A 115,343-nucleotide genomic window follows, 5' to 3' on the forward strand; every position below is an offset into this window, starting at 1 on the left:
GACTACACCCGAGCACAGCAGGCCCTGCAGCAGGCTCTGCTCCTGGAGCCGAATTCGACGGGACCCTACATCCTGCTAGGAAAGGTGCTGTTGAAACGTCAGGATGGCGTAAACGCTGCGATGTACCTCGAACGCGCAGCGAAGATGGATCCCGGTAATTCCATGACACATAGCCTGCTTGGACAGGCCTATCGTCTCTTGGGGAGGACTGAAGATGCGACCCGTCAGACTGATTTGGCGCAAAAACTACAGTCTGCCAATCAGCCAAAGTTGAAAGAGATTCGGTAGCTTCGACGGTGCGGCTAAAGCGCGAAATGACTGCGACCTGAACCTGCTGAAGGCTAACTCTAACTGCTTTACGGCTTTGCTCACTACCGACTGCGTGGCAAACAACTCTATTGCCCCACGAAAGTGTCCGACGACGAGCTCCACCAGTGCCCGCAGATTTCGCAACTCCATACCGATTCCTCTAGGGAATACATCGGCCAGCTGAGTGTTATTGAAAATGGGAGCTGCAATGCGAGAGAGAGTACATCATCTGCGATCTCGTAGGCTCACAAATCAGTTTCATACAGGAGAACGCTTGAAATTCATGATTGCTGTTGTACTGTTTGCTTCGTCTCTCCGTTGCTTCGCTGCAGCAGAGAACGCATCCTCCCCAATTCAGGTCGAAACTCTTATTCAGAGCACCTCCTCATGGGATGGCACGCCGTATAAGGCCTACCCTGCCGGGCAGCCCCAGATTACGGTTCTCAAAATCACGATCCCGCCACATACCACGATGAAGTGGCACTCGCATCCGATGCCAAACGCCGGCTACATTCTGTCGGGCGAGCTCACAATTGAGAAAAAGGACGGCACCGAAAAGCATTTCGTTGCAGGGCAAGCCGTCTCCGAGACGGTCGACAGCATCCATCGGGGCATCTCAGGCGCGGAACCTCTGGTGATTATAGTTTTCTATTCGGGAACTACGGGAATGCCGCTCTCAACAGCGACCACTAACTAAATAATCAGTGCCTACCAGTGCGCGTTGGTTTCCCACTGGAGAAGATTTATTCTTGAGGATGAGTAGTCACTTTGAACTAGTCAGGTCTTGAGAAGAGTTGGAAATTAGCGGCTGTAACCCCCTTCACGCTTGGCGGTGGCCGCTGAAGGCACTGTTACTTCCGCCGCAGCGAGAGCGAGTGAATCCAACTTCGCAGCTAGGGCGGGCTTGGTCTCGCGAGTAAAAAGAAAAGCAACGGACGCGAGTAAATTTACGTGCGGAAAAATCTCTGCCGAGATGTTGATCGGGAGATGCCAGTAAAAAATTCGGTAAATTGCTCCCATTGTTGCCTCAACCGGCGCGACGAATATCGCCTCATACGTACCGAATCAGCAGGAGTGCCAAACTGAAACCACAGAGCAGGCGGAATGTTCGTCCCATGACTCAACAGTCTACTGTCAGTATCTCCCGACCTCCTAACTAAGGAGCGGTAGAGTTCTCAGAGACAACAAATATTGGACAACAAACCTCTCGACAGCGGATCATCAGAAATCGGGACCTGTGATCACTCGGCCCTGAAACCCTCCTAAGGATCTGCTGATGTCTATCGAGCGCTACTCCCGCCGCCGCTTCAACTCCATCATCGCCTCGGCTCATCTGTGGCCGCTCGCCGCGAAAGCCTTCGCCGCGCCCACTCGAGAGCTCCTCATTACCAAGTCCGGCGCGGTCGCCGACGACTCCACCGTGAACACCAAGGCCATCCAGGCTGCCATCGATCAGCTGGCCGCCAAGGGTGGAGGCACCGTTGTCGTCCCCAAGGGCGTCTTCGTCTCCGGCGCTCTCTTCTTCAGACCAAAGGTCAACCTGCGCCTCACCGAAGGCGCCGTCCTCAAGTGTTCCACCGACCTCTCGAACTTCCCCCCGCAGCGCACCCGCATCGAAGGCCACTTTATGGACAACTTCACCCCCGCCTTCATCAACGCGAAGAACTGCGATGGATTCCAGCTAACCGGCGATGGCATCCTCGACGGTGCCGGCATGCCCATTTGGGAGCTCTTCTGGAAGAACCGAGCCGAAAACAAAGGCTTTGCGAATACCGGCATGCCGCGTGCCCGGCTCGCGCTCATTGAAAGCTCGAAGGACGTCAAGATCGAAGGCATTACCTTCAAGGATTCACAGTTCTGGAACTGCCATCTCTACGACAACGACGGCGTTCTTGTGCATAACGTCCACTTTCAGGTGCCTGACGACTACAGGCAGGCGCCCAGCACCGACGGCATCGACATCGACAGCTCCCGCAACGTCACCGTCGATAGCTGCGTCTTCTCCGTCACCGACGACTGCATTGCCTGCAAAGGCTCCAAGGGGCCGCGCGCTATGCAGGATAAGGACAGTCCGGCCGTTGAGCACATCCGCGTCCGCAACTGCACCTTCAAGCGCGGCGGCGGCGTCCTCACCTGCGGCAGCGAGGCCACCATTGTTCGCGACGTCGTCGCTGAAGACTGTAAGATCACTGGCGGTGTCCGTATAGCAACTCTCAAGTTGCGCCCCGACACTCCCCAGCATTACGAGGACATCACCTTCCGCAACATCACCTCGGAAGGCCCCTCCAGCGGCATCATCAACATGGCGCCGTGGTCGCAGTATTTTGATCTTCAAGGCATGGAGCCGCCCAAGTCCGTCGTCAAGAACCTGAACATCGTCGGCATCAAGGGCACGTTCACCTCCTTCGGCACCATAAAGCCCAACGTCGGCCAAACCGACATTAGCAACGTTCTTTTGAAAGATTTCGACGTCACCATCAAGAACGACATGCTAAGTACCTCCGGCGTTACCGACCTCAGGCTCGAAAACGTCATCGTCAACGGAAGGCCCTATTCCGTCTAAGCCCATCCAAGACCGGCGTGACGCATAGGAGGCAGACAATAGCGAGCCGGGCTGCATAACGCAGCCCGGCTCTCGTCAAGCTTCGACATATTGCGAGAATCTTCGGCGGTTTTGAGGCGGTGCTCGCAATCTGTGAGGGGCTTCTTCGCCGCAAGGAGCTTGTAAACCCGGTCTCCGGTACAAAACGTAAAGCATCTGTCAGTACTCCCACCCTCAGGGAGAGTCTAGTTTTCTTGGTTTTGCGCGGACTGCATGGATTGCGTTTGGGTTCGTTTTCTACTTAGTCGTGGTTTTGCGAGTGGGGAAGAGGCAGTGACGAACTCGCTGTTGCCGTCTGAGCTGTTCGCTGAAGAGTGAAACGACCTGAGTCTCTTGAACGAAGACTGAGGCGATGAGGCGCAGTCGCTTAGAACAGAATTCTCGTTACAAATTGAATCTGGCGTGCCGGATCGCTGTTTTGAATGCCCGCCTGCGGCACCATAAAGGCGCTCCCCGGGTTTGCGGTGTTTCCATAGGTCGTTGTCAGTTTCAGGAAATTATTGTGGTTGAGGACGTTCGCAAATTCAGCCCGGGTTTCGATTTTCACACTCTCGAACATGGAGAAAGTGCGCGTTATGGCGAGATCGGTCTGTGCCTGCAGGGGGCCACGAAAGGAATTGCGTGAGAGACCAACTGGACGATCGCTTGCGATGCCGTCTCCGTCATTGTCCAGGCCGGTGAGTGGGTTTACCGGCAGCCCGCTCGCCGCGGTTGTGGTTCCGCTCAATCTGAAGGCGTAAGGCAGATCCACCACACCGTAAGCGACCAGGCGATGGCGTTGGAAGTAATCGGAAGGGCCGCTCTCCCCGGCAGTAACACCCGAGACGCTTGGAGTTCCGGTGTTGTTGCCGCCGGTGAAGAAGACATTGGTGATGTTCGAGCTGTAGAGGTACGAGGCCTGGAACTCGAAACGGTTGGCGAAGTTTCTTCGAATCCTTACCTCTCCTGAAGGATTACGCGAGGTTCCCGCGTTGCTTACCCGCTGTACGTTGGCAACCGGAATTGTAGTTCCGTCGGCTCTGCGGTAGTTCAACGTAGGGCGGGTGGCATTCGCCGCGGCGGCAGTTCGGCTTTGTCCGGGCGCGGTTCGTATAAACGGTACAGGCGCATTTTGGTTTACAAGGATGAGTTGGCGCCGTGATGCGAGGAATGCTGCATCGAGCTCGAGGACAAAGCCACGGGGAAGCCGCTGCTCGATTCCTGCAGAGACCTGCATCGTGTAGGGATTGTTTAGCGTCGAACCAAGGATGTAGATGTCACGGCGATCCTGAGTGCCACTGACTGGAGGCGGCGTTGGATAAGACGGGTTTGCGATGGTGTAACTTGCGGTCGTGGAATCTGGTCCAAGATTGAGAGCGTTTCTCTGGAGTTGTCCATAGAGCTGGTCGTAGAACAATCCCGCTCCGGCACGCACGATGGTATTTCCATCTCCGAAGGGATTCCAAGACAGTCCGAGTCGCGGCTGGAGATTAGTTCTTCCGGAAGCGTTCGACTGATAGTCGTAGCGTACGCCGAGGTTGGCGGTGAATCGCGGAGAGACCTTCCAGTCATCCTGGAAATGGGCCGACATCAACTCCTGTCCATAGCTCAGGATCGAGTTTCCGACGGTCGCGTTGTAACGCAACGGTTGTTGACCCGGTGTGGGAGGTCCGGCTGCGAAGGTGTAGGTTCCCAGGGGAGTTGAGATCAGATTATAGCCCGCGTTCTCGTGAAGGTAATCGCCTCCGAAGGTGAACTGATGCTGCCGCCAAGTCTTGCTGACGGTATCCATCACCTGGAATGCTCCTGTTCGGAGATGCTCAATCGACGATCCGCCAGTCGTCGCATAGCTGGGCCGAACAATTGAGATGCTTGAACTGATCGGCGTGTACCAAAGTGGAAGTGCGCTGGCATAGGAGACCCTGAAGTCGTTAAGCCACGTAGCAAAAAGCGATCGTTGTGTGAGTTGTCCTGCGACGCTTTGCTGAACGTCTGTACGAGCAGCGCTCGATTGAACGAAGCCACCGACAAAATCGTTCAGGTTATTCGTGGTTAGGTAGTCGCCATTGAATCGCAGTGTTGTGAATTGGTGCTCGCTCCACTTGCGATCGATGCGTGCCAACCCGATATAGGAGTCCAGCTTTCCGATGTAGAAACCTGAAGCTGGAGACTGGATAAATGCGCCGCGTTCCTGATGGAGCTGTTCATAGGAGGTAAGAAAGTTCGTTCGTCCGCGTTGAATCGGGCCGCCGATGGTTGCGCCCCACTGCAGCTTCGAGTTGGGGACATGGAAGGTGGAGACCGGAGGAGCAGCCTGAATGCCTGAAGGCCTCACAAATGCGAATGCCTCACCATGGAACTGATCCGTTCCCGATTTGGTGGAGATCAGCACAACACCGCCACTGGCACGGCCGTATTGAGCAGGAAAGGTATTTGTTTGTACGGTGAACTCGCCGACAGACGAAAGAGATACGTTTTGCTGAGGACCATTGGACAGGACGAAGTCGAAGTTCGTACTGCCGTCCAAGAGATATTGCGTGAAGCGGAAGGACTGATTGTTGAGTGAGAGCCTCGTTCCTGTCCTTCCGTCCGATCCCGACCCCGCAGTATTCTTCGCTCTTACGTCGAGAAGCGCAAACTGGGCGAGGCTGCGGCTTACGGAAGGAAGCTGAGCCACTTCTCTAGGCGTTAGCGTTGAGGATATGTCAGAAGTAGTTTTTAAGAGGTCGTCCTGCGCGAAGACAGTAATCTCCTGCTGCAATGGATCCACGTGGAGAGACAGGTCAAGATTCGTCTCCGCGGGCAGGATTCCGTCGCGACGCATCGTTTCAAAGCCGAGTGCTTCCACCACAACGGTGTAGGGAGTGTCAGCGTATAGTCCAGTGACCGAAAAACTTCCATCTGCCGAAGATGATCCCGTGAAGCTGCGGCCCTTGTTGTCCGTGGCTTTGACGAGGGCTCCGGATACAGCGGTTCCGTCCTGAGCGTTGAGCTTGCCATGAATCGAAGATCGCCGGTCCATTCCTTCTGGCACTTCCGTCTGCGCCACCAGCGACACAGCATTCAGAGACAGGAAAAGAGACAAAGCGAGAGTGAGCCCAAAATGATTAGGCAAAGTGGAGTCCTTTCAGTTGCGCCGCGAGTGCAGCCTGTTGAGCCGCGTCAAAGTGATATCTAGGCGATTTCTAAAACTGGAGATCGTTCTCGTGCGCGGGTTTTTCGGTTTCTCCACGCTATGAATCGGCGAATGCTCAGAGCGAACCCGGTCCACACCAGCAGGAGAGCGGCCATTGCAGCGAGAAAGGCCACCGCTTGTCCCGGCCAGCCGAAGATTTCACCCGTGTGGAGAAAGCGGCCGTAGAGTCTCCACTGTCTACCGCGTGGAAGCTTGTCGAAGGTATCGAACTTCGTCAGCCTGCCACTCTTCGAGAGCACCAGCTGGGTTTTCTCTTGCGGTCGAGATCCAGATCCTTCATCGAGAGCAAAGGGGATTCCATTGGATGGGATTGGAAATCGTACCGTCAGATTATTCCAGCGTTGATCCACCTGCTTCACGAGTGGAAGGAGCTTGTCCAGAAGCTCAACGTTTCCGAGGTTGACAACCTTTGGTCTCTCTTCTTTGCCTTGCGGATTCGACGATCTCGCCAATTTGTAGAGCAGAGTATTAACCCAGTCATAGGCCATGACCGATCCTGAGAGCGAAATGGTCAACAACGGCAGAGCGAGCCAAAATCCACCCACGGTGTGGAGATTCCAGTTGCGTGCCCGCGCTTTCAGTTGGCGGCGGACGGTCAATGCGTTCCGAAGATGCGCCCTCTTCCACTGCCTGGGGATCCAGAGGATCAATCCGCTAAGAATCAGGATCGGGAATCCAAGATTGCCAGCGATTGTAAGCGCGTGTAGCGCCTGGTAGCGAGTTCCGCCAAAGGCGGCATAACGGTGGAGATCCCGTACGTGGGCAAAGAATGCCCGTACTCGGCTAGGCCCATTTTCAAGGAGTCCTCCGGTACAAGGATCGACCAGGAAGATCCGGTCTGGAGCGGTCATGATCAGGGCTGGTGTGCGCGAATCGGCATAGACCTCGAACGATGTGGGAGTAGCGCCAATCAGAGCCTCTAATTTGCCAAGAGACTGGCTCGGGGCTAAGCATGGAAGAGGCTGTTCACGTTTCGGAACGGAGATATTTCGCTCCGCAAAACGTATGATTTGGCCTTGAAATGCCATGATACTGCCGGTCGACGCGAAGAAGCAGATCGTCAGACCTACAACAAGTCCAACAATCAGATGAAACCAAAAGAGGAGGCGCCGGAGGTTCATTTGGAGTGGTACCAACCTGAGCTTTGGGATTGAAGAAGCATAATGATGAAATTCGGACCAATTTGGTATGAGATAAATATACGACAAGTTTAGTCCTAAATATCGCGGGGAGACTAATTTCAATTAACGAAGAAGAATTTCGCCGGGCGGGAGCTCCGAGAGACACACTCAGAGGATTTCCTACATCAAGAAATGAAGGATCTCCGCCGCAGGGGTGCCCCGCCTTAGGGACGGTCTCACTCTGTCGATGCCGAAGCTCTAGCCCAGAAACAGATACCTAGCTATCTTCGCCCTGTTGACCTGGTGCTCATGAAGCCGGGTCTTCGGTTGGCGATTGTGTCGGTTGAAATGTGCTTCTGACTAATTATCTGGTCGAGTCGGGGACTTTCCAAAAAGCTGCCGATGAAAGAACGCTGGGTTGAAAGCGTGCGGAGTAGACATCGCCGGTGAAGAAGTCCCGCTTGTCAATTCGCGTGCCAACTGAGGTGGTGCCGGGCGGCAGCGGCGCCAAGGAGACGACGATTTCACCTTGCAGCTCGCCGTCGACGTATCCGCGGAGGGTTTTGCCATCGTAGGTAGCAGCAATGGCGTACCAGCGATCGAGTGGATGGAGATGCGCAGCGTCGCAGACCAGAGTGACACCGTGCTGCTCGGCACCGTGACCTACATCGATGCCGACGGTGTCGAGGCACCACCGGTTCTTAACAATTCGAATCTCGAACATGCGACGTGATTGTGAGTTGCTGTCCTGCATATGGAAGAAGCGTTGTGCAGGCGCACCTTTCGAGGACGGGCGGAATATGACTTCTAAGGTATAGGTAGCGTCGCCGGACAGTGGAGCGGCGTTGATAAAGAGCGCATCGCCGATGGGGTTGCCGCTTTCGGGGTTGCTGCTGTTGCTATTTCCGTTTCCTTCAAAATGGATGGCCGTGCCGATGGGCGTGTTGACGACCTGCGGCTTGCCAACTGTGGTGACCTGCGCGCCGCCGATTTTAGTCAGGTTATCAAAGCGCCAGGTGATAGCTTGCTGGGCTAGGCCAGGGACGGCAAGCGTGATGATTGCGATGGCGAGGAGTTTCATTCGTCTACCAGCATACGTGAACGCTTACGTTGCCAGACGAAACTCGGAATGGAACTCGGTTCTCGTTCGCCAGACCGATTTGTATCAACAAATGCTTTTCTCGCGGACAACGAAACGTTCGGACGAGGCTAGAGCTGATCTGTAGTAATGAACATAGCCAGACAGCGATCAATGGTATTTTATTTTCAACCGATAGCTGTTTAAGCGATAGGTTCGTCCTTAGCTCGGATGCTACATCCGAGACGGTGTCTTGGCTCTCGGGTCTTGCTGGGCGAGACGGCTTAAGAGATAGTCGACCTCATCCCTTCCTTTTGCTGTGAGGGATGAGCTCGGAGCTCGTTGCGAATCGTAGGCTATGGCATTGCGTTTCTGCAGGACGTACTTGCGGACGGCTAGGCCGATTCCTTGTTGCTGTTCATAGCGGATGAGCGGGAGATGCGCGTCGAAGAGGTCATGGGCAGTATCGCGCTGGCCAGACTGCGAGAGGTTGACGACGTCGACGAGCATATCGGGGAAGGCATAGCCTGTCATCGCCCCGTCAGCTCCGCGCTCTAGCTCAAAGTCCAGGAAGAGGCCGCCATTCCCAGTGAGAATCGAGATGGGCCGCAGCGCTCCCTCGCTCTGGAAACTACGCAGGGCACTGATTTTCTCAAGGCCGGGCCAGTCTTCGTGCTTGAGCATCACGCAGGATGGGTTGTCGCTAACGATGCGCTGGATGACTTTGGGCGTCATGATGACGCTAAGCAGCAGCGGGTAATCCTGAATGACGAAGGGGATGTCGGGGCCGATGGCATTGACGGCCTGTGCGTAGTAGTTGACGATCTGATCGTCGGTACGAAGGCTTGTCGGCGGGGCGATCATGACGCCAGCTGCGCCCCCTTCCATGACGCTGCGGGCGAGGGAGCGCATGGCTGCGAAGCCAGGAGCGGAGACGCCTACGATGACCGGTACTCCAGCGCGACGGACAACCCGATTAGAGATGGCGAGGGCTTCGGCGGGATCGAGCTTCGGAGCTTCGCCCATGATGCCAAGGATTGTGAGACCGGCGACGCCGCAATTGAGGTAGAAGTCGGTCATCTTGTCGACGGAGTCATAGTCGACGGCGCCATCTGGATTAAAGGGAGTAACTGCGATGGCGTAGACACCCTTTGCGGTGTGATCGAGGAGCATCGGTCTATTCATCCTTTTTCGCTGTTGTGCGGTGTCCTTCGCGCAGAAGGAAGTCAAAGTCGCAACCCTGGTCGGCCTGCAGGACGCAGTCTTCGAATAGTCTTGCGTAGCCGCGCTTCGCGGTTTTGCGTTGTCTAGGTGATTGCTTCAAGGCAGCTAGGCGTCGCTGCAGTTCGGAGTCGTCGATGAGGAGTTCAAGACGCCGGGCCTCGACGTCAAGCAGAACCTGATCGCCATTTTGAACAATGGCGAGAGGGCCACCAACTGCAGCTTCGGGTGCTATATGGAGGACGATGGTACCAAAGGCGGTTCCACTCATCCGGGCATCGGAGATGCGCACCATGTCTTTGACACCCTGGCGTGCGAGCTTCATCGGAATGGGAAGGTAACCGGCTTCGGGCATTCCGGGTGCGCCCTTGGGACCGGCGTTGCGCAGGACGAGGATGTCGTCAGCGGTGACGTCGAGATCGGCATCGTCAATGCGATTCGTGAGGTCTTCGACACTGTCAAAGACGACCGCGCGGCCTGTGTGGCGCATAAGATGCGGAGAGGCGGCGGAGTGCTTGATCACGGCGCTGAGGGGCGCGAGATTGCCGTGGAGGATCGCCATCGCGCCTTCGGGTTTAAGCGGTGATGCAAAGCTGCGGATGACGTCTTGATCCGGAACCAACTCTGCGGCGGCAATGGCGTCCCCCAGCGTGCCACCTGAGATGTTGGGAGCATCGAGATCGAGGAAGGCGGCAAGTTCGCGCATGAGGGCAGGCAGACCGCCGGCGTGGTGAAAATGCTCCATGTAATGTGCGCCAGAGGGCTTGAGGTTTAGCAGAACGGGAATCTCGCGACCAAGCTGGTCGAAGGCAGCAAGGTCGAAGGGTATACCTGCGCGGCCGGCTATTGCGATGAGGTGGATCAGGCCGTTCGTGGAACCGCCGATTGCCTGCAGGACAATCATGGCGTTGCGGATGGATGCCGACGTGATGAGGTCGCTGGGTTTGGGTGTCCCGGCAATAGCAATTTCGGTGGCGCGCTTACCGCTGGCTTCGGCAATACGGCGGCGGTCGGCGAGAGTGGCTGGCGCGGCGGCGCTCATGGGGAGAGCGAGGCCGAGTGCTTCTACAATGCAGGCCATCGTGCTTGCGGTGCCCATGACGGAGCAGGTGCCGACCGATGGGCAGAGACGGCCGCTGATGGTTTCTATCTCAACAAGATCGATGTTGCCGGCGCGGTGCTGCGCCCACATACGGCGACAGTCCGTACAGGCTCCGAGGACCTCGCCTCTGTGATTGCCGACGACCATTGGGCCGGTTTGCAGAACTACTGCCGGGATGTCGGCGCTGGCCGCGGCCATGAGCTGGGCAGGGAGGGTCTTGTCGCAGCCGCCGATGAGGACGACGGAATCCATGGGTTGCGCTACCATCATCTCCTCGGTGTCCATCGCCATTAGATTGCGCAGGAACATGGAGGTTGGATGGGCGAAGCTCTCGCCGATGGAGATGGTTGGGAAGACCATGGGTAGGCCGCCAGCTAGCATGACGCCGCGCTTCACGCTTTCGATCAGGTCGGGGACATTGCCATGGCAGGGATTGTAGTCGCTGAAGGTATTGGTGATGCCGATGATGGGCCGTTCGAGCGCATCGTCGGAGTAACCCATGGCTTTGATGAAAGCCTTACGGAGGAAAAGTGAGAAGCCGGCGTCGCCGTAGCTGGTCAATCCTTTGCGTAAGCCTGTGGTCATATCTGTGCCTCTGCCGGATGGAGGGTTGGCGATTTTGCAGGTCTGAGGGTGAGGATGAGAATTGACGAGCCGATCATGCAGGCTGCGATGAGGAAGAGACCGGAGTTGAGCGTGCCGGTGTACGTCTTTAGGAAACCAATGATCGCAGGGCTGAAGAAGCCGCCAAGGTTGCCAGTGCAGTTGATAAGCGCGATGCCAGCCGCCGCGGCGTTGCCGCCCAGGAGTGACGTGGGAAGTGCCCAGAACATGGCTAATCCCGTGATGACTCCTGCAACAGCAAGCACGAGACCGGACATCGCGATGGGTGTGTTGCTGCCGGCTTGTGTGCAAAGGATAAAACCGATTGCAGCCACAATGTTCGGCACGATGACGTGCCAGCGTCGTTCGCGAGTTCTATCGGAGTGGCGTCCAACGAACATCATGCAGATAAGCGCACAGGTGTATGGGACAGTTGTGAGCATGCCGATGTGGAATGCATCTTTGACGCCACTCTGACGGATGATGCTGGGCTGCCAGAAACCGATGGCATAGGAGCCCATCTCCATACCAAAGAAGATCGCGCCGAAGAGCCAGATATGTGGACTCGTAAACGCGGAGCGAATGGAAACATGGGTTTTCGATACCGATTCTGCATGGATTTCGGCGGCTACGGCGGCTCGTTCGCGTTCGGAGAGCCACTTGGCTTCGACTACGCGGTTGTCGAGGAAGAGGAAGACGACGACGCCGAGGAGGATTGCTGGAACGGCCTCCACGATGAAGAGCCATTGCCACCCAGCGAGGCCCTTGCTGCCGGCAAAGTGGTGCAGAATGAAGCCGGACAGCGGACCGCCGATGATTCCGGAAACGGGGTTTCCTGCCATCAGCAGGGCAACCATCGCGGCTCGGCGATGAGCTGGAAACCAGTAGGTGAGGTAGAGGATCATACCAGGAAAGAAGCCAGCCTCCGCAACTCCCAGCAGCAGGCGTGCTGTGTAGAACTGCATGGGCGTGCGCACTAGTGCCGTCAGTGCCGAGACGATACCCCACGTAACGACCACGCGGCAGATCCAGACGCGCGCTCCGACCTTGTGCAGCATGATGTTGCTGGGGACTTCGAAGGCGAAGTAGCCGAGGAAGAAGATGCCGGCGCCTAGTCCATAGACGCTGTCGCTGAACTTTAGATCAACCAGCATCTGTAGCTTGGCGAAGCTTACATTGACGCGGTCGACGTAGGCAATGATGTAGCCGATCACCAGGATCGGCATGATGTGCCATGCGATCTTGCGGTAAAGCAAATCGCCGACAGGATCGGAGGGGGTGTTTGGCGCGATATAGGTTGCGGATGACAAACTTCGACTCCGATCGACCGGACAAGTCTACCTATTTATCCTGTGCGGCGCGAAAGCTTGCGTACCTAGCTTTGGTTTCGGCGTTGGGCGGGTAAAGTCCGGGTAGCGGGAGGCCGGAACGGACCTCGTCGATAATCCAGGCTTCGAGCTTCTCCTGCTCAACTGCGGCTTCGACGACTTCGTCGAGGAGTGCGGCTGGAATGACGACGGCTCCATCGTCATCGACGACGATGATGTCATCAGGGAAGACTGCGACGCCACCGCAGGCGATGGGCATCTGCCAACCTACGAAGGTGAGACCAGCGACGGAGGCGGGGGCAGCGGTGCCCTGGCACCAGACCGGCAGATTGGTACGGAGAACGCCGGCGAGGTCACGGACGACGCCGTCAGTAATAAGTCCGGCTACCTCCCGGACGCGGATGCGCTCACAAAGGATATCGCCGAAGATTCCGGCATCGGTGACGCCCATGGCGTCGACCACTGCAACGCATCCAGCTGGCATGCATTCGATCGCGGCACGGGTTGAAGTGGGAGACGCCCAGGACTCAGGGGTGGCGAGGTCCTCGCGCGCGGGTACGAAGCGCAGCGTGAAAGCCGGACCCACGACGCGTGGTTGATCGGGGCGCAGGGGTTTGGTGCCGCGCATCCAGATGTTGCGCAGGCCTTTTTTTAGCAGAACCGTTGTGAGAGTCGCAGTGGTGACACCGGTGAGGATGTCGACTGTCTTCTTGTCCAATGGCATAGATTTTTGAGTACTCCTAAATACTGGGGATCAGCCCACCATCCACGCGGATGACGGAACCGGTGATGTAGGCGGCACGCTCGCTGGCGAGGAAGGCTACAACGTCGGCGTACTCCTCAGGGCTGCCGTAGCGGCCTAGTGGGATCGTGCCCTGACTCTCGGCGGCAACCTCCTCGGCACTGCGCCCTTCGCGCTTTGCCTTGGCGTTATCGAGGGCTGCAACACGAGATGTGGCGATGCGCCCAGGTACGACAATGTTGGCAGTAATGCCGTCTTTGCCTACTTCGCGAGCAAGCGTCTTCGACCAGCCGACGAGCGACAGGCGGAGCGCGTTTGAGATCGCTAGGTTCGGGATGGGCGCTATGATACCCGACGATGTGCTGGTGAGGATGCGGCCCCACCCCCGGGATTTCATACCGGGGAGAACGCAGTCGGTAATGGCGATGACGGAGAGAACCATCGCTTGAAATTGTTTGGCCCAGAGCATGGGGTCTTGACCAGCCGCAGAGGCAGGCGGCGGCCCTCCAGTATTGTTCACGAGAATGTCTATGGGACCCAGTTCGCTCTCGACCTTCGAGATGTTTGCGTTGATCACCGAGAGATCCGCGAGGTCCCAGATCAGACCGAGGTACCTACCGCCGATCGCTTTGAGTTCCGCAACTGTGCCGTCAATGGAAGTCGATCCGATGCCTGCCACAACAACGTTTGCGCCTTCAGAGGCAAGCGACTTAGCAATGGCGCGTCCTAGTCCGCCCCCCCCTCCCAGCACCAGGGCGGTCTTTCCCTTTAGTCTTAAATCCAAGTGAAGTTCCTCGTCACAGCATCATACTTGGTGCGGCAATACTTGCGAAGTGTCACCGGATACAATGGCCCGGCATGGAGATATCCGAGATGGTGAAGACGGTTTTTCTTAGCTTGATGCTTTGTGCCGCTTCTGCGGGATTCGCGCAGGAGAATCCTTTGGCGGGCGCAATTGATATTCACGCCCATTCAGCTCCAGATAGCACGCCACGATCGATTGATGCGGTCGACCTTGCCCGGCTTGCAAAGAGCCGTGGGATGCGTGGGTTGGTTCTGAAGAATCACTATGAGCCGACGGCTTCGCTCGCTTACATCGTTCGGAAAGAAGTGCCTGGAATCGAGGTCTTCGGCGGAATCGACTTGAACTTATCCGTAGGCGGGATGAACCCCAACGCGGTCGAGCACATGGCGGCTATTACGGGAGGATACGGGCGCTTTGTGTGGATGGCGACGTTTGATTCGGAAAATCAGGTGCGCTATTCGAAGCAGGATCGACCGTCCGTGCGTATTGCTCAGGATGGGCATCTAGTGCCGGAGGCCAGGGCCGTCATTGCCGTGATCGCAAAGCGCAACCTTGTGATGGCGACAGGACATTCCAGCGCGGAGGAAGACCTGTTGCTGGTGCGCGAAGCTAAAGCAGAGGGCGTTCAGCATATGATTGTGACCCACGCGATGATGCAACCGACGCATATGTCAGAAGCGCAGATGTTGGCCGCTGCGAAGATGGGGGCTTACATCGAGTTTGTTTACAACGGATTGATTGGTGCGGGGAAAGAGTACAACTTTGCAGATTATGCGAAGGCTATTCGCTATGTTGGGGTTGACCACTGCATTCTTTCGAGCGATATGGGCCAGCCGGGAAATCCACTGCATACGGATGGACTGACTGCGTTTTATGCAGGATTACGGGACCAGGGATTTACGCAGGCGGAGATTGATCGTATGGCAAAGGAGAATCCGGCGAGACTGATTGGTTTGCAGTGACCCGAGAGTTCTCTGAACTCAAACCGCTGACCGCGAGGTCTGCTGATTGCACGGGCTGCACGTGGGTCATCTACCTGTGAGACAAGTCCCCCCTGCTGCTTAGAAAACGTGGGCGCCCGTCACGGGACCGCGCCAGGTCATAGATTCCGCTTTCTTACGCCTTGCCAGCGCGCGCGGTCTCAATCGCGGCAATGTCGATCTTCCGCATCGTCATCATCGCATTCATTGCGCGTTTGGCGGCGGCGCGATCCGGGTCTTGTGTTGCCGCCAGGAGTGCCCGCGGGGTGATCTGCCACGAAAAGCCCCAACGATCCTTGCACCAACCACACATGCTTTCCTGGCCACCATTGCTGACGATGGCGTTCCACAGTCGGTCGGTCTCGCCCTGATCGTCGGTGAGGATTACAAAGCTGACCGCTTCGTTGGGGATGAACTTCGGCCCCCCGTTGAGGCCCAGGAAATTGCGTCCACAGACGGTGAACTCGACGAGCAGCTCCTGGCCCTCCGGGCCGGATGGCGTATCCGTGGGTGATGCGCTAGCCTTGCCGACTTGGCTGTCTGGGAAGGTGGCAGCATAGAATTCAGCTGCTTCGCGGGCTTTTCCGTGGTCAAACCACAGGCAGGTGGTCATCTTCTCTGACATCTTGTTCTCCCCTCAGCTTCTTCAACGTGCATGGCAAAGTTCGGCGGCCGTTCTCCTGCGCCTAGAGAACGGCTTCGCCGGATATGAAGTAGATCGCAGTTACGATTTTGGCCCCTGCATCAAAGCGAAGTGACCGCTCTGATCATCTGTAGCCTGTAGGATGCGTGAGCCTCCGGGGACATCCATGGGAGGCAACACTATTTTGCCGCCCGCATCGACTACACGTTTCTGTGCCCCCTCGATGTCGTCGACGGTGAAGTAGAACTGCCAGTGCGGCGGGATACCTTCGGGCATGCCGGGGGCTTTACGGTTCATCATTCCGCCGGTATAGAGGGGCTTGTCGGTCCGGAAGGTTTGGTAGACGCCTGTGGCGCCCATGTCGTGTGCGTAGTCTTTTTGCCAACCGTAGTGCTTTGAGTAGTAGTCGAAGGCTTTTGCTGCATCATCAGTGAGCAGCTCATGCCAACCAACGTTGCCCACTGCCATTTGATCCAGCCGTGGCGGAGCATCTTGTTTGTCGGGTTCGAAGAGCAGATACTTCACCTTTTGCGGATCCAGCACGACGGCGAAACGGCCGACGCCAGGGATATCTTGAGCGGACTTCACAATGGTTCCGCCATCTGCTGTTACAGCCTTCAGTTCTTCATCGAGCTTTGCGGTGTGAATGTGGCCCATCCACTCAGGAGGAAGCTCAGGCGCGCCTGCGCCGGCCCAGGTCATCATGCCGCCGACATCTTTTCCGTCCTTACCGAAGATCATGTATGTGAAGCCAGGCATGCCGGCGTCCCTAACATCCCAACCGGCGGCCTTCTTATAGAAGCTGACTGCCTTGTCCATATCATTGGTGACAAGTTCATACCAGATAAATCCGTCTGCCATTTTGTACCTTCCATTGGGCAACGTACCGCCATAAAGTAAACAACGTCCACATACGCTATCACTGGAAAGTGGATGCCGTCCACAAGCAGATACTCCGAGATACACTCTTCTTTGAACAGACGATGAAAAAGAACGTCACAATTGAAAAGCGCAAGACCTTTCGTCACGGCGATCTGCGCAACGCGCTCGTAACAGCTGGGCTTGAAATGGCCAGGGCGGGAGGACCCAATGCAGTCGTTCTACGAGAGGCGACCCGGCAGGCGGGTGTCTCTCCAAATGCTGCTTACCGACACTTTGCTGGCCAGGCCGAATTGTTGGATGCGGTGCGGTCGGCATGTCTGTCTCGGGTAGCTGCAGCAATTGAGGGTGAATTGAAAAAGTGCCGTTTAGGACGCGATACGCAGGTTTTTGCGCGAAAAAGTCTACGTGCGGTGGGCATGGGATATCTGGGATTTGCAATGAGGGAGCCGGGGATGTTTCGCACGGCTTTCTCGGTTCCACCACCGGTCGATTCTCCTGACCCGGCAAATACGGCGTCTATGGGATTGAATGCATTTCAGCTGCTTTCACTGGCTCTGGATCGCATGCGCGAGAGTGGCTTGCTCAGCAAGAAGGATCGTAAAGATGCAGAGTATCTTGCGTGGTCGACCGTTCACGGTTTGGCCCTTCTGGTGCTTGAGGGACCGCTACAGAAGATGCCGCATGACATGGTGCTAGCGTTGGGCCAGCGGCTGGTAGTCATGGTGGAGCGAGGACTCAGCTAGGCATTTGTTGTGCTGCTTTTCGCCGACGGGGCAGCCGTCAAGACCCGTTTCAGACAAGACTCAAGAACGCTCACATCTTTCGTCGCGAATCCCTTAGCTCGATTGAACTGGTGAGGATGAGCCGTGGTCGAGGGAGATGCCCTGGATGGGATAGAGTTTGCCGTCGAGAAGGTGCGGTCTTGAGCTGTGCACCTTCGATACCGCTTTCAGGAACGTCGGTTGCTGCACAGGATGCTGGGCGGCGCGGGAAGGCTACTGAGAGCAATAACGGGACGAGGGTGTATATCTACTCGCGGCAACCAGGAGGAGTGAAAGGACACCCTCTGAGCTGCGGTAATTCAGAGGGTGTCTCGGCGAGGCTATTTTAGCGCAGCCAGATATCGTACGGAGAATCGATCTGGAAGTAGGTCACGCCTAACTGGCGTGCCTTTTCGATGTCAGCATGGGCCGCTGCCATGGGGTCTGGTTTTGCGGCATAGTGATATTCGTTGATCGACACGACGACGGGGATTCCCGCTCGCTTGGCGAGTTCCATACTCTTCTCGTTGAGCGTGGTTCCATGCTCAAAGAGAAAGTAGGTCTTGGAGAGGTCTTCGCCGGCATCGAGCTTCTTCGCGGCTTCTGTCTCATTCAGACTGATGAGGGCCTTACCCTTGAAATAGTCTCGCGTCTCGGCGGTTCCGATAAACAGAGCGTTCTTCAAAAGGCCGTTCTTTTTGAGCGTTTGCTCCATCGACTCATAGTAAGTTTTTGGATGTCCCGGCTGCTTTGTATCGATCATGAGTTGGATCTTGCCCTTACAGAGAGCTGCGAAATCGCTGAACTCGAGAGGGTGAGACTGGTCGGCAGGAGAGGTCAGCTTGCTGATCTCGTCCATGGCCAAAGCACTGGGCAACTTGTTGACACCGAAGTCTCTGAAGGACATGTGATGCACAACGATATGCCCATCTTTGGTCTCGTCGAGGTCGATCTCAAGCATCCAATAGCCGCGGTTGATAGCTTCTTTGGCTGCTCCAGCTGAGTTTTCCGGATGGTGCTCGTCTACGACCCCTCCGCGGTGGCCGATGATCTTGACGGGTTCTTTTGCGTGAACGCTGATCGTGGTGAGTGATGCAAAGAGCAGAGCAATAGACCAGTGGGGGACGGTAGAGCGCAGTGGATTTTGTTTGAACATAGGAGTCCTCGTATCAAATCGATTTTCAGATGGAGCTACAGAAAATTGAGGGTGGAGGGCCGGTATGTGGCCCTCCTAATTAAGTGGTTGATGGCTTTCATGACCGAAGCTAGAAGAGGATCTTCAGAGCTAGCTGGATTTGGCGTGGCGCGTTGATCTGCGAAGAGATGACACCGAAGGTTGCGCTGGAGACGCCGGTATCAGGGGCTCCGAACTGAGGTGTATTGAAGGCGTTGAAGGCTTCGGCGCGGAACTCCGTCTTGACGTTGTCGCTGACCGCAAACTGTTTGAAGATCGATAGGTCTATGTTGCGCAAACCGGGAGACCGAAGATATCCCGAGGTACGCGACATGTTGCCGAAGGTGTATATGGCGGGTTGAGAGAAGTTGGATGTCTTGAAGTATCGGTTGAGTTTGTCTTCGACTCTACCGCTGATTCTTGCGTCTTCTCCGGTAGTGTTCGGGCGCTCACCGGGGTTGAGAATGTTGGCCACGTTATTCGCAGAGAATGCCAACGGATTTCCGTTGTGGAGAGAAAGAATTCCATTCATCTGATATCCACCCAGGAAGTTGTCGACAAGGCGATTCCACGAGCTGCCGAAGCGCTTGCCACGACCGAATGGAAGAGCGTAGACGCCGCTGATAACGAGGTTGCGGGAGACGTCGAAGGTGGAGAGGGAATAGGAATCCTGTTTGAGCGGGATGCTCGCGTCCTGATAGACGCCGTTGGACCCGTAGTTTCCGGCGAAGCCGATGGAGTTATCGTCAAGAGATTTGCTTCCAGTGTAGGAGAGGAGAAGCGTTGCGCCCTGGGTGAATCGCTTCTCAAGCCGAACCTGCACGGAGTCGTAACGGGAGATAGCTCCTGCAACGACGATGCCACCCACGCTGGTGAACTGAGGATAGGGAGAGAGGAGATACCTTCTCTGAATGGTGGGCCCGGAGATAGGTCCAACGATCTGCACCTGTCCCCTAAGCGGATTTGGAACGGAGGTCAACAACTGGCCACCCAGTGCAAGAGCCGAATCGGGAAGCTGATTGTAGGTGGGTGTGTAAGGCAGCTGAAGCCCGCGATTGCCGACGTAAGAAACGCCAACCAACCAACTTTGTGGCAACTGATATTCAAGTCCCAGGTTGTAGTTTTCTGTATACGGAGACGGCTGTTTACGAATGCTGGCAGAGATTCCAGCACCGGTGCTGGTGAGAAGTCCGAGCGAGCTTCCCGTTACGGGAGTGAAGACACCACCGGGGAATGGGTCGGAGAGATAGTTGTTGGGCGTGGCTCCATCGATCGTTCCCAAGTAGGAGGTACTCGTACGATAGCCAGTGTTCTGAATAGTCGAGGCGGCCTGGTTGGGATTGTTTGTGAAGAAGATTCCGTAGGCACCGCGTATCACGAGAGGTCGGAAGAGATGATAGGAAAAGCCTACGCGAGGTGAGAAATTCGTATACACCGTGTCAGTCACGTTGCGCGGATTGCCGTTCACTCCCGCGTACTGCAAGCCGCCCTTCAGGCCAGATAGCCCGGAAGTTGCAGCGAGAGGAGAGGGAGTATCGAGATCAAGAAAGGTGGTCTGGTCGTGCCGCTCGGTCCTTGGAACGAAGAGATCGTATCTGAGTCCTAGGTTGAGCGTGAGCTTGCTGGTCGGAGTCCAATCGTCCTGTAGATAGCCTGCGAAGTAATGACTGGTTGTGTTAACCACTTTGAAGTAATGGACGACCGTTCCCGATCCAAGACCGAGAAGAAACGAAGCAAACCCGTCTCCTGCAGTACTGGACGCCGTCAGAGCGTTGGGGCCCTGGGTGAAGTTGGTGCCGAAGCTGAAGTTGCCGGATGCCTGACCCACTTGGTTGTCGTTGTTTGCAAGAATTCGGAACTCTCCACCGAAGTTGAGGGTGTGGTGCGCCAAGATCTTGGTGTTGTTGATGAGAAATGTATCGGCGAGATAACCGGCCGTACCGATCGATCCGAAGCTTCCGGCTCCGATCTGGAGATATCCAGCTGGAATGATTGCAGGGAAGGTAAGCGCGCTCTTTGAGGTTGCCAGGGCCGAAGCGGCGAGATAGCCAGGGAAGCCCAGCGTTGTGGGATCGAATCCGCTGGAAGGAGCTACGGCATTTTGATAGACGTGGCTGACGCCGGCTCTCAGCTCAAAGATATAGGTGGGGCTTTTGGCGAAACTGTAGTCAAGACCTGCGCCGATCGCCGGTTGCGAACTGGTCGTGGAAGGTTGGGCAATTGCGATCTCAGGCGGAAGAAAGGGAGCGAACCCAGAGACAGGATTTCTTTTGGAGATGCGGAAGGATACGCGCTGACGGGCGCCGATAATCTGGTCTACCTTAATGTCGTACTGATTGATAGTGTAGGGAGCTGAGCTATTCGCGAAGTAGTTGTTGCGGCCGAAGGTTCCGGGGCGGTTGGGGAGAGGGAAATATTTAAGGATATTGGCCGAAACCGGGTCGAAGCGCCTGGAATCGATCTTGTTTCCGGCAAAAGCGCTCCGGGAGTAGCTGGTGGCACCAGTGGGCGATACGATCGCCTTCGTTGTCGTGGGATCGTAGATGGTGATGGGAGCGCCCGTGTTGGTTACGTCCGCTGAAAAATCTCCTGCGCGCTCGGCAAGGGTCGGAACCGTAGTCAAGATCGATGTGGCCTTGCCTTGACGCAGGCCTTCGTAGTCGACGAAGAAAAATGTCTTGTCGCGCCCGTTATAAAGGCCGGGGATAGAAACGGGGCCTCCGAGGCTGAAGCCGAACTGGTTGCGCTTGAAGCTCGCGAGCTTGACACCTGCCTGGTTGGAAAAGAAATCATTGGCATCCAGATAAGAGTTGCGGAAGTAGTCGTAGACGCTTCCATGCAGATTATTGGTTCCCGACTTATAGACGACGTTGATGATGCCGCCGCCTGTATTTCCGAACTGGGACGAGAAGTTGCTGGTCTGTACCTTGAACTCCTGCGTGGCGTCAACGGAGGGGAAGATGGCCAGGGAGTTGGAGTCATCGGTCGGAGGAGCAGAGGGTACACCGTCGAGAAGCACGTCGCTCGAGCCAGCTCTTCCACCGTTTACGTTGAACTGCATACCGGTGAAGGTGGAGTTGACGGTTCCCGTTACGCCGGGGACCAGAAGTACGAGGCTGAAGGGATTCCTCTGGTTCAGGGGAAGATTTTCGATGCTTGCGTTGCTGATGACCTGGCCGACATCGGAGGTTTGGGTCTCCAGCAGGGGAGCGGCCGAGTTGACCTCAACCACCTCGGAGGTCGAGCCGATCTGAAGGACGATGTCGAGGTGGGTGGTCTGGTCTACGTCCAGAACAATTCCCGACCGAACAGAGTGCTTGAAACCGGTGGCATCCGCGGTGATGCTGTAAGGTCCAGGGGGCAGGTTGGAGAAGACGAACTGTCCTTCGCCGTCCGTCTTGACCGTCGTCGATACATGGGTGCCTATATTGGTCACCGTTACGATCGAGCCGGGTATCGTCGCATCGCTTGAGTCGCGAGTTGTTCCCACAATGGAAGCTGTGATTCTCTGCGCCTTCGCTGCCGTATCCGAGACTAGATAGACACAGCCGAGCACAAGCGCAAATCGAACTACTGGATAAAGCCATGAAGGCAAAACAGACTGGAGTTTACTTTGATGCATACCATCCTCTGGGTTCAGATCGAATGAGAAATCATGGGACAAGTGCGCGAAGGATCACTGCTGTTTTTACAATGCGTTAACATCTCAAAGCGGAGATAGCTGAGCCTCGGGGCCGTACCGCATCTCATATCGAGTCGAGTTGTGTCCTGAGTGGTTTGTATCTCGTCCTCAGACACACTCCGTCGATCGCTGCAGGGCTCCCTTCGCGGGATATTGCAGCCAGGCTATTTCTCAAAATTTGAGGATCAGTTTTCTAACATCAAGCTAGGTAGGGATAACTACAAAAACAAGGTGGCTTGACTGTCTTTTTACTGTCGCGCAGCATAAGTCCCGTGAATATCTTCGGTTGCATCGAGGTTTTCACCATGGTGAAACGCTTGCTAAAGGCCCTGAGGTATTGTCTTCATCGTGTGTTCACAAATTTGCCTCGTCACACTTCTATAATTTTCATAAGTTCAAACGGCATGGCGCAGGAAATCAAAGAAGCAGATCCTTTGATCCACACTTTCGAGAGCGACTCGAGGTGGCAGTTGATCGAGAGGATAGTATCGACTCCAGGATTCGCACGATCTGCGCGACTTTCCAGCTTCCTGATATATGTTTGCCGGCAGAGTATTGTCGGCAGGGGCTCTGAACTTAACGAACAGATCATCGGAGAGGTCGTTTTCGAACGGGCTGTAGGGTACGATCCGCGAGATGACAATATCGTCCGGTCACATGCGAGCAGACTGAGACTTCGCCTCGAATCATACTTTCGCGAGGAGGGAGCATTTGAGACGCTCCGGGTAAGTATCCCGCGCGGGAGCTATGTTCCGGTCTTCGAACGGGTCGCAGGTGAACCGCTTCCGGCTAGCCTCGAAGAGGCTCCGGCCAGCCTGCCGCTCTCCACGATTCATCCTGTGGCGGCGCTGGGACAGCCTCCGCAAAAGAGCTATAAGCATTTGGCGATATGCTCGCTTATCGTAGCGGCTGTGAGCCTGATCGCACTGGCGTCGATCTATCTTCGCTCGATTCATCTGACCGCACGAAACGAGACACCGACGCATAAATTGTGGTCGCAGATGTTTCAGAACGACCAGAACACCCTTATCGTTCCAGCGGATGTCGCGCTGGTGATGGGGAACCTGATCTCGGGGCATTCTATCGACCTGGCCGAGTATGCCAGCGGTCGTTACAGGACAGACGCCATTTGCGAAAAGCCGTGCGACCGGCGTTTGCTGCAAGAGGTCGAGAGTCGCCGTTACACGTCGATGGCCGACCTGAAGTTCGCAGCTACCTTGACCCGGCTGCCGGAAGCTTTTCCCGACCGAACCCAGATTCGCTACGTTCGCGACCTGCAATTGGAAGATTTCAAACAGTCCAACCTGATTCTCGCGGGCTCGCTGATAGCCGACCCCTGGCTGAATCTACTGGATCATCAGATGAACTTCATCCTGCATGACGACCCGTCGGCCGGCCCCTTGCGGGTGGAGAATCTGAAGCCGGTAGGAAATGAAAAGAGAGAGTACGTCTTCAACAACAACGATCCGCAGAAGCTGGGATTGGCTACGGTTTCGTTTCTGCCGAACTTAGGCAGGACGGGTAATATTCTGCTCGTCCAGGGATTTACGCTGGCTGGAACCGATGCAGCCGCCGAGTTTGTTACCAGCGGGAAGGACTTCGACGCTCTCTTCAAAGCCTACGCAGGCGACAAAACAAGACTGCCGCACTTCGAGATTCTGTTACAGACCATGGACGTGAATGGCATGGCATCACGGCCGACTGTTCTAGCATGGCGTACATATCCCTAGATGCCTCTTCGCTTTCTTTGCTCGAAAGCTGTAGGTCCCCAGATGAGATAAGCGCCGTATGCTAATGAGCGCCCTCGATGCTCGGCTATCCGAGAGTGGTCCAGATAGTGCTCGACTCGGTTTCCACACCACACGACTGGCATAACTATGCAAAGCTCGGATGGCCTCTTTCAATTCTGTGCCAGCCTGCTCTCTCTCTCCCAGGAACTATTGATGGGAATGGCGGTCGACTTTGGAATTATTATCCTTCTACTATTTAATTAATTTCCTGCTCGCTGCCTCCTTGTAGCCGATCATCCCGGTTCGACGTTTTAGCTCTACTGCGTATATTGCTGAATTCGGCAATATAGTCTCCCAGAGAAGATAAAAAGCCATCGTATTCAAATTTCCATTTTTTGATGGGACCTTCAACCCGCCGCCAAAGGGTAGCGAGGAGTATGGGCCCACATTCTCACTTTCGGACTGGGCGAAAGCGAACGACCAGTTCGAGGCGGGCAGGGAGGCGGCTGGATGCGGGGAGGAGCGCACTGGTGATTTATCACTAGTTAAGGAATCACAGGCTTCAAAATGACATTGAGTAAAGCGGACGGCTCTGTGAAAGGCCTTTAAGGAGCAGCAGTCGTTGGCTTGCTCACGATCCTGATCTTCTTTATCGGACAAACTTGTCGGAGACAGCGTATGCGAAGCGATTCGTCAGGCAAAAATAGAATAGAAGTAACCGTAACGATACGACGTCCGGTGGAGCAGGTCTTCGCCTTCTATCGAGACTTCAAGAATCTGCCTATTTTTCTCGGGGATGTCATGGCCATCGAGCCAACAGGTCCGACAAGTTCTCGATGGACGATAAAAGGTCCTTTCGGCATTCAAGCGCACTGGACGATCAAAGTGACCGAGGAGCTCGAGAACGAGCTCATTCGCTACGAAACGGTTACCTCTCCCATCACAAGAACATACTGGGAAATATATTTCGCCCCGGGACCCGAGCCAGGCGAGACGGAAGTTTGCGAAGTGATGAGATCCCCCGGAGGGAAGCTTGTGCAAGCGGCTCTGGCGCTGATTGGAAAATACCCCGCCCAGGAAGTCGCGGCAAATCTGCACAGATTCAAACAAGTCATGGAGACGGGTAAAGTGACAGACACAACTTATGCTGTGCCAAATAAATTTTCTCAACCTTTAGACAACACGATTTGAGTAGGAAGGATCAGCAATGCCTGCCCACAAGTTTAGTTACAGATAAACTTGTGGCGATGAAGGTGCATTATAAGGTAAAAATCATAAATACGGATACTTATTTATCCCAAAAAAAAGGTCGCTTATCCCAGTTTACATAGATTTCATCCCTGATCGTGTCAGACCCAAAAACGGATCACCTTTGTAATCCTTTAGTTACAGAATTCGCTATTTCCCCCATTTTGGGCACGATGATTGCTTTTTATCCCAGAAAAATCCGGGTTGCCCACTACCGGCACTGCAGCGTTGTGGGCAGAAAGCAATGAATCAGGGGGAAGCATGAAACCTTCTTTCAGCTACCTGTCACAGCTTTTTGTGTTGCTCCTGGTCTCCTTTTTCGTCTCCGAACAACAGCAGGGTTCGATTACCGGTGGTCTGAACGGGGAGATCACCGATTCGACCGGAGCCGTTCTGCCTGGTGCAGCCGTCACTCTCATTGGTCCGCAGGTAACCACGACCCTCACCACTGATAACCTCGGTCGCTTCCGAGCCATTAATCTCACGCCGGGCTTCTATGAAGTCATCGTGGAGAAGCAGGGCTTTATGAAGCTTCAATCCAAGGGCAACGAGGTCGTGGTCAACGCCAACTCCTCCCTGAATCTGACGATGCAGACTGGAAGCGTCTCCGAAGTCGTCGAAGTCACCAGTGCCGCAGTCGCGATCGACACCCAAAGCACCGCCATCACCAGCAATCTCACCGACACCTTCTACAACAGCGTTCCGATGCCGCGAAACGTCTCCGCAATCTTCTATGCGGCACCCGGCGTCGCGGCCGGGCAGGTTGCAGGTTCGCCGATGCAAATTGGACCAGGTGCTGCGAATCCTTCCATCGGAGGATCCTCGGGGCTGGAGAACCTGTATGTCGTCGATGGTGTGACCATTACAGACCAGGCCTCGGAAGCATCGGAACCTATAACCGCTTCCACGGCTCTCTCGGAACAGGTATCAACCTAAAGAGGTCGATGTCAAGACAACCGCCTTCGAACCGCAGTACGGCAAAGCCACAGGCGGTATCGTCCAGATCGTCACCAAATCCGGGAGCAATACCTATTACGGCGCCCTAGGAGCGTACTTCGGACCAGGATCCTGGTATGCCTCCCGCTATCAGTACTACCAATTTGGATTCCAGCAGATTACCCCTCCCTCCACGCTCTCCGGCCCTCAGTACGACGCGGTCGCAGAACTGGGAGGCTATGTCCCCCACTTCAAGGACAAGCTGTTCTTCTTCGGAGCCTTCAATCCCGCGCTCAGGCAGGACATTCTGCAGGCCAATCCGAACGCACCCCCGGCGAGCGTTGCGCTGGGCGCACCGGAATACAGCACGACCACGCTAAGCTGGGCTGGCAAGATTACATACCGCATCAATACTTCGACGACATTTGAGGCCTCAGCATTCGGAGACCCATCACGTCATAACACTCAACCGCTCGCAGTAACACAGAATGCGCTCTCGTCTTTCTTCCCCATCACCACAGCCAGTTCATGGCAGTTCGGATCTCGCAACGCAGTCGCACGCCTTACCCACTCGATTACTCCTTCATGGCTGGTAGACGCCTCTTACGCCTATAACTACAACCACTTCGATGAACAGCCGGCGACGGCCGACTATAACATCACCGACACGAGCCCGAATTCTCTTCCCACTTCGCTTCCTTCCGTCGCCTCCGGGCTTGGCGGTTATGAACCATCGAAGAACAACACCTGGAGCATCGCCGCTAATACTTCAAAGACCTTCGGATTCTTCGGCCAGCACACCCTCTCCGCAGGCTACGCTTACGATCACACCAACTTCCATGACGAGCCTTCGAGGTCCGGGCCGCTATACCCCATTCCAAACCAGAACGCAGCGGGCCAGACCTTATCTTCGCTCTTCTCCCAAATCCCGGCCCGCGCGATTGGCGCTCTGACGAATGCACTGTTCCAGATTTCGGCGACCAACACTACTGCGGCGCTTACCACAACGGATCGCACCTGCACGCAGTGCCCCATCAATAAGTATGGCCAAAAGATCTACGCCTCCAACACTCGCGGAACTTACCAGGGTCTGGTGGTTGACGCCTCAGGCCGTTACCACACCGCTTACGGCAACGACGTCTACCAGATAAACCGCTTCGTCACCATCAACGCCGGTGTTCGATGGGAACAGCAGAGAGTGGCAGGCAATCTGCTTTCTTACGCCTTCACCGGCAGTTGGTCGCCACGCATTGGTATCAACATCGACCCGCTGGGAGACCACAGAAGCAAGCTGTTCTTCAACTTTGGCCGCAACTACTGGGCAATGCCTCTGGATGCAGCCATCCGTCAGCTCGGTAACGAGCAGGACGATACCAGCTACGTCTTCGCCCCGGTCATCAATGCCGATGGCTCGTACACCATCATCCCAGACGCTGCCCACAACCTGAACGGCCTTCCACGTTCCACCAGCGCCACCGGCGTTGTCTCCAGGTTTGGTGGTCCAAACTTCTCCTCCTCCACTGGCGAAGGGATCATTCCCGGAACCAAGGGTGAGTATGAGGACGAGTATGTCATCGGAGTGGAGCGAGAGCTGACTCCATCGATCGTCTTCAAAGCCCGCTATACTGACCGTCGCCTTCCCAGAGTGATTGAAGACATCACGGCTTACTCTCCTGAGGGATCGATGATTACTCCCAACAACGCCGGTGGTATTGCCAATCCTACTTCCGGAACTGATATCGCAGTCAACGAGCAGGAACTCCCCTACACGCAGGCGCAGTTCCTGGCCGCGAACCCATCAGGCAATCCCAGCACCTTCAACTACAGGCCACCAGTCCCAGGATGCACAGCATCCAGCGACACTTTCTTTGCAGTTGGCGGCCCGTTCCTCAATGGTCTCAATCAACCCGTAGGCGGAGCCTGCTTCCTGAATCCCAACACGATGGATGCGCCCCCAGGCGATGGAATTCCGGACGGATTCGTCAATCCCGTTCGCCGCTACAATGCCGTCGAGTTCCAGATCGACAAGCGCTTCAGCAACCACTGGCTCGCGCTCATCAACTTCCGTTGGGGCAACCTCTGGGGCAACTACGAGGGAGCCTACCGCAACGACAACGGACAGTCCGACCCTGGAATCAGCTCGCTGTTCGACTTCACAGAGGGTAAGCTGGGCCTCCTCGGCGACCAGTTCACCCCAGGCTATCTCAGCACCGACCGCCGTACCGTTGGAAATCTCTTCATCAGCTATAACATCGGCACGGATACTCCGTTCCTTCACGCAGCCCATGGCCTCACATTTGGCACCGGCCTGCGCGGCCAGTCCGGAGTGCCGCTTAGCCGCCTTGGGGACCACCCCATCTACCTCAGTCAGGGTGAGATTCCCATTGGAGGCCGTGGCAACTTCGGACGCACACCGTCGACTCCACAGCTCGATCTGCACCTCGACTATCCAGTCCCGCTCGGTTCGAAGTTTGAAAAGTATCGCTTGAAGGTGGCCATGGATATGTTCAACGTAACCAACAGTCAGTTCCAGACAGGCAGAATCCAGTACCTCCAGACGCGAGCTGCAGGTGTGGGTCTTGCGCCCCCTCTCAACCTGGACTATAACCGTCCGTCGTCCTTCCAGACACCCTTCTACGCTCGCGGCTCTGTCAGGTTTGAGTTCTAAACCGAAACGCAGTCTTAAACTGACGGGAGAGGGTGTATCTTCTCCCGTTTCTCTTGAGGAGTATGCCTCCTTTGTCTACACGCCTCTGCCAACGCGTCCTGCTGATCCCACTTCTGTTCCTCATCACGTCACTCTCGCTCCACGCGGTCGACTCGGTAAAAAATCTCTCCCCGCGTTACCGTCATTGGATCGAAGAAGAGGTCTCCTACATCATCCAGAGCGATGAGCGCAAAGAGTTCCTCTCCCTCAAGTCCGACACCGAACGCGAAAACTTCATCAACGCCTTCTGGCAGATCCGCAACCCCGATCCCGATCCGAGATCAACGAGTACAAGGAAGAGCACTACCGCCGCCTCGCCGACGCCAACGCCAACTTCGGAAACATCAAGGCGCAAGACGGCTGGCGCACCGACATGGGACGCATCTACATCACCCTCGGCCCGCCGGAGCAGCGAGCTAATTATCCCGCCGCCCGCAACCTCCGGCCCATCATCATCTGGTTCTATCAGTCCAAGACCCCCGCGCTGCCCCCGCACTTCTACATCCTCTTCTACAAGCGCAGCATCGGCGAAGACTTCACCCTCTACTCTCCCTACCAGGACGGCCCGGTGCGCCTCGTCACCGGACTCGAGGCCAAGAATGATCAGAAGAACAGTCTGGATATCATCAAGCGTTCCCTTGGCAACGAAGTCGCCCGCACCACCATCTCCCTCATCCCCGGCGAGCCCGTCAACCTCAACGACTACTCCCCGAGCATGCAATCCGACGTCCTGCTTAGCACAATCAGGGGCTTGCCCGACAACGACGTCGAAAAGGAACGCCTCTCCCAGCGTCGAGGCGCCCGCGAAAGCATCACCACCAGCGTCTTTCTCGGATCCAACACCGCCTCCGCCCAGACCGCCATCTTCCGCGACTCCACCGGACGTATGACCGCCCACGCCCTCGTCTCCTACGAACGCCCCGAGCCCTCCATCATCGGAAGCCTGCCCGGCAAAGAAACCGGCTACTCCCTCACCCTCCAGACCTCGGTCCTCACCTCCGACGGCAAGGAAGCTATCTACCAGCAGAACGATAAGCTCACCGCCAGCGTCAGCGATCTTGAGGCCACCGACCTCCGCCTGAAGCGCTTCGGAGCCGAGACCCGAATCCCGCTCTCTCCCGGCCAGTACCAGATCGTCTACACCCTCACCAACGACCTCACCCACTCCGCCGTGCGCCAGCGTATTAATGTCAAGTTCCTGACCCGGCCCAGACCAACTGGACCATGAGCAGCATTCTCGTCTTCTCCTCCAAACCCGCAATGCGCGACACTGAAGGGAAGCTCCCCTTCAGCATCTCCGGTCTCCGTTTCAGTCCTCAGGGAGTGCAGCAGGCACTGCTGCATGCCGGTGAGCCTCTCCGCCTCGTCTTCCAACTCTGGTCAAGGCCTGCCTCACCCTCATCCCGTGAAGGTCAAAAGGTCAAACTTCACTATGTCCTCGGCTCCGTGCAGGCAGGAACAGAGCCACACCAGGAAGACGAGGAGATCGACGCCAGCAGCTTCGATGAGTCCTGGACGCTACTCACCGGACATACCCTCTCCACCGAAAGACTGGCAACCGGAAACTACCGCGTCGTCGTCACTGCCAGCGATCTGGCAACACAACAAAAAGCCTACGCAACCTTGAACCTTCGTGTCGTCAACGACACCCTCGCCACCGACCTGTGGACCGCTTACGACACTAGCGAGGGCAATGGCCGTGGCCTTGCCATCGACGACTACAAGCGCGCCCTCACTGCCATGATGTCCGGCCAGAACGACCGCGCCATCTCCTGGCTCCAGCGTTCCATCGCAGATGATCAGACCTACGTGCCCGCGCTCGACCTCCTCGTGAGCGTTCTATCGCAGAGCAGCCGTCACAAAGAGGTCGCCGATCTCACCAGTGCGCATCCCATCCCCCACGAGGTCAGCCCACAAACCGCCATCCTCATCTCCCAGGCCCGCGCACAAACCGGTGATTTCAAAGGTGCGACCAGCTTCCTTGAGCAGCAGCTTCAGGTCCAACCTCCCGCCGCCGATCTCTACCTCGCGCTCGCAAGCATCTACGAGAAGCAAGGCAACATCTCCAGGGCCGAGGATTACAAGCAACGGGCTGCAAAACTCACCAACTGATCACAGACAAAGAAACGGGTAGCCAAAGCTCTCCGCCGTCCCATACGAATCAAGCGCATGCTGTTCTCAGGAAAGTACTGTCGTACCTAAGTCCCCAGTATTTTCCCGCAAAGTGCTCTGCAGCTGAAGTTGCGCTTCAGAGCAAGCTGTCCGAAGCGCCGCTAGTCGTTCGCGTCGTTGTTGTTCTCGATATCCGCCCTTGGGCGCCGTAACCCACGTTGGCGCGACAGCTTATCTGTGTGCTTGCGAGCAGTTACACGGAGAGTTGTTGCTGACTCCAATGCGTCTGGAGCATGTTTGGACGATTGATGCGCAGTTGTTCTGCAGCAGAAGCCCGGCTTGATCGAAGAATTGGGCAACCTGCAGCATCAATAAATTCAAGGTCCTTTGAGTTTCTGACTCGAGTCAGCATAATGCTCCTCACCATTGCAGGCTGCAATTTGCCGAAACAGCATAGACAATGCCACGTCAATGGAATAGATTAGCAGCGAAATCGGAGGGAATTCACAAACCGGGTGCCGTGACGATGAATCAGAATTGAGGTCGATCACAGACTTCCACTGGCACGTGAAGACCCATCTGAAGCGTCTCAAGCTGACCGGTCGACTGGAAGATCTAACAATCAACCGGACGGCGGAGCTAGTTGTCCAGGATGCCGCAGCGTCTTCAGCGACTGCCGGAGACCACAGAAAATGGGCCGAGATAATCACCAGATAGCGACCGAAAGAAATAACTAACTCGAAGACATCCCTGAACAAGATCGAAAATGAAATCCATATTTTTCATATGTCTTAGCAGCAGCAAATTCGACTCGATTGCAAAGATCGTCGTGCCTTCGCAACTCCGCAAGTCGCAGTGAACGAAATAGAAAAGGAGAAACAGTCATGATTCAAAACGAGGTTCACACTCGAATCACAAGATCAGTCGCCCTCGGTAGTGCAGCTCTTTGCATAGCGATGTCCGCCTCGGCCTATGGTGCGGACAAGGGCGAAACCGAACAGGCTCGAGTAAAGGCCGCCGGAGAAGTACTCACAGAGTTAATCAACAGTCCCAGTGGAATCCCCATGAGCGTTCTTAACAAATCAGAGTGTGTAATCATTCTGCCTTCAGTAAAAAAAGCGGGCTTCATCGTTGCCGGTTCATATGGACGAGGGACTATGAACTGCCGCACAGGAGAACATTTCGATGGTCCTTGGAGCGCTCCGATTATGATGCAATCGAGCGGCGGCAGCTTTGGTTTGCAGGCAGGCGGCCAGGCAACAGATTTTGTCGTCTTGGTAATGAACGACAAGGGGGCCCGAGCCTTAATGCATGGAAAAGCCAAGCTAGGCGCGGATGCGAGCGTCGCAGCTGGCCCCGTAGGCCGTGACGCAGAGGCCTCTACGAACGCGGCTATGAGTGCCGAGATGTTGTCATACTCGCGAGCTCAGGGGGTTTTTGCGGGTGTTTCTCTCTCGGGAACTTCACTTGGTCCCGATGGGGGAGCCAACGATAATCTGTACGGCAAGAAGGTCTCTGCTGAACAGATATTCTCCGGCAGTGTTACCACGCCTGAATCCGCAAAGGAGTTGATGTCGACGCTGCAGGAGAAGTCTCCCTCAAATGCGTCGAAAGGGAAGTCGTAAATTCGACCCTCAGAACGTCTACGACTCTGGGACAGAGTTCATGGGAATCTTACGCGCACTGCATGAACGCGCTCTAAAGATTGCATGATGCCCGCAGAAGACGTCAAAACGGCTGGGAGCATCGCGTATCTCGGGCTAGCCATGGGTCAACCAGTGGTTGAGCGACTTTCGTTTTGAACGACAATTCACCAGTCTGGAGGGAATCATGGACCAAAATGCCAATCTTGCTTCCCGTCCGTTCTTGCTCATGGAAGGTGGACCTTTCTTTCATATTCTGAAGCGGCTCGGACACATAAAAATGAATGCTCCCTACTTAAGAAGAAGGGCGTTGTTTGGAGCACTAATCACATGGGTGCCTCTACTGATCTTGTCGCAAATGCAAGGACTGGCTTTCGGACACACGATACCCGTTCCATATCTGAGTGACTTCAGTGGCTATACCCGCTTTCTTCTTGCTGTACCGCTGCTCTTGCTGGCAGAAAACATCGTCGGGCCGCGCATCGGACGGTCCGCTGCACATTTTGTCGTCTCGGGGGTTGTTCCGGAGAAAGACTACCAACAATTTGACAAGTTTGTTGAACTCGGCCTACATTCCCGCGACTCCGTAATTGCGGAGGTAGTGATTGCGATGCTGGCCCATATTGCCTCAATGATATCGTTCCTAACTATTCCGAATCGGGCCTCAACCTGGTATCGAACTATCTCGGAAGGAGGTACATCACTCACCTGGGCTGGCTACTGGCTAATCGGCTTTTGCATGCCTTTTTTTTGGTTCCTGGTGATGCGATGGTTATGGAGACTCTTTCTCTGGTTTCAGTTTCTCGGAAGGGTTCGCAAACTAGACCTACAGATCTTCCCCACCCACCCAGATGAGGCCGGAGGGTTAGGTTTTGTAGGTGGAGCGCAACGCTTTTTTGGGATTATCCTCTTCGCATTTTCACTTGCAAGTGTGGGAGTTCTTGCTCGCTCAATCGTCTATGACCATATCCCACTAGCCAACTACGCCCCTGCAATTGTCACTTATGTAGTGGTTGCAGTTGTCGTCGTGACTGGCCCGCTGATGGTCTTTTCAGGAATTCTCCTCAAGACAAAGCGTAGCGGCCTCTATCAATATGGAGCATTGGCGACAGCCTATACCGGATCCTTCCACCGGAAGTGGATCAAACATGATGATCCGCAGGGCGAACCGTTGTTGGGTACTGCGGACATACAATCGCTTGCTGATTTTGGCAACAGCTTTGGATACATCGAAAAGATGAAACCCCTCCCGGTTGATCTCCGCACGCTGCTGCACCTCGTGGTCGCAAGTCTGCTTCCATTGGCACCTCTGCTGCTGACGGTTATGCCGCTCAAAGATATTTTGAAACTGCTTCTCAAGTTGCTCGCGTAGTCACACAAAAAGGAGGGGCCTAGTCGGACGGCTTTTGCTCGGGCACACCAAGCTGCAACGGCCCAACCGGACACCATGTTTTCTCTGCAAGCGCTTCCAGTACAACCTTGGTTATAGCTGCGGTTGGACTCCCGATCGTCGCCTACAGAGTAGCCTGTAAATAACCCTCGCTAATCTGATGTTCGCCGCTCGCATCACCATATACGAGCACGTGTAGAAGGCTAAATGTACAACGTCTCACCTTGGTCGACGTCGAAAGCGATATACCATAGGTCGATATTTCGAACGACGCCATTAACTTGAAACTTGCGGGGGTTGTAGGGATCACTGGCGATCTGCTTTCGTATGTACTCGGGCGTTGCCTTTCCCGCCCATGTCTGCGCCCATCCAAAAAAGACACGCTGATCTCCAGTCATCCCATCCAGAACTTGGACGGGTTTACCGTGTAGTGAGACGTGATAAGCATCCAGAGTCCGGCAATTGGTGCCGTGCAGTACAGCAGGCCAGGATTCGTCTTCTATCTTCTCGTGAGTACAACATGAGTCGCGTACTCCGTGGCCTCGTGCTCTGTCACAGAAAATCCCAATGCGGGCAGGTCAATGCCGCTAAGAAGTGCCTCACCTTGACCAAGGGCAACAGGTGAAAGTGCAAATTGGAGGGAGTCGATCAGCCCAGCCTGCAGATACTGCCGCACGGTGGAGACACCGCCTCCAATCTTGACGTCTTTGCTACCCGCTGCTTGTTTCGCGAGCCTCAGCGCCTCTTCGATTCCGCCGCTGACAAAGTAGAAGGTCGTCCCGCCTTCCATCACGAGGGGTTCACGCTCGTAGTGCGTCAGAACGAAGGTCGGCGCATGGTATGGCGGATTGGAACCCCACCATCCCTTCCAAGAGTCATCGTGCCATGGGCCACGGATCGGGCCAAACATGTTGCGGCCAAGGATGAAGGCACCAAAGTTTTCCATCGACCGCCGTCCGAACGCGTCGTCCACAACGATCGATCCGCCTTCCTTCCCCTGCATGGCACGGAATGTCCGGGTAAGGAAGAACCACTGAAAGAGCTCTTGACCGCGCTTGCCCAGCGGATCGTCCAGACTCTGCTCTATCCCTGCACCAAAACCGTCCAACGAAATGCTAAATCCCGCAACGCGAACCTTTGACATGTATGCTCCTCGCTTTCTAAATTCCCATTAACCCGCCCATGGTCACGTCATCAGGTTTGAGCGGACTTTGACCTGACGAAATGATCCCTGGGCGATCGCGCACCGGTGAGCGGCATATTCTCAAGCACGGCTTTGATGCTTTCGCACATCGTGTTGGGTTTGCGGTTCGCACCTGGATACGACTACAGCATGCAGCTACTTGACGTGAATCTCTGGGGCGCTGCCTTCTATCTGGCGGGCGCGAAACATGCCCAGAGTGTTGGAGCTCCATACGGGATCGCTGGTTGGTGTGAGGACAATGACACCACCTTCGCCACCCTTGAGCTCGGGCAGTTCAATGTGGATCATGTGGTCGGCGGCTTGCTGTGGAGATTGGCCTTGCTCGACGAGAGTGCAGATCTCGCGCGCTAAGGCAAGGCGGATGAAATATTCACCGACACCGGTGCCGGATACGGCGCATGAGCGGTCGCTGGCGTATGTGCCGTCGCCTATGAGCGGAGAGTCGCCGACGCGGCCGGGGAGCTTGCCTTGCATGCCTCCGGTGGAGGTGGCTGCGGCGATGTGACCTTCGCTGTCACGAGCGACTGCGCCGACTGTGCCAAAGCGGTGGGCGAAGATTGGCGGGTTGCTGGGCGCGCCCCCAACTGGGTTAGAGAGGGAGGCTGTGCCTGGTCCGGTATTCGAGCCGGGGGCGGCTTTAGGTTCCGGGCCAACTCCTGCAGGTCTAGGAGGAATCGGGCGGTTGGTTTGGCGCATGATGGAGGCGAACTCCTGCCAGCGCATTTCGGTGAAGAAGAAGGAGGGCGGTTGCTGTTCGAGGCTCTGTGCGCGAGAGAAGGCATCGGCTCCGGGACCGACCATCATCACGTAGGGAGTGTGCTCCATGACAGTACGGGCAAGGGCGATGGGATGGCGGGTGAACTGCACGTCGGCGACCGATCCGGCGGAGCGCGTAGCCCCGTCCATGATGGCGGCGTCCATCTCGTTGGTACCGTCGGCGGCAAAGGCTGCGCCGCGACCGGCGTTGAAGAGGGGATCGTCTTCGAGGACTTCGACCGCGGCTTCCACAGCATCGAGGGCTTTGCCATGCCGCCGGAGGACGGCAGCGCCGGCGGCGAGGGCTTTCGCGAGAGAAGCGTGGTAGGCGGCGGCTGTGGCCGGGTCCATGTGCTCCCATTCGCTCTCGCCTGCGCCGCCATGGATCGCGATGGCCCAGTGCTGGGAGGATGTTGTGCCTGCCTTGTCTGTTGCAGGTGTCGCTGCATTCATTGTGGTCCGGATGGGGCACAGGAGGGCACAGGAGAGCGTAAAGGAAAGAACATTGCGGCGTAGCAGAATCATGCAGATCATCTTAACCTTGCGCGAAGACCATCTCGCAATAGGTAATTCTCGGTTGTCAGGTAATGCGGTCATTGAGCTGCTATCGAGATCAAAAATGACACCTTACAATCACCCACTTTTGGGGCGACCCGAATGAGGTCCGACTCATTTTCTCTGTCTAAGCCCGCGAGGGAACGATCTCTTTCTGGCTTGGCCGCTTTCTACGATTGAGGATCGTCTGAAAGCGGGACATATAGATGTAGACAACCGGTGTCAGGTAGAGAGTGAGGATCTGCGAGAAGATCAAGCCACCAACGACAGCGAGGCCGAGTGGACGACGGCTTTCAGCTCCGGCACCTGTGCCTATAGCGATCGGGATAGTTCCTACCAAAGCACAGAAGGTCGTCATCATAATGGGGCGGAACCTTACCAGGCAGCCTTGGTAGATAGCTTCGGCTGGATTCATACCCCCCTCTCGTTCCGCATTGATGGCGAAGTCAATCATCATAATGGCGTTCTTCTTGACGATACCGACGAGCATGATGATGCCCACGATTGAGTAGATATTAAGGTCGTTATGAAATATCCATAGGGTGAGTAGCGCTCCGAAGGCGGCGGAAGGGAGTCCAGACAATATGGTCAGAGGATGGATGAAGCTCTCATATAAGACTCCCAGAACGATGTAAATCACGACTACAGACATAATCAACAGTAGGCCCATGCCCCGCATGGAGTCTTGAAAAACCTCAGCTGTACCTTGAAAGATCGGTGTGATGGTGGGAGGCAATGTCTCCTTCGCAGTGGCTTCGATGAAGTTGACGGCCGATCCGAGCGAGACGTCTGATCTGAGGTCGAATGACAGTGTTACGGCAGGGAACTGACCGATGTGATTTACAGTGAGCGGGCCTATGTCTTCGACGAAACGGGTAACTGAGCTAAGCGGAACAAGAGCTCCATTGCTCGAATGAATGTAAAGGTAGGAGAGGGTCTGCGGAGTGAGCTGGTACTCGGATTTCAGCTCCGTGATCACATAATAGCTGTCATTGTGCGCGTAAATGATGGAGAGCTGACGTTGCCCATAAGCCGTATAAAGTGCATCTTCGATCTGCTGCGCGCTGATGCCTAGGGAACTGGCCTTATCGCGGTCGATCACCACATTGACCTGAGGGTTCTCAACTTGCAAGTCGGTATTAACATCTTTCAGCAGGGGAGACTGTGAGAGCTTTCGAGCGAGTATTGGCGCATACCGATAGAGTTCGGCGGTGTCTGTACCTTCCAGCGCTAGCTGATAGAGGCTGTTAGCGGGCCGAGCCCCGATATTGATCGCCGGGGGGTTCTGCAAAAAAACTTTGACTCCCGGAACCTTGGCTACTTCAGGTCGAAGGGCATCGATGATCTCCTGTACGCTCCGCTTTCGCTGTTCGCGAGGAACAATATGATTGAAGATCTGTCCGGTATTTCCGGCACCGCCCCCGGCGAAGGCCGCGGCGGTATGAGGTTCAGGAATGCTATTGACGATCTTCATCACATCGAGAGTGTGCTGCCTCATCGACTCCCATGAGATACCTTGGTCGGCCTGAATGCGAGTCGTGAATTGATCATTGTCGGCTACTGGGAAGAAACCCGTGGGCAAGCCTACAAACAGGTATACGGTCGCAGCCAGGATTATCCCCGCACCGAGGATCGTCAGCCTCTGATGCCGGAGGACCATCGTAAGGGTAGCGTTATAGGCGCGATACATAATTTGAAAAGGTGACTCAAGCAGGTTGTAGAGCCGTCCATGCTGGTGAGTCTCTGGTCGCAGGAAGCGACTGCAAAGCATGGGTGTGAGTGTAAGTGAGACAAATCCGCTAAGCAGAATGGCGGCGCCGATCGTGACAGCAAATTCGTGGAGTAGACGTCCGAGAATGCCTCCCATGAAGAGGAATGGGATGAAGACCGCGGTCAGCGACAACGTCATGGAGAGGATAGTGAAGCTGATTTCTTTTGATCCGTCGAATGCAGCCTGAATCGGGGTCTTGCCCATCTCGAGGTGACGCACAATGTTTTCGAGCATCACGATGGCGTCGTCTACGACAAACCCTACGGACAAGGTGAGCGCGAGAAGCGAAAGGTTATCTAGGCTGTAGTGCAGCAGATACATGACCGCAAATGTGCCGACGAGCGTGAAGGGAAGTGCCAGACTCGGAATAACTGTGGCGTAGACATTCTTGAGGAAGATGAAGATGACCATCACCACAAGAAAAATGGTCAATAGCAGCGTGAACTTCACATCGGCGACAGAATTCTTGACGGTGAGGGAACGGTCATATTCGACGTCTAGATGGATTGATGGGGGAATACTTCGCTGAATTTTCGGAAGAAGAGCCTTAATTCTATCGACAATTTCGATAGTGTTGGTTCCCGGTTGTTTCTGGATGTTGAGAATCACCGCCGGTGTGCTATTGACCCAACTTTGATTCTTGTTGACCTGCACACTGTCGAGTACGTCGGCGACGTCTTGCAGGCGCACGGGTGCTCCATTGCGGTGTGCTACAACAAGGGAGCGATAGGCAGCTGCATTGGTCAGTTGGCCGTTAGCTTGAACGGTATAGGCCCGAGTTGTTCCCCAAAGCGTGCCGCTCGGCAGATTAACATTTCCATTCCGGATCGCGTTCGCAACTTCATCGATGCCGATACCGCGAGAGGCCATAGCGAGAGGGTTGAGCTGAATACGGACTGCGTATTTCTGCGCTCCCAGAATATTGACCTGTGCTACGCCGGAAACCATCGAAATCTGCTGCCCGACGACGTTCTCCGCATAGAAATCTACGTCGGAAAGAGGCTGTGTGGTCGAAGTGAGCGAAAGGAAAAGAATCGGTTGTTCGGCAGGATTGACCTTACGGAAGGTGGGAGGCGAGGGCATACCAGGTGGAAGAAGTCCACTGGCCGCAGCGATTGCCGTCTGGACGTCGCCTGCCGCACCGTCGATGGCTCGGTCAAGATCGAATTGCAAGGTGATGGTTGTTGAACTCTGCTGGCTCGTTGAGCCCATCTCCGTAAGGCCAGGTATGGCTGAGAATTGCTTTTCAAGCGGAGTCGCGACCGACGCAGCCATGGTTTCTGCGCTGGCCCCGGGTAAGGAAGCAGTCACTTGTAGGGTGGGAAAGTCGACACTGGGCAAATCACTGACGGGCAAGGAACGATAGGCGACGATCCCTGCTATCAAAATTGCGGCCATTACCAAAACGGTAGCGATCGGACGACGGATAAAGAGGCTGGCAAGGTTCATAGAGCCTTCATTGCGTTACCCGACTTCTGTATTGAAACCTTGGCACCTGGAGAGAGGGCCACTTGGCCGTCAATGACTACCGTTTCGCCAGACTTCAGGCCGCTGGTGACGACGGAAAAACCATTGGTGGTAAGGGAGGATGTGATCGTCCTGCTCTGCGCCGTCCCATCTGGCATTACGACATACACGTACATTCCATTTTGGCTGGTAAGCACAGCCGCTGAAGGCACAACAATTGCCGATCTTAAGACAGACAGGACGATCTCCGTGTTCACAAATTGGCTTGGCCAGAGGCGCTCGCTCGTATTGGGAAAGGTTCCCATGAGCTGAATCGTTCCTGTGGATGTGTCAATTGCGTTGTTGATGAAAGAAAGAGTGCCGCGTTCAACCATTGGCGCACGTTGTGACTGGTCGTTCTGGACGGTTGCGAGCACAGTCGCAGACTTGCGATCAAGAGCTTTGAGGGGCTGAAGAAATTGCTCAGGAACTGAAAACGATACGTATATGGGTGCGATCTGGTTGATGACCACTAGCACACTGGTATTAGGCTGGACCAGATTGCCAGGCTGGATCAAGAGACTCCCCGTACGGCCATCAATCGGAGAGGTGATCGTGCAATAACTAAGGTTTAGTTTGGCAGCGTCTACCGCGGCCTTGTCGGAGCGTACTACCGATTCATTCGCCTCAGCTGTGGCTTGAGCCTGCTCATTTTGCTCTGCAGAAACGACGCCCTGACTGGCAAGCTCGGCATACCGTTGAGCCTGCGCTTTGGCGCGGGTGGCGTTAGCGATATCCCGAGCCAGATTCGCCTGAGCCTGCGCAAATGCAGACTCATAAGGCTGTGGATCGATCGTGAACAGAACTTGGCCTCTATGCACTCGATCTCCTTGATGAAAGCCGACAGACTTCAGTTCACCGCTCACGAGCGCACGAATTGAGACTGAGGAGACGGTCTGTACTGAACCGATGGCTTGTAAGCGCACAGGAACGTCTTGAATCAGAGCTTTAGCCACCGTAACGGGAACAGCGGTAGAGACCTCTTGGTTCGTGGCCACGCCCGTCTGGCAGCCCGCTACAAAACCGGTGATGAGAAGAAAAAGCAGAACATGCCGCAGACAAGGGGCAACATGAAATCGAGTCAACCACAGCCATGAGTACATATTGTTGGACGCGACTCGTTTCGAACCTTTATTCGAGTTCATCAGTGTGAAACCGCGAGATATTCTCATCTTCGATGAGTTCGACCTCCATGAACCTTGCCCTCTTCCGCGAGATTCCCTGATACGGCGATAATATTTCCCAAAACAGCGGATACGTGTGGATATGCTCGGAGTTACCGATTATACGTTCGACTAGAAGACAAACAATGCCGTGATGGGCATTATTACGGGCGAGTGCCGCCAATAACGTTTCCCGGACGTGAATCTAGTGGGTTTTATGGATCGCCTTCGCGCAGCCTCATAAGGATGACAAATGCCCTCTTGATGGGCCGCCGCATACGCATTCCCAACCCCGGTTCCCATAGTTTCGCCGACTTTATCATTGCCCTGTGCCACGGGATGGGTGGCATAGCGTTTCGCCAAGATATGGGACGCGGTGATGGGAGGTTTGGATGTGGTGGACCCTGACTCGGTCAGGACGAGGTCACTGAGTTATACGATTTCTCAGTGTGAAGCGCTATCATCGCAAACCATAAGAATGTAAATCGGGCCATTTTGCGATGCTGAACCGATTTTCAGAACTTTGGAAGCCACTATGAACTGCTCGAATCGACGAAGAAGCAGGTTTAGAAATCTCCACGAATAATATAGATGGATGCATCAAGTCGCCGAATGGAGGCCGACCATGAACGAGGGTTTAGTGGAACGACTGAGCAGATTCTCCGTCGATGAGACTGTGGATCGACTAGAGAATGCGTTGCGGGTGAAGGAGATCAAAATCTTCGCGCTCGTCGATCACAGCGGAGAGGCTGCGAAAGTGGGCATGACCCTCGCTCCAACTAAGCTTCTAATCTTTGGCAGTCCCAAAGCAGGGACACCGCTAATGCAGGCTTCCGCGAATGTTGCTCTTGACTTACCGCTGAAGATCCTCGTCCGGCAGGACGAGGAAGCGAGGACGTGGATTATCTACAATAGCCCACAATATCTCCTGGCACGGCACAACCTTCCTGAAGAGCTCCTTACGAATATCGCCGCCATCGAGTCGCTTGTCGCAACCGTAGCCGAATAAGTTGCGGCTCCCAACGGATATAAAACTACACTCGAACATCCCGGCACGTCGGCGCGGCAAAGCTTCCGGGACAAAGAAAGGGTGGCGAGGCCTTACTTTGCGGGGTTACGACATTTCAGCTTTGCGCTTACAAGGTAATGTTGGCACCCGATAGAAATCTCAGGGTTCAGGGCCCATTAGAAATCGCAATATAGTGTGTAGTTTGTCGTGCGGTGAAAATGTGCAGAATCACCGTATTTTTGCCGTTTTCCCATATTCCATCCGCCACGGGCCGCGCGCAAATTCTGTTTTTGTTGTCAGGACATTAATTCCGAGATACTAACATTTGTTACCGGTCCGGATAGATGAGTGATTCGGCGATTTTGCAACAATCCAGCTGCACAGGACTCGTTGTACTCGCGTAGTACGAAAGGTGCGTTTAAGAGCGGCTGGGTCGGAGAGCAGGATGGAGCCTTGAGAGGGCCAGCTTCTCCTCATTTACTGCTCAGGTTCCTGGAGGCGCCTGACAGAGTTGATTAGCGCTGTACGGTGCGATTCCATTACGGTATTTTGCAATTGTCGAAAAGAAAGCCACACGTGTTGCTCCAGAGCGCTATAATTCCGCTCAAATCAGGATCGAGTTAAGTCAATAGTTGCTCCCAGGCCCCGAAGATATGCAGCAGTGATCTGAAGTTTGTGCTTTCGCTTAGTACAGGCGAGGAGGCCTTGTGACCCTACTGCCGTATCCAGAGCGCATCTTTGGCGCTCCCGCCACTATCGCGGGATTCTTTCTCCTGTTGTCCATTACTGGTTGCGAGAAAAAGGAAGCACCTTCGCCGCCACCGCCCCCCGAGGTCGAGGTGACGAATGTAGTGGAACAAAACGTTCCCATCTATCAGGAATGGGTAGCCCAGTTGAACGGTCAGATAAACGCCGACATCACTCCTAAGGTGCAGGGATACCTGATCAAGAAGAATTACTCAGAAGGTTTCTTCGTTCGTAAGGGACAGCTACTCTATGAGATCGATCCTCGTCCATTTGTAGCAGCCCTCGATCAATCAAAGGCGCAGGTCGCAATGGCTGAGGCGCAGAGATCTGAGGCTGACAACAATGTCGTGAGAGACCGTCCCTTGGCGGCTCAGAGTGCGATCCCTCAGAAACAGCTCGATACAGACGTCTCGATTCTCGCTGCCTCCACAGCGCAGGTCGATGCGGCGAAAGCCAGCATGGCACAAGCCGAACTGAACCTTGCGTGGACAAAGGTGTATTCGCCCATCGATGGATTAGCTGGAATATCGAATTCGAATGTAGGCGATCTGGTAGGCACGACCACCAAGATGACGACGATATCACAGGTCAATCCGATCCGAGCCTACTTCAACATTAGCGAAAGAGATTATCTCGGCGAAGCCCAGGCCATTTCGCGTTTGGTTCGCGGGGGTACGGCACGAGGGCCTTCACTGCCAATCGAATTTATCCAGGCGAATGGGGTCGTATTTCCTGCAAAGGGAAAGATCATGTTGGTGAACCGCGAGATTGCCGCTTCGACCGGAACCATTCAGGTTGCCGCCGAGTTCGCGAATAAAGACGGGATTTTGCGGCCCGGTGGTTTCGGCACCGTACGTGTTGAGACCGGCACAAGCAGAAATGCTCTGCTGGTTCCGCAGGCAGCCGTGATTGAAGTCCAGTCTATGTACCAGATCGTTGTCGTGACTCCTGACAACAAGGCAGAATTTCGTCCGGTGAAGGTGGGCGAGCGGATTGGTACAAACTGGATCATCACTGAAGGATTAAAGCCGCGCGAGAAGATCATCGTTCAGGGCTTTATGAAAGTGCGACAAGGCACGCCAGTTATTCCCAAGCCTTATAAAGTTGCATCCACGCCGGGGAGTGAGTAATCGTGTCCAAATTCTTTATCAATCGGCCGATCGTAGCGATTGTCATCTCCATCCTGATGATCATTGCGGGCATTGTGTCGATGTTGAGTTTGCCGACAGCACAGTTTCCTAATATCGCGGATCCACAGATACAGGTGATTGCGAACTACACAGGTGCGGATGCGGAAACTGTGGCACAGTCTGTCGCAACGCCGATCGAACAGCAAATGTCGGGCGTTGATGGCATGAATTATATGTACTCGTTGAATTCCAGCAACGGGAAGATGACCCTGACGGTGGACTTCGGCATCGATACGGTTACAAGCACTGACCAGATTCTGACTCAGATGCGAACTTCGCAGGCTAACTCCCAGTTGCCCAGTTCCGTGTTGAATCAGGGAGTCACGGTACAGAAATCAACCGCTGCGCCGTTGATGCTCATCGATCTCAGTTCTCCAAATAACTCCTACGACAATATATTTCTGGCGAACTACGCCACGATCAATCTCAACGACGCCTTGACCCGTGTGCCGGGTGTTGCGTCGGTGTCCATCTTCGGCGCCGGTCAATACGCGATGCGTTGCTGGATTAATCCGGACAAACTGGCAAGTCTGGCGATCACGGTACCTGAGATCATCAATGCAATACAGGCGCAGAATAACGTGAATCCTGCGGGCCAAATAGGTGGTGACCCGGTCCCTCCGGGACAGCAATTCACATACACGGTACGCGCGCCTGGGCGTCTTCCGTCCGCCGAAGAGTTTGGACAGATCATCGTGCGAGCAAGGTCCGGGGAAGGAATCCTTCGGCTGAAAGACGTGGCCCGTGTGGAGTTGGGAGCTCAGAACTACAGCATGATCGGTCGCCTCAACGGTAAACCGGCAGCTCTGGTAGCGGTATACCAAGCTCCCGGAGCAAATGCAGTTGCAACTGCTGCAGGAGTACGCAAGCTGATGGAGGAAGCGAAGACCCGATTTCCCCAGGATCTTGATTATGTAGTTGCCCTCGATACCACCTTGTCCGTTACTGCCGGAATCAAGGAGATCAAACACACCCTAATCGAAGCACTGGTGCTTGTAATTATCGTTGTCTATATCTTTCTGCAAGGTTGGAGAGCTACACTCATTCCCCTGTTGGCGGTGCCGGTGTCGCTGGTCGGCACCTTTATGGTTTTTCCCCTTCTCGGTTTCTCCATCAACACCCTTTCACTGTTCGGATTGGTATTGGCGATCGGACTAGTTGTAGACGATGCGATCGTCGTTGTAGAAGCCGTTGAGCATCATATCGAACACGGCCTGACTCCGCATGATGCGACTGTCAAGGCAATGGAAGAAGTAGGCGGCCCGGTCGTCGCCATCGCACTCATTCTGGCTGCTGTATTTGTCCCTACGGCGTTCATTCCGGGGATCACGGGTCGGCTCTATCAACAGTTCGCCGTTACTATAGCAGTATCCGTCGTCTTCTCGGCATTCAACGCACTGACGCTAAGTCCTGCGCTCTCAGCAATGCTGCTTCGCCCAAAGAAAGAGTCATGTGGCCCGCTGGGAGCGTTCTTCGGTTGGTTCAATCGCGTCTTTGGGCGAGTGACGGATGGATACGTCAATACCTGCAAACACCTTATCCATAAAGCAGGTTTCGCTTTTTTGTTGTTGCTGGTGTTTGTTTTGGGAGCTGGGTTCTTCGGAAAGAAGGTGCCCGGAAGCTTTCTTCCTGACGAAGATCAGGGATATGTTTACGTTGGGCTTCAGCTGCCAAATGCAGCTTCATTACAACGTACTTCAGAAGCATCCAAGGAGATTGAAAAGATCATTCTTGATACCCCAGGCGTTCAAAATGTGAGCTCGGTAGTGGGTTACAGCATGCTGAGCGGAGTAAACACCACATACAGCTCATTCTTCTTCGTCTCATTTAAGAGCTGGGAAGAACGCAAATCACATGAGGAGAGCTATGACGCCATCAAACGTCACCTTACCGTTGCCTTGTCCAGAGTCACGTCAGGAATAGCGTTCGCATTTCCGCCGCCCGCAATACCGGGCGTTGGCACTTCGGGCGGCTTTACCTTTGTTCTAGAAGATCGCTCCGGAAGTACAACCGAATTCCTGGCGAAAAATACCCAGATTTTTATGGAAGCAGTTCGCAAACGGCCCGAGCTTGCAGGCGTCATGACGACAGCACTTTTCGGAGTGCCTCAAGTGGGCATCACTGTGGACCAGGAAAAGGTACTGACTCAACAGGTCAACCTGGCAAGTGTGTACCAAACACTACAGGCCTTCATGGGTGGATCGTTGGTGAACTACTTCAATCGCTTCGGACGCCAGTGGCAAGTCTACGTTCAGGCCGAAGGAAACTATCGAACATCCGCCGATAATCTCGGCAAGTTTTACGTCAACAATAGCTCAGGACAGATGGTACCGCTCAGCACGCTTACGGGGAACGGGCCACGCAGCGGTCCTGAGTTTGTGATGAAGTACAACCAGTTCCAGGGCGTACAAATCAACGGCTCTGCAGCACCGGGGTACAGTTCGGCGCAGGCAATAGCCGCACTGCAGGACGTTTTCCAACGGACGATGCCAAGCGAAATGGGGTACGACTACATGGGGATGTCGTACCAGGAGGTTAAGGCATCGCAGGGTGTTTCGCCAGGCGTAGTCTTTGGGCTTTCGTTCTTCATCGTGTTTCTGATCATGGCTGCGCAGTACGAGAGTTGGACGCTGCCTCTCAGTGTTCTTCTGGGCGTTCCGATCGCGGTCTTCGGCGCTTTTGCGGCGCTGTATCTCCGTCGGCTGGACAATAACGTCTACGCCCAGATCGGCCTCGTTATGCTCATCGGCCTATCTGCTAAGAACGCCATCCTTATCGTGGAATTCGCCAAGATGGAACATGAAAGCGGCAAATCGTTGATCGATGCCGCTCTATCCGGCGCAAAAATGCGGTTGCGTCCGATTCTAATGACAGCATTCGCATTCATTCTGGGCTGCGTACCGTTATGGACGGCTACAGGAGCGGGTGCCATCTCGCGGCAGGTCCTGGGCACAGTTGTGATTGGAGGCATGCTGGCTGCTTCGTTGCTCGCGATCTTCTTTATTCCCGTCTCTTTCGATGTTGTCGAACGTTTCGGCTATCTCTTCAAAAAGGAGAAGCCGGCACCGCAAGGAATCGAGCCTGTCTCCACTCACGAAGGACCCGTGTCATGATACGCCCAGGCGCATTTTCGGCTGTCGTACTGCTGCTTTTGATTGCCGGCTGCAAGGTCGGACCTAACTACAGCCGTCCAACGGTAAGCACTCCTGGACAATACCGTGGCATCGCACCGGATCTGGCCGCGCAGGCAGCCGTTCAGTCCATCGCTGAAACTAAGTGGGAGAGTGTGTTTCAAGACGAGTCGCTACAAGTACTCATCAAAGAAGCGCTGATCAATAACTATGATATGCAGATCGCTGCCACTCGTATCCAGCAGGCCCAGGCAATCGTTGGAGTTACGCGTGCGAATCAGTTGCCTAACCTCTACGGAACGGCAGGGGTGGATTATCTCCGCAACCGTTTAGCGCCAAATGGACCAACCATCGATTCGGTCGGCATACAACTAAGTTATATCGCCGACTTTTGGGGAAAGTATCGACGGGCTACGGAGGCAGCGCGAGCGCAGTTGCTCGCCACCACCTATGGACGCAGTGTTGTTCAGACAGCTTTGATCTCTGATGTCGCCGTAGCCTATTTTCAGCTCCGCCAGTTCGACTACCGACTGGACTTCTCGCAACAAGCCGTCACAGCCGACAAGGACATTCTGCGAATCAACACGCTCAAATATAAGGGTGGCGAGAGCGCAATCACTGACGTTTATCAGGCAAACTTGCTCGTGCAGCAGGCCGAAGCTGAAGTGATAAATGCCCAAAAAGGTATTGAGCAGAGCGAGAATCAGATCAGCATCTTGCTTGGTAGAAATCCGGGACCGATCGGACGTGGTCTAGTGCTGAATGATCAACCCCACATGGCCACTGTGCCTACAGGGCTCCCGGCAACGCTTCTGGAGCGACGTCCTGACGTCCGTCAGAGCGAAGCAGCCCTGATGTCGGCAAATGCCAATGTCGGTGTGGCCAAGGCTGCATTTTTCCCCCAGATATCTTTAACCGGCCAGTTTGGCGCACAAAGCACTGCCTTGACCAGCTTCCTGCAAGGACCCGCCACGGTATGGTCCGTCGGTGCGGAAGCATTGCAACCGCTCTACGCTGGTGGCGCTATCCGAAGTGCTTATAATCTTGCCTGGGCACAGCGTAATGAAGCGGAATTGAGTTACAGACAAACAGTTCAGAATGCCTTCGGAGACGTCTCGAACGGTCTTGTCGGCTACAACCAGTCAAGGCTCTTTCGGATGAAGATCGAGGAGCAGACGAATACCTACCAAGAGACAGCCCGGCTCGCAAATGTTCGCTTCAAGAACGGATCCACGAGTTTTCTAGAAGTGCTTGTAACGCAACAGCAATATTTCATATCCCAGTTGGCTCTCGCTCAGGCATGGAATGCGGAGCTTCAAAGTTACGTTCAGCTATATCAGGCACTGGGCGGCGGATGGAATCCATAGTGCAGTTGTCACTTGGTTCGCAGTACCGATTAACCAATTGGGCAGGTCTCAATTTGGAGAATTGCGCTTTTCCGAGTCACGCCGCCCGCGAGGCCGACATTTCGGCAAGTTCACCGGTCAGGCTGGGCGAAGGGTTTGGTCTTTATTGAAAACGCGATAGGGAAGTCGCCCTACTCTCAACGCGTCTTCAACAATGTCCGCAGCCCGCTGCAACCCGTCTATACACAGCATGGAAGCTTGCAGGTTGCGGGCCGCACAACGATACCGTTCATCTTTCAGAACCGCCTGCACCGCTGCGCTTAGCCGTTTCGCATTCAGCCTACGCCTGGATACGACCACACCCGCTCCTCGCGCTGCAACCCGGGCAGCAACTCCGGGCTGGTCGTTGCCCAAAGGGATGCACGCCAGGGGCACACCCTCTGCCAGCGACTCCAGCGTGGTGTTTAGCCCGGCATGCGTGATGACAACCGCTGCTCGCTTCACAATCTCGAGTTGCGGTGCGTACTTGACCACGATTGGATTGCCGCTCAGAACGCCCAGTCGCTCGGGATCGATCCCACCTCCAAGCGAGATCACAAGCTGAACATGAAGACTCGCGCATGCGTTTGCTATGACCCGGAAAATATCCTGCGATCGGTTTTGCAGCGTGCCAAGAGACGCATACACCAAGGGTCGCCCATCCAGCCGATTCCATTCAAAGTCAACACTGGGCCGCTGTCTAGGATCTACAAACGGGCCTGTGTAATGCAGGATCGGAGGCCGATCGCCGACCTCAAACTCAAGCACCGCGGGTAACTGTGCGATCTGGGCCAGCGGCGACAGCGCATCGGTGGAGCGCTTGAAGGGCTTCAAACCCCATGCCCGGCGCTGGTCGTTGACTGCCGAAAAAATCGGTGCGGCCATACGAGAAAGCAACCGGAAGCCCAGCCGGTTGCGGAATCGACTGAGCCAACTCTGACCTGCGCTCCAGCTAAAGCAAAAGGGTGGAATCCGATCGTCCTGAACCAGAGGCGGAAAGCAGGCAATCGATATGAAGGGTAGACCAAGGTGATCCGCCACACTTCCGCCCATGTCTGCTTCGTCAACCAGCAGGGCATCTACCCTGGCGCTGCGAACTGCCTGCGGTCCGTCGCGGAGAATCATCAGCGCGGTATTTCTGACCCGCTCGACGGTAAAGCGGAAAGTTGCGAGACCTTTTTGCTCGCTCAAGCGTTGGTCCAGTTTTTTCAACGTTCCGAGCGGATAATCGCTCTTGCCGATGAGGCAAAACTCGACTCCGGCCGCTCTCACCGAAGCTTCGATGTCGGCAATGCCAAAGACCACTACAGTGTGACCTCGCTGCTGGAGACTCCGCGCCAGCGCGGTGAATGGATTAATGTGGCCAGTCCCAGGAAAGCAGAATGCGCCGATCCTTGCCATGTCTTTCATCCCATCTTTTCGATGAAAGAAGTCACACTTTCTATACGTGGCTCAGACTTGTTTGGATTGCTTCGATGTTGCTCATGATTTACCCCCCTTTTGATTTACTGTGTCTCTACGCACTGGATGAGGCGAGACGGGGTAATCCGCTCAGAGCTTGCCATGCTTCCTTGCGAGATCGGCCGAGGCGTTCTTCGCCTTTTCGAGATCGCCTTCAGGATCCGCCGTCAGCTCGGTTGGCTGGAACCGGACTTCGTCGATATTCGTGACTCCGGCCTGGTTCAACCAATCACGCATGTAAGTCGAATGATGGTCGACGCCGAACGCCGGGGACGGGCAGTGAGGGGCAAAGGCGCCCGAGGTCAACAGCAGCGTCGCATGCTTGTTCTTGAGCAGACCGAAATATCCCGTCTCGGCCTCCAGACCCCAAAGCAGACCCGGCTGGTGGATGATGTCGATGTACAGCTTCAGCCGATAAGGAATGCCGCTATTCCACATCGGCACGGCGAACAGGTATCGGTCCGCCGAGATGAAACGATTCGTTATCTCGACGATCTCGTCCCATGCCGTCCGCTGCTCAGCGTTCTGATCCCGGCCACTGATGATGTTCATCTTGGCTGCAGCCTTGATTCCATCGAACTCGGGAAGCTTTTCTTCCCAGAGACGAAGCGTATCGATCCCGAGAGCCGGGTTCTGCTCGCGGATAGCGGCAAGGTAAGCATCAGCCATTTGAATGGACTTGGAATCATGCCCCTGGGGAGAGGCTTCCACATAGAGCAATCTTGTCATGATCGGTCTCCTGGAAATGGACATGGTATGGCCAACGCGCCCGCCGCTGACTCGGTCGTTCGTCAGCCAGCCAGTACCTCGGTCAAGACCTCAACCCGTCGCAACTCTTGCTTGCTCATCTGGAGCCAACCCATCCGTCGCCTCCGAACCTCAACCATCAGGATGGGGCAGCGACATTTTGGCTTTGCGGAGCTACGACACTATCGCTTTGCGCTCCTAAAAGTCATGTTGGCACCCGATAGAAATGTCAGGGTATCTGACTCATTAGAAATGTCAGTATAGGTCATAGCCGTCGTCGTGCGGTGGGAATGTGCGAATCGTCGTTCTTTGGCGATTTCCACACTTCCATCCGCACCGCGGCGCGAGATTTTTTCTAACACTTGTCCCGGTGGAAGTAACCGGCACCGCCGTGATAGCAAGCTGCTCCCCCGTACCAATTGCAGCCAGTAGCTGTATCCCCAACCATAACTGCCGTTCATCATTAGCCGATTGCCAAACCTGTATGGAAGTCGAGTACTCCGGTGGTGATCATGTCTGTCGTACTGTATCCCGGTGTTGCTACGGGGTGCCGTAGACGACGGTGGGGTTGTATTCCGGAACCGATGGTCGTCGCTTGCAATGAGAGGGGCACACAAAGCAGCTGACGGAGACTCCTTACGACATCATCGGCACTCGCTGCATGAGCGAAGCTAGCCAACAGAAGGATGAGTGCTGGAAGGTAGAGTAGCCGCTGTGTCTTGATGGTGTTGAGTCTCATTGGATTCTCTCCGAATAAAGTCCGGATCCTCAGGAAGCCATCGGCTCCTGATAAAACTAGTTGCCTGTTGGTATGGAGATATCGAAGCCCTCTTTTTGCAGTTGTTCGCGGAGGAACTGGAAGCGTTGGTACTGCTCGATGGTTAGCGGGCCGCTGTAGGACGCGCTCTGCAGCTTGCGGGGCGGGTACTGGACGTAGGTCTTCATGAGTGTCTTGATGGAATCGCCGATGGTGACCAGGGTCCAGGTGTGTTCGGTGTAATTGTTCATGAAGATGTCGTAGCGTTCCTGCGGGTCGGCCCAAAGGTCGAAGACCTGGGGGACGGTGGCGACGTACTTTTCGGCTCCCTTCCATCCGAGGTTGCTGTCGACGGCGAGACCGCCGGTGGCCTGTCCGTTGTCGCCGCGGAGATTGAATGCGGCCTTGAAGCGTCCTACACGAGCGGCACCGGGCGAGAGTTCGTTTTCCGTGAAGTAGAACCACTCGGTGCGCTTGGATTTGCCGGTGCCGAGGAGGACGGGGGTCATGTCGTAGCTGTCGAAGATGATGGGCTTACCCTCGCGGTCGTTCTTCGGAAGAGGGGTACCGGCGAGGTTAGCGATGGTAGCCATGAAGTCGAGGCTGCCGAGGATGTCGTAGTTGCGGGAGCCGGGCTTGATCTTGCCGGGCCACCAAGCGATGCAGGGCGTACGTGATCCGCCTTCGCGGACGGTGCCCTTGGTTCCGCGGAAGGGGGTGTAGCCGGCGTCGGGATAGACGTCCTGCCAGGCTCCGTTATCGGTGGTGAAGAGGATGAGGGTGTTGTCCTGAATGCCGAGCTCGCGGACCTTGTCGATGATGCGGCCGACGCGCGTGTCGAGCTCGACGAGTGAGTCACCGTACTTGGACTTCAACATGGACTTGCCCTGAAACTCGGGCGCAGGCAGGTTGGGCTGGTGGACCTTCATGAAGTTGACGCTCATGAGGAAGGGCTTGCCGGCTTTGCCGGCGGTGTTGAGGTAGTCAATGGCGGCCTTCTCGACGTATTCGTCGAAGAAGGGGATGCCGACGACGCCTTTCTTAGGAGTGTTGACGTACTGTCCGTTGATCTTGAAGTCTTCTTTCGCGGTCTCGCCGGCGTTGCCGGACAGGGCGCCCTTGGTGACCTTGGCGAACATGGCGCGGAGTTCGGGGTCCATGTCGGGGAACCAGGTGGCGTCGGCGTAGGTGTAGGCGTTGAGATGGTAGAGGCCGGCGTACTTCATGATGTCGAAGCCCTGAGCGTTGGGCAGGGCGTAGTCGGCCTCGCCGAGGTGCCACTTGCCGATGAAGAAGGTCTGGTAGCCGGCGGTCTTGGCGACTGAGCCGATGGTCCACTCGGCGTGCGGCAGGCCTCCGCCCTGGCCCTGGAAGGCGACGGTGGTCATGCCGCTACGGTTGGGGATGCGTCCGGTCATGACGGCGGCACGACCGGGGGTGCAGCTGGGCTGGCCGTAGAAGGAAAAGAAGGTCATGCCCTCGGCAGCCATGCGGTCGAAGTTGGGGGTTGGGATGCCGCGGTTCTCGCCGCCACCGTAGACACCGAGGTCTCCCCAGCCGACGTCGTCCCCGAGGATGACGATGATATTGGGTTTACTTCCCGCTGGATTTGCGGCTTGACTAGCAGCGTGTAGCTCTGATGGATTAATGCTGCTGACGATTAGCAATGTAACTATTGTCGAGAATAACCGGCCGAATCTTTCTGTGAACATATAGGTTCTCCTGTTGATCGAAGCGGTCCCTAATTTGTTGCGTTCTATCCACAGATAGTCGTCACCGCCGCTTTGGCGGCAAGAAATCGTTCGTGAACTACAACCTCCTCTCTCGCATTTCTCTGAAAAGCCGTTCTGGCAGCTTATAAACTGTGCACAATCGCGACTACTGGCCAAAAGTGTCAGATGTCCTCTCAGAAAGGCTGAGAGCACAAATGTAGGCCTCAATTAGCCACATCGGAATGAATCGACATCACTACTTTCCCGACACCTGATGCACCTCGGTTTTTTGAGTCGCAGCAGCCTTTTTGTTCCGCTTTACTCGGTTTAACCTTCAAACCGTACTTCTGACTCACACCACACCGAGTTCAGATACTCACCCGTCCCATACCGGTGGAAGATCACGTCTGAGCTCGCATGCGGAGTCTCTGCCTGCATCGGTGTAAATTCCACCATTGCGGTAGGCTTTCCGCTCGCATCGGAGACCCTCATCGTGCCCCGCATCTGGGTAGGTTGGGTGATCGTGTAAGAACCGGCGGGCAACTTGGTCGTGCTGACCCAGAACGGAAAGTCCGTTGAAAAGTCCATACCGTCGGTAATCTGCGCCACGCCAGAGACAACAAGCAATAGGCACAACAATCCGCTTGCGCCCACCATTTTCAGGAGTGTCTTCATGGTTGCGTCCTCCACACTATTTGGATTTCGCGGACCCGAGATGACGATGAAGATACTCGCATTCACACCGAAAATCTAGCGACGAAGGAGCCTGACACCTTTGAATCGGGCAAATGGGTTCGGAAGGTATGGCAAAACACCTGCAATCAATAGATAAGGGGGTGACGTCGAAGTGCCAGTAATCTTCGTGAGGTGTTGCCGAACTGTACCTGGCAGGCGCACTTGCGATCCCGGTCATCCAAGCCCAAAAAGTCATATGCTGAGCGACTGAATGGTGTGGCCCACATCAGGTTCAGCGATCCAGCAGAATATCGACGAACGAGAATTTATAGGGTACTTCTTTCTAGTACTAATCAAAGGGGAAGACGCGCTTCCAGTCGTTTTTCATGCTGACTACGATCCAGGCATTTTTCGTCGCTTCCAGAAGAAGGGCATTGGAGAACGTGCCTGCGTGAGTGTCAGGAAGATTTGCCGCAGGGCCGTAGGCGTATTCGCGTTTCGCGTCGTCGTGAAGAACGAGCATCATCAGGCGCGCTCCTTCACCCGCCTGCGTCCATTCGAGCATCTGGGTGTCGCCCGCGGAGTTGCCGAAAGCGGCAGTTGGCCGCTTGCCGATGAGGAGATTGATCCCGATGGCCTTGCCTGTCCATCATCTATGAAAAATGGCTTCGGCTCCCTCATAAGCGCAGGCTTGCCGTTGGTATTGACGTACTTCGTCGCTATGCTCGATCCAACGACCTGTTCCGGAGGAACGCCATACACCTGTTCGCTGTAGACGTGGACAAACTCCTGCCCGCCGCCCGTGACGATGTAGGTCCTGAAGCCGTTGGCGCAGAGATACTTCATTACCTCCAGCATGGGCTGATAGACGAGGTCGGTGTATGGCCGGTCAAAGGGTGGGGCTTTTGCCTTGGCGAGCCACTGCTTCACAAGCCCCTGAAACGCTTCCGTGCTCATCCCCGCGTGGGTCACGGCGATGATTTGCATCCAGTCCGCTTCAGTGAACTTACTCATGGCGGCGTTGTCACGGGCGAGCACCGACTTGAATGGTTCCTTCTCCTTCCATTCTGGACGGCTGGGTGCCATTTCTTCTACTTCATGATTGTCAGCGAGCACCACTCGAGGTTTGGTCTCCGGAACCCTTTCGCTGTCTATGACTACCATGTCGTGATTGTTCACTTGCTATCGAACGTTTGTAACTGTCAATTGTGAACAGTAACCACATTCAGCAGGCCCAACTCTCGCAGATTCAATAACGTCACTGGCTGCCTAAATACCCTCCACTGTCGCACGCAACAGTTGCGTTCCTCGGAGAACACGGCCTAAACTTTTTGCCACGAAGACCAGAAGAGGTCTGCCGTCCAGGAGAGAGATATGCAAACTAGTCGAGGTTTTTCCGAAATCGCGATAAGAAGTCTAATGCTTGCAGGCCTACTGACGATCGGGACCCTTTCCGGTTTTGCGAGAGATAAGTATGAAACGATCGATGCTCACGCGTTCGGCACGGGAACGCAAATGGGCCAGAACATCGGAGTGACCTTGAACATCTATGAGTTTTCGACTCCCGCGGACAGAGTGACGTTATTACAGGCCTTTGAGAAAGGCCAGAATCAAGGATTAGTAAATGCGCTGCAGAAGATGAAGTCGGTAGGGCACATCGAGATCACAGGTACGCTGGGCTACGATTGCGCCTACATCAAGATGACGCCGACACCGACCGGCCGGAAAATCGTCTTTGCCACCAACCGTCTACTTCGCTTTGGTGAAACTTTCTACGATACTCAATCGCAGTCTTTCAATTTGACCGCCGGAATACTTGAAATCAACGATCAGGACAAGAGCAAGAGCACTGGCGCCCTCTATCCGGCAGCACAACTCATCGTTGATAAGGAAGGCCAGCTACAGTTAGACCTCAATCAGAACGCCTGGCGACTATCAGACATTATCGATTGGAAAGGGACAGCTGGAGTCAATTAGGCCGGATTGAGCGACCTTCTTGCTTTGAGCTCAGGTAATTCAATTACTCGGAGATTGCGAGTGCCCCAATTATGGCTCTACCTGAACGCCACAGTGTGAGGTGTTATGACAATTCATCGATGTCTTGCAATCGGATGTGTTCTGCTGTCATTACCACTCGTCTTTCTATTAAATGTTGCAGGCGCGCAGTCGAAGGGCAGCAAATACGTATGTACAGAGCCAAATCCTGCGCAATTATGCAATGCGTCCAACACATGTGGATCATCTTCCACTCCGTGTATCGTCAACGTGAAACGGAGTGGCGATGGTGCTTCTTCTACTCCCAACACCCAGAACGCAAAGAGTAATGCGCCCTTCTGTGTGGCGGCCGGGACGACGGTGACTTGGAAGAGCACAGCCAAGAACGTTGGCTTCATTGTTGACCCAGGCACTCCATCGCCTTTTGAACCAGCAGGAGCCATCATCGGCGGTTCCGACCGATCCGTTAACGTCGTGGCAAGGATCCCAGGATGCTACAAGTATTCTGCGGGAGCCTGCATGTCAGGGGCGATCTATGGAATGTGCAAAGAAACAAGTGCGGAGGTAATTGTCACCGGCGGAAAATGAACATCTCGCTGTCATTCGGCTGCGAGAGAGATCGATTCATGCTTGCGGTTGGCCTGACTCAGGAATGTTTCCTTCAAGCAGTCATCGACAATAGGTGTACCATGACACGCACAGATGTAGAAGGAGGTTGCAATGCTGTTTCGTTCGAAGCGATTAAAAGGGTTGCTCTCCGGATTGTTTGCCCTGGCCGTGGCTATTACTTGGCAAGGTGCTTCCGCACAGGATGTGGTCCATGCAGTGAGCGGAATTGTGAAGAACATCGATAGAGACTCGAAGACTGTTGTCGTCAAGGCGGCTGATGGTACGGAACACACAATCAAGTACACCGATCAGACGGCCGTGAAGGATGTGAAGGATACTGGAAAAGGGATAGAGAAGGGCAGCGTGGATACCTATCTGGGCACGAAGGTAGGGACTAAGGTTACCATCGATTACACGGAGAAGGCTGGTGAGAAGACGGCCGTCGGCGTAAAGGACGCCAGCAAAGCAACGGGCAAAGCAATAACGAGGTAAGTTTGCAGGAAACACACAACGAGCGACATTCGCACCTTCGTCACCGACTCCGCCAGATTATCTTCCGATGCGGGAGGTTCCTCTGTCCGCAAAAACACAAGGCGACGCATTTAGGAAGTTTCCTGCTAGACCTGTTGTTCGGGCCTTCTGATCGTGATCGTCGATGGCAAGACAACTCCTGCGGCCTGCGCTCGGTTTTGTTGGGCCCGTAAATACCGAAGCAAAATCTAGTCCTACGTCGCGTCAAGTTTGTGATTGAGCGAGTTTTCTGCCAAGTTTGATGCCCGCGAGTTGCGAGTAAAAGGGGCAGCCGATTGCGCGTTTATAAGGTAATTGCCATGGCTCAGGTGACGTTATCGATTGCCGAAGATTTCTCGATCATCCGCGGCGGTCCGCTGCACGGCTGGTTCGCCCGGGCGATGCCGGAGATGAACGCCGGCGCGTCGTCCGGAGAGCCTTAGTCACCTGTTGACGAACTGGTCCGCGCGACGCTAAAGATTCTTGGCTAACCGGAAATGTTAGGAGGATCAAAATGGAATCCGCTATCGCTTCCTCCAAGATTGAAAAACGCAAGCAAGGAAAGGCGCTTCGCAAACAATTACCACGCACTTCGCAGTCTGAATGGAAACCTCGTTCGAAATCGAAAGACATAATCAAACTGCTTGAGGAATCCGACATGGATCGGATTCCGGGTCTGATCCCGATTAAATATCAGGGGATGGCTCTCTCGCCTTTCACGTTCTTCCGTGGCACGGCCATCCTCCAGGCACGAGATCTCGCGAATACGTCTGTGTCCGGAATTATGGTTCTGGCATGCGGCGATTGCCACTTGGCGAACGTTGGCGGGTTCGCCTCCCCCGAACGAATATTGGTCTTTGACATTAGCGACTTCGACGAAACTTTCCCTGGTTCATGGGAATGGGAGATAAAACGTCTGGGAGCGAGCCTCATACTGGCAGCCAGAGATCGGGGTTTCTTCAAAACAGTGGCGCGTCAGGCCGCGCGAGGGGCAGCTGCGTCCTATCGCGAGGACATGTCTGAGTTCGCCGAAATGAGTGTGCTCGAGGCTTGGTATGCAAGAATCAGCATCGACACCCTGAAAGATTACTTCCGGACGGATCGGGATTTGTATGCCCAGTTGTCCAGGAAGCAGAAGCAAGCCCACCCGCAAAACTCGGAGGCTGTTGTTCCAAAGCTTACTGAGATCTCGAACGGAGACCGGAAGATTAGAGACAACCCACCCGTCCTCTATCATTTCCAGGAATATGCCGGGAATGTCGAGAAAGGACATGCAAAATTCATTGAGCAGTACAAGAAGTCCCTGCAGACGGATAGACAACAATTGTTCGCGCGCTATGAGCTAAAGGACAGTGCAATAAAAGCTGTTGGAGTAGGGAGTGTGGGCACGCGCTGCTTTCTCGCGTTGTTTCTCGCCGAGCAAGATGATCCACTCTTCCTTCAAGTCAAGGAAGCGCGCAGGTCCGTGCTAGAGTCGCCTCGCGGAAAGAGCCGCTATACGCATCAGGGATTGCGGGTCGTCGACGGACAACGTCTTATGCAAGGCGCAAGCGACATCATTCTCGGCTACGCTAGCAGCACACAGCACGATTTTTACATTCGTCAATTCCGTGACATGAAGGTCTCTGCCGAGATCGAGAGCTTTCGGCCTAGCACCCTGGTTGCTTACGCAACGGTATGCGGTTGGGCCCTTGCGCGGGCTCACGCTAAAGCTGGCGATGCGGTAATGATCTCCGGATACCTGGGTTCGACCGATCAGTTCGATGGCGCCTTGGCTCAATATTCGGAGGCCTACGCGGACCAGGCGGAACGTGACTTCGAAGCCTTTCAGAAGGCCATTCGTTACGGGCGCCTTTCGACGCAGCCAGAAAAGGGCGCCGGTCTGGAGTTCTTGTTATAGTGCGCCAGAAGAGTAGCATCCGCGACCTCTCAGTAGAGGAGGAAAATCATGTCCTCAACCTCAACTTTATCCCCCCGGGTTCTAGTGTTGGTCTTACCGTTGTTTGCTCTTCTTCTGGTTGCCTGCAGTAAGAAAGCTGCATCTCCGGCCAGTGTGGAGCAAGCGGTTCACACTCAGCCAATATATTCACCAGATGAACCTCCGCCGCCGCTAAGGGGCATAGCGCTGCCAAAAAGTTTTGGCCGCGACACAGGCGACTTGGATGTGATGGTGAAAAGGCGTAACATTCGCGCTCTACTCATCCTCAGCCCCATCAGCTTTTTCTATGACAAGGGCAAACCCAGAGGCGTGATGTACGAAGCACTGGAGGAGTTCCAGAAGTTCTCCAACGTGAAGCTGCAGACAGGCAAGCCGGGCTTAACAGTCACATTCATTCCTGTGCGAATCGACCAGCTGGAAGCGGCTCTAACAGAAGGATTGGGAGACATAATTGCCTACGGAGTGGTCATCACACCCGACCGTGAAAAGCGGGTCGCCTTCTCGACGCCGATACAAACCGACGTAGCCCAGCTCATCGTAACTGGATCGAATTTTGGCGCAGTCTCCACGATCGCGGACCTTGGCGGAAAAGAGGTGTACGCTAATCCGCTCACCACGTACTACCAAAACCTGCAGAAGGCGAACGACACGCTTAGAAAGGACGGAAAGCCGCTGATCGTGGTTAAATCAGCAGACAAGAACCTGATGGACGACGATCTGGTGCAGATGGTGAACGCAGGATTAATCCCGGCCACGGTCACGACGAAACAACGAGCTGAGCTTTGGTCGAAAGTACTCGATCACATTGAACCGCATCCTGAACTGGTGATCGCAAGTGGAGGACAACTGGGGTGGGTCATGCGCAAGAACAATCCGCAGTTGAAGCAACTGGTCGACGAGTTTGTCGAGTCGCACTCAGTGGGCTCATCCTTCGGCAACACTCTGCTTCGGCGCTACCTGCAAGACACCAAGTGGGTCACAAATTCGACCTCCGGGGAGGAGATGAAGAAATTTCAGACGAACCTCGTGCTTTTCCAGAAATATGCTGGAGAGTACGACTTCGACTATCTGATGATCGCGGCACAGGGTTATCAGGAATCACAGCTGGACCAGAGCAAAAGGGATCCCAGTGGCGCCGTGGGCATTATGCAGGTAATCCCCAGGTATGCGGCAGCCTCTCCTATAAACATTCCTAATGTAGGGACTGCGGATGGCAATATTCATGCAGGGGTTAAGATGCTGCGCAACATTGGCGATACCTACTTCAATGACCCGAAGGTCAATCCTCTAAACAAAACTCTATTCGTCTTCGCCAGTTACAACGCCGGACCAAATCGCATCGCAAGGCTGCGGAAAGAGGCAACTGACATGGGCCTTGATCCGAACGTCTGGTTCGGCAACGTGGAACTGGTCGCTGCCAAAGACATTGGACAGGAGACGGTCACCTACGTTGCCAATATTTATAAGTACTATGTCGCTTACAAGCTGGCACTGGAGCAGTCGCAAATCCGGCAAAAGGCGGAAGATCTACTGGCAAATTAAACAGTAAAGCATTAAGAAAACATGCCAGGGGAATGTTCGCAAGACGGCGTGCGCTGGCGCTCCATCAACCACGTCGCATCTGGAGCGACCGGGTCGTGCCAAGCGCTGTACCACCCTGTCATGCTTGCACGCCCTAAAAGAAAAGATTGAGAACCGGGCCAAACTGATTCAACTGCTGATTGGGCCTCTTGCCCGTATTGTTCTGGTGCTCATAGTACAGATCCAACTGCACGTGCTTTCCGATCGGGAAAAGACATCCCGCATAGATCGCCGTATCGCTCCACTTCCCGTACTCGCTCTGGTAAAACACCTCGACGCTCACATACGGCGTCAGGTGGTACGAACGAACCGCAACCGGTCCCTCGACCTGCGCCCGGTTGCGATAACGCCAAGCGAAGCTATCATCGCCCTTCCAGTTAAGGTCGAATCTGTTCCTGATGGTCAGGAGAACTCTCCTCGTCATTGGAAAGCGTCCAGTCGCGACCGGCTCGATTCGGTTTGTCGCCGGTCCTCCGTTAGCCTGAGGCAGGTAGCGGTATCCCACCGACAAAACCAGTAGCCGGGGCTTCGCATCGTCCAGATCGAACCTCGTAATGTTGGCCAGTCTGAGCCAGGGATGAACATAAAAGTCCACGGTTGGTCCGAACTCCGCCTGGACCGGCTCATTGGCCTCTCGTGTCTGCTTCGACTGAAAATTGAATCGGATCCCATTGCGCAGCTTGGAATAAAAATTGATCTCCGGCAAGAACTGGTCGGTCTGGGCGCATGCTGGAAAACAGAAGCACATCAAGTACACCACAACCCCGAGTCGCCACCTTATAGTTCCACGCATGAAACCACTCTCACGTCGGACTGGGTTCAAACCAAGGGGATCTCGAGCATATCGCGAAATCACGTCCAATATTTTCTTCATAAATAACCTGCCAATGGGATAGCGGGCGCCGCAATCCTGCAATTGCCCAATCCACGTGAAGCGAAGCTTCAGCCCCGATCTAAGAGCCGCCGCGAAAGCCCGCACCGTACCGCCGAAGGGCCAAAGCGGACTTCGAAAGATTGTTATAGGGATACTCCGCTTGTGGATACTTGTACAGGTACTTCATGTACGAATGTGTCGAGGTAGAGGTAGTATTCTTTGACATCTTTGCCGTAGTTGGCTTCGCTGTTTGCCAGACCGAACATTCGTTAGCCGAAGCAACCGCTTTCCTGGAGCAACTAATTGCATTTCGAAAGAGATTGAGGGTGGACGCCACGCCGATAGAGAGCGGAGCATCGATTGATGCCTTTCTTGCCGAAATAAATCCTCTTTTGCTTCAGTATCCCCGTCGTACTTCGAGTCCTTCTTTGATGACATATAGGCCAATTTCCGCGCCGACCATGAGATCAACTTAACGGAATCCCGTAATCAAAAATAGTCAGAACCGGACAGAGTGACAGCGAGATTTGCTATCACGTCCGCTCTCGTGAAAATCCACGTGGCGCGCAGATGCACTCCTTGATCACGGTACTCGCCTAAAAGGTATAGAACCGTTGCGTTCACCAGAGGCGAGATACTCGCAATACCCATCATGATGCGGATCTCTGGAGCGCTGCCAAATACACCCCTGCGGGCTGAGTCCAATAGGACTCCAATACCAAGGGTCAGCAATACACCGCCGCTCACTATTGCCGCACGCGCTTTAAAGGCGGTGCCACCTAGCGCCTACAAGTTATGTTGGCACCCGATAGAAATGTCAGGGTATCTAGCCCATTAGAAATGTCAGTATAACCTCGTCGTCGTGCGATGGGAATGTGCGAAATCGGTGCTTTTGCGATTTCCACATTTCCTTCGCCCCGGCCGCGCGATTGCTTTTTGCGCTTTTGTTGAGGTCAATCGCTTCAAGCCGACGACTGTAGCATCTCTTCAGAACGTGCCGCGCAGTGAGAACCGCACTTGAATCGGTTCGATGGGATGAAAAACGCCTGTGAATGCGGGCATAGCAGTAGGCGTTATTCGAGATTCATAGGCGTAGTCAATGTCGTGATCACGGCGATTAAGCACAACAAATAGAGATGACTACACAAAGCCGTGTGTGGTGACGCACGCATGAGTTAGCCTGTGTCGACATCATTCATCGATTTTAGTTATCGACGGCGATGTTACTGGGATCTTGTGCGGTACTGCACATTTTGCCGTGTAGCTTCCTGAATGGATCACTTCATAGCGTTTTCGTAGTCTGTGTATATCTATTGTGCGTCAGCACAATAGATCTGTCGCCCGCGGTTCTCGAGAATCCGCACTGCCGGCGAGCAAGATCATTTCAGAGAATTATCGAATTAGAGAGGACCTGCCGGAATATGTTGACTTCGAGCACATCGCCGATCGCTTCGCGCCTCAACGAACTCAAGATTCCTTTCGTTGATTCCACGCAGACCAGCTACAACCACGACCGTGCCGTATGGAATGCACGCATCGATTGCCGTCCTGCCGTTATCGCACAGCCTCAGACGGCGGCTCAGGTCTCTGCGCTCGTGCTTCTCTCACAATCAGGGGGCCTTCCCCTCACTCTTCGGGGAGCCGGCCATGACGTGTTGGGCTCATCAGTCTGCGATAACGCTCTCGTCATCGACCTATCGGGCATGAAGTCAATCTCCATCGATGCAAATAGCAACATTGCAACCGCCCAGCCCGGGCTCACCGTTGCGGAGTTCATCCATGCCATCAGTGCACAAAACCGCATCGTCACCTTTGGCTCTCATAAGGATGTCGGCCTCGCGGGCTACACACTTAGCGGCGGTATCGGTCTTCTTATGAGTCGATATGGTCTGCTTTCCGACAATCTGCTGTCCGCTGAGGTTGTCCTGGCCGACGGCAGGATCGTTCAGGCGTCGACCGCAGAGCATCCCGATCTTCTCTGGGCGATTCGTGGCGGTGGCGGGAACTTCGGTGTCGTCGCCTCGCTGACGTACCGCATCTATCCCATTGAGCCGACCATCGCCGGAGCCCTCGTCTATCCGATTGCTCAAGCTGAAGAGGGTCTACGCTTCTACCGCGAATTCACACGTGACCTCCCTGACTCTCTTTCGGTGTTTGCTGTTATGGCCACCGCACCCTCCGGGGTTGCCGTTTTCAGTTTCCTCAGCTGCTACACCGGCCCTCTCGCGGATGGCGAGCGCCTCCTCGCCCCTCTACGGTCTTTCGGGACCCCGATCATGGAGACCCTGGCCCCTATGCCGCCCGCCGGCATGTTGGAGTTCCTTGCCGGAGCTGACCCCTCTGGCAATCGCTACGCATACGACACTCGCATTCTTCCCTCCATGACGGAGGATGTCATCAGTCAGCTTGTTGACTATGGCACAAACCGAACCTCTGCGACCAGTGTTGTGGTTGTTTACGACTTTCACGGCAGGGTTCGCCGCGATACATTGCAGGACTCGGCGTTTCCAACTCGAGACATGCCATATGCGCTCGGCATGTATGCCAGCTGGCCAGCCCGAGACGTCGACGCTCCCCATCTCAGATGGCTTCGCTCCTTTTCGCAAGCTGTCGATCCGTTCACTGCCGGGACAGGCCCGATTGGCTTATCGAGCGCATCGAATAATGAAGCCGTTCGTGCGGCCTACCGCAATCAATATCCCAGGCTGCAGCAGATCAAGACAGAGTACGACCCCATGAACGTCTTTCGCCACAACTACAACATACTGCCGAACATGAAAACCGCAGTTAGTAGTAGCGACACCATCGTTGGTGGAGAAACACTCTCGTCGGAGTAATTGTTTCTCGATGAGCGACAAATCGGCGAATCACTCATCGACAGATGAGATCGAGGCAAGTTGCCGAATAGTTGGCTCTTCGGGTGACCCTATCGTCCTCCCGCATGGCAATTCCACCTCCTCGTACCTCTGGCGTAACGTTATTGCCGCACCCAGAGGGAAACCGTCAGACGTGTCCGAAAAGGTCTACTGCGGGATAAGTGTCACACAGTAAAGGCTTTATTTGAAACTGCCCTGCTTTCGATCAACTGACGTCTGCACCAATAATCTGCACCCCGAAAGACGCCTGGATAATTTGCTGTCGTGCAATCGGCAGCGACGGTCAAATTTGCCAGCAATCTTCATTTGTCAAAGCTTAGGCGATTGTCAATGCACAAACATGACGCTCATTCAACCTAGGTTGCGCGCTGACCATCTGCGCCTTAATGGGAATATGGCCTTAGAATGATGGCGTTGGCCCTAAAGGTAAACGGTGCGCGATCTTCTAAGAACACTACTCCGAACGATTCCCGCAACAGTCTTCTATTTAGCAGCTTTCATTTGGATGTTGTCGGCACAGTCATGCTTAGCACAATACAGGTTTACACAATGGACGGCTGACACGGGCCTACCACATAGCAGCGTGCGCGGTATAGTGCAGACACCCGATGGTTATCTCTGGGTAGCTACTCTGAACGGGCTGGCGCGTTTCGACGGTGTTCGCTTCAAAGTCTATGACAAAAGCACTACACCTGAGATTAGTTCCAGCCGATTCATCACGATGGTGCCCGGCGCAGGTGGGGATCTATGGATGCTGAGCGAAGACTATAACCTCGTACTCATGCATCGAGGCTCATTCATAACGCTTAATGGGCGTCATGGCGTTAAACCTCACGAAGTAAACGCGATCACTTATGACAACAGCAAGGTCTGGGTCTTGTCTGAACACAAAGTTCTTTTGTGGGATGAGACTAAACAAAGTTTCGAACGAGCAAACTTTAGCACAAACGATCTTCAGTTCGATGCGCTTCGATGGCGAGGAACTGGCTTTTGGGCTCAGCGTGGCCAGCAACTAATCTGCTTCAACCGGGGCCACCTCACAACCTTTGTTATGCCTAAGGGAGTTAATTCATCCGAGATCCGTGGCGTGGTGATGGATGCTAATAACGACGGGTGGATCGGAACAAAAGACGGACGAATCGGACGTCTCGCCGATAAACCCGGTCCGTTGACTCATCAGCTAGCGAGTTTCGCTTTGCACGGCTTGTCGGGGGAAGATTGGAAGGTTGATGTTACTCCTGATCGTTTCGAACGATGGCTCCGTTTGCCGATCGGAGGCACCAACCACCCGATAAACCTCAATGTGATCAACTCAGATAACGAGGACAATCTCTGGTTGGGCACAGAGACGCAAGGGCTTTATCGCATTCAACGGCAACAGATCGAAGTTCTCTCCGAGCAACAGGGACTTGCGAGCAATAATACGAATCCTGTTTTTCGCTCCAAGTCAGGAGAGATCTGGGCCGGTAGTTGGCCTGGTGGATTATCGGAGATTCGCGATGGCAAGGTGGTTCACACCTTTACAATGGCCCAGGGCATCCCTGGATCGATCTCATCTTTGTTTGAGGACAAGGATGGGATCCTCTGGATTGGAACTCACTCGGGCATCCGCACGCTCGTTCAGGGCAAAATCAATGAACCAAATATCTCCTTAGGAGACGCGGGGGCACCTCTGGTGATCTATCAAGCGCCTGATGGATCGATGCTTTTCGGCACGGAACGTGGTTTGACAATATCCAACCGCACGGCCACACATCATCTCAGCACGGTAAACGGGTTGGCTTCAGACGATGTACGTGTAATCGTGACAGACAGCCATGGAGATCTATGGATCGGCGGTAACGGCGGCCTAACGCGCCTTCATGACGGGCATTTCACTCGATGGACCGAGAAAGAGGGCCTGCCGAACAACAATATAAGAACCATCTTCGAAGATTCATCCAGCACCATCTGGGTTGGAACGTATGACGGTGGAATTGGGTGGCTCCGCGACGGCAAATGGATCTCCTTCAACAAACGCAGAGGTCTTTTCGACAACGGTGCTTTTCAAATCCTTGAAGACAACAAAAAACGCTTCTGGATCAGCTCGAATCGTGGAATCTATCGAGTGGACCGGGAGCAACTTACAGCAGTAGCCGACGGACGAGAGGCTATGGTCTCATCCGTATCCTACGGCCGCGCCGACGGTATGTTGAGCGCAGAATGCAATGGAGGGGGGTGGCCTTCCGGGGTGAAAGATGCCAACGGATCGCTTTGGTTTCCAACGCAAATCGGCATTGCAATTCTTGATCCAGAGAAAATGCTTGTTGTGAGTCAGCCTCCGCGAGTTCAGATTGATAGTTTCAGTATCGATCAACAGGAGCCAATCAATACGAGAACGGCATTCCTTAAACCAGGCCAGACAAACCTCGAGATCGATTACACCGCACTAAGTTACACAAAACCCGAACAGGTCAGCTTTCGCTATAAGTTGGACGGTGTGGATGCTGACTGGCAGAAGGTGGGCCTTCGCCGAACAGCCTATTACTCGCATCTTCCACCTGGGGAATATACCTTCCGGGTGTCGGCTCGTAATAGCGATGGGGTCAGCAATCTTGACGACGCTACCTTGCAAGTAACGGTTGTGCCACCGTTTTATCGTCGGACCTGGTTTATCTCTTTAATCATTGGCGCAATCTTGATAACGATGAGATTGATCTGGGGCTATCGGGTGCGTCAACTGACAAGCGCGCAGGCTGCGCAACAGGCCTTCTCACGTGAATTGATTGCTTCGCAGGAGAATGAGCGTCGTCGCATTGCTGCCGAACTCCATGACAGTCTTGGTCAACGGCTCATCGTCATAAAGAATTTGGCATTGTTTCTTCTCCGACCCAAAGGCAAACAGGAATCCGAGGAAGATCGGCGCCAGAGAATCGAGGAGATAAGCTCAGAAGCTACGGCTGCGATGGAGGAGACACGTGCCATCTCATATGATCTTCGCCCTTTTCAACTAGACCGGCTAGGGCTATCCAAGGCGATCCAGAGCCTTGTACGCACGGCGTCACTTGCATCAGGAATTCAGTTCACGACGAAGTTTGGAGATATTGACACCTTTTTTCCGGACGACTTGCGCATCAACTTCTTTCGGATTGTGCAGGAGGCCCTTAACAATATAGTTAAACACTCCCAGGCGACGGAGGCGAAGATTGCCGCGGAACCTAAGGACGGTGCGCTCTATCTTACGATCATCGACAATGGTAAGGGTTTTCCCGATGGGCCTCCTGCGGCGAAAAGGAGCCCAGGAGGATTCGGGTTGATTGGAATCAATGAACGAGCAAGTCTGCTCAATGGAAGCGTGAAGATTCGAAGTCAGGCTGGACTCGGGACAGAGCTAACAATTTCGTTCCTTGCAGGAAAGGAATCTCTAAAATGAATAAATCTATTACGGTCTTGCTCGCAGATGATCACCCCATCGTCCGGAAGGGGCTTAAGGCGACGATTGAAGACGATGAGACTCTCTCGGTTGTGGCCGAAGCGGCAGATGGTGAAACCGCCCTAAACAAGATCAGGGAACTGCGTCCGCAGATCGCCATCCTGGACATTGAAATGCCAGGAATGAACGGCCTTGCCGTGGCGCGGGAGGTAAAATCGCAGCAACTAGGGACGTCCATCGTTTTCATGACCTTTCATGCTGACGAAGACCTGATGCGGGCTGCGATGGAAGTCGGAGGTAGAGGTTATCTTCTGAAAGGCAGTGAAACTGACGAAGTGGCCCAAGCGATTCATGCCGTATGTGCAGGCAGAACCTATATCGGCTCAACCATGGCGTCCATTCTATTTGGGCAAAAGAGCGAGGTTGCGGGAGATATGCTCAGTTCCAACCTGCAGTCGCTCACACCGACGGAGAAGAAGATTCTTCGCCTCATCGCCGACGGAAAATCCAGCAAGGAAATTGGCGATGATCTTTCCATACATTATCGAACCGTCGAAAATCATCGCACAAATATGTGCCGTAAACTCAGTCTTGAAGGAGCGAACGCCCTGGCGCGATTCGCGCTGCAACATCGGACGGTTTTGCATGAGCGACTGCACTAATTCATCTATGCAATAGTTTCTTAACGACAAGGTCTTCCAGGACAGTTAAGTTCTGCTTTAATGCGTAACCACACGCGCCCGCTTCTTGTGCTGCACTGCGAACCAGGTCATCGTCATAGTCGGTCACAATGATGACTTTGGCCTCTGGGTATGCCTTTTTGAGTAACTTCGTCGCCGTCAGACCGTCCATAATTGGCATGCGAACATCCATCAGCACAAGATCGGGCTGAAAGTCTGTATAGGCAGACAAAGATTGATCACCATCGGAACATTCACGTACCTCTTCTGCAAATTCGCTGACAACTTGGTGTATCAGCCTTCTTACTCCTGCATTGTCATCTACAATCAATATTTTTATCGCATTCCCTGCAGACCCGGTCATAGAACCTAATGCTAAAGATTTCCTCGCCGTTCTGATAGAGATATCGATACACAATCGCCATAGTGGTGCTACACAGGATGCCGTGTGGTTCCACACGGTCGCAAATATTTCTAGATATGTAGCGCACATTGGACAGCGAGAGTCCCATTCGTGGCGTCGACAAAGTATCTAACGAGCTACAGAGGATATCAGTATGACATCCACCACGATCCCGGTCGATGTGCTTTGCAAAGACCGGGATGACTGGTGTCTCGAAGCTTGCGGTCATCTGGATGCGGCTTCTCGGCCCATGTCTGATTGAGCGAGCGGAGGCAGAACCCATTATGGATCATCAGCCGAGCTACCCTCCTGGAGTCATGCACTCCACTCCGGAACAGACCGAACCATATTCCACATCGTCTGATCCAGTGAAGCATCAATTTCGTTCGAAGGCTGGGTTCGCGTATTCGTCAACGCTGCCCAGCACATTCCCGTCGACAGTAGATGGTCCACCGTGACGTCTGTCACATATTGCTTGTAACGACCGTTTCCATATTTTGTCCCCAACACGCCCGAAGGGCCGAACACCTTGTCGTTTAGATTAAGCTTCCCCTGTTCGATCAGAGAGAAGATCGTCACCGACGTAACAGGCTTCGTTGCGCTGGCGATGCGAAATAAACTCGACTGCTGTACCTGTTGTGCCCCCTGCTTGTCCGCCATGCCGTGTGCTATGTCGTAAACAAACTGCCCATTGCGCGAGATCGCAATCGAACTCGCGGGCACGCTATATTGCTTACGAAAGGCGAACTCAATCCGATTCATCTCGCCCATCTCCTGCCCCGTTGGCCGTCCGTTGCGTCCAACCTGTGCGAACAAATCCCCTTTGTGCGCAATCGCTCCCGCAGCAGCCACACCAAGCACACCCTGTATCATTTTCCTGCGGGTAAGCAGATCTCTCATCGTTTAGTCTCCCTTCCTTTATTTGAATTGCCTGGCGTCACCACGCGACTCCTTGAAATATCTCCACACATCCTCCATGTCGCGGCTCTTCGTTCGCAGTGCGACATAACCGCGTGGTCGATGATTCGAACCGACAGCCCGTATCGCGCCAGCTCCGTGGCCATGGTTGACCTGACCGTCCCCGCCCCGACAGCGTGTACGTCTATCCTCATTTCGTCCTCCCGCCGTGGATCCAGCAACGAATCTTGTCCTACGAATCGAATCGTACGAAAGTGGCCGATCCAAAGATATAGATGTTATTACATTCAGAGTCGTGTGGTACTACACATGCAGTCGTGTAGCGATAACTAGTGTTTTACCGTACCTAATGCTTCATACTCTTTTAGAAAGCATTACTGAAGCGGCCGTTAGTGGACGTAAATAAAGATCCCACTTTCCAGCGCCTTCGATAGGAGTTCTTATGTATCGCATCGCTTGCCCGGCTTTCGTACTCAACATCGCGTTGTTCATCGCAACGCCTATTAGCGCTCTCGCCCAACAGGCTCCCAGCGACCAACCACCTGCACAAGCCAATGGCAAATGGAACTTGTACTGCCATGATCCCAATGGCGGCACATCTACCAAACACATTGATATCCAGCAGAACGGTTCCGAGGTGAAAGGGCATTTCAAAGGCCCCAATCAGTCGGGCGGCATCGAAGGTACCGTCAACCAGCAGCACATTGTCTTTAGAACCAAGACCCGTGAGGTTTTAGTATTCCGCGGCAGAATCGATGGCCAACGTGTAGCAGGAGTCGTCCAGGGCACCAAGATTACTGGTACTTTTCACGACCGTGGTGGCACGGGTACCTTCGAGGGCATTCCCGCCGGCAATTGATGTTCAATCTGATTCCGTTGAAGCCGCGAGCAGAGAAGCCCGAAATCTGCTCGAGAGGCGTTCAGCCGGCCACCATCCATCCCTCGGTATCTTGTCCGATCAACATCACAGGTGAATGCGTCTCCTGCGCAGACCCTGACCCATTGTCTAGTCGACTGAAGCGGACAAGAGGGAGCGAGAACGGTCTCCTGGGCGTTCACGCGCCTGGGCATGTGTCGCTCAGCGAGTCGGTCAGGTGTTGCTGTTCGACCTCAAAGGTCAATTCTTTCTTCTTACCCACCTCCCTAATCCGGAAGATGTAGATCCTGTCATACTCGTCATTCGGCCAATCAGGAACCACCGAAGGATCTTTTCCATAAGCCTTCAGTAGCCGTTTCGCAAATTGATTCAAATACACGTGCTCCCAAGCCAGATAAATTGTCGAATTTGAGTTTTCCGGAGACAGAAGTTCCTTTCTTAACTGACCGACGTTCTTGAAGCCGATCAAAGCGTTCACAGGCATCTCCAGTTGAATGGCGGTGGGCTCAATCGTCATCAGGGGTCGCACATAGGAATAGCTGAGATTGCCGAGTCGGCCCACTCGAGTGCCGGGATCGGGCGCATAAATCCGGTCGGGCTTTCCATACCGTGGAATCAATACCTTTGGTAAGACGAGCGCGCGGTTCAGTCCCTTGCAGGTAAGCTGCCCGAGGCTCGTTGATGGTTTTTCGGCGTGACGGATTGCAACAATCGTCTCCTGCGCATACGCGCAATCGATGGATAGCAGCAGAGAGATCGTGCTCAGTAGCAATCGCATGAGCTTCCGTGCGGGGTTCATTGGGGAAGTTTCTCAGATGTCGAGCCCTCGCGCACAATATTTGTTCCGTTTCGAGATCCAAACCGTCTTCGATAGACCTGATGGGCTCGCCCCATGAGGCGAGATCCTTGTTGGTGGTTTTCAGGCTGTCGTGGGTTGCCTTTGAGCGTGGAGACGGGAGATTTCTAACCGCATTAGATTCTAGGTGCGCGAAACGAAGATCCCTTTCAACGACCTGATTTGAGCGTAGAAAAGGGGTATCGCAACGACAGCTGGATTATGTGGAACCACACGGCTACGTGTGTAGCGACCTCTATAGCATTGCAGCAACGATGCTCTTAATCTCGGGGAAGACGTGGAGAGCTCCTGAAAGAGGCGTATCAGATGTCTCCACCAATATCTATTTCCACTGTGGTGGAGGAAGAGGAAGTTCTATGAAGCGTTATATGCAGGGCGTATTGATGGCGATCATCCTGATGGGAAGCTCAATGGCAGCACTGGCGAGCAATGTGCGGACCGACTACGATCACACAGCTGACTTCTCGCAATACAACACGTACTCTTGGGGTAAAGTGCAGACTTCGAACCCATTCTTTGTGACTCGTATTCAGCAGGCGATCGATCAACAGCTACAGGCTAAGGGATGGAAGCTGATGCCCAGCGGTGGTTCAGTCACGGTATTTGCAACCGACAATATTCATGACCAGCAGCAGGTGCAGACCATGTATGACAACATGGGCGGCGGCTGGGGTGGTGGGTGGGGATGGCGTGGCTGGGGCTGGGGTGGAGGTTGGGGTGGCCCCGGTTTTGGCGACGGTATTGCAACTACGACCACCACCGATCACAACGTCGGAAACCTTGTAATCGATCTGTTCGAAGGCAGTTCGAAGAAACTGTTGTGGAGAGGATTGGCTACCGAGAACTTATCTTCAAACGAAGATAAGAACACCAAGATGGTCGATGGCGATATCAACAACATGTTCAAGAACTTTCCTCCAAAACCAGGAAAGTAAAGTCCCGAAAATATGTTCATGCTTTGCGAGCCCTGCTGCTGTAGGTGAAGGCCTGCAGTTGGCAGGGTTCGTTCTTGCGAAGCCGGCGCAAGATTGTCCGAGACCACCCTAAGGACAGTTTATCTATTATCAATTAGTTACAGCGTCTTATAACATTGTGAAGACAATCGGTGCATTATCGTTTTCTAACGACGACAGTTACTTATGCCAGATGATGCGATTCAATCGACACCGCACCCAAAGAAGGCTTCCTCGGCTTCGCGACGATTTTCCCTGCTGTTTCTTTTTCTACTGGGCAATCTCATTCTCTATCCCTTTGCCGAAGGAACGGGGATAGGTTATTACCTCTTCCGAACGTCTGCCTACGCCGTCGTATTGCTGAGCATCTACGCGGTCAGTTTCCGACGGACTTTGTTGGTGCTTGTCATTGCCCTTGCCGCGCCTGCGACGATCCATCACCTCTTCCTTACACCGAATGATGCAAGCATATTCTCGATCATTAACACCGTGCTCAGCCTGGTCTTTGACGGCCTTATCGTCGTAGTCATCTTTCGTAAGGTGTTTGCCCGCGGCCGTGTCAATGCCGAGACGATTTATGGTGCGCTCTGCATTTATCTGCTCATCGGATTCGCCTTCGCTGGCATTTACGGATTGATATGTGCAATCAGACCAGGTTCGATTTATCTTAATCCCACCCTGAATACACACCTGACGCCCAACCGGTTTGATTTTGTTTATTACAGCTTCGCCACAATGACGTCGCTCGGATCGGCCGGAATTTCGCCCGTTGCGGGGCAAGCTCGCTCAATTTCAGTAATGGAAGCAATTACAGGCATCCTGTATCTGGCAGTCCTAATCTCGCGGTTAATGGCAGACTATCGGGATCACAATGGTTCCCTCAGCAGTAACGATCCAACCTCACCAACCCCGATTTGAGAACGGGCCTGCTTTCCATGGGACAGATCCGACAAGTGCGTTTTGTGCCTACCGGGTTCTCAGTGTGTCAGAAGATTCTGTCGATCCTTAGCATATAGTCGCCGCCGATTTTCGGTGCTTGTGCGGCGCTCGCGTCAGGTTAACCAAAGGTACTTCTTGTAAACGTTGTGTGGTGCCACATATCTTGGAGTGTAACGACACTCATTTCTCTCTTTCTCAAACTGCCCTACTGTAAAAGCACGGCCACCTTAGATGGTTAGAACTCGATGATTCACCTGCGGCCGATTTGAATTTAGAGAGATTACCGTGACATCCAACCGTTTTATTCTTCTAGCCTTGTGCGCCTACGCGATCACCATTTCGCTATGCGTCTTACCTTTCGCTGATGCTCAGTCACCAACTGATCCTCAGAATGTCGCGTTGCTTCCTCCCTGGAATGCCGTCGATGAGGTCTTCGTCTCTGGCTCCGTCGAGTCCATTGTCCTAGAGCACGCCTTAGGACTACCGAGTGGACTCAACCTTCGTATCAGCAGCACCCGCGGAGAACTCTACGCAAATATCGGACCGGGGCTCAGCGAGCAATCACCCCAAAAACTCACGAGCGGCCAGTTCCTAACTCTTACCGGAATCGTCCGCACCTACAACGGCAACCAATACATTCTCGTTCGAATGCTAAATATCAATGGTCATACCTTCGTGGTCCGTAATGCACAAGGTATCCCGATGAAGAACGTTTTGACAGCAACTCAATCCACTCGGATGCGACAGGGCTCCTTTGGAGGTTCGCGATGAAGTACATCAATCGCTGCCTTCTTGCTCTTGCCGCAGCTGTTATCGTGATGCTTAGCGTTGGCTGCAGCTCAGGTACCGGCAACAATCCGAATCCGCCTGCCTCGATATCTGTCTCTTTTACCTCGCAGCCCGCATCTTCGCTGCAGATCTCCAACACGATCAACCTGACTGCCAACGTCACGAACGATTCGTCAAACGGTGGCGTGAAGTGGTCCGTCAGTTGCGGGAACTCTTCCTGCGGTAGCTTCAGCAATGCCACCACGGCCAGCGGTAGCGCCACCACTTACACCGCACCCTCGTTGGTGCCTCCAGGCAACACCGTTACTGTGACAGCAACCTCCGTCAACGATACCTCCAAGTCGGTCGCGGCCACCATTACGATTACTTCGCCACCCGCAATCTCAGTTGTACTCATCACACCAGCTCCACCCTCAATACCGATTGGTGGGACTGCCAACCTTACAGCTTCGATTAGCAATGATCCCCCCCACGCTGGCGTCAATTGGTCTGTCACCTGCGGTGGCTCCTCTTGCGGCAGCTTCAACCCTACTGCCACTGCTAGCGGCAGCGGAACCACTTATACCGCGCCAACAAGCGCGCCGAGCGGAAATACCGTCACTCTCACTGCGACCTCAGTTACTGATCCCACCAAGTATGTGAACGCAACGGTTACCATCACCACACCTACTCCTTCCGTTCTCGCTGACGGAACCTATGTCTATAACCTCTGTGGGCAGGACACCATCGGAACTTATTATCTTGCGGGTGCTTTCGTCATCCAGAATGGCGCCATCATATCGGGCGAGCAAGATTTCGTAGACCCCAACGGTAGTTCAAACGACCAGCTCGTCGCCTCTGGCAGCAGTATCAACACTACCTCGGGCAACCTTCAATTGACGCTCGCTACCGCCAACACCAACATCGGCATAAACGGTATCGAGATCCTACATGGAACCCTTGTGTCGAACACACGAATGCTGATAACCGAATTCGATAACTTCGCCTCTGCCAACGGTTCTGTCGATCTCCAAACGGGCAATGCTGCTCTTTCAGGGGGCTACGCTTTCATGCTGAACGGTGACGACAATAGCAACGGAGCCAACCAGCTCGCTGTCGGCGGAGTTCTCAACTTCAACTTCAGAGCGCTCGTCCCGTCCGGCAGCGTCTTCGACTTCAACGACGCCGGGATCTTCAGCCAGGCTCAGACCTTCGCTTCGGGGACTGTCTCTACTCCCGATTCCTATGGCCGAGTCAACATCAATCTCGCTCCTTCGACCAGCAGCTTGCCCGCGGTTATGCTCACGGGATACATCGCAGGCAGACGAATCTATCTAGTCGAAAACACCGCCGACAACTATGGTGGTGTGCTAGGCGGTGTAGCTCTCAGCCAAGGAGCCAACACCGGCAAGTTCTCCCAGATCAGTGTTGCTGGGCAGTCCTATGCTTTTGGGCTCTTTGGACAAGATCAGAACGGCTATCTGGGCATGGGAGGAGGGTTCGGCCTCAATTCCAACGGAACGGTCTCTGGCTCCGCAGTCTTCAATGATCTGAACATCAACAACGGCAATAGCATCAACGGAACATACACTGTCGATGCCACTGGCCGTGTTACTCTCTCCAGCGTCAACTTCTCCAACGTCAGCGGCGCCACATTCGGCTTCCAACTCTATCTCGACGGCCAAGGCAATGCAGTTGGGATTGGGGTCGATCAATATGAAGCCAGTGGCGGCCTCGCCTATCTGCAGAAATCCCCCGGATCGGATTATGAAGGCGACTTCGCACTCTCCGCCCAGGGAATCCTCAATGAAGAAGGTGCTCCAGCATCGGCGGCCGTGGGGTCTATCGCCATAAGCTCAGACAATATCTCCGGCTTCACAGACAACAACTCCCAGGGATATAGCCCGACTTCAAACATCCCGCTTAGCGGTGCCGAAGATAGCGTAAATGGTCTGTTCCATTTGACCGGACTCAACGCCCGATCTCTGTCCGGAATCACCAGCGGCTATGGTTACTACCCTATCGATGCTACTCATGTGCTTGGGATCACGGTCAGTGACGACCAGATCAGCATTATGATGCTGGAGGGAATCACAATTTCAAAGAACCCCTAGTGCTAGCACGTAAGGCCCGGTCTAACTCTACATAGTGAGACCGGGACATCTCTCCTAATCACTTTATGAGGAGCTTCCTTTGCGCGACTATCTATCTGCTGTTCATGAACCACCGCCCTCGAAGCGTTTTACCGCGTTGCCTGTTTATCCATGGCTCGTTGTAGCGATCACATGCATAGGCGCATTCATCGGACAGCTTGATGCAAGCATAGTGCAGCTGACCCTGCCTGCCCTGGAGCGAGATTTTCACGCTGCGTTGTCTACTGTAAGCTGGGTTGCCATCGGCTACCTGCTTGCGTAGGCGGTCACCTTACCCGTATTCGCCCGCATGTCCGAGATCTTCGGCCGCAAGATTCCATACATTGCCGGATACGCTGTATTCACGGTAGCAAGCTTTCTCTGCGGCTTCGCGACGGACCTTCAGGCCTTGATCGCCTATCGTCTGCTACAAGGCATCGGTGGGGGATTGCTCGGATCGAACAGTATCACCATTTTGACCAAAGCCGTTGGACCGGGCCAGCGCGGTAGAGCGATGGGACTTTACGCAGCGGCTCAAGCCATCGGGATCAGTGCCGGTCCAGTTGTCGGTGGACTGTTGCTAGGCACCGTCGGCTGGCAATGGGTCTTCTGGGTTTCGGTTCCTTTCGGCCTGGCAGGAGTAATTTTCGGCTGGTTGGTATTGCCGCAAACAGTAGAGTCCAAACTGGTAAAACAATTCGATCATTGGGGAGCGATGCTTTTGAGCCCAGCACTGGCAGCCTTCGTTATCTCCCTAAGCGAGCTCGGCACTTGGCGGCCTGAGTTTGTTCTGGTGATGATGTTTATCACGGCAATCTTGTTACCGCCCTTCATCATCAGGGAACGTTCACGAGAGAACCCGCTTATAGATTTCAGGCTCTTTCGCATTGCTCCTTTTCTCGGAGGAATCATCGGGGTCAGTTCGTCCTACGGTCTCCTTTATGGAATGTTGTTCGTCATGTCTTTCGCCTTTGTCCGTGGTTTTAATCGATCGCCGGTCTCCGCTGGTGTTCACCTTGCGGTCATCCCGATAGTGATCGGAATCGCGGCGCCGATCAGCGGAAGGTTGTATGAGAAGTATGGTTCGAGAACACTGACGACGGTCGGAATGGGTCTTTGCAGCATCGCGATCATTCTCTTGGCAAGTGGCTCAGAGCAAGTGGATCAAGGTACTCTGATCGGGGGGCTCGCGCTCTTCGGCCTAGGACTTGGTGTGTACATCACGCCTAACAACGCGGCAACAATCGCAGCCGCCCCCGACGAACGAAACGCGGAAGCGGGAGGAGTGCTCAACCTGATGCGGGTACTAGGGTGCATGGGAGGCATCGTCATCGCATCATCAGCTCTCACATGGCGATTACGCATTGATACTGGATTTGCGAAGCAAACCTCGGAGGTCCCAACCTTTGAGATCATGAGCGCCACCCACCAGGCATTATGGGCACTGCTCTTCTTCTCGGTTCTTGCAGGTATCGCGGCAATCGTGAGAAATAGAGCAGATGGCCATTCCTAGATCGCGATGCATTACTAAACAACAAGCGACCTTTCATCTCTAAGCATCCGTGCATTTCGGCAGGCTATAGAGTCGGGCTGATTTCAGCTTATGGGGGCAGGATTCGTCCTAAGCTGCCGATTGTACGATGAACCTGGTTTCACATTATGGGTAACCCACAGCTTCTCCGGTTGACCCCATAAGTTGACATTTTGGCATCATAAAGTGAAATCCCGCGCCCCCATAAGTGCGTTCCGGATTTAGCTAGATTTCCGGATAGCCGGTTTTTCGGCCACTTGCCGAAGACATAGATCGAGGGAAGGGAGACCATTCCATTTCCGTGGGAAGCACTCGGTGCCAAGCCTATCGTCTATCCGGCTATGGGAACCCTGCTCAACGGTCTGGAGCACGTGTATAAAGCGATTCTAGGGGTATTTGAGAATCGTCCGGATTTACAGTTGGTGCTATCAGTCGGCACAAATATTGATACATATAACCTCGGGCCGATCCCATCGAATGCAATCCTCGTCCGCACCGCCCCTCAAATTGAGCTTCTGAAACGTGCGACACTCTGCATCACCCATGCGGGTCTAAATACAGCGCTTGAATCCTTGGGGCAGGGCGTGCTGATGGTTGCGATTCCTATTGGATATGATCAACCCGGTGTGGCGGCTCGGATTGCACATCACGGAGTAGGAGAGTTTGTGGAACTTCAGGACTTATCGATAATGCGGCTAGGAGAGGCAATTCAGAAAGTGCTGGCGCATCCAGGCTATCGCAAGAAGGCACTCTACTTTCAGAACATCATTGAGGAAATAAACGGTCTGGACGTGGCCGCTGTTGCGATCGAGAAGGCGTTCCAAATAGTTAGGCCGGATATGAGGCCAGAAGACACTCTCGAGGCCATGGAGATTTGAGACATGAACGTTATGGAGTGGCTCCTCGATTCGGACCCTGCTATCCGTTGGCAGGTGTTGCGCGATCTTGTTCATGCGCCGGCTGAGGTCATCGCTGCGGAGCGCGCGCGCGTCGCCACAGAGGGATGGGGCGCGCTAGACTGCTAGCTTCGCAGAGCGAGGATGGCCAATGGGCGGGAGGTGCGTGCTTTCCGGCACCGAGCTATGACCTGGCCGACGAGACCGAGGGTCAGCCCTGGATCTCCACGTTGCCCACTCTTCAATTGCTGTACGATTTTGGAATCGACCCGCGCTCTGACCAAGTACGCCGGGCGGTCGCGTTGCTCAGAGACCACTGCCGATGGGAGCACGCGGGGCAGCCCTTCTTCTCAGGCGAGGTTGAGCCGTGCATCAATGGCAGGACCGTCACATTGGGCATTTACTTCGGCCAGGATGTGGAAGCCATCGTTGTTCGCCTGCTTCGCGAGCAGCTTGAGGACGGCGGGTGGAATTGCGAGGCAGAGAACGGCTCCGTTCGCTCGTCGTTCGCGACCACGATCAACGTCCTCGACGGATTATTGGCCTACGAGCGCGCAGCGGGTGACTCTTCAGAATCCATCGCTGCTCGGCGGAGGGGCGAGGAGTACCTCCTCGAACGAAAGTTGTTCCGACGTAAGAGCACGGGCGAAATTGTCGATCCTCTATGGCTGCAGTTCTCATTTCCAGTCCGCTGGCAATACGACGTATTGCGTGCCCTCGACTACTTCCGCTTAGCCGGACATGGGCCGGACTCTCGCATAACCAACCAGCTTTGCTATTGCGAGGCCATGATGGATCTATCCAATGGATACGAATCAATTTCCGCAGAATGGCTTGCGCGCCGACAGGGAAAGAAGGCATATGCCCATAGTTCTCAGAAGTGCTGAAGAAAGCGACATTGCCAGCATGGTGTCGATCCGTGCTGCCGACTCTGAAAACGAGTTGTTCTGGGGGGACAGAATCTCCAGATATCTGAGCCGGGAGCATTCACCCCAGCATGCGTTGCAGTCGCGCGCAATTTTTGTAGCTGTTGATGAAGAAGTTGTGGCGTTCATTGCGGGGCATCTGACGCAGAGGTTCGGCTGCCAAGGAGAATTGCAATGGATCAACATCGCTGTTGACCGTCGAGGATCCGGTGTTGCCCGCGCGCTTATCACCCGAATGGGGGCCTGGTTTGTCGAGCAAGAGGCAAAACGCGTCTGTGTGAACGTCGATTTTAGAAATGTATTGGCTCGTCGACTCTACTCGAGCTGCCGGGCGCAAATACTCGACAAGAATTGGATGGTATGGGACGATTCGCGGTTTATGGGACACGTATAAACGCCCATGCACAAACCATGGCATCCTCGACCCAATTGAGGAGGTGGAGTTGAGGGACATGCGCTCCGACCCTGAAGCGAGGGCAATAGAAAGCGTCTCGCGTCGTCAACTCCTCGATGCGATTCGAGCTGACTCGATGCCTTGACCGTCTCGATGAGGGAGACACCCTCATTGTGTGGCGTCTCGATCGTCTTGGAAGGTCGCTAGCCGATTTGCTGGAGATTGTGAATAGTCTTCAGCGCCGCAAGGTAGCTTTCGTCTCGCTGAAAGAGAAGTTTGATACGAGCCATGCAGCGGGACGCCTGATCTTTCATGTCTTCGCATCTCTGGCCGAGTTTGAGAGGGAACTGATCCGTGAGCGTACGATGGCGGGCTTGGCTGCTACTAAAGCTCGCGGGCGGCTGGGTGGACGCAAGCCAAAGCTTACAAAAGACCAGATGAACAAGATTCGCTCACTGTGGGATGGCAACCAGTATTCGAAGCAGGAGCTAGGAACGATGTTTAGTGTCGAAGTCTACTATCGACCGGATCGTTAGACCGGGGCCGGTGAAGCTGAAGGTTGCAACAAAGTCACGAAAGCCACAAAGAACCACGATCAAACGGAGGGGAGGGAAGTGATGCGAGTAATTTGCACTGGTGGCGGGTTCGACGTTGAGGGGGCAGTTATCGGCGGTGAAGACTTCGACCCTATTTCTGGAACATGCGATCTTGATTCTACTTTCACTGTGCGATGCGATGATGGAGCATTGTTCCAGGTACACGGCTGGATGGTTGAGATTGAGACAGTCGAAGCACGGCGCATTATGGTCATGTGAGCGATGAAGAAGAAGCCTTTTCAACGTGCGATTTGCTGTCCCTGTGGGAGCGAGAAGATTCTCGCTTTGGGATTGTGCGCGACGTGCTACACGCTAAAGAGGCCGGACGAAGAATACTTCGGAGGTCATCGCGAGACGGTTCTTGCGCGAGACGGCCATCTATGTAGGATTCCGGTTGTACGAGCCTTAAACGCGGCAAACGATCATTGGTGGCATCCGAAGCAGAACGTGATCCAGAAGAGCCACGACGTCGATACCCTGGTTGGCATCAGCGTATCGCGCCGCGTGCGGGCATTCACTTGCTCACCGGATGCTGCGTTCGAAGGTCTGTGTCGAGTTTGATGCCCAGTTGAAGGAACTCCTCTTGTTCCTCCCTGGAGTAAGACCAATCTTCGGTCAGGTTCTGATCTGTTTCATTTGCACTAGATTTGCGGGCAAACCTGGCGCGCACCCGCGCGATGATCCATGCCAACATCGGCACAATGGAGAAGATCAGCCCTGCCTGGCAGATGTGGTCGGTGTAAAGCGGCGGCCGCCATTGCAGCGTAACTGGTATCGATCCCGACGATAATGCCTTGAACTGTTCGGGAGGCAGATCACACTCGATTACGAGGTTGCTGCGGTCTGGGTACCCGGAGACAGTGTGAATCTCCCGCAGGCGCCCGGAGACTTCGTCGCTCACGAGAGAGCGCTTAAGTTTCATGCGCAGCTCCTGTCCCGTCTTCAGCATGGATGCTTCGCGTGCCGGAATTTGTACGGTTGCCTGGAAACCTGGGCCTTCCGCCAGCGCAAGGATCACCTGGCCATCGTCGGCCAGCGCGGGTGTGGGGTGGAGGTAAACAATGGTGCCGGGAGAAGGGCGCCGTAACTCTCTCTTCCTTGTGAAGCTCTGCAGGATTCGCGCGGAACTCGGCAAGTTTCGCTTCAAGTACTGCCAGTTCGGCACCTCGCTCGGCCTGCGCGCGTTGTCCATCACGAACGATTGCGTCTTCGGCACGCTGCACGGCCTGAGACCCATCATTTGCCGCTTGAATCAGATTCTCGCGCTCGTGCAATTCCTGCGCTGCGGCTTCCGTGGCGACAGAGGCGACGTCCAACTCGGCTCGCGCCACGACACCTTGCTTCACCAGCGCAGCGGTGCGTTCAAATTGCATTTTGGCTGCGTCGTTCTTTGCCCGCTGGGCAGCGATATGGTTGTCTTCATAGACCATCGACGTTAGGGCAGCACCCGGCCCGGTTGAGCTCAGAACTCCGTAACCAGTTGAGTAAGCCTTCCGCGTTGCGAATCACTTGCATCCTGTGACACGCGTATCAGCTCAGGATTGAGTTCCAGCGGCCTGAGTCGTGCACTCGCAATTTGATTCTCCAGGACATTGATCTCGCCAATGAGCTGCTGTTCCGCCCTCTCGGTTGCGTGATCGTCGAAGATCGCAAGTGTCGCGTGATCCCGGATGGAATCACTGTGTGTGAGATGGGAAATAGCATGCGCATGCGCATGCACAACAAAGAAATCTGTGCCGAGCATGACCCCGGCCCTTCGGACCAGCTCGCGATTGAGCCAACCGGCAACGAACGCTGCGACAGCCAGTAATAAACCCGCGAAGAGCAGGCCGTGAGCGCCGCGATTCTCTCCGTTGGCGTTTCGCTTCTTCCAGACCGCGATGGAGTGAGAGGCACAAAAGACTAGCCAGCCTACGACGGCGGCCACCAGAGCGATATGCAGGGCCCAACCGAATCATTCACCATACGTTTTCCCTCGATTTACGAATTCTTCGCAGCTGGGAGAAGGTGCTGCAATAGCATGGCAGTGGTCTCATGCTCATCAAAGATGCCTGGGGTTGGTCTTGCAGAGGCCGATGATTCGGCCACCCTGACCGCGCTTCGTTAGAACCAAGATACGGCGATAGGTGCGGACATGAAAATAGAGGTCACCACACAGGCACACATATGGGACTACACACTCGTCGAGATGCCAGTGGCTTGTTTTGTCGAGAAGTGTCTAAAGCGCTTTTGAAGGCCGATCGGATTGGTACCGAGAAACGGCTCTCTTTTCGTCACTTAGGACAATAGTCGGCTATGCGTCCAGTTGCGGACCGAACAACTCAGCCGGGTTCGATCCCAAGCCTCGATCCGACTGCCGCGCAAGTTGCCAGAATTCACGTATCCGAAGGTTCTCCTGTTGCGACGAGCTAACAATAGCGGCGACATCAGCTGGCACAAGAACAGAATCTTCATCAGCGAAGTATTCCGCTTCGAAGAGTCCCTCGGGGTGGCGCGGCTGAGACGTGTGCAAATCCGTCGGGCCGACTTTACCGGTGGGAATATTTTGGTGCACAAAGCATTTTAATATTAGCAACATTTTTTTCCGTAAGGACCGAGAAGAAACTAGATGAAAATACTGCTTGCATCTATTCCAGCTACCGGACACCTTAATCCGATATTCGTCGCAGCCCGCATCCTTAAGGATGCAGGCCATGAAACAGCCATCTACACCAGCGTAATCTTTCGCGACAAGATTGAAAGAGCCGGGATACGATTTTTTCCCCTGCCCGAAGACGCCGATCAGGGTGTGCGGGACTTCTTGGCATCCTTTTTTGAAGAGCACAAGGTAACACCCGGTCCTGAGGATATGGTGAAGCTCCGCGCGGGAGTCTTCGTCAATCCTATGATCTCCCAGTTCCGAGGGTTGCAGGCGATCCTCAAAGTGTTCCCTGCCGAGGTTGTGATACACGAAACCGGCTTCGCCGGCGTGCTTCCAATGCTTCTCGGTCCTCGCTCCGAGCGGCCGGCGAGCGTCTACCTGGGAATCTCCGCACTGCCCCTTGAGCGCGCAGACGGAGCACCGTGGGGGCCTGGACTGCTGCCGAGCGAGGATCCGGAAAAGCGAAAAGAGTATGCCGAGGTCGCGCGCAACCTGGAGGAGACGAATTGGCTTCCTATGGGACGTGTGGCCGACCAGATGCTGGCCGATATTGGCCAGCCGGCTCTACCGGCGTGGCTCTTCACATCCGAAGCGGTGCTCGCAGATTTGATCCTTCAACCCTGCTCGCCGGGCTTCGAGTTCCCCCTTCGCGAACCCGAAGAGAAGCTGCACTTTATAGGGGCATTGCCGCCCAGCGGCACCGGCGATGTGCCTGCACAAATCAAGGAAGCAAAAAAGGCCGGACGGAAGATTGTTCTCGTCAGCCAGGGAACGCTTGCCAACAACGATCTGGGTAAGCTGCTGGCTCCTACGGTCCTCGGTCTCGGCGATCGCGAAGACTTCCTGCTTCTCCTCACGACGGGTGGAAAGCCCATCGAGAATATTCCCTGCACGCTCACTCCGAACACAGTTGCTTCCCAGTTCCTCAACTTCGGCGAGATCCTGCCTGATGTAGATGTGTTGGTCGCCTTCGGCAGCTTCGGAACCGTGACACAAACGATCAGCTTTGGTGTACCCATGGTTGTAGTGGGCATGGGCGAGGACAAACCGGAGGTCGCTGCTCGTGTTACCTGGTCGGGAACGGGCATCAGTCTCGCCACGGATACGCCAACGCCTGAGCAGATACGCGATGCGGTCGACCAGATCCTCGCAAAGCCGGAATACCGCGCTCGTGCGCAGAAGCTTGCGCACGAGTTCGCATCTTACGACGCGACCAAAAGGTTACCGCAGTTAGTGGAGGCGCTGGCTGCCAACCAGAAATTGCTCGTAAGCTGACGCAAATCGATACGAAATCGCAATGGCATCCTTTTTGGTTTGTCCGCTGTCTGCGGTACACGCTTGCCCAACGGGTGTGCCGTCGCGACCCACTCCCTCGGCGACTAAACGGAATCTGCGGAAAGGGACCCCAGCTTGCCTGGGGCAAGGAGTCCGCACCTATAGAGGCGCGCAGCGGATTCTGGGAAGGAGAGCGTGCGTTCGAAGGGCGGGGGTGCTTTGAGCGCGGCACGCTGAACGCAGATAGATGGGCAAACCAAAAGGGAAGCCCGCCCTGTTCATGAGCCTCACCTCATGTTACGAGGTGCAGAAGCCAGCCCAGAACAAGAAAGTCATTCCGATGCAACGTGGAAGAACGCCTAAGTCAGACAGACAGTTCGAGCCGAAGGGAGTGAAGACCATGCTCGCCAATGATTAGGATTGCGACGAGCGAATTATCTAGAAGAAGATGGGATCCGGCTCTTTTGCGGCTCCGGTTTCGTTACATTTCTGACAGCGATTCCGATGGTTATAGTAGGCCTCTGCGAGGGGCCCAATAGCGTCCTCCGGGATATCGGGAAAGATGCGTTCGAGAGTGGGATCTTGATTTGCCCATCGCCTCAGGAGCATCAAGCTGGTTTCGCACCCAGGTGGATCGAAGTCATTTCCAGGTTCGCTTTGCAGACATCGTGCATTGAATTCGTTTTGCCCCATGGCGGATTGGATGCTGGTCGACGCTCAACAACCAATAAAACAGTTTGAATACGGGCTGATTTTCCAACTTCTCGATGAACGTTTGGACGGCGGCCCCAGATCTCATCCAGGTCTTTGTGTGATGCTGCCATTTCTCGTTTGGCCGCCAGGCCCAAAACGCGATCTCATTACTTCTTCACGTATGTCCGATCAATAAACGTGACCCAGGAATCGCCCTGCTTGAATTCTATGGTCAGATTCAGTCCCCTTTCGGAGGTCATTCGCCAACTCGCGCGGATGGTTCGCTCTCCCGGCGGGCGAGGAATCTGGAATGGTTTACTTACCATCTGGAGCTTGTCGCCCTCGAAACTACCGCTGAGCTCCGACACATTCGTATCCGTACCGCTGAACCACCACGCCCGCCAGAGCTTTTTGTCTGGATCGTAGGTGAGCATGTGGATACCCTCCACGCGCATACCCTCGACGTCCGGTTCGCCGGGCATATTGTGTACGTGCTTCACCTGCACGTAGCGCCCGCTCAGGGCCTTCGAGATGGAGAGCCTGAAGGTGATGTCTCCCTTTTTGCCCGCCATTTCTCCGGTTTCTGACTTGGACCACTCGCCGAGCATGAAATCCACCATCTTCAACTCGGTCGGTGGTGCGCCCCACGGTGGAGTAGAAGGCTGCTTGGCCTGCTCTTGGGCAATGCACAGAAATGTGGAGGCACACACCATCGCAACAGCGATCACTCTCATAAAGGTTCCTCTGGGCTCTTCGAACATGATGTCCGGCAGTATAGGCTCGTCTGAGTCGCTCGTCTCCTTGGTTAATCGACAATCAGATGCTCTCCAATAGCCGGCACCTCCAACCGAAGATCCGTCGGAGCGATGTCATCTCTCGCACTCTCCCTTAGCAGGCGAATGATAAGGAGACACTACACCGGCCAGGCGAGGATCTTCCGAAGTGGGAGCATGATCAACGATGGACCCGGCCACAGGTGGAGCGCCGAAGACCTCACTCGTCGCTCGGTTCAGTTCGAAACGACTGAGTAGGCTTTGCGGTAGGTCGACTGCATACTTTGCACGCGTCACGGCAACATAGAGGAGTCGCCGCTCCGCGGCGATCGATTCCTGGTGATCGGAACGTGGCGATGGTGGACGCGCGGAGAGGAAATCGGGATCAATCGCGACGTACCCCCCTCTCTGCCTTTCACTTTATGTGTCGTTGAGCAGACGATCCGGGCATCCCCCTCGTTGGGAACGCAACCGGCGATCGCCCTGAGCATCGTTTCTTCCCCGAATTCCTGGACGAGGTTGACGAGACTGCGGAGGTACTTCCCCTCTGTCCGGTGCTGAACGACATAACGTCCTTCCAGGTAGCGAAGCCCAGCAATTCAGACGACTGCCCGGCTTGTCCCTGCTTGACGCGACGGACATCGGTCAGCAACATCTCCAGGCTGCTGGTTCCGCCAAGGACATGACAGGGCATTCTGCTGGAGAGGCACTTTAGAATATTGCCAATAACGCCGGCATTGGTGCGGGACAGAACGACCTGAGGATGGACTACAGCAACTTGGGACTGGATCGCTTCCAATCCTCGTTCCGGATTCTTCGCTCCGAGTGAGCGAAGAATCGCAGTTGCAGCGCCGGCAATTGCGGGGCCGAACCGGTACGACTGGGAAAGGAGAACATGGTGAGGCGTCGATACCTCGGCCATCGCGTTTACCGCTCCCCACCATTCATAGATCTGTTGATAGGGGTCGCCGACATACACGACAGGACAGTCCATGCGCTTCAGGACACCGAGCAGAACAGGATTCAGGTCCTGTGCTTCGTCGACGAGAATGTAATCGACCCGTGCTTTCGGTTGAGAGAGTGCCCAAAGCTTCAGGTAGCCATCGTGACCAAGCGGAAGACCGGCGTTCTTGTGGCACATGGCATCCCATAGAGCCTTCAAGTGTGAGATTGCCTGGTTGGTGAACTGAGCAAAGCCCCCGGCATCGAGTGCTTCAAGACACCCATAGCGTGGAACATGCGCGTGCTGCGGATGTTCATCATTACTCAACAGGAAGCGCTTTACGGCGTCGAGCAGTACGGAGCAATACGACCACTTTGAAAGTGTCAGTCCCGAATGGAAGGTCAAGTTCTCCGGCATTCGGAACGCTTCCACCACTGTGTTTAGAGTGAGAGTCCCTGTTAGCTTCCACTCCGGATATCCGAAGCTCCGGGCTATGGCGCGGAAAGCGAGGGAGTGACTCGTCGCGCAAGCGAGCCGACTCCGGAACTTCTCCATCTCAACATCGAACCAGCCCGAAATGCCCCACCTCATCGGAGACGATAGGAGCCTGAGGGACGAAGTCATCAAAACGGAATAAACGCATAAGGAACGTCCTTATTCCTTAAGGAGTATGTCGGCATGAAGATTGGCTTTCTGAGTTTACCTATGGTCGGGCATCTGAAACCCAATGACAGCGCTGGCGCGTAAAGTCCAATCCCGTGGACATGAAATTCTTTTTTTTCGGAATTCCTGATGTTGAGCTGTTCGCGCATGCAGCAAATTTACCCTTTGTACCCTTTTGCGAAAAGGACTACCCATGAGTCTTGGCATACCTTACGTGTATATATGGACCATTCTTCATATGGACCTTTCCGGGGCGACCCCAGTCTGCGTCTTTCCCTGGCCCCATGAAACTACTCAAGAGGCCCATTCCAGAAATATCGCAGGCGTAAAACAGCTGCAAGAATCTTTTGCGCCAGCAGCGGATTCCGCGAAAATCTATGCGGAAAACATGGATTGCAGATTGACTGGGATGATCCGAGAGCTACTCATTCAACTCTGGCTGAGATTACGCAGACGCCACGTGAGTTTGACTTCCCGAATATCCCTTGGCCAGCCAACTTCCATTATGCCGGCCCTTTCCACGACGACGATGGTCGCGAGGATATCGCCTTTCCTTGGGAAAGATTGAACAGCAAACCGGTGATTTATGCCTCACTCGGCACTCTGGTCAACGGAATCGAGAAGATCTACAACGCAATTCTGACTGCTGCGGCCAGCCTTCCGTCTACTCAGCTAGTGCTTTCCTTCGGCAACAATGTGAATGCGGACGCTCTTAGCCCCGTTCCGGCAGATGCAATCATCGTTTGCAAAGCACCCCCAGATTGCATTGCTGAAACAAGCAGCCCTTTGTATTACCCATGCGGGTATCAACACTGTGCTTGAGTCACTTGCGCAAGGAATACCCATGGTTGCCCTCCCAATTACTTACGACCAACCAGGAATTGCTGCCAGAATTGCCTTGCACGGGGTAGGTGAATTCATTGCATTCGAGAACCTTACAGCGAACCGCCTTCTGGAATCGATACAGAAGGTGTTAGGCAATTCGGAATACGGAAATAAAGCCCGTTACTTGCAACAGATCATTGCTGATACTCAAGGACTCGATGCAGCCGCGACCATCGTCGAGCAGGCATTGCTCAACAATGTTCGCTGACGCAGTGACTCGCATCTTGATGAGTTTCCGGGTGAACTTGGGTATGAGCGGCGTGGTTGCCCAAGCCCTCTTGGGTCGGACAGGCAACCGGGTTCACTGGCAAATGTACTGCTCCGCAAACACCAACCAGGACGAATGGCATTGTGACAGGCTGCAGCTAATTCAAGATCACAACACTTCCACGGCCTCTCCGGATCAATCTCGGGGGGCTTCTTTTGACGATATTTGTTGGAAGCGGAATAGCTAATGGAACTCATTGAGGAATTTATACGCGCATCGCGGGTTATTAGATAAGGCAGCATGACATTAGTACTCGCGAGCCTCAGGGTGGGCCCTGTCTGGGGCTTCTTTTTCCCTGTCACCCTTCGCAGATGGTTTCCACTTAACGGTCAAGAGTGAATACCTTCAATTTCAGCTCTTGAATGCTCGTTTCGAACCGAGCGCGAGGAGACGAAGATGAGTTCTACTTTGATACCAGTTGACCGGTTGCTTCGCCCCAATAATTTTCGTGCGGTCATGGCGGCATGCATTGGCAACTTACTCGAATGCTATGACTTTATTGTCTATGCTACGTTTGCAGTTCAAATATCTCGTATTTTTTTTCCAACGAAAAATGACTTTACTTCACTCATGGGGAGCCTCCTCACATTCGGAGTCGGTTTTATGGCCCGACCGCTCGGTGCCGCCTTATTCGGAGCATATGCAGATAGGGCGGGCCGCAAGGCGGCACTTACATCCACTGTTCTGCTCATGGCCAGCGGGTCCTTCATTATTGGTGTCTGTCCTTCGGCAGCAAAAATTGGGATTGCGGCGCCAGTTATTCTTCTGATTGCCCGCCTGATACAAGGCTTCTCTGCCGGGGGAGAAGTTGGAAGCGCCATTACCTTGACTGTCGAGGACGCGCCGACCATGAGTCGCGCTTTTTATGCAGCATTTCAATCTGGGGTCCAAGGGGCGGCACTTGTGCTTTGCGCAGTTGTTGCGCTAATTATTACCTTTCTTTTTACGAAGAACCAGGTGGACACCTGGGCATGGCGTATACCATTCTTACTTGGAACGCTGATTGCGCCTGTTGGGTTTTACATTCGGAGACACATTGCAGAGCCTGACCTCTTCATTAAGCAGAGGCAGAAAGCAACTAATGACAGTCCGATACATTTGGTCTACACCAAACACTTTAAAAAGTTATTGATAGGCATAGGTGTTGTGACGATAGGGACGGTTGGCAGTTATGTCGCGCTGTATATACCAACGTATGCGCACCAGGTGTTAAACATCTCACAATCTGACGCATACTTTTCTCTGATTATCGTCGGCGTAATTGCAATGACCTCTCCAGTGGCGGGAGCTGTCGCTGACAGATTCAGTAGAAAATCAGTTATGCTATCTTCTTCAGTTAGTCTTATCATCTTCACGTATCCAGCCTTTTCTTATCTGACTCACCATCCTGACGCCGCCACGCTGATTGAGGTACAGATAATGTTGGCCATTCTGGTGTCAGTGTATTCGGGTCCTGCAACCGCATTGTTGTCAGAGCTCTTTCCTACAGCAGTACGGTCTAGCGGAACATCTTCTGCGTACGGCTTGGGAGTGGCCATTTTCGGCGGATTCACACCAGCCATCATTTCTGGTCTAGCGACTTACACGGGAAACTGTCTAAGTATAGCTTTTTGGCTTATATTCAGCGCGACTCTTAGTTCGGTTTCTCTCCTTACTGTAAAGGATCAAAGTCGGATGGAGCTTTCGTAGCCTGCGATGGTATTGGTCTTCTCGTTATCCCCACGCTGTGGAAAATCGGCCTAATGACTCAGTAAAAGAGTGGACAATCTTGGTTCGGGCTTGTTACGCCCGAAACGAGTAAACAAGGGCTTGCAGTGTTTTATCAAAGATACCCAAGGACAATTGAGGTTAGGCGCCCGTTGGGCGCACCACACCAAACGTCAAAAACCGTAAGCTTGTATGTTGGCTGGCTCTGTGTTGCAGAAAACGCGAAGGTCGCGTGGCATTTGGTCAGCGAGCAGGAGGTCCATCGGGTGTCACGGGTAGAAGTCGATCGTTCCGGGTTTGTGGACCCGTCAGCAAGCCGCAGATATGCGCCGCTTAGCGGCATCACAGCAGTCTGTCCCCTGGCGATGTGACATTGAGGAAGAGCAGCCGGACCGACTCATAAGACAGTTGGCCTTACTGAACCTCACCGATGCCAACCTCTGTGACATGCAGGAGATCGTCTCTCAGGGTTACAGCCGCAAACTTGCTCCAGAACTCTTGCGGTTAGAGAAATCAGAGCATCCACTAAATGACGTTCAGGTCGGTGGCATTTCACTTTCGGAAAGCACATTCGATACCTTAAACGTCGAAGCACTTCGCCCTGATTCTCACAGCCGATATTTAGCGTCTAGCGAACGCGAGCGAGTGATAAAAAAGCTTTTCCTGCGCCATCGTGAGCAAGCTCCGCAAGGTAAAGTTATGCTCCGGTTCGGACGGAATCACCTGCATCACGGTCTGGATGCACGCGGCGTTTCGACCCTCGGGAACTTCGTCGCGGCGTGGGGCGCTTGCTCAGAGGCAGTTCTGTCGTCAACGTTGGAGTGTTCGCTGCTGTCGGCAAGGAACACCTGGCCGGACAAACCTTCGAAGCAGACGAGCGTCAGGACGAATTGACCTTTGCCCTTCTTGCAAGCCTCTCAGGAAGCGCAACCACGCTTTACGACCTCAGACAGATACGACCAATGCTGCATGCAATCCCAGCTGTCAAGCGGACCCCGTTAGAGACAAATCTCATTTACTGGGCTGATAATTACGACTACGTGCTCTGCTATCCGACCGTCTCCCCATTGCTGGATTCTTCGGCAGACCCACGCCGAAGACCGCGTGGTTGGGATGGCAGATTAGTACGGGGAAACGCGCTTCTCGAAAGGAGGCCATTGGTACCTAAAAGCTGACTTGTGGGTATCGATCACATGTTGTTGACCGTTTTTAGTCGCCACACCAAGTCAGGTATCCCCTTGCGTCTTGAGGCAATGTAGCTTGAGGCATCGTCAACTTAATGGTGAGAATAGGTAGGCACTCACATTGGGAGCTATGCAACGAGTGCAGCGAGGGCAGTTTTGTTCCATAAGTGAAAGGATTGGTTGAGCAATAGCCGATAATGGTTTGCAGAGAGAAGATGCCGACGCAATCGAAAGGGAGCGTTGAGAGGCTCGAACAGAGACAGAAAACGTTGTGCCTGCTCCGGAGATTTGAAGCGCTTTATTTGCCTTTCTCGGACGCGGGTTGGTTGATGCGAGTTCTCGGCTCGATTATTCAGATAGCGGCTCTGCCGATGTTCTATGTCGGGCATGATGAGCTTTCTGGCTGCAGCATAGCTCCGTAACTTATCTGTGATGATAACGCGCGGCGGTTCTCTGCAGCATGCAGTAGCTTCCGAAAAGAAGTGTAACGCTGCCCAGCGATCCCTCTTTGGCTGAACCAGAATATCAATGACCACTCCGTTTTGGTCCACGGCTCGCCACAAATAATGTTGCACGCCATTCATCTGGATGAAGACTTCGTCCAGGTGCCACTTTGATCCGATGCGCGCTCGCTTCCTCCTCAGCAACAGCGCATAGAGCGAGCCGACCTTCTGACACCATTCTCGGACTGTCTCATATGTCACCGGCACGCCTCGCTTGGCCATCATCTCTTCGGCGTTGCGATAGCTCAAGGCAAAACGAAAGTATAGCCATACGCACTTCTTTACGCTTCGATGGGAAATCGGTGCCGACGATATCTGCTCTCAGACTGCTCACCGCCTAAGGATCTCACACACTTAAGTTGGCGATGCCAAATCTTCCGCATCGATGCTTACGCGGGGGCGGGCAAAACCACGACTCTCCGTCTGCTCGCGTCGAGTACGAACGGGCGCGGACTCTATTTGGCATTCAATCGAAGCTGTCGTTATTCAACTTGCGGCGAAGATTAAGACGCTCTGAGTTCCTTTGTTCGTTGCGATTTCCACACATCCTGTTCTTCTCTCCAGCTTATTCTGCATGAAGATACGCAAATCGCGACAGAAACAGCAACGCCAGCAGATAAAGTATCCAGTGCTGCCGCCGTCCGCGGCCGGTCGCCAATTCCAGCGCCGCGAAGCTGATGATTCCAAACGACAGACCCGTAGCGATCGAGTACGTCAGAGGAATCGTAATGAACGTCAGGAACGACGGGATCGCCACCCGCGGTTCCTCCCAGTCAATTCTGGCCGCGCCCGCGACCATCAGCGCACCCACTAGAATCAATGCCGGTGCCGCGGCAAAGTCCGGAATCGCGCCAACCACCGGCGCCACAAAGATTGCCGTCAAAAACAGCAACCCGGTCACAATCGCCGTCACACCCGTGCGCCCGCCCGCCGCCACGCCCGCCGAGCTCTCAATATAGCTGGTTACCGTGCTCGTCCCCGCCAGCGATCCCACCACCGTCGAGGTCGCATCCGCAAAGAAAATCTTGTCCAGCCGCGGAATCGTATGGTCTTCCCTGATTAACCCCGCTCGTTCCGTCACCGCCACGAACGTCCCAATATTGTCGAACAGATCGACGAACAGGAACACGAAAATAATCTCCAGCGCATTCATCTTCAGCGCGCCGCGAATATCAAGATGAAACGCCGTCTGTCGGATCGCCATCGGATTGAACGTCGAAGGCTGCCACTTCACCTGGTGACACGCAATCCCCAGTGCCAGCGTCGCCAGCACGCCAATCAGCATGGACGCCTTTACGCGATACGCCTGCAGCACCGCAATCAGAAGTATCCCAAACATTGCCAACAACACCGCCGGCGAATGCATATTTCCTAACGTCACCGTAGTCGCCGCGCTCGGCACAATGATCCCCGACTTCCGCAGTCCGATGAACGCGATAAACAACCCGATGCCGCCCGCAACCGACGCATGCAGTTGATACGGAATCGCCCCCACCAGCTTCTGCCGGATGCCTCCAAACGTCAGCATCAGAAAGATCACGCCCGAAAGAAACACCGCGCCCAGCGCCGTCTGCCACGGCACGCCCATGCCCTTCACGACCGTATACGTGAAGTAGGCGTTCAGCCCCATGCCCGGGGCCAGCGCCAGCGGATAGTTCGCCAGCGTACCCATCATGATCGACCCGAACGCCGCGCATAAGCAAGTCGAAGTCGTCACCGCCGCTAACGGCATCCCGGTCTGCGAAAGAATCGCCGGGTTAACGAAGATGATGTAAGCCATCGTGATGAACGTCGTCAGCCCGGCCAACATCTCTGTCCGCCACGTGGCGGACAGTTCTGTAAAATGAAAGTAATTCTCCAGGCGGCTTCGCATGGGCTGCTGATTTTCCTTCGTATCCGGATTCGTCGGTACATTTCGCTTGCGCACAAGTCGGGCGACACAAGCAAGTTAAGTTATCGCACTACGTCAGAAAGTGGTCTATATCTAACAGTAATGAAAGCGTGGAATAGTCTGGGAGAATTGTCTCGTACGCTATATCTAATGTAATAGCTGAAAACACGATGCAGATTTCCCTTATATGTTGTTGTTGACCTAACGTTGGTCTCTTGTTGGCGAGCATGCCAAATTCCGTGATGACATGACAATAAGGAATAGCAGCTACACACATAAAAACACGGCGCTACCACGTTTATTCCTTGAGACTGCGCCGCCCAGTTATGTTTTGCGAGATCGTCCGTATTTCAGAGCTATCCAGATAAGACCTTCGCGCCATTAGTCGAAGTAAGGGCTCTGATCTGCATTTGTTGCTCTCGTGTAGTCCTACCCGAAGAAGTCGCAATCCGCTACGGTGATGAGAAACAAAACCGTCGATCGAGCAATGTGTCGATCTCCTGACGCGTGAACTGCTCCGTGGCACTGTTTTTTTGACAAAGAACTAACCGTTCTCAGTTGTTAGCTACTCCCCTTAAGAGTAGAGGCTAGTTGTAATCCGCAGACCGATACTATGAGTTACCGATGAAGAGAACTCAAACAAGGCCCAGACATTATTTGTTGGGCCTTGTTCGCCAGATGCTATTGATCAGACGCAACTCGTCTATCGAATTGGATCTAACTTTAGATTACATATTAAAGCTGACTCCCTTTGTCATTACTTCCTGTCCGAATGACTCTCTCCACTCGACGGATTCAGATGGGAAGGTACACCACCGCGCCATTCTTGCCAGTATTCAGAGATATTCGTTATTAGGGGAAGGCCAGCACGATAGAGGTTCTCGATCGCAGGCCCAAAACCTCCTGCAGACTCAAAACTGAAAAGACTGCCAAATGCACTCTGCCCGGGATAGGGTCGATCAAAATCTGATCCGGTGCGGAGAACGGCGACACGTAGCAAGTCTATTCGTCCTGCACTTGCAGCGCGTTTTAGTGCTACGTAGGTCGCATTGTCCTCCTCTTGAGACGTACAATACGTGCCCTTTTCCTGAGTGAGTTGTTTAGTCCAAGCTCGCGCCCGGTCACCAATCAAGTTGCCCGCCCACCATGTGTCATCAGAAAGTGTGTCGCATTGAAGCACCTTCGGTGGCTCATTCGCGGGCGAGTAGGCGTACTTTGCGCGCGTGGCTCGTGCCCCTGGACTATCAGCTAAAGGAACATTTTTAGAGAGCGCGAAGGCGACATCTACCAGCCTTGGATTTAATTCAAAAAGTTCTGTGTGATTCATAAGGCGCGGCAGTTCATTAGGCGACTTTCCTCCAACTGCTACGAAGCCGCTTGGCCACTCCTTCGGTTTTTCTCGGGAATCGATTTCCCATTGTGCTCCAAAATCAACTAAATACTTAGCCCATGCGGCTGAGCCAAGTGTGCCTTGCATAGGGTCAATTCCTGCAATTCCCGTTATCAGAAAATAGCTTTGACGCAGATCAAACTGATTGGAGAACGTCAACGCCATAAGGGAGGCTGCAGCGTTAGCGTGTCCCATATCAGTCGTCATCACACAAATACTCTGACGATTGCAATGGATATCAGGATAATCCGGTGAGAGACCCGGAATATTGATTACATCCCATGGGCCCAAATGATCAAGCCATACCTTAGTTTCCGGACCGAACATAGTTACGATCATGACTTCTACTTCGCGGGCATGTATTCCGGGACTAGAAGTTGCTTGGGCTCGAGCGAAAGGTGTAACAAGTGACAGCAGCAATCCTACGATCGCAGCAATAGTGAAGTCTGTTTGTCTTGTCGCATCCTTGATTCTTAAAGTATTACCAGTTAGTTTTTTTCTAATTTTCATCAACACAGCAACAATCATTTTAATAACCTTGTCTAGTTAAATCGACATCGTGCATGAAAGCGTTTGTCTATTAAAACACCCAGCATCACTAAATATTCCGAGCAAGAGCACTATATGCAGCACGTATCGGAGATCGCGAATGACAATACGGGCACTGTTGCATCAACTCGGTTTAGGAGGAAGGGAAGGTAGGAACGTTAGGATGGGTCATGTTCAAGCGTCGCCGTTTTCCTGTCGAGATCATTTTGGTTTGTGTTCGCTGGTATTGCAAGTATGGGATCAGCTATCGCGATCTTGCGGAGATGATGCAGGAGCGCGGCGTAGAAGTAGACCCATCCACAATCATGCGGTGGGTCCATCGCTCCACGCCTGAGCTGGAGAAGTTGGTATAAGGGTTATCGGGTAAGCTCGTGGCGAGTGGACGAGATCTACGTGAGGGGCGGAGGAAAGTGGAAGTATCTGTTCCGATCTGTCGATAAGGACGGCCGGCTGATCGACTTCATGTTGACGGATCGACGGAACGCCCGTGCGACCTATCGTTTCCTCGGAAAAGCGTTGACGACCATGCGCCACTGGCCACCGTCCTCGATCGCGACAGACCAGCTCGGATTCTATCCAAAGCCATCATCAGGCTGCAGCGAGAAAGAAAAATGGCTCCCGACACGGAGGATCGCACATGCAAGTATCTCAATAACTTCATCGAGGCCGACCACGGTGCTCTCAAACGAGTCAGACCCATCTCGACCTCAACGAAGTTCCACCGCGCTACCGCTCGACTTATTTCTTGCACATCTGGTCCCACGAATACGCCGCCGGCTACTACGCGTATCTCCGGTCGGAGATGCTCGATGACGACGCTTTCCAGTCGTTCATGGATCACGGTGGTCTCACTCGCGCTAACGGCGACCGCTTTCGCCAGATGGTTCTCTCTGCAGGTAGCACCGTTGATTACGCCAAGCTGTACCGCAACTGGCGTGGCGGCGATCCTTCAATCCAACCGCTCCTCAAGCAGCGCGGGCTCAGTGCGATCAAACCATAGAACCAGTTCCTTGCTCTCATTTTGATGCCAAATTGCCAATGCACTCACTGAGCCGTGATCGAGAATCACAAATGACGGTTTATGAGTCCTTCCAAATCGCTTCATAGAGAATGCCGCAAACAAATAGATTAGGACATAAGTTGTAAGTTCTTTTTCCGCTTCGTAAGTAGGATGCATGCGGGTCTCCCTTTCAGCGGCTAACGCTTGAGGTTGACGTCCTTGGACGTTTTCGGTTTCGCCTACCCTATTTGCTTATTGAAGTTGGCCAAATGAGAGCCGGACATATGGGCTCTAGAAACCAAGAACTAGATTTGATGGCAAGCACAGATTCAAGGGATGAAAGCATAATTGATACAGACGCGGTCACGGTCTTTAATCGTTACCAAATCTTCGTGGAGAAGGGAATTACCGGAGCCATCGTAAGATCAGGCTTACTGTGGCGGCGAACCTGTTGGAATGCCGTAGTCCTAGTATGGCCTGCGAGCAATTTAAGATAAGCCTGCTCTGCGGCATTCGAGGGGGCTCTGTGCTAATTTGAGATTCAGGTTCGATGCTGTCAGGCCTAGTCGTCAGGGCTCTCGCCATCTCTGGGCCAATATAAGGGATCATTTGAATGTCCTGGTGTGCTCTGGCTGTAACCGACAACGCACTTAGTCAAAATCGCCTCCGGTTTTAAAACACCCGGGCGGTCCAGTTTATTCCCTTGAATTCAATGCGCGATGGCTTACGCTAGTCCCAGGGCAGGACCTCGATCCTCCACCGTGAGATACAGGGCTTGTGCTGTTGCGCCGCTGGGGTGTGCACGATCCAGCCTTGGCGGCGTCCCTGCCTAATATTCCTGATGAAGCTACAGGACAATACGCCGAGGTGTTCTATAAGCACATGAACAAATGTCCGAAGTGCAATGAGGCGAGAATTGTCAGGATTCCGGATATAGAAATCTGAGGATACGTCTCAGCCGCGAAATGCTTTCGGTCCTTGCTCTTTCGTTGTATCGCCACTCGATACGACAAAACCGCCAGAAACTTCCTCGCGCCATACAACTCGCCGCTTCAACTATCTGGGTAATTTGATGACACGCCCGCCCTAGGAATAAATACTGCCAGTCTGTGTTTTTACTGTAGTAGCTGCAGTAGCGCGCAGCTTGAGTAGTTTCGCGTTCCGGCTTTCTGCGGCAAGCCGTTATCTGGAGATTCAATTGTGAGTCATATTCTTGTTTGCGCTGTGCCTAACCCTGGACACGTCGGGCCGATGTTGGCTGCCGCTCAGCATCTTAAGAGCGTTGGCCATAGGGGGGCACCTCAAGAAAGGGAATTTTATGTACGCTAAGGCGCGCCGGAGGTGTTTCTTGGGCTTCGGAGGGGTCTGAAGCCTCCCTTGGCCACCCGCTTATTGGTGTGCCAAGAGTAATCGCCCGTGAGATTGATGTGCTCCCAGCCAAGCGGAGAGACGTGCTGGAGCAGGGCGGGATCGAACTGCCGTGATTTCGCCATCTGCTCTGTTGCGCGCTCTAGGTAGACCGTGTTCCAGAGCGTAATCGCTGCCACAACCAGGTTCAGCTCGCTTGCGCGATGCCGTTGATTCTCAAATGATCGATCACGAATTTCGCCCAGCCGATTGAAGAACACGGCGCGTGCCAGCGAGTTCCGTGCCTCACCCTTGTTTAGACCGGCGGTGACCCGCCGACGTAACGCTGGATCTTCAAGCCAGGCCAACATAAAAAGGCTTCGTTCGATCCTTCCGATCTCACGCAGTGCGAGAGCAAGGCTATTTTGTCGGGGGTACGAGCCAAGTTTGCGCAGGATCAAAGACGCGGTGACGGTGCCCTGCTGAATGGATGTGGCCAGCCGCAGCACCTCGCCGAGCTGCTGTTCGATGATCTTCGTATTGATGGAAGCACCGATCATGGAGCTGAGTGCTGGCCATTGCGCAGGCTTGCCCGGCACATAAAGACGTTTGTCTGCCAGGTCGCGTATGCGAGGCGCGAAGCGGAAGCCGAGTAGGTGACAGAGAGCGAAGACGTGATCGGTGAAGCCGGCGGTGTCGGTGTAGTGTTCTTCGATCCGCAGTTCGGACTCGTGATAGAGCAGGCCATCGAGCACATGCGTCGCATCGCGAACGGTGGCGTTGATGACCTTAGGATGGAACGGTGCGTACTGATCGGAGACGTGAGTGTAGAAGGTGACGCCGGGATCGTTTCCATATTTCGCGTTCACCTGGCCTGCGGCTTCGCCCCGGCCGCCCGCGCGGTAGCGCTGACCATCAGAAGAGGATGTGGTGCCTTCGCCCCAGTGCGTAGCGAATGGAATGTGGTGCTGATGGTTGACGATTTCGGCCAGAGCTTTCGAGTAGGTTTCGTCGCGAATGTGCCAGGCGACCAGCCAGGAGAGCTTAGCGGGACTTGTGCCCGGGCAGGATTCAGCCATCTTTCCAAGGCCGAGATTGGTCGCATCCGCCAAAATAGCGGTCAACAACAGCGATGGATCTTTCACCGGCTCGTTCGATTTGAGATGTGCGAAATGCCGGGTGAAACCGGTCCAGCGGTCTACCTCCATCAGTAGGTCCGTGATCTTGACGTGTGGAAGCATACTGCTCAGGGCATCCCGGAGAGCCTCGGCCTCTTTCGGAACGCTGTTCTCAAGCGGGCTGATCGTGAGTCCCGAACTGTTCAACTCTGCATCCGGCAATTTATCTTCCCGGGCGAGAGCATTGGTCTGGTCGAGAGCACTCTGCAATAGCGAGATCCGCTCCTCGATGTACGCCGCTCCGGTCGTAGGCACGGCAACGTGGAACTCACCGTTTGTGAGCCTGCGAGCAAACTCGGGGCGCGGCATCAGGTAGTCCTCGAAGTCGCGAAATTGGCGGGAGCCAACGACCGAGACATCCCCGGAACGCAGGGAGTTTTTCAGCTCAGCCATGACGCAGAGTTCATAAAATCGGCGGTCGATCCCTTCAGGACCGACCACATACGCCTCCCAGCGCTTTCGAATAAAGCCCAAGGGAGCGTGCTGGGGCACTTTCCGCAGCCCATCACAGTTCATCTCCCGCAGCACTTCGACAGCCTCGATCAACTCGCGAGCAACCGGAGCGGGTCGAAGTTGAAGAGTCTCGATCAACGCGGGGGCGTAGCGCCGGAGCTGAGGATAGTGTTCTCCGATGAGCGAGAGCGCATCGAAGTCCTCACCCCGCGCGAGTTCAGCCGCCTCTTTCACGCTGGAAGAGAAACTCTCCCATGGCACGACCGCCTCGATCGCGGCGAAAGGATCGCGACCTTGCTCCCTGGCATCGACCAGCCCAGCTCCGACCTTTGCGTAGAGCCGAACTTTGTCGTTGATGGCTTTGCCTTGTTCGGCAAAGGCCCGCTCGTACTTGTTCTTCGACTTTGTAAAGAAGCTTCCGATCAGCCGGTCATTTAGGTCGACGATTTCATCGGTCAGCGTTGCGGCTGTTTCGATCATCAGTGCGACCAGTGTGCCGTGCCGCCGTGTCTGCTCATACTCTTTGAATTGATAGACCGCTGTCTGGCTGGCTTCGCGGGCGAGCTGCAGCAATCGATTCTGATGGAGTTTGTGGCTTACATCGGGCGGCAACGCAAGGTCACGGATTGCACTAAGCCGCTCGATATGTCCAAGGACAGCCCGCGGCGTGGGCGCTCCCGGCGGCATTCGCAACCAGGCGAGCGTACTGTACGGACTACCCTGACGCTGCTCCAGGAGTCGGTCGAGCTTGGCGCGGTGTTCATCGTCTAGCCCTTCGGTAAGGAGGGCGAAGACTTTTCTCTGCGCCCGCGTCATTGCCTCCGCACAGAGCCGTTCAATCACTGGTACCGAAGGCAGTACGATCAGGCGCTTCCGAAGTTCCTCAACCACTGCTTGAGCGAGAACAACTCCGCGCGTGGTTTGCAACGCCGTGGGATCGAGCCACGCCGAGATAGACCGATAGTGCTTGGTTCCGAACTGCTCCATTCCCAATCGAGGCAGCAGCTCAAGCAGATGGCTTCGACGTGTAGCATCGCGCTCCGCGTATACATGCCACACATCGATCGAAATCCCTAGCTGCCCGGCAACGATAGCGAGAACAGGGGCGTGAGGGCTTTCGTTCCCGGCCAGCACTCTGCCTGGATGCCGGAGATAGCTCATCAGCACGGCAATCCCGAGGCGGTTGTGGTCGCCGCGATGCTGCCGAATAAAGGCTGTGTCGGCCTTCGTCAACGCGTACAGCCGAATCAGCTCTCCCTGATCCGTCGGGAAGGCGAGCAGTTCAACGCGCTCTGAGGAGGTCAGCAGCTCTCGGCGGGGCATCGTTTGGCAGTGTAGCGAATACGGAGGTTTTCAGGACAAATGCAAAGCTGTCGAATTTCCCTCGTTTCGCTTCCCGAAAGTGTCTCATAACTCATCCTGAAATCTATGTCCTAAATACCCGGGCCTTGATAGGATTCGATACATGCGCATCGGCTACGCCCGTGTCTCCACCGACGACCAAACGCTCGACCTGCAGAAGGACGCCCTTAAACACGCCAAATGCCGACAGATGTACGAAGAACAGGCAAGCGGCAAGAACATCGGCAGGCCGCAACTGGAAGGATGCCTCAGAAGCCTCCGCGAGGGAGATACCCTCGTCGTCTGGAGGCTCGACCGGCTTGGGCGCAATCTGGCCGACCTCGTTGGCCTCATCGCAGAACTCGAACAACGTAAGATCAACTTCGAATCCCTGACCGAGAAGATTGAAACCAACTCTCCTGCCGGGCGGCTCGTTTTCCATGTCTTCGCCGCGCTCGCCGAGTTCGAGCGCAACCTGATCCGCGAAAGAACCGTCGCGGGTCTCAAAGCAGCTCGCGCCCGCGGTCGAACCGGGGGCCGTCCGTCGAAGCTCTCCGCCAAAGAGATCAAAACCATCCGCGCTCTGCTCAAATCGGCCGACATTCCGGTGTCGGAGATTGCAGCACGTTTCCACATCGCACGATCGACCCTCTACCGGGTTCTCAAGCCTGCTGCTTGACTGATAAATGCTGGCTGCACGTTTATGCCGCCACCGCTGCAACGTTATGCCGCCAATGGCGACCACATGCTGCAAAGTTATCCCGCACCCGTTTCGCACGAATCCGCCCAGGCAGCGAAAGGCGGAAATCGAAGTTGCTCAAAACCCGACTTTGCGGGAGCTTGGCTCGGCAATAAATACGTTGACTAACCCAAGTGGGCGCTAATCGGGTATTTCATAGTCAGGAACGTCAATGCACTTGCCTAAAGCGCGGCACGCCTCATAGCACTTGTGGCAGAACAGCCTATGCGTCTCGCTGAGAGCCATCGCGACCTCCAAAGCTTCCTGAAACAAAAAATCTCACCTCCTAAGAGATTAGTTGACAATGAGGCCTGCTTTCAATAGAGTCCTAACCAATTAGGAGATGAGTGAAATGGTTCGAGGAGATAAGGAGGCGTTGACGAAGCTGGAGCTGCAGATCATGCAGGTGATCTGGAAGCGAGGAGCGAGCAACGTAAGCGAGGTTCAGGAGGAGTTGGAGCAGGAGCTTGCGTACACTACCGTGCAAACGATGCTGAACATTTTGCACCGCAAGGGAAAGCTCAAACGCAAGCTGAAGGGGCGCGCCTTCGAGTACAGTGCGGTGGTGACCGAGGCGAAGGCATTGAACCACGCGGTCCGCGACCTTGTGGATCGGATGTTTGGGGGCTCGAGTGAAGAGCTGGTGATGAGCCTGATTAAGAGCAAGCAGATCGATGCAGAACAGATCGCAAAGCTGACGAAGAAGCTGGAAGTGGAGAGCGGCGAATGAAGACGCTCGAGTTATGGATTGTGGCCTATCTTTTGAATTCGCTGTGGATGGTTCCGCTGGTGTTCAGTTTTGCATGGACGGCGGCGCGGCTGGTGCGACGAGCGGGTCCTGAGGCCGAACACCAGGTGTGGGTGGTGGCGCTATTTATGGAAGTGCTGTTGCCCGCTTTGCATCTTCGGCTGGCGGAGGTATGGCGCAGTGTGAATGCACTGATCTCATGGGCATGGCGGGCGAAGGGCGGTAGTGGAGATACGCGCGTCACCTTTGTGACAGGAGCCGGGCGAGCACACAATGGTTTGCATCTTCCTCCATGGTTGGCAGCGAGCCTTGCCATAATTTATGCGTGCGCCGTTCTGTATTTTGCAGCGAGGCTCGCGTGGGGACTCTGGAAGACAGATGCAATTCGTCGTGAGGCTGAGCCTAACGAAGTAAAGGGTGCGATAGAGGGTCGCTGGAGGTTGCGTTGCAGGGACGCGAGAGTTGAGGGTTCAGCGCTCCTGCAATCTAAGAGAATGCATGGCCCCGCGACGGTGGGTGTACGGCGTGCAGCGTTGATGGTACCGCCGGGATTCTTCGATGGCATGGCGGAGAACGATATGAATGCGGTGATGGCACACGAGTGCGCACACATGCAAAGGCAAGACTTTGCGAAGAATATTCTCTACAGCATCATCGCGTTGCCAGTGGCGCATCACCCGCTGCTGTGGATGACCTCTTCGCGACTAACGGAAAGCCGCGAGATGGTATGCGACGCAATGGCCGCTGAAGCGGTAGATGGAAGGGAGAAGTACACGAAGTCGCTGCTGTGGCTGGCGTCACTGTTAGCAGAAGGAGAGCCAGCTGGAACGATTCACGCCATCGGAATCTTCGATGCCAACAGCCTTGAAAGGAGAGTTATGAGTCTCACGAGACGAAGGGAAGGGACGGGATGGGCGCTCAGGCTGGCGATGCTGGTTGGGTGCGTGGCAATTGGAGCGGCGACGTGCGCGTCCGCTCTGGCGTTACGGATGAATGTCGGAGCGGAAAAGAGCGAGCAGCCTGTTTCACCTAAGATTGCTCCCGGCGTGATCGCCGGCAACGTTATCTATCAAAAGACCCCCCTGTATCCAGCCGAGGCAAAGGCAAACCAGGATACGGTCGACGGTCCGGTCGTCCTTGATGCAATTATTAGCAAGGAGGGGGTAGTGACCAATCTTCGGGTGAGGCAGAGCCTGCGCCACGATTACGATGTGAGCGCGCTGGAGGCGGTAAAAGAGTGGAGATACAAGCCCTATATCTTGAATGGCGAACCCAACGAGGTCCAGACGACCATCACAGTGAATTTCTCCATAGAAAAATAAATCTTGCATGAGAGAGGAGTGCGTTGGGATGCGCACTCCTTATCTATGTCTAAGTTCGATCCTCCTGGTGAACTGTAGAAAAGAATAAGCGGACTATATCGAAGGGCGCGGGATCTTCATAACAAGATGAGAATTGAAAGTAAAATCATCACGGCGGTTCTGTTTTTGCTTTCTCTGATTCCCGTGTCCGCTCAGAGTCCCGCCAACTCGACATCTCAATTTGATCCGCAAACAGCCTTTGAACAGGCCACTCATCCGTTCGATATCGTCCGTCGCTCGCCGCAAAATTGGTCAGAGATAGAGTTGTCAGCCCTAAAGACTATGACTGATCAAGCAAAGGGGGACTGTGACACGCATTCGGTAGCAGAATTCAGCGGCAAGATCCTACTTTACTATGCACGCCTATGCACACTTGGTCAGGATTGGGAGCCGGTTCAGGACGCTGCCACAAAATTCATCAATACGGCGACGAGCTCCGGCGAATCGGAAACTAGCTCTCGCGATCTAGCTACTGCCTACGATTACAAAGTCCAAGCCTGCCTTCGGCTGAACGACGCGAAACAGGCGTTCGATACAGCGGTACGCATGCTCCATTCTGCGCCGTATGATGATCTAGCTTCTGAAGCAACGACCAGCGTCGTTCGTTATACCCAGATGCTCCATTCCGACTGGGCTTTAACAATACTTTCGCAACGCCAGCCGATGCTGCTTGCTCTTATTCGAACGCATGCATCCGAAGGTCGAACATCACCTAGTGTCCTTCCAAATATCTCTATTCAGAATCTCTACGAGCAAGCAATTGCTCTCCCTACTATGCAGCAGTTCAACAATCAGCCGAGGGAAGCCGCATCGTCGTATTCAGAGATCGAAGCATCCCTTCCCAAAATGCTTTCGTCAGATAAGCAAAGTGGCATAGCGGCGGTCCGTCGACAATATCTTTTGATAGGTTCACGCCTTCCTCGCATTGATACATTCGCCTGGCTGCCCGACCCGCAAGGAGTCGGGACTCGTCCTGCGATCAATGCGAACAAGGGCTCAGCTACGGTCCTTCTGCTTTTTCCGAGCTGGTGTAATCAATGCGTCGCTTTGCATACTGATTTTCCTTCCGCCTCGCGACGATTGCTAGTAAACGACGCTCGCTTTTTTGCACTATTGGCGCAAACTGAACCTCCTCCGAAGCACGCCGCCCCTGAGGACGTAACGAAGGCTAAAAGCAATCATGCTTCCGGCAGTACAACCGATCAAATCAAACTGAAGCCGGATGTTCCTCACACGGAGTTACAGCTTCAGGTGAAGCCGACCGCCGCCACCTTGTTGGTGGGTACACCGACGTTCGTTGTTCCCACCCATACGTTGGATGATTTTGCTGCCATCGATTTCCCGTTAGTCGTTGTGACGGACCACAACGGCATTATTAGGTGGATTCAGATCGCACCTGACAATTCTCTCGTTCCGGGTGGTTTGATCGACCAAGCAGTTGGCCATGTGATCTCTAGTTGGCCTTCAGCAATGCCATAGTGATATGTGTCGCCGCAGCTCTTTCACGAGCGTTACACGCATGCACTCACGCTTCTGCAATCTGCGCACACAGAGCAGGAAAGCGAAGCCGAAGACACTATCCTGGCAGCTTGCGGAGGCTGTTGCGAGTAGGAACAGGATTTTTCCTTGAGTCCCCGTGCAGGGTCTCCTCGCCCAGCAGAGATCCGAGCAGCTTGCCTGCACTTTTCTCTGCAATGGCTCGGCACAATTTAGGAAGTCGCATTAGCATCGGAAAACGCGCTTTTCGCCAGTGACGCACCTCAACTGAGGCCAAATCACCAATGCACTCATCGACAAATGAGATCGAGGCAAGTTGCCGAATAGTTGGCTTATCGGACAAGTGGCGTCCGTAGTTCCCTGAAAACGGGATTTTCACCAAGTTCACCCGGCCCAGAGACGCGCCAACGCGAACTTGGTCAAAAGCTGACTTTGCGGGCAGTTCCGGAAGACGAACCATTCGATCCGTTTTCGCTAAGCCCGTCCACTATCGGCGGCTATGAGACTGGGGCGCGCCGCTGCTTCACGGCGGATTCGGGAAGTGCCGGTAGGCCCGCGAGCGCCGCAGCGAGAGCGATCTGAGCAAAGAGATGGAGGTCAGAATCGTCGATGCGTTCGAGGAGTTTGGCAGCATCCGGGCCAAGGCGCTTGCCTGCACTGTAGAGGGTTATACGGAAGCTGGATGTGGAGGGCCAGAACGCTTTTAGTGCCTGGTTGGGGCTTTCGGGATTTGTGTCTTCGCGATAGAGTTCGAGCGCATGGTCGATGGAGGGGCCGAAATCGCCAGCCTGGGAAGACCGGTGGAGGGCCATCTGACGGGAGAAGTCCCGCGAGCTGCCGGTCATAATGAAGCCTCCAGTGCAGGTCTCTCCCGAGGCAGCCATCAATTTGGAGCGTTCCTCCGCTTGACGTTCGGCCTCCCGATGCATGGTCTCAACGCCATTGGGGTAGCGCCGAGCCGCGGCAGCGAGTTGGGTGTGACGCGCTATCAGAGACTCGCCTAATGCCGGGTCGAGGTGTTTAAGAATGTGGAGGACCTGAAACAGGGCGTGCTCCCGGCTGGAGGTGAAATGGATGCCGTCGGGGTACCCGGCTGACGTCCCGAGGTCGGGTCGCTCGAGTGCGATTTGGACGATCTGGCGGACCACGGAGAGCGCTTCATCGGGCGGTAGAATCTGCCACTGATGTTGGAAAAGGCGGATGAAATGTCCCTGCAACTGGCTGAGGTGAATGACGACGTTGTCATGGCCACCCACATTCGGAATGGGGCGCTGGCTCATGAGATCGATTTCCTGTGGTGCACGCCACGCGCTCACTGCGCGGCGTAGGACGCTTAACCGGCGGGCATCGTCCAGTTTTTGCATGAGGTTGGCGGTATAGCCAAAGGGAAAGCCGGAGGGGAAGTCGCCAATGATGTAGTCGAAAGCCGAGTCGATGCGGTCGTGGTCGAGCATGATGCTAAGGAGAACCTCGCACTCGTGGCCGCCGGGGATGCTGCGGGTCGCCGGGAGTACTTTGATGAGATCGGGCGCGAAGGCAGCAGCGACCTGCTGGGCCTGCGTGAAGAGTACCTGGCGATCACGTCCGGAAAGGGCACGAATTTCGTCCAGCGCCATTTCAAGCGTAACGCGGGCCTTCTCCGGGTCTGTGGCAGATTCGACGTGCGCGATACGCATCCGGGCAGCGGAGCGAACGGGTGAGGAGGACCGCTCGGCTCGACTGCGTGCCGAAGTTAGAAGGTCGTTTGTCATGCGAATAGTCTAGAGGCGGGGACTTCGGGATGGGATGAGTCTCTCGCAAAACGGCGTTCTCGGAAACTTCGGGCGAACGGGACTAGACCTTCCGAACAAAGTGCCGTTCGAACAGTTCTCGCGATTTTTGCAATCCTTCTTCCGTCATCCTCACAGACTTGGCCTTGTTTTGTGGATCAGCAATATAACCGGCTTTGCACAGGCGCTCCATAGCAGCCCAGTCTTGCCCTTTCCAGGCACGCATACTGGGGCCATCTTTGAACGTCGTTAGATACAAAAGCGCGAGAACCATCTCGTCGATCTTTTCTTCATCAGGTTCCATGGATGCCTCGAGCTTGCGGCGGTTTCGATGATCCCTGCATTATGCCAGCCTATGACTTCAGTTGAAAACCGATCGGCAAACCGCCAGTGAACTTACGCAAACCCGACTTTGTGGGCAGGTCGACCACCAGTAGCAGACACGGACTAGGCGCATTGACCGAACCATCAAAATTGAAGAAACAGCGGTTACGTTGCTAAAGTTGCAAGCTACTACTAAGGGGTAAGCATTTCTTCACGACGGGCCCTCCAGCGGGTTACTAGTTCGCATGAAGCTTCGGGCCAACCGGGATAATGGAACTTGAATCCAGCATTGAGAAGACGGCTGGAAACAACTTGGCGACTTTTGAGGATCAGTTCGGATTCTGTGCGCAGAAGAAAGGTGCCGATTTCGAGCATCCACCTTGAGGTGGGCAGACCGATGCGTGTGCCCCATGCCTGACGAAGGATATGCATGAAGTCGCAGTTCGGCAGCGGATTGGGAGAGGCAAGGTTGACGGCCCCGGCAATATCCTGTCGCTCGACGAGGAATTCGATAGCGCGGATGAAGTCCGCCTCATGGATCCACGACACGTATTGGTTGCCGGGCAGTGTTGTGCCGCCGAGACCATGGCGAACCAGACTGAGGAAGACATCGAAGACCCCGCCCGGGTCGGGACTCAGGGTCATGGCACTACGTAGCGCGACCTTCCTCGTCTCAGGAGCCGGGGTGGAGAAGAATGCTTCTTCCCAAGCCTTCGCCACCTGAATCGAGAAGTTCCAGGTATCGGGTGCGCCTGGTTCGTCGCCGCCGAACTCGCCGGTAGCTTCGTCCATGGGACGGTCGAGCGCATGACGGTAGATCGTGGCGGTGCTGGCATTGAGCCAGACGGAAGGAGGGTGCTGAACCGCAGCGATGGCTTGATTGAGTATCTGCGTGGAACGAACGCGCGATTCGAAGATGGCGCGGCGGTTTGCTGGAGTGTAGCGGCAGTTGACGCTCCTGCCGGCAAGATTGACGCAAACGTCGCATCGGTCGAGTTCTTCGATCCATGGGCCGAGGGTGACACCGTCCCAAGGGATCACACGCCAGGGAGCGGCATGAGGGCTACGGCTGAGGACGGTTACAGAATGCCCTCCTTGATGGAAGTGGCGGGCAAGGATGTGCCCAACTTGACCTGTACCTCCGGGAATGACGATCTTCATTGCAGCACGTCCTCTCGCTATGCTTCAGGGGAAGGGAGGTAGTGCTGCCACTCGGAGGACTCTGCTATCCGCTTGATGACCGCATTGCGCTCACGTACCAAGGCCAACATGTAGCGCCGCAGAAATAGGACTTCGGCCAGAGGTCCAATAAGGGGAAGTGGGGCGGCGATCGCAAAGATGTCCTTCATATCGGTTGCTCCGGATGGAAGGGCTCGAAATAGATGGTCGGCTTGCATGGAGCGGAAGACGCCCTGAATCATCGTGACCTGAAAATGGGATGGCGGCTCCAAGGCCGTGGTCTCGCTGGTCAGGTTATGCCAGATGCCGAAGTGTTTGGCACGCCACATGACCTGCTGGCCGAGACCGACGAGGCCTGAGGTAATTCCACTAACTGCACGTGCCTGTTCGCCGGAGTGTACGTTCGCGATCAAGTGGACCTCGACGCTGCGGGCGAGGTCGAAACATCGCTGGATAGGGGCATTGATGACTGTGGTCTCTTCAAGAGTGATCATGGCGTTGAGCTCAACTCTCGGTCTGTATGCTGCGGACTGAGGTCCAACTCGCAACTGATCACGCGGGGACCTAAACCAGCCGCATCCATGAACAACTGGACGAGTTGCCAAACACAGGGAAGCCGTATTGCAGCCCCGCACAAGGCCCAGCCAAGATGTAGATGCTCAAGCGCTCTGCCCATCGCACGGACCCCATCGACAGTGCCGCTTCCGTCTCCGGGGTCGTATCGCATCCGTTGGATCGATCCTGCCGGTAACGTTTCCGCATCGATAATCTGCAATCCCAAAGGCGATCTCGCTTCGAGCCAAGCCCGAACCTCGCTGCACGGGCCACAACTCCGGGCGATGTAGATGAGGGTCGGCGGTCCGCTGTAGTGCGGCCTCCACCTTGGCCACCAATTTCTGACGGTCGACCGGTGGTCCCGCCATTTGCTACCGAAACGACGGGCCAGATCTTCTTCCTCGTCCCAAGCAGCGATCCCTGCACTGTAGACGATCGATACACAGGCCGCCACCAACATCCAACCGCTCCTAAGCACCCCAGCCCAAGCCATAAGAACCAGCGCGCAGGACAGCTGCATTGGGTTGGCGCAATAGCGGTAGATGCCGCTCGTTACCAGCCGTTGAGGAGGATCGTAAGGGATGGGTGTCCCGAATCCGCGCTCTGCAAACTCCATAACCGCAGCAATACCGGGTACCGCGAGCAGCAAGATCATCTGAAGATCGATCTGCCGACCCCAAGTCGAGAGATCAAACAGTGGGCCCCAGCCAGTTCCAGGCCGCAGCGCGAAGGTGATCTCTGGCAAGAGATAGAGAAACAACATGCCGGATGTGGCGATTTGAAGCACCCCACGCCGTCGAAGATGCGTATTCTCGTGAGTCCAGCGTCCGATACAAAGCGCGGGAATCAGGACCAGACCGACGGCCGCTGCCTCTCCCACCAACCAGTGGGCTTTCAAATAAATTGCCGAACTGCACGCCGGCATCACTATGCAGTCAAGGGCGACCATAATGACAGCGCACCAAATGATGCCTATGCGTGGAAGCGCTAGTTGCGGAACAAGGCCCCACAAGATAATCCACCCAAGAAAGAGCTCCAACGGCATCCCGCGGAACTCAACCTCTGAGCCCGCAGCAAAGCTCCACCACCCTGCATATTCATTCAAGCATTGAAGAAGGAGCAGCGACGGTAGCGTCCACAAGACGCTGAGCAAGCAGGCGGCGAACTGGCGCGGCTGTCGGCCGTAGAGCAGCCTCGCAATGATCGCGGTGGCCAGAGGTACGTATAGGGCAGCTGCTCGTTCCCAATCGGCATGGTCCATTCAGTACCTCCGCGCGGGTGTCGCGTTGGCGTCGATCAAGTAGGCCGCCGCTTCCTTCACTGCCGCTCTCTCCCATGGAGTGAAATACCATGCCGGATCGAGCTGCCGCATGAAGTCGATGCGCCACATCACCGTCGTGTGACCCTCGTCCAGAGCCGTCCACTCCACCTCTGAACTGGTCCACCGCACCCATTGGGTAAGTTTGCTCTGGTCGCTTACCGCCTCAAAGCGGGCGTAGCCGGAGTGACGCTCCTTCACTCGCATAATAAGGTCTCCTGGTGGGTCTCCCTCTGCCCCCGCGAAATGAATGGTCCTCATATCCCCGACTGCAAGACCCTCGGCCCCATGCGCCAAGTGGCCTAGGGAAACCGATGCGAAGAGTCAGCGGTAGCGGAGTACTTACATTGGGGCCCTGTGTTAGCGCATGTTCAACCTCATCAGCAGGAGCAGCCACAACGCTCCGGACCTCAACCGATTGGGCTCGATTGAAGGTCAACTGCGGGACCACTCCATCAAAGCACATCGGAAGCAACAACAACGCTACGCAGCTGAGCGTCGCATCTCGCTTACTGCGCTGCCTGTCCATTGCAAGTCCGACCCCGATACCGACGATATAGAAGAGAGGCGAAGCGAAGAGAATGCACAGGTATCCCTCGCCCAACAAGGGAGCCACCACCAGGAGCGCCAAAGTAATACCCTTTAAAATTCCTCCCGTCGCGGTCTTCGCTTTTGGTGCTAGCGCCAGCAGGATAGCAAGAACAGCTGGTATCCCGAGGAACATCGCGGCACTATGACCAAGGCTCTCATGCATGAGCAACTTGTAGAGAGACGCTCCGGCCACGAAGGCTAGGATGATTGCGACCACCCTCCACTGAGCTGGCTCGATCTTCCTGTTTTGCTCATCGATATCACTCATCGGATCTCCCATTCAGCTTTCAGGCAAAAGATCTGCCTCGCGCAATAGCGCGAGAATCTTTGTTCTAACCGGCTTTAGAACTGATAGTTTCGCAAGGCTAAGCAACTTGAGAGTCAGAGCTAGCGAACCATCAGCCAGACGCCGCGTACGGAGCTGACCCTCGGATGAGTCGTAGAGGAACATCACCAAAAGGCCCATCTGAAGGGCCCACAAAGCGACGGGAAGAAGTTCCTGGAGATCCTTAGGCAACTTCTCCGCTGCAATGGCGTTCCGGAAAACCTGTGTACTACGACGGCGGATGTCCGCTGTTCCTCTCCCGAGACAGGAGAGCGGATGTTCGGGCTCGCCGGTGTAACGAAAGACCACCCCGAGAAGCCTACGGTCGTTCTTAGCCAGTTCGAATTTCGAGTGCATGGCCGTTGCTAAGCGAACCTTCAGATCCGTACTTTGGGCGAACACCTTTTCGCAGAGACGCTCTTGCTCGGCTTGCACCGTCTCGTAGTACGCCTGGATGATTGCTTCCTTGCCGGGGAAATAGTAGTAAGCGGCGCTCTTCACTACCTGGGCATGGGCGGCAATGTCTTGCACCGTCGTGGAGTCGAAACCCTTCTCCCGAAATAATTCGAGTGCACTTTCGAAGATATGGTTCCGAGTTTGCTCACCCTTCCACGTCGTCGCATCATTTTTGACCATGTTCAAATATTGATCGCGATCAGCCAGCAAGTCAAGAAGTATTTGAACGGGGTCAAATTACGACTAGGTGCCTTTGTCGAGTTTTAATTACGGAAACTAACCTTACGAAGGCCGACTTTCCCAGCGACGCAGCGGTATTCTGTCCGCATGGAGATATCCGTCAGACGACGCTAATTGCCCAGTCTCCACCCAGAATGGCTTCATCCCATGACTCCTAGATCGCAGGCGGGAGCGCCCAATCGATTGTAGTTGCCGAAATACGGGGCGGTCTCAACCGGTGGTTGCAACACTGGCTTGGAGTTTACTAGCCGGAGTTTCAAAGCCCAAGGTTTTCCGTGGGCGTTGATTGAGGCGCAGGGCTACTTTGTCGAGGTCGGCCTGGGAGTAACCGGACAAGTCGGTTTTCTTGGGGAAGTATTGGCGCAGCAGGCCATTGGTATTTTCGTTGGTGCCGCGCTGCCAAGGGCTCTGCGGATCACAGAAGTAGACGTTCACCTTGGTGGCCACGGTGAAGCTTTTGTGTTTGGCCATCTCCAGTCCTCGGTCCCAGCTCAAGGACCGTCGCAGCGAGGCGGGGAGTTTACGAACCTGTCGGGTCAGCGCGGCGACGACGGTCGCTGTGTCTTTGCTGGGCACCTTGACCAGGAGAGTGAAACGCGAATGCCGTTCCACCAGGGTCGCGATATGACTGTTTCCGGTGCCGCTGAGCAGATCGCCCTCCCAATGACCGGGGATGGCCCGATCTTCAATCTCTGCAGGCCTTTCGCTGATGGAGATGGCATCGACGATCTGACCGCGGGACTGTCCGCCAACTCGAGAGTGCACGGAGCGACGGATAGATCGCTTGGACCGCAGGTGCTGCATCAGCTCTTTTTTCAGCACTCCTCGAGCCTGAATGAATAAGCTCCGGTAGATAGTCTCATGGGACACGCGCATGCTCTAATTGCTGGGATACCGTCTCTTCAACCAACCGGAAATCTGTTCCGGCGACCAGTCCAGGATCAGTTTACTGGCCACGATCGTCCGCAGCTTCCCATGGTTGGCAAGCAGGCAGGCCTTGGGCCGCAGAGCTAACTTCCAAGCCTGCTGATCGGCCTCGTTGGCTCGGTAGAGTGGACGCCCACCGTGACGTGCCACCTCCCGGCTTACTGTCGAAGCTGCCCGCTGCAAAGCTCTGGCTATCTCTTCGGATGGATAAATCCGAAGCGATGCCTCGTGAGATGTCCTCTCGCTCGGCCAACGTAAGAGCTCGCGGTGAGCGGCGACCAACGGCCGGAGCGATCCCGCCGTGCTGCGACAAGAGGAACTGAATCGAGCCATGGTCCTTGCCCAAAGCGCCACCAATCTCATGCAGCGACTCGCCCGCCTTCCAACGGCGCCATAGGTCGGCCTTCTGCTCCGCAGAAAGACCATACCTTCTCCCTTGTCTCATAAACACCACCTCTGAGAAATGATCTAAATGAGATGGTGTTGCATCGACCGGTTGAGACCGCCGGACTTTGCAGGCAGATTCACTAAAATGGGCTTCGATGAAAAGACGACCGTTGTCGTAAGCGAAGTGGGAATCGTTGCAGGTATCGTTGCCGCTGCGCTAATGCTTCCGCCGAGCACACCTTTAATTTGTTTCGTGATAGTCGCAGCCATCGTTTTTATAACCGGAAATGCACTACTTTTTGCGAGCACAAGGAAACCCCATTCCTCCAAAGAGAATGCAAGCTTCTGGCCTCGGATTCTTAAGGTCTATGGCCTATTGTTTCTCGCCTGGCTTTGTTTTCTTATCGCGAGGCGGTTGGGTTAGCAGAAGACAGTTTCCTAAAATGTGACTTTCCGGGAGGATTGAATTGAATCCGATAGTCACTACAATGATGGCAACACATAGAAAGAGAGACTAAGTGCCCTGCTGGTCAGATCTTTGGCAACACTTTAAAAACATCTTGCCTTTACTGGGCGTGATTGCTTCATTACTTGCGTATATTGCGCTGGTATCTCTTCTTCTGTGGGCACCCAAGCTGCGGAAGCGATGGATGCAAATAACTTCTCGGATTCTCGGGGTAGTGGGAATGGCACCGCTCGTGGTTGCGCTTCCTGCGGTTCTTTTCGGGCTAGCACTTGCAAGCGGCGCTCCGTCTACACAGAACAGAACGGTTCGGTCAGCGGATGGGCAAGAAGCAAGATTGAGGTACGAGGCAGGTTTTCTTGGCCGCGACTATACCGAAGTCACCTTGAAGCGCTCGGGTTGCTGTCGGCACAACGTGATCTTCTGGCACCAGGGGCCAGGCTGGTTTGATGACCCGAAGATAGAATGGCTCGACAATCGACATCTCCGCCTTAGCTATAATGCCCGGTCTGACGATCCGCAGCACTGCGAACATCGAGTCGAAGACGTCACCATCGTTTGCACGGCCATGCCGCTGCCGAGTGGGCCGTCGGAGGTCCAGTCTTCACAGCGACCGCCAAGAAAGCCCTAGTGCGTTGTTCCTCGAAAACGAGGTTATGAGAAACTTCGAATCCCCGGAGCACGCCTTCGGCGCGGGCGATGTGTTTGAGACCGCCACCCCGCTCTAATTCAGTGGCGGAATGGTGTTGTAGCGGTGGCGGCACATCTGTGGAACGGGTGGCGGAGTTGACTATATCCGACAGACAAACCCTTCCTGGCGGCTCCCGGCATCCTTAGCGTACGTAAATTTCCCTTTCTTGAGCTGCCCCCAAATACAAAAGGATGTCGCAGCTAAGGACGCTCAAATTCAGGACCTGAAGGCCAAACTCGATGCCGGGGAAGCTGCGCATAAGCTCGAGATTTCCGAGGCAGTCAGTGCAGTAGAGAAGGATCGCACCAGGCTTCAAAGCGACCTTGAAAAAGCTGAACTTGAGAAGCAGCTTGCCGAACAGTCTCTGAAGGACAAATACGAGACGCAAATCAAGGATCGCGATGATGCGATCGAGCGCCTACGTGACATGAAGGCTCGCTTATCGACAAAGATGCTTGGCGAGACCTTGGAACAGCATTGCGAAACGGAATTCAACCGAATTCGAGCGACGGCGTTTTCACGTGCGTACTTCGAGAAGGACAACGATGCGCGAAGGGGAAGCAAAGGCGACTACATCTTCCGCGACTCGGACGAGGTTGGAACGGAGATAGTCTCGATAATGTTCGAGATGAAGAATGAGGACGATCGTACAGTTACGAAGAAAAAGAACGAGGACTTCCT

General features: G+C 54.6%; 96 protein-coding genes and 5 pseudogenes (3 of these 101 only partly in view). 53 read left to right on the top strand and 48 right to left on the bottom strand.

Translation table 11 applies throughout. The annotated features are described in order from the left end of the window. The 3 genes from AC5S26_RS24110 to AC5S26_RS24120 all read left to right on the top strand — a co-directional run. Nucleotides 1–288 carry the final stretch of a tetratricopeptide repeat protein gene (locus AC5S26_RS24110; RefSeq protein WP_494187500.1) on the top strand. 744 nt of this gene lie to the left of the window's left edge, so the window shows 288 of its 1,032 coding nt (coding positions 745–1,032); its start codon lies off the left edge, out of view; it ends in the stop codon at nt 286–288. 304 nt (nt 289–592) lie between these two features. After that, nucleotides 593–1,006, top strand: coding sequence for a cupin domain-containing protein (locus AC5S26_RS24115; RefSeq protein ID WP_494187608.1), 414 nt, complete (start codon nt 593–595; stop codon nt 1,004–1,006). A 579-nt stretch (nt 1,007–1,585) separates the two neighbouring features. Beyond that, nucleotides 1,586–2,872: a glycoside hydrolase family 28 protein gene (locus AC5S26_RS24120; protein WP_494187501.1), complete on the top strand. Its 1,287-nt coding sequence runs from the start codon at nt 1,586–1,588 to the stop codon at nt 2,870–2,872. 406 nt (nt 2,873–3,278) lie between these two features. Here the strand turns inward: AC5S26_RS24120 and AC5S26_RS24125 are convergent, their stop codons facing one another. The 8 genes from AC5S26_RS24125 to AC5S26_RS24160 all read right to left on the bottom strand — a co-directional run bounded on the left by AC5S26_RS24125 (nt 3,279) and on the right by AC5S26_RS24160 (nt 14,065). Then, the gene (locus tag AC5S26_RS24125; protein WP_494187502.1) at nt 3,279–6,005 is read right to left on the bottom strand and encodes a TonB-dependent receptor; all 2,727 of its coding nucleotides are present in this window, start codon (nt 6,003–6,005) and stop codon (nt 3,279–3,281) included. Nucleotides 6,006–6,064: 59 nt separating this feature from the next. Then, nucleotides 6,065–7,207, bottom strand: coding sequence for a PepSY-associated TM helix domain-containing protein (locus AC5S26_RS24130; protein ID WP_494187503.1), 1,143 nt, complete (start codon nt 7,205–7,207; stop codon nt 6,065–6,067). A 364-nt stretch (nt 7,208–7,571) separates the two neighbouring features. Next, nucleotides 7,572–8,288: a LamG-like jellyroll fold domain-containing protein gene (locus tag AC5S26_RS24135; protein WP_494187504.1), complete on the bottom strand. Its 717-nt coding sequence runs from the start codon at nt 8,286–8,288 to the stop codon at nt 7,572–7,574. Nucleotides 8,289–8,519: 231 nt separating this feature from the next. Continuing rightward, nucleotides 8,520–9,458, bottom strand: a complete 939-nt coding sequence (locus tag AC5S26_RS24140; protein ID WP_494187505.1) for a dihydrodipicolinate synthase family protein — start codon at nt 9,456–9,458, stop codon at nt 8,520–8,522. Nucleotides 9,459–9,462: 4 nt separating this feature from the next. Then, complete coding sequence (locus AC5S26_RS24145; protein ID WP_494187506.1) at nt 9,463–11,193, bottom strand: IlvD/Edd family dehydratase; 1,731 nt, start codon at nt 11,191–11,193, stop codon at nt 9,463–9,465. Next, nucleotides 11,190–12,521, bottom strand: a complete 1,332-nt coding sequence (locus AC5S26_RS24150; RefSeq protein WP_494187507.1) for an MFS transporter — start codon at nt 12,519–12,521, stop codon at nt 11,190–11,192. The genes AC5S26_RS24145 and AC5S26_RS24150 overlap by 4 nt, the downstream gene beginning before the upstream one ends. 31 nt (nt 12,522–12,552) lie before the next feature. Then, nucleotides 12,553–13,263, bottom strand: a complete 711-nt coding sequence (locus tag AC5S26_RS24155) for a ribonuclease activity regulator RraA (RefSeq protein ID WP_494187508.1) — start codon at nt 13,261–13,263, stop codon at nt 12,553–12,555. 16 nt (nt 13,264–13,279) lie between these two features. After that, nucleotides 13,280–14,065 (bottom strand): SDR family oxidoreductase, encoded by a 786-nt coding sequence (locus AC5S26_RS24160; protein ID WP_494187509.1) that lies wholly within the window; start codon nt 14,063–14,065, stop codon nt 13,280–13,282. An 89-nt stretch (nt 14,066–14,154) separates the two neighbouring features. On the opposite strand from AC5S26_RS24160, the gene AC5S26_RS24165 reads away from it, so the two are divergent. Continuing rightward, nucleotides 14,155–15,048 carry a DUF6282 family protein gene (locus AC5S26_RS24165; protein ID WP_494187510.1) on the top strand — a complete coding sequence of 298 codons (894 nt, stop codon included), beginning with the start codon at nt 14,155–14,157 and terminating at the stop codon, nt 15,046–15,048. A gap of 154 nt (nt 15,049–15,202) precedes the next feature. Here the strand turns inward: AC5S26_RS24165 and AC5S26_RS24170 are convergent, their stop codons facing one another. Beyond that, the gene (locus tag AC5S26_RS24170; protein WP_494187511.1) at nt 15,203–15,691 is read right to left on the bottom strand and encodes a VOC family protein; all 489 of its coding nucleotides are present in this window, start codon (nt 15,689–15,691) and stop codon (nt 15,203–15,205) included. 99 nt (nt 15,692–15,790) lie between these two features. Then, entirely contained in the window at nt 15,791–16,570 is a 780-nt protein-coding gene (locus AC5S26_RS24175; RefSeq protein ID WP_494187512.1) for a VOC family protein, read from the bottom strand. Between the two features lie 122 nt (nt 16,571–16,692). Between AC5S26_RS24175 and AC5S26_RS24180 the strand changes: the two genes are divergently transcribed. Next, nucleotides 16,693–17,334 (top strand): TetR/AcrR family transcriptional regulator, encoded by a 642-nt coding sequence (locus AC5S26_RS24180; RefSeq protein WP_494187513.1) that lies wholly within the window; start codon nt 16,693–16,695, stop codon nt 17,332–17,334. Between the two features lie 364 nt (nt 17,335–17,698). On the opposite strand, the gene AC5S26_RS24185 is transcribed toward AC5S26_RS24180, so the two are convergent. Further along, nucleotides 17,699–18,508 carry a glycerophosphodiester phosphodiesterase gene (locus tag AC5S26_RS24185; RefSeq protein ID WP_494187514.1) on the bottom strand — a complete coding sequence of 270 codons (810 nt, stop codon included), beginning with the start codon at nt 18,506–18,508 and terminating at the stop codon, nt 17,699–17,701. A 109-nt stretch (nt 18,509–18,617) separates the two neighbouring features. Further along, nucleotides 18,618–22,148 (bottom strand): TonB-dependent receptor domain-containing protein, encoded by a 3,531-nt coding sequence (locus AC5S26_RS24190; protein WP_494187515.1) that lies wholly within the window; start codon nt 22,146–22,148, stop codon nt 18,618–18,620. Nucleotides 22,149–22,678: 530 nt separating this feature from the next. On the opposite strand from AC5S26_RS24190, the gene AC5S26_RS24195 reads away from it, so the two are divergent. From AC5S26_RS24195 to AC5S26_RS24230, 8 genes and pseudogenes are all read left to right on the top strand, one after another. Then, the gene (locus AC5S26_RS24195) at nt 22,679–23,938 is read left to right on the top strand and encodes a hypothetical protein (protein ID WP_494187516.1); all 1,260 of its coding nucleotides are present in this window, start codon (nt 22,679–22,681) and stop codon (nt 23,936–23,938) included. Nucleotides 23,939–24,616: 678 nt separating this feature from the next. Continuing rightward, a complete protein-coding gene (locus AC5S26_RS24200) occupies nt 24,617–25,129 on the top strand; it encodes an SRPBCC family protein (protein WP_494187517.1) in 513 nt (170 codons plus the stop codon). A 318-nt stretch (nt 25,130–25,447) separates the two neighbouring features. Beyond that, on the top strand, nt 25,448–26,122 hold the full coding sequence (locus AC5S26_RS24205; RefSeq protein WP_494187518.1) for a carboxypeptidase-like regulatory domain-containing protein: 675 nt from the start codon (nt 25,448–25,450) through the stop codon (nt 26,120–26,122). 307 nt (nt 26,123–26,429) lie between these two features. Beyond that, nucleotides 26,430–28,790 (top strand): outer membrane beta-barrel protein, encoded by a 2,361-nt coding sequence (locus AC5S26_RS24210; RefSeq protein WP_494187609.1) that lies wholly within the window; start codon nt 26,430–26,432, stop codon nt 28,788–28,790. 62 nt (nt 28,791–28,852) lie between these two features. Further along, nucleotides 28,853–30,057, top strand: a pseudogene (locus AC5S26_RS24215) (GWxTD domain-containing protein). Beyond that, complete coding sequence (locus AC5S26_RS24220) at nt 30,054–30,941, top strand: tetratricopeptide repeat protein (protein WP_494187519.1); 888 nt, start codon at nt 30,054–30,056, stop codon at nt 30,939–30,941. The pseudogene AC5S26_RS24215 and the gene AC5S26_RS24220 overlap by 4 nt, the downstream one beginning before the upstream one ends. A 1,208-nt stretch (nt 30,942–32,149) precedes the next feature. Further along, nucleotides 32,150–32,566, top strand: coding sequence for a lipid-binding SYLF domain-containing protein (locus AC5S26_RS24225; protein WP_494187520.1), 417 nt, complete (start codon nt 32,150–32,152; stop codon nt 32,564–32,566). Nucleotides 32,567–32,771: 205 nt separating this feature from the next. Next, nucleotides 32,772–33,956, top strand: a complete 1,185-nt coding sequence (locus tag AC5S26_RS24230; protein ID WP_494187521.1) for a hypothetical protein — start codon at nt 32,772–32,774, stop codon at nt 33,954–33,956. 221 nt (nt 33,957–34,177) lie between these two features. Here AC5S26_RS24230 and AC5S26_RS24235 read toward each other — a convergent pair whose 3' ends face one another. From AC5S26_RS24235 to AC5S26_RS24255, 5 genes are all read right to left on the bottom strand, one after another. Further along, on the bottom strand, nt 34,178–34,543 hold the full coding sequence (locus tag AC5S26_RS24235) for a M13-type metalloendopeptidase (protein ID WP_494187610.1): 366 nt from the start codon (nt 34,541–34,543) through the stop codon (nt 34,178–34,180). Continuing rightward, nucleotides 34,474–35,118 carry a dihydrofolate reductase family protein gene (locus AC5S26_RS24240; protein ID WP_494187522.1) on the bottom strand — a complete coding sequence of 215 codons (645 nt, stop codon included), beginning with the start codon at nt 35,116–35,118 and terminating at the stop codon, nt 34,474–34,476. The genes AC5S26_RS24235 and AC5S26_RS24240 overlap by 70 nt, the downstream gene beginning before the upstream one ends. Nucleotides 35,119–35,313: 195 nt before the next feature. Beyond that, complete coding sequence (locus AC5S26_RS24245; RefSeq protein WP_494187523.1) at nt 35,314–36,459, bottom strand: isoaspartyl peptidase/L-asparaginase family protein; 1,146 nt, start codon at nt 36,457–36,459, stop codon at nt 35,314–35,316. Between the two features lie 157 nt (nt 36,460–36,616). Then, nucleotides 36,617–39,709, bottom strand: a complete 3,093-nt coding sequence (locus tag AC5S26_RS24250) for an efflux RND transporter permease subunit (protein WP_494187524.1) — start codon at nt 39,707–39,709, stop codon at nt 36,617–36,619. Then, nucleotides 39,706–40,938, bottom strand: coding sequence for an efflux RND transporter periplasmic adaptor subunit (locus tag AC5S26_RS24255; RefSeq protein ID WP_494187525.1), 1,233 nt, complete (start codon nt 40,936–40,938; stop codon nt 39,706–39,708). Before AC5S26_RS24255 ends, AC5S26_RS24250 begins: the two co-directional genes overlap by 4 nt. A 616-nt stretch (nt 40,939–41,554) precedes the next feature. Here AC5S26_RS24255 and AC5S26_RS24260 point away from each other — a divergent pair. From AC5S26_RS24260 to AC5S26_RS24275, 4 genes are all read left to right on the top strand, one after another. Next, nucleotides 41,555–41,938 carry a DUF302 domain-containing protein gene (locus tag AC5S26_RS24260; protein ID WP_494187526.1) on the top strand — a complete coding sequence of 128 codons (384 nt, stop codon included), beginning with the start codon at nt 41,555–41,557 and terminating at the stop codon, nt 41,936–41,938. Between the two features lie 707 nt (nt 41,939–42,645). After that, nucleotides 42,646–43,815: an efflux RND transporter periplasmic adaptor subunit gene (locus AC5S26_RS24265; RefSeq protein WP_494187527.1), complete on the top strand. Its 1,170-nt coding sequence runs from the start codon at nt 42,646–42,648 to the stop codon at nt 43,813–43,815. A 2-nt stretch (nt 43,816–43,817) separates the two neighbouring features. Then, nucleotides 43,818–46,988 (top strand): efflux RND transporter permease subunit, encoded by a 3,171-nt coding sequence (locus AC5S26_RS24270; protein WP_494187528.1) that lies wholly within the window; start codon nt 43,818–43,820, stop codon nt 46,986–46,988. After that, entirely contained in the window at nt 46,985–48,373 is a 1,389-nt protein-coding gene (locus AC5S26_RS24275; protein ID WP_494187529.1) for an efflux transporter outer membrane subunit, read from the top strand. The genes AC5S26_RS24270 and AC5S26_RS24275 overlap by 4 nt, the downstream gene beginning before the upstream one ends. A 117-nt stretch (nt 48,374–48,490) precedes the next feature. Here the strand turns inward: AC5S26_RS24275 and AC5S26_RS24280 are convergent, their stop codons facing one another. The 7 genes from AC5S26_RS24280 to AC5S26_RS24310 all read right to left on the bottom strand — a co-directional run bounded on the left by AC5S26_RS24280 (nt 48,491) and on the right by AC5S26_RS24310 (nt 54,829). Continuing rightward, nucleotides 48,491–49,792, bottom strand: a complete 1,302-nt coding sequence (locus tag AC5S26_RS24280) for a nucleotide disphospho-sugar-binding domain-containing protein (RefSeq protein ID WP_494187530.1) — start codon at nt 49,790–49,792, stop codon at nt 48,491–48,493. 150 nt (nt 49,793–49,942) lie between these two features. Further along, nucleotides 49,943–50,581, bottom strand: a complete 639-nt coding sequence (locus tag AC5S26_RS24285) for an FMN-dependent NADH-azoreductase (RefSeq protein WP_494187531.1) — start codon at nt 50,579–50,581, stop codon at nt 49,943–49,945. A 481-nt stretch (nt 50,582–51,062) separates the two neighbouring features. Further along, the gene (locus AC5S26_RS24290) at nt 51,063–51,338 is read right to left on the bottom strand and encodes a hypothetical protein (RefSeq protein ID WP_494187532.1); all 276 of its coding nucleotides are present in this window, start codon (nt 51,336–51,338) and stop codon (nt 51,063–51,065) included. Nucleotides 51,339–51,394: 56 nt separating this feature from the next. Continuing rightward, on the bottom strand, nt 51,395–53,068 hold the full coding sequence (locus tag AC5S26_RS24295) for an arylsulfatase (RefSeq protein ID WP_494187533.1): 1,674 nt from the start codon (nt 53,066–53,068) through the stop codon (nt 51,395–51,397). A gap of 327 nt (nt 53,069–53,395) precedes the next feature. Continuing rightward, nucleotides 53,396–53,743 carry a hypothetical protein gene (locus tag AC5S26_RS24300; RefSeq protein WP_494187534.1) on the bottom strand — a complete coding sequence of 116 codons (348 nt, stop codon included), beginning with the start codon at nt 53,741–53,743 and terminating at the stop codon, nt 53,396–53,398. A 349-nt stretch (nt 53,744–54,092) separates the two neighbouring features. Further along, on the bottom strand, nt 54,093–54,269 hold the full coding sequence (locus AC5S26_RS24305) for a hypothetical protein (RefSeq protein WP_494187535.1): 177 nt from the start codon (nt 54,267–54,269) through the stop codon (nt 54,093–54,095). Continuing rightward, nucleotides 54,269–54,829: an HAD family hydrolase gene (locus tag AC5S26_RS24310; protein ID WP_494187536.1), complete on the bottom strand. Its 561-nt coding sequence runs from the start codon at nt 54,827–54,829 to the stop codon at nt 54,269–54,271. Before AC5S26_RS24310 ends, AC5S26_RS24305 begins: the two co-directional genes overlap by 1 nt. Before the next feature lie 429 nt (nt 54,830–55,258). Between AC5S26_RS24310 and AC5S26_RS24315 the strand changes: the two genes are divergently transcribed. The 5 genes from AC5S26_RS24315 (at nt 55,259) to AC5S26_RS24335 (ending at nt 60,338) form a co-directional block, all read left to right on the top strand. Continuing rightward, on the top strand, nt 55,259–55,720 hold the full coding sequence (locus tag AC5S26_RS24315; protein WP_494187537.1) for a hypothetical protein: 462 nt from the start codon (nt 55,259–55,261) through the stop codon (nt 55,718–55,720). 738 nt (nt 55,721–56,458) lie between these two features. Continuing rightward, nucleotides 56,459–56,839: a hypothetical protein gene (locus AC5S26_RS24320; protein ID WP_494187538.1), complete on the top strand. Its 381-nt coding sequence runs from the start codon at nt 56,459–56,461 to the stop codon at nt 56,837–56,839. 314 nt (nt 56,840–57,153) lie between these two features. Continuing rightward, nucleotides 57,154–57,300, top strand: a complete 147-nt coding sequence (locus tag AC5S26_RS24325) for a hypothetical protein (RefSeq protein ID WP_494187539.1) — start codon at nt 57,154–57,156, stop codon at nt 57,298–57,300. Between the two features lie 215 nt (nt 57,301–57,515). Further along, the gene (locus AC5S26_RS24330; RefSeq protein ID WP_494187540.1) at nt 57,516–58,757 is read left to right on the top strand and encodes a DUF2252 domain-containing protein; all 1,242 of its coding nucleotides are present in this window, start codon (nt 57,516–57,518) and stop codon (nt 58,755–58,757) included. A 267-nt stretch (nt 58,758–59,024) separates the two neighbouring features. After that, on the top strand, nt 59,025–60,338 hold the full coding sequence (locus tag AC5S26_RS24335; RefSeq protein ID WP_494187541.1) for an MltF family protein: 1,314 nt from the start codon (nt 59,025–59,027) through the stop codon (nt 60,336–60,338). A 133-nt stretch (nt 60,339–60,471) separates the two neighbouring features. Here the strand turns inward: AC5S26_RS24335 and AC5S26_RS24340 are convergent, their stop codons facing one another. The 3 genes from AC5S26_RS24340 to AC5S26_RS24350 form a co-directional block, all read right to left on the bottom strand. Beyond that, nucleotides 60,472–61,170: a DUF2490 domain-containing protein gene (locus tag AC5S26_RS24340; RefSeq protein WP_494187542.1), complete on the bottom strand. Its 699-nt coding sequence runs from the start codon at nt 61,168–61,170 to the stop codon at nt 60,472–60,474. Between the two features lie 160 nt (nt 61,171–61,330). Next, a complete protein-coding gene (locus tag AC5S26_RS24345) occupies nt 61,331–61,477 on the bottom strand; it encodes a hypothetical protein (RefSeq protein WP_494187543.1) in 147 nt (48 codons plus the stop codon). Between the two features lie 263 nt (nt 61,478–61,740). Further along, nucleotides 61,741–61,998, bottom strand: a complete 258-nt coding sequence (locus tag AC5S26_RS24350) for a hypothetical protein (protein ID WP_494187544.1) — start codon at nt 61,996–61,998, stop codon at nt 61,741–61,743. Nucleotides 61,999–62,672: 674 nt separating this feature from the next. On the opposite strand from AC5S26_RS24350, the gene AC5S26_RS24355 reads away from it, so the two are divergent. From AC5S26_RS24355 to AC5S26_RS24365, 3 genes are all read left to right on the top strand, one after another. Continuing rightward, nucleotides 62,673–64,088 (top strand): FAD-binding oxidoreductase, encoded by a 1,416-nt coding sequence (locus AC5S26_RS24355; protein ID WP_494187545.1) that lies wholly within the window; start codon nt 62,673–62,675, stop codon nt 64,086–64,088. A 544-nt stretch (nt 64,089–64,632) separates the two neighbouring features. Next, nucleotides 64,633–67,539 (top strand): ligand-binding sensor domain-containing protein, encoded by a 2,907-nt coding sequence (locus tag AC5S26_RS24360; protein ID WP_494187546.1) that lies wholly within the window; start codon nt 64,633–64,635, stop codon nt 67,537–67,539. After that, a complete protein-coding gene (locus AC5S26_RS24365) occupies nt 67,536–68,201 on the top strand; it encodes a response regulator (RefSeq protein WP_494187547.1) in 666 nt (221 codons plus the stop codon). Before AC5S26_RS24360 ends, AC5S26_RS24365 begins: the two co-directional genes overlap by 4 nt. 1 nt (nt 68,202) lies before the next feature. On the opposite strand, the gene AC5S26_RS24370 is transcribed toward AC5S26_RS24365, so the two are convergent. Both AC5S26_RS24370 and AC5S26_RS24375 read right to left on the bottom strand, forming a co-directional pair. Beyond that, on the bottom strand, nt 68,203–68,583 hold the full coding sequence (locus tag AC5S26_RS24370) for a response regulator transcription factor (RefSeq protein ID WP_494187548.1): 381 nt from the start codon (nt 68,581–68,583) through the stop codon (nt 68,203–68,205). A gap of 354 nt (nt 68,584–68,937) precedes the next feature. Next, nucleotides 68,938–69,522 (bottom strand): serine hydrolase domain-containing protein, encoded by a 585-nt coding sequence (locus AC5S26_RS24375; protein ID WP_494187549.1) that lies wholly within the window; start codon nt 69,520–69,522, stop codon nt 68,938–68,940. A 460-nt stretch (nt 69,523–69,982) separates the two neighbouring features. On the opposite strand from AC5S26_RS24375, the gene AC5S26_RS24380 reads away from it, so the two are divergent. Then, complete coding sequence (locus AC5S26_RS24380) at nt 69,983–70,399, top strand: hypothetical protein (RefSeq protein WP_494187550.1); 417 nt, start codon at nt 69,983–69,985, stop codon at nt 70,397–70,399. A 196-nt stretch (nt 70,400–70,595) separates the two neighbouring features. Here AC5S26_RS24380 and AC5S26_RS24385 read toward each other — a convergent pair whose 3' ends face one another. Further along, on the bottom strand, nt 70,596–71,195 hold the full coding sequence (locus tag AC5S26_RS24385) for a hypothetical protein (protein ID WP_494187551.1): 600 nt from the start codon (nt 71,193–71,195) through the stop codon (nt 70,596–70,598). 434 nt (nt 71,196–71,629) lie between these two features. Between AC5S26_RS24385 and AC5S26_RS24390 the strand changes: the two genes are divergently transcribed. The 11 genes and pseudogenes from AC5S26_RS24390 (at nt 71,630) to AC5S26_RS24440 (ending at nt 80,348) form a co-directional block, all read left to right on the top strand. Further along, nucleotides 71,630–72,208, top strand: coding sequence for a DUF4136 domain-containing protein (locus tag AC5S26_RS24390; RefSeq protein ID WP_494187552.1), 579 nt, complete (start codon nt 71,630–71,632; stop codon nt 72,206–72,208). A 204-nt stretch (nt 72,209–72,412) separates the two neighbouring features. After that, a complete protein-coding gene (locus AC5S26_RS24395) occupies nt 72,413–73,144 on the top strand; it encodes an ion channel (protein WP_494187553.1) in 732 nt (243 codons plus the stop codon). A gap of 306 nt (nt 73,145–73,450) precedes the next feature. Next, complete coding sequence (locus tag AC5S26_RS24400; protein WP_494187554.1) at nt 73,451–73,936, top strand: hypothetical protein; 486 nt, start codon at nt 73,451–73,453, stop codon at nt 73,934–73,936. Then, nucleotides 73,933–76,047 (top strand): hypothetical protein, encoded by a 2,115-nt coding sequence (locus AC5S26_RS24405; protein WP_494187555.1) that lies wholly within the window; start codon nt 73,933–73,935, stop codon nt 76,045–76,047. Before AC5S26_RS24400 ends, AC5S26_RS24405 begins: the two co-directional genes overlap by 4 nt. A gap of 79 nt (nt 76,048–76,126) precedes the next feature. After that, on the top strand, nt 76,127–76,348 hold the full coding sequence (locus tag AC5S26_RS24410) for a hypothetical protein (RefSeq protein ID WP_494187556.1): 222 nt from the start codon (nt 76,127–76,129) through the stop codon (nt 76,346–76,348). Between the two features lie 12 nt (nt 76,349–76,360). After that, nucleotides 76,361–77,578: pseudogene (locus tag AC5S26_RS24415) on the top strand (MFS transporter); the annotation flags it as partial. Between the two features lie 359 nt (nt 77,579–77,937). Then, complete coding sequence (locus AC5S26_RS24420) at nt 77,938–78,474, top strand: glycosyltransferase (protein ID WP_494187557.1); 537 nt, start codon at nt 77,938–77,940, stop codon at nt 78,472–78,474. Between the two features lie 3 nt (nt 78,475–78,477). Beyond that, nucleotides 78,478–78,621, top strand: a complete 144-nt coding sequence (locus AC5S26_RS24425) for a hypothetical protein (RefSeq protein WP_494187558.1) — start codon at nt 78,478–78,480, stop codon at nt 78,619–78,621. After that, the gene (locus AC5S26_RS24430; RefSeq protein ID WP_494187559.1) at nt 78,600–79,379 is read left to right on the top strand and encodes a hypothetical protein; all 780 of its coding nucleotides are present in this window, start codon (nt 78,600–78,602) and stop codon (nt 79,377–79,379) included. The genes AC5S26_RS24425 and AC5S26_RS24430 overlap by 22 nt, the downstream gene beginning before the upstream one ends. Beyond that, nucleotides 79,354–79,812 carry a GNAT family N-acetyltransferase gene (locus AC5S26_RS24435; RefSeq protein WP_494187560.1) on the top strand — a complete coding sequence of 153 codons (459 nt, stop codon included), beginning with the start codon at nt 79,354–79,356 and terminating at the stop codon, nt 79,810–79,812. Before AC5S26_RS24430 ends, AC5S26_RS24435 begins: the two co-directional genes overlap by 26 nt. A gap of 116 nt (nt 79,813–79,928) precedes the next feature. Continuing rightward, nucleotides 79,929–80,348 carry a recombinase family protein gene (locus AC5S26_RS24440; protein ID WP_494187561.1) on the top strand — a complete coding sequence of 140 codons (420 nt, stop codon included), beginning with the start codon at nt 79,929–79,931 and terminating at the stop codon, nt 80,346–80,348. A 574-nt stretch (nt 80,349–80,922) separates the two neighbouring features. On the opposite strand, the gene AC5S26_RS24445 is transcribed toward AC5S26_RS24440, so the two are convergent. Beyond that, nucleotides 80,923–81,426 (bottom strand): hypothetical protein, encoded by a 504-nt coding sequence (locus AC5S26_RS24445; RefSeq protein WP_494187562.1) that lies wholly within the window; start codon nt 81,424–81,426, stop codon nt 80,923–80,925. A 43-nt stretch (nt 81,427–81,469) separates the two neighbouring features. Here AC5S26_RS24445 and AC5S26_RS24450 point away from each other — a divergent pair, with 43 nt between their 5' ends. Further along, entirely contained in the window at nt 81,470–81,847 is a 378-nt protein-coding gene (locus AC5S26_RS24450; RefSeq protein WP_494187563.1) for a hypothetical protein, read from the top strand. 23 nt (nt 81,848–81,870) lie between these two features. On the opposite strand, the gene AC5S26_RS24455 is transcribed toward AC5S26_RS24450, so the two are convergent. Further along, the gene (locus AC5S26_RS24455) at nt 81,871–82,335 is read right to left on the bottom strand and encodes a hypothetical protein (protein ID WP_494187564.1); all 465 of its coding nucleotides are present in this window, start codon (nt 82,333–82,335) and stop codon (nt 81,871–81,873) included. A 414-nt stretch (nt 82,336–82,749) separates the two neighbouring features. Between AC5S26_RS24455 and AC5S26_RS24460 the strand changes: the two are divergent. Both AC5S26_RS24460 and AC5S26_RS24465 read left to right on the top strand, forming a co-directional pair. Then, nucleotides 82,750–82,887 (top strand): annotated as a pseudogene (locus AC5S26_RS24460) (IS481 family transposase); the annotation flags it as partial. 129 nt (nt 82,888–83,016) lie between these two features. Further along, nucleotides 83,017–84,324 (top strand): glycosyltransferase, encoded by a 1,308-nt coding sequence (locus AC5S26_RS24465; protein ID WP_494187565.1) that lies wholly within the window; start codon nt 83,017–83,019, stop codon nt 84,322–84,324. A 608-nt stretch (nt 84,325–84,932) separates the two neighbouring features. Here AC5S26_RS24465 and AC5S26_RS24470 read toward each other — a convergent pair. The 3 genes from AC5S26_RS24470 to AC5S26_RS24480 all read right to left on the bottom strand — a co-directional run bounded on the left by AC5S26_RS24470 (nt 84,933) and on the right by AC5S26_RS24480 (nt 87,150). After that, the gene (locus AC5S26_RS24470) at nt 84,933–85,172 is read right to left on the bottom strand and encodes a hypothetical protein (RefSeq protein ID WP_494187566.1); all 240 of its coding nucleotides are present in this window, start codon (nt 85,170–85,172) and stop codon (nt 84,933–84,935) included. A gap of 12 nt (nt 85,173–85,184) precedes the next feature. Next, nucleotides 85,185–85,751 carry a DUF1579 family protein gene (locus AC5S26_RS24475; RefSeq protein ID WP_494187567.1) on the bottom strand — a complete coding sequence of 189 codons (567 nt, stop codon included), beginning with the start codon at nt 85,749–85,751 and terminating at the stop codon, nt 85,185–85,187. 454 nt (nt 85,752–86,205) lie between these two features. Next, nucleotides 86,206–87,150: a UvrD-helicase domain-containing protein gene (locus AC5S26_RS24480; protein ID WP_494187568.1), complete on the bottom strand. Its 945-nt coding sequence runs from the start codon at nt 87,148–87,150 to the stop codon at nt 86,206–86,208. A 946-nt stretch (nt 87,151–88,096) separates the two neighbouring features. Between AC5S26_RS24480 and AC5S26_RS24485 the strand changes: the two genes are divergently transcribed. The 3 genes from AC5S26_RS24485 to AC5S26_RS24495 all read left to right on the top strand — a co-directional run bounded on the left by AC5S26_RS24485 (nt 88,097) and on the right by AC5S26_RS24495 (nt 91,150). After that, nucleotides 88,097–88,489, top strand: a complete 393-nt coding sequence (locus AC5S26_RS24485; RefSeq protein ID WP_494187569.1) for a glycosyltransferase — start codon at nt 88,097–88,099, stop codon at nt 88,487–88,489. Between the two features lie 456 nt (nt 88,490–88,945). Beyond that, nucleotides 88,946–90,238 carry an MFS transporter gene (locus AC5S26_RS24490; protein ID WP_494187570.1) on the top strand — a complete coding sequence of 431 codons (1,293 nt, stop codon included), beginning with the start codon at nt 88,946–88,948 and terminating at the stop codon, nt 90,236–90,238. Nucleotides 90,239–90,664: 426 nt separating this feature from the next. Continuing rightward, nucleotides 90,665–91,150: a hypothetical protein gene (locus tag AC5S26_RS24495; protein ID WP_494187571.1), complete on the top strand. Its 486-nt coding sequence runs from the start codon at nt 90,665–90,667 to the stop codon at nt 91,148–91,150. A gap of 418 nt (nt 91,151–91,568) precedes the next feature. Here the strand turns inward: AC5S26_RS24495 and AC5S26_RS24500 are convergent, their stop codons facing one another. The 3 genes from AC5S26_RS24500 to AC5S26_RS24510 all read right to left on the bottom strand — a co-directional run bounded on the left by AC5S26_RS24500 (nt 91,569) and on the right by AC5S26_RS24510 (nt 95,752). Continuing rightward, nucleotides 91,569–92,258 (bottom strand): IS6 family transposase, encoded by a 690-nt coding sequence (locus AC5S26_RS24500; RefSeq protein WP_494187611.1) that lies wholly within the window; start codon nt 92,256–92,258, stop codon nt 91,569–91,571. A gap of 250 nt (nt 92,259–92,508) precedes the next feature. Beyond that, on the bottom strand, nt 92,509–93,816 hold the full coding sequence (locus AC5S26_RS24505) for an NCS2 family permease (RefSeq protein WP_494187572.1): 1,308 nt from the start codon (nt 93,814–93,816) through the stop codon (nt 92,509–92,511). Between the two features lie 775 nt (nt 93,817–94,591). Further along, nucleotides 94,592–95,752, bottom strand: a complete 1,161-nt coding sequence (locus AC5S26_RS24510) for a purine-nucleoside phosphorylase (protein ID WP_494187573.1) — start codon at nt 95,750–95,752, stop codon at nt 94,592–94,594. Nucleotides 95,753–95,943: 191 nt separating this feature from the next. On the opposite strand from AC5S26_RS24510, the gene AC5S26_RS24515 reads away from it, so the two are divergent. The 3 genes and pseudogenes from AC5S26_RS24515 to AC5S26_RS24525 form a co-directional block, all read left to right on the top strand. After that, complete coding sequence (locus tag AC5S26_RS24515; RefSeq protein ID WP_494187574.1) at nt 95,944–96,126, top strand: hypothetical protein; 183 nt, start codon at nt 95,944–95,946, stop codon at nt 96,124–96,126. Between the two features lie 25 nt (nt 96,127–96,151). Beyond that, on the top strand, nt 96,152–96,586 hold the full coding sequence (locus AC5S26_RS24520; protein ID WP_494187575.1) for a DDE-type integrase/transposase/recombinase: 435 nt from the start codon (nt 96,152–96,154) through the stop codon (nt 96,584–96,586). Then, nucleotides 96,471–96,773 (top strand): annotated as a pseudogene (locus AC5S26_RS24525) (M3 family metallopeptidase); the annotation flags it as partial. The gene AC5S26_RS24520 and the pseudogene AC5S26_RS24525, both read left to right, overlap by 116 nt. Here the strand turns inward: AC5S26_RS24525 and AC5S26_RS24530 are convergent. Next, nucleotides 96,723–96,950 carry a hypothetical protein gene (locus AC5S26_RS24530; protein ID WP_494187576.1) on the bottom strand — a complete coding sequence of 76 codons (228 nt, stop codon included), beginning with the start codon at nt 96,948–96,950 and terminating at the stop codon, nt 96,723–96,725. The pseudogene AC5S26_RS24525 and the gene AC5S26_RS24530 sit on opposite strands and share 51 nt — an antisense overlap. Nucleotides 96,951–98,098: 1,148 nt before the next feature. Further along, a complete protein-coding gene (locus AC5S26_RS24535; protein ID WP_494187577.1) occupies nt 98,099–101,074 on the bottom strand; it encodes a Tn3 family transposase in 2,976 nt (991 codons plus the stop codon). A gap of 142 nt (nt 101,075–101,216) precedes the next feature. Between AC5S26_RS24535 and AC5S26_RS24540 the strand changes: the two genes are divergently transcribed. The 4 genes from AC5S26_RS24540 to AC5S26_RS24555 all read left to right on the top strand — a co-directional run bounded on the left by AC5S26_RS24540 (nt 101,217) and on the right by AC5S26_RS24555 (nt 105,419). Beyond that, entirely contained in the window at nt 101,217–101,771 is a 555-nt protein-coding gene (locus AC5S26_RS24540; protein WP_494187578.1) for a recombinase family protein, read from the top strand. Nucleotides 101,772–102,183: 412 nt separating this feature from the next. Continuing rightward, nucleotides 102,184–102,561 carry a BlaI/MecI/CopY family transcriptional regulator gene (locus tag AC5S26_RS24545; RefSeq protein ID WP_494187579.1) on the top strand — a complete coding sequence of 126 codons (378 nt, stop codon included), beginning with the start codon at nt 102,184–102,186 and terminating at the stop codon, nt 102,559–102,561. After that, complete coding sequence (locus tag AC5S26_RS24550) at nt 102,558–103,901, top strand: TonB family protein (RefSeq protein ID WP_494187580.1); 1,344 nt, start codon at nt 102,558–102,560, stop codon at nt 103,899–103,901. Before AC5S26_RS24545 ends, AC5S26_RS24550 begins: the two co-directional genes overlap by 4 nt. Before the next feature lie 126 nt (nt 103,902–104,027). Continuing rightward, nucleotides 104,028–105,419 (top strand): hypothetical protein, encoded by a 1,392-nt coding sequence (locus AC5S26_RS24555; protein WP_494187581.1) that lies wholly within the window; start codon nt 104,028–104,030, stop codon nt 105,417–105,419. A 515-nt stretch (nt 105,420–105,934) separates the two neighbouring features. On the opposite strand, the gene AC5S26_RS24560 is transcribed toward AC5S26_RS24555, so the two are convergent. The 6 genes from AC5S26_RS24560 to AC5S26_RS24585 form a co-directional block, all read right to left on the bottom strand. Then, nucleotides 105,935–107,188: a hypothetical protein gene (locus AC5S26_RS24560; RefSeq protein ID WP_494187582.1), complete on the bottom strand. Its 1,254-nt coding sequence runs from the start codon at nt 107,186–107,188 to the stop codon at nt 105,935–105,937. Between the two features lie 82 nt (nt 107,189–107,270). After that, nucleotides 107,271–107,510: a DUF6429 family protein gene (locus tag AC5S26_RS24565; RefSeq protein ID WP_494187583.1), complete on the bottom strand. Its 240-nt coding sequence runs from the start codon at nt 107,508–107,510 to the stop codon at nt 107,271–107,273. Nucleotides 107,511–107,722: 212 nt separating this feature from the next. After that, nucleotides 107,723–108,691 carry a TIGR01777 family oxidoreductase gene (locus tag AC5S26_RS24570; protein ID WP_494187584.1) on the bottom strand — a complete coding sequence of 323 codons (969 nt, stop codon included), beginning with the start codon at nt 108,689–108,691 and terminating at the stop codon, nt 107,723–107,725. 17 nt (nt 108,692–108,708) lie between these two features. Further along, a complete protein-coding gene (locus AC5S26_RS24575; RefSeq protein WP_494187585.1) occupies nt 108,709–109,203 on the bottom strand; it encodes an SRPBCC family protein in 495 nt (164 codons plus the stop codon). Continuing rightward, the gene (locus AC5S26_RS24580; RefSeq protein ID WP_494187586.1) at nt 109,200–110,525 is read right to left on the bottom strand and encodes a methyltransferase family protein; all 1,326 of its coding nucleotides are present in this window, start codon (nt 110,523–110,525) and stop codon (nt 109,200–109,202) included. Before AC5S26_RS24580 ends, AC5S26_RS24575 begins: the two co-directional genes overlap by 4 nt. Further along, a complete protein-coding gene (locus tag AC5S26_RS24585) occupies nt 110,526–110,789 on the bottom strand; it encodes a hypothetical protein (RefSeq protein ID WP_494187587.1) in 264 nt (87 codons plus the stop codon). A 160-nt stretch (nt 110,790–110,949) separates the two neighbouring features. Here AC5S26_RS24585 and AC5S26_RS24590 point away from each other — a divergent pair, with 160 nt between their 5' ends. After that, entirely contained in the window at nt 110,950–111,228 is a 279-nt protein-coding gene (locus AC5S26_RS24590; RefSeq protein WP_494187588.1) for a hypothetical protein, read from the top strand. A 225-nt stretch (nt 111,229–111,453) separates the two neighbouring features. Here AC5S26_RS24590 and AC5S26_RS24595 read toward each other — a convergent pair whose 3' ends face one another. Together AC5S26_RS24595 and AC5S26_RS24600 are read right to left on the bottom strand one after the other, a co-directional pair. Further along, the gene (locus AC5S26_RS24595) at nt 111,454–112,134 is read right to left on the bottom strand and encodes a TetR/AcrR family transcriptional regulator (RefSeq protein WP_494187589.1); all 681 of its coding nucleotides are present in this window, start codon (nt 112,132–112,134) and stop codon (nt 111,454–111,456) included. A 270-nt stretch (nt 112,135–112,404) separates the two neighbouring features. Continuing rightward, nucleotides 112,405–113,566: pseudogene (locus AC5S26_RS24600) on the bottom strand (IS30 family transposase). 1,262 nt (nt 113,567–114,828) lie between these two features. On the opposite strand from AC5S26_RS24600, the gene AC5S26_RS24605 reads away from it, so the two are divergent. Further along, nucleotides 114,829–115,343, top strand: the 5' portion of a protein-coding gene (locus AC5S26_RS24605) for a DUF2130 domain-containing protein (protein WP_494187590.1). The gene runs 73 nt beyond the window's last position; the window shows 515 of its 588 coding nt (coding positions 1–515); it begins with the start codon at nt 114,829–114,831; its stop codon lies off the right edge, out of view. Then, nucleotides 115,298–115,343, top strand: partial view of a DUF2130 domain-containing protein gene (locus tag AC5S26_RS24610; RefSeq protein ID WP_494187591.1) — the start only. It continues 521 nt past the right edge of the window; only the first 46 of its 567 coding nucleotides appear in the window; it begins with the start codon at nt 115,298–115,300; its stop codon lies beyond the right edge, outside the window. The genes AC5S26_RS24605 and AC5S26_RS24610 overlap by 119 nt, the downstream gene beginning before the upstream one ends.

The sequence above is a fragment of the Edaphobacter sp. FHG110511_03 genome (assembly GCF_059115365.1).

Excerpts from the sequence above, each read along its gene's own strand:
- AC5S26_RS24355 (WP_494187545.1), top strand. The coding sequence starts at position 62,673 with ATGTTGACTTCGAGCACATCGCCGATCGCTTCGCGCCTCAACGAACTC.
- AC5S26_RS24475 (WP_494187567.1), bottom strand. The coding sequence starts at position 85,751 with ATGAGAGTGATCGCTGTTGCGATGGTGTGTGCCTCCACATTTCTGTGC.
- AC5S26_RS24295 (WP_494187533.1), bottom strand. The coding sequence starts at position 53,068 with ATGTTCACAGAAAGATTCGGCCGGTTATTCTCGACAATAGTTACATTG.
- AC5S26_RS24290 (WP_494187532.1), bottom strand. The coding sequence starts at position 51,338 with ATGAGACTCAACACCATCAAGACACAGCGGCTACTCTACCTTCCAGCA.
- AC5S26_RS24260 (WP_494187526.1), top strand. The coding sequence starts at position 41,555 with ATGAACGAGGGTTTAGTGGAACGACTGAGCAGATTCTCCGTCGATGAG.
- AC5S26_RS24435 (WP_494187560.1), top strand. The coding sequence starts at position 79,354 with ATGCCCATAGTTCTCAGAAGTGCTGAAGAAAGCGACATTGCCAGCATG.
- AC5S26_RS24140 (WP_494187505.1), bottom strand. The coding sequence starts at position 9,458 with ATGCTCCTCGATCACACCGCAAAGGGTGTCTACGCCATCGCAGTTACT.
- AC5S26_RS24590 (WP_494187588.1), top strand. The coding sequence starts at position 110,950 with ATGTTCAACCTCATCAGCAGGAGCAGCCACAACGCTCCGGACCTCAAC.
- AC5S26_RS24385 (WP_494187551.1), bottom strand. The coding sequence starts at position 71,195 with ATGCGATTGCTACTGAGCACGATCTCTCTGCTGCTATCCATCGATTGC.
- AC5S26_RS24170 (WP_494187511.1), bottom strand. The coding sequence starts at position 15,691 with ATGTCAGAGAAGATGACCACCTGCCTGTGGTTTGACCACGGAAAAGCC.
- AC5S26_RS24565 (WP_494187583.1), bottom strand. The coding sequence starts at position 107,510 with ATGGAACCTGATGAAGAAAAGATCGACGAGATGGTTCTCGCGCTTTTG.
- AC5S26_RS24530 (WP_494187576.1), bottom strand. The coding sequence starts at position 96,950 with ATGCATCCTACTTACGAAGCGGAAAAAGAACTTACAACTTATGTCCTA.
- AC5S26_RS24240 (WP_494187522.1), bottom strand. The coding sequence starts at position 35,118 with ATGTCAAAGGTTCGCGTTGCGGGATTTAGCATTTCGTTGGACGGTTTT.
- AC5S26_RS24580 (WP_494187586.1), bottom strand. The coding sequence starts at position 110,525 with ATGGACCATGCCGATTGGGAACGAGCAGCTGCCCTATACGTACCTCTG.
- AC5S26_RS24280 (WP_494187530.1), bottom strand. The coding sequence starts at position 49,792 with ATGGCAAGGATCGGCGCATTCTGCTTTCCTGGGACTGGCCACATTAAT.
- AC5S26_RS24275 (WP_494187529.1), top strand. The coding sequence starts at position 46,985 with ATGATACGCCCAGGCGCATTTTCGGCTGTCGTACTGCTGCTTTTGATT.
- AC5S26_RS24430 (WP_494187559.1), top strand. The coding sequence starts at position 78,600 with ATGGGGCGCGCTAGACTGCTAGCTTCGCAGAGCGAGGATGGCCAATGG.
- AC5S26_RS24340 (WP_494187542.1), bottom strand. The coding sequence starts at position 61,170 with ATGCGTGGAACTATAAGGTGGCGACTCGGGGTTGTGGTGTACTTGATG.
- AC5S26_RS24555 (WP_494187581.1), top strand. The coding sequence starts at position 104,028 with ATGAGAATTGAAAGTAAAATCATCACGGCGGTTCTGTTTTTGCTTTCT.
- AC5S26_RS24155 (WP_494187508.1), bottom strand. The coding sequence starts at position 13,263 with ATGCCATTGGACAAGAAGACAGTCGACATCCTCACCGGTGTCACCACT.
- AC5S26_RS24205 (WP_494187518.1), top strand. The coding sequence starts at position 25,448 with ATGAAACCTTCTTTCAGCTACCTGTCACAGCTTTTTGTGTTGCTCCTG.
- AC5S26_RS24450 (WP_494187563.1), top strand. The coding sequence starts at position 81,470 with ATGGTGCCGGGAGAAGGGCGCCGTAACTCTCTCTTCCTTGTGAAGCTC.
- AC5S26_RS24225 (WP_494187520.1), top strand. The coding sequence starts at position 32,150 with ATGATGCAATCGAGCGGCGGCAGCTTTGGTTTGCAGGCAGGCGGCCAG.
- AC5S26_RS24345 (WP_494187543.1), bottom strand. The coding sequence starts at position 61,477 with ATGTCAAAGAATACTACCTCTACCTCGACACATTCGTACATGAAGTAC.
- AC5S26_RS24230 (WP_494187521.1), top strand. The coding sequence starts at position 32,772 with ATGGACCAAAATGCCAATCTTGCTTCCCGTCCGTTCTTGCTCATGGAA.
- AC5S26_RS24310 (WP_494187536.1), bottom strand. The coding sequence starts at position 54,829 with ATGGCACCCAGCCGTCCAGAATGGAAGGAGAAGGAACCATTCAAGTCG.
- AC5S26_RS24575 (WP_494187585.1), bottom strand. The coding sequence starts at position 109,203 with ATGATCACTCTTGAAGAGACCACAGTCATCAATGCCCCTATCCAGCGA.
- AC5S26_RS24560 (WP_494187582.1), bottom strand. The coding sequence starts at position 107,188 with ATGACAAACGACCTTCTAACTTCGGCACGCAGTCGAGCCGAGCGGTCC.
- AC5S26_RS24420 (WP_494187557.1), top strand. The coding sequence starts at position 77,938 with ATGGGAACCCTGCTCAACGGTCTGGAGCACGTGTATAAAGCGATTCTA.
- AC5S26_RS24120 (WP_494187501.1), top strand. The coding sequence starts at position 1,586 with ATGTCTATCGAGCGCTACTCCCGCCGCCGCTTCAACTCCATCATCGCC.
- AC5S26_RS24185 (WP_494187514.1), bottom strand. The coding sequence starts at position 18,508 with ATGTTCAAACAAAATCCACTGCGCTCTACCGTCCCCCACTGGTCTATT.
- AC5S26_RS24390 (WP_494187552.1), top strand. The coding sequence starts at position 71,630 with ATGAAGCGTTATATGCAGGGCGTATTGATGGCGATCATCCTGATGGGA.
- AC5S26_RS24320 (WP_494187538.1), top strand. The coding sequence starts at position 56,459 with ATGCTGTTTCGTTCGAAGCGATTAAAAGGGTTGCTCTCCGGATTGTTT.
- AC5S26_RS24380 (WP_494187550.1), top strand. The coding sequence starts at position 69,983 with ATGTATCGCATCGCTTGCCCGGCTTTCGTACTCAACATCGCGTTGTTC.
- AC5S26_RS24135 (WP_494187504.1), bottom strand. The coding sequence starts at position 8,288 with ATGAAACTCCTCGCCATCGCAATCATCACGCTTGCCGTCCCTGGCCTA.
- AC5S26_RS24330 (WP_494187540.1), top strand. The coding sequence starts at position 57,516 with ATGGATCGGATTCCGGGTCTGATCCCGATTAAATATCAGGGGATGGCT.
- AC5S26_RS24250 (WP_494187524.1), bottom strand. The coding sequence starts at position 39,709 with ATGAACCTTGCCAGCCTCTTTATCCGTCGTCCGATCGCTACCGTTTTG.
- AC5S26_RS24510 (WP_494187573.1), bottom strand. The coding sequence starts at position 95,752 with ATGATTGTTGCTGTGTTGATGAAAATTAGAAAAAAACTAACTGGTAAT.
- AC5S26_RS24595 (WP_494187589.1), bottom strand. The coding sequence starts at position 112,134 with ATGGTCAAAAATGATGCGACGACGTGGAAGGGTGAGCAAACTCGGAAC.
- AC5S26_RS24315 (WP_494187537.1), top strand. The coding sequence starts at position 55,259 with ATGGGCCAGAACATCGGAGTGACCTTGAACATCTATGAGTTTTCGACT.
- AC5S26_RS24395 (WP_494187553.1), top strand. The coding sequence starts at position 72,413 with ATGCCAGATGATGCGATTCAATCGACACCGCACCCAAAGAAGGCTTCC.
- AC5S26_RS24190 (WP_494187515.1), bottom strand. The coding sequence starts at position 22,148 with ATGCATCAAAGTAAACTCCAGTCTGTTTTGCCTTCATGGCTTTATCCA.
- AC5S26_RS24505 (WP_494187572.1), bottom strand. The coding sequence starts at position 93,816 with ATGCGAAGCCGCCTGGAGAATTACTTTCATTTTACAGAACTGTCCGCC.
- AC5S26_RS24515 (WP_494187574.1), top strand. The coding sequence starts at position 95,944 with ATGTTCAAGCGTCGCCGTTTTCCTGTCGAGATCATTTTGGTTTGTGTT.
- AC5S26_RS24300 (WP_494187534.1), bottom strand. The coding sequence starts at position 53,743 with ATGAAGACACTCCTGAAAATGGTGGGCGCAAGCGGATTGTTGTGCCTA.
- AC5S26_RS24145 (WP_494187506.1), bottom strand. The coding sequence starts at position 11,193 with ATGACCACAGGCTTACGCAAAGGATTGACCAGCTACGGCGACGCCGGC.
- AC5S26_RS24480 (WP_494187568.1), bottom strand. The coding sequence starts at position 87,150 with ATGCCGGAGAACTTGACCTTCCATTCGGGACTGACACTTTCAAAGTGG.
- AC5S26_RS24220 (WP_494187519.1), top strand. The coding sequence starts at position 30,054 with ATGAGCAGCATTCTCGTCTTCTCCTCCAAACCCGCAATGCGCGACACT.
- AC5S26_RS24130 (WP_494187503.1), bottom strand. The coding sequence starts at position 7,207 with ATGAACCTCCGGCGCCTCCTCTTTTGGTTTCATCTGATTGTTGGACTT.
- AC5S26_RS24535 (WP_494187577.1), bottom strand. The coding sequence starts at position 101,074 with ATGCCCCGCCGAGAGCTGCTGACCTCCTCAGAGCGCGTTGAACTGCTC.
- AC5S26_RS24175 (WP_494187512.1), bottom strand. The coding sequence starts at position 16,570 with ATGGCAGACGGATTTATCTGGTATGAACTTGTCACCAATGATATGGAC.
- AC5S26_RS24425 (WP_494187558.1), top strand. The coding sequence starts at position 78,478 with ATGAACGTTATGGAGTGGCTCCTCGATTCGGACCCTGCTATCCGTTGG.
- AC5S26_RS24545 (WP_494187579.1), top strand. The coding sequence starts at position 102,184 with ATGGTTCGAGGAGATAAGGAGGCGTTGACGAAGCTGGAGCTGCAGATC.
- AC5S26_RS24285 (WP_494187531.1), bottom strand. The coding sequence starts at position 50,581 with ATGACAAGATTGCTCTATGTGGAAGCCTCTCCCCAGGGGCATGATTCC.
- AC5S26_RS24490 (WP_494187570.1), top strand. The coding sequence starts at position 88,946 with ATGAGTTCTACTTTGATACCAGTTGACCGGTTGCTTCGCCCCAATAAT.
- AC5S26_RS24180 (WP_494187513.1), top strand. The coding sequence starts at position 16,693 with ATGAAAAAGAACGTCACAATTGAAAAGCGCAAGACCTTTCGTCACGGC.
- AC5S26_RS24465 (WP_494187565.1), top strand. The coding sequence starts at position 83,017 with ATGAAAATACTGCTTGCATCTATTCCAGCTACCGGACACCTTAATCCG.
- AC5S26_RS24540 (WP_494187578.1), top strand. The coding sequence starts at position 101,217 with ATGCGCATCGGCTACGCCCGTGTCTCCACCGACGACCAAACGCTCGAC.
- AC5S26_RS24365 (WP_494187547.1), top strand. The coding sequence starts at position 67,536 with ATGAATAAATCTATTACGGTCTTGCTCGCAGATGATCACCCCATCGTC.
- AC5S26_RS24440 (WP_494187561.1), top strand. The coding sequence starts at position 79,929 with ATGCGATTCGAGCTGACTCGATGCCTTGACCGTCTCGATGAGGGAGAC.
- AC5S26_RS24165 (WP_494187510.1), top strand. The coding sequence starts at position 14,155 with ATGGTGAAGACGGTTTTTCTTAGCTTGATGCTTTGTGCCGCTTCTGCG.
- AC5S26_RS24375 (WP_494187549.1), bottom strand. The coding sequence starts at position 69,522 with ATGAGAGATCTGCTTACCCGCAGGAAAATGATACAGGGTGTGCTTGGT.
- AC5S26_RS24245 (WP_494187523.1), bottom strand. The coding sequence starts at position 36,459 with ATGATTCTGCTACGCCGCAATGTTCTTTCCTTTACGCTCTCCTGTGCC.
- AC5S26_RS24255 (WP_494187525.1), bottom strand. The coding sequence starts at position 40,938 with ATGAGAATATCTCGCGGTTTCACACTGATGAACTCGAATAAAGGTTCG.
- AC5S26_RS24335 (WP_494187541.1), top strand. The coding sequence starts at position 59,025 with ATGGTGAAAAGGCGTAACATTCGCGCTCTACTCATCCTCAGCCCCATC.
- AC5S26_RS24200 (WP_494187517.1), top strand. The coding sequence starts at position 24,617 with ATGCGAAGCGATTCGTCAGGCAAAAATAGAATAGAAGTAACCGTAACG.
- AC5S26_RS24360 (WP_494187546.1), top strand. The coding sequence starts at position 64,633 with ATGTTGTCGGCACAGTCATGCTTAGCACAATACAGGTTTACACAATGG.
- AC5S26_RS24570 (WP_494187584.1), bottom strand. The coding sequence starts at position 108,691 with ATGAAGATCGTCATTCCCGGAGGTACAGGTCAAGTTGGGCACATCCTT.
- AC5S26_RS24485 (WP_494187569.1), top strand. The coding sequence starts at position 88,097 with ATGCGGACGCTCTTAGCCCCGTTCCGGCAGATGCAATCATCGTTTGCA.
- AC5S26_RS24550 (WP_494187580.1), top strand. The coding sequence starts at position 102,558 with ATGAAGACGCTCGAGTTATGGATTGTGGCCTATCTTTTGAATTCGCTG.
- AC5S26_RS24585 (WP_494187587.1), bottom strand. The coding sequence starts at position 110,789 with ATGCGAGTGAAGGAGCGTCACTCCGGCTACGCCCGCTTTGAGGCGGTA.
- AC5S26_RS24370 (WP_494187548.1), bottom strand. The coding sequence starts at position 68,583 with ATGACCGGGTCTGCAGGGAATGCGATAAAAATATTGATTGTAGATGAC.
- AC5S26_RS24115 (WP_494187608.1), top strand. The coding sequence starts at position 593 with ATGATTGCTGTTGTACTGTTTGCTTCGTCTCTCCGTTGCTTCGCTGCA.
- AC5S26_RS24405 (WP_494187555.1), top strand. The coding sequence starts at position 73,933 with ATGAAGTACATCAATCGCTGCCTTCTTGCTCTTGCCGCAGCTGTTATC.
- AC5S26_RS24305 (WP_494187535.1), bottom strand. The coding sequence starts at position 54,269 with ATGATGCTCGTTCTTCACGACGACGCGAAACGCGAATACGCCTACGGC.